Consider the following 115,343-nt stretch of genomic DNA (forward strand, 5'->3'; position numbering starts at 1 on the left):
TGGTGAGGAACTGGCGGCCGCCGTAGAGGAGTTCGGCCAGCTGTACCACGGTTTCGGTTTTACCCACGCCGCTGGGGCCCACCAGCAGGAAGGCGCCCATGGGACGGCCGGGGCGGCGGAGGTCGGCGCGGGCGGTGAGCAGGTGCTGGTGCAGGCAGTCGATGGCGGTGTTCTGGCCTTTGATGTGGGCCTGCAGGTACGCCGGCAAGTGGGTGATTTTTTCCAGTTCGTCGGTGGTCATGCTGTTGACGGGGATGCCTGTCCAGTCGGCGATGACTTCGGCAATCTGGCGGGCGTCTACACGGGTGTGCACCAGGGGTTCGTCGGCCTGGAGTTCTGCCAGCTCCTGTTCGAGGGCGGCGGCTTCGCTTTGCAGGTCGGGGTGTTCTTCCAGACCAGCCTGTTCCGGGCTGGCTTCGGTATCGGCGCCACCCTCTGCAGCGGATTCCTGTGCTTGAGCGGGGTTCAGCAACTGTTCGCGGATTTCCACCAGGCGGGCGACCATGTCGCGCTGGGTGTTCCAGCTTTCTTCCAGTTCAGCGGCCTGTGCGTTCAGTTCCGCAATGCGTTGCTCCAGCTCGGCTTCCCGGTCGGTGTCGACGCTCTGGCCAAGGGTGTGTTCACGGTTCAGCAGTTCCTGCTCCATGGAGAGCTGGTGCAGTTCGCTGCGCACGTGGCTGAGCTGGCGCGGTGGCGTGCTCAGGTTGAGGCTGACCCGGGCGCAGGCTGTGTCCAGTACGTCTATGGCTTTGTCCGGGAGCTGTCGGCCTGCCAGATAGCGGGCGGACATTTCGGAGGCGGCTTTCAGGGCGCTGTCGGCGATGAGTACCTGATGGGCTTTTTCATACAGGGTGCGCAGGCCACGGAGAATGTGTACCGCTTGTGCCGGGCTGGGTTCGTCCAGTGCTACCGGCTGGAAGCGGCGGCTGAGGGCCGGGTCTTTTTCGAAATATTTTTTGTATTCGCGCCATGTAGTTGCGGCGATGGTGCGCAGTTCACCACGGGCCAGTGCAGGTTTGAGCAGGTTGGCGGCGTCGGAGCCGCCTTCGCTGTTGCCGGCACCAATCAGGGTATGGGCTTCGTCGATGAACAGAATAATGGGCGTGGTTGAGGCTTTGACCGCTTCGATCACGCCTTTGAGGCGCTTTTCAAACTCGCCTTTTACCGAGGCGCCAGCCTGCAGGGCACCCATGTCGAGGGTCCAGAGTTCAACGGTTTGCAGGCGCTCCGGCACTTCGCCGTTGACGATGCGCAGGGCCAGGCCTTCCACAATGGCGCTTTTGCCCACACCAGCATCGCCCACCACGATGGGGTTGTTCTTGCGGCGGCGGCAGAGAATATCAATCATCTGGTCGATTTCGGGATCGCGGCACACCACCGGGTCCAGCTTTCCGGCACGGGCCAGCGCAGTAAAATCGGTGGCGTAGCGTTTGAGCGGATCCATATCCGCCTCGGCCTGGGGGGCGCCGGCTTCGCCTTGCGCCATTTCCGGGCGTTCGGTGGAGCCTGCCGTCATGGTGTCGAACTGGCGGCGCAGTTGTTCCCGGTTGATGTCCCGGAGTTGCTGGCTCACCTGGGGCATAAGGTAGCGGTCGGCGTTCATCAGCAAGGCCAGGAAGATGGCGCCGGAGCGCAAGTTCCGATGCCCCAGCTCGGTGGAGGCCAATAGCCAGGCGTCCTGCAGCAGGTCGATCAGCAGCGGCGAAAAGGACGGATACGGCTCCGCCGTTTGCAGCTCGCCGTTCAGGCTTTCACCCACAATGGGCTGGAATTCCTGATGGTTGATACCCGCCTGCTCAAGAATCTGGCGCACGTCGGAAAACGGCGTTTCCAGCAATTTAAACAGCAGGTGGGCCGGGGTGATTTCCGCACCCTGGCGGCTGATGCAAAGGGCCGCAGAGGCTTCCAGTCCATTTCGGCAAATGTCGTTGAGGCGCCCGATGAGCGCTGGCAGTTCTACCCGAATCACAGTGATATCCTTATTTCGGTAGTTGTTCCAATACGCTGAGCACATCCCTGATGCGTTCTTCCAGCGCTATGTTGTATAAGCTATATATTCCCACCATGGCCGCGGCGAACAGCCCGGCAATTCCCCAGATCGGCAGGCCACTGCGTAACCGGTTGCGGGCCGGGGTTACGTTGATCTGCGCGTCTGCCAGAGGCTCGGGGTCCGTATCCTCTTTCAGCGACTGCAGCTGTTCATGGAGCCCGCGCACAATCTGTTCATACTCATCACGGCCGTTTTCCATCACCTTGTAGCGGCCTTCAAAACCCAGGCACAGGCACAGGTAGATAAACCCGAGCATGTCCTTGTAGCGCGCCGGCTCCTGCTCCATGCGGGCAAGGATGGCGAAGACCTTCTCCCCACCCCAGGTTTCGTTGTGAAAGCGCGACAGCAACGAGTGCTGCGACCAGACGCTGTGGGCGCCCCAGTCTGTACCCAGCACCGCTTCATCAATGAAAGCGCACAGCACATACCGGTAGGCGACCACGGTGGGGCGTTCGTAGCCCTGCTCGATCAGCTCGCGATCTATGGCCGCCACTTCGTCCGCCACCTGCTGGTAGAGGCTTTCAACAGCGCGATAATCCGCCAGCCTGCGAATGCGGATCACCAGCCCGAGCAAGGGGGTGGCGGCATCGGTCAGGCGGTTGTCTTCCAGCCCCCGGAGCTGGAACTGGTCATTGCCGAAGTCGCTGCCGGAGGCGCCGTTGGGCGGCTGCTCATCGGCAAACAACAGATCACTGAATGCACTGCCGCCGGACTGCCTGCTGCCATTGGGTAAATCCATTACCTGTGCATTTGTCATAAATTAGCTCCTGATTGCCCAGAACTGCATTTCCAGACCCGGGAAACTGCCCGCCACGTGGAAGGCGAAACCGCTGGCGTTGTCGAGCATCTGCCAGGCCTGGCTTTGGTCGTCCAGCCGGAAGTACACAAACCCGGCGTGATACGGCAACTGCCTTGGTGCCACCGGCAGTGCCGACAGTGGAATGCCCGGCAACTGCAGGCTGATGAGATCGCGGATTTTTTCCACCGAGGCCACCTTGCACTGCTGGGTGAACTGCTTGCGCAGATCGTCCAGGGGCATGTCGGCCTTCACCGCCAGAATGAATTCGGCCCCACTGATCAGCTGACCGTCCTGAACCGGCGCTACCGTTAGGCCGTACTGGCGTTGCTGCAGCTGGATAGCCAGAGCGCGGGGCTCCAGTACCGTGCTGAGGGATTGCCGCAACACCTGCATCAGCGGGGTAAAACAGTCTTCCGGCAGATCGTGATCGTAGGCCGGGTATTCCCGGGGCAGACGTCCTTCGTCGGTAAAAGTCACCAGCTCCCCACAAAGCTCAAGCAGGGCTTCAAACAAACGCTCCGGGTGCAGTTGGCGCAAACGGGCCAGGTGCATGAACCTCGGGTGTGCCCGGTTAAGCATCTGCAGCAGCATGAAATCCGCCACATCGGCAACACCACCCTGCCCGGGCGCGCCCACACGTTCTGCAATATTCCGTGCACGTTCCCGCATCAAGCCGGCCATTTCGCCAACAAAACGCTGCAACCTTGGTGCTGAGCGAACGCTGAGCATGGTCGGCATAAAGTTCGGATCCATCACCAGGCTGCCATCCGGGCGTTTTTCCAGAATCCGACCAATGGCCAGGGCCGCGTAGGCGCTTCGGTCGTCCCGCTCCAGCATCAAACGCGGCGCTACCCGGGCCACATCTATGCTGTGGGCATCGCCGTCAATGGAATGCAGGTCGCGGATTTCTGCACTCTCGGCCCGGAACCGTCCGGCCACTGGTGCATCCGGCCATTCCACTTCGGCCAGGCTATCGCTACCCAGGGGCAGGGCCAGATACACCACCTGGTTGGCCACCGAGGCATCGGCGATTTCCAGGGGCTCCGGCATCACATCATCCTGGGGCAGGTTGAAGCGGGTGCCATCGGGGAACAGACCACTGGCCCGCACCAGGCCCACGCGCCCGAAGCTCAGGTATTCCGCGTTGAGTTCCAGATCACTGAACCCGTACAGGTAATCCGAAACCGCCAGTGAACGCTCATTGATCTGGTGTTCCAGGTACCGCTGCTGCTGCTGGAAGTGCTGGGGTTTGATAAACAGGCCATCACTCCAGACCACTCGATTTGTAACTGCCATCAGGTTTCTTCCGACCGCTTGAGTTGTACTTCCCTGTCCCGCAGGTTCACCAGCAGGTGGTAACGGCCACCCACAGGATCTACCCTGACCACTTTCTTCCACTGGGACAGGTTCGGGTAGGCGTAGAAGGCGATCACGCCGATAAACCTTGTGTCCTTGCTGATCTCGAATGGTTCCACAAACTTGAACTGGCCAGGTACCAGGGTGTAATCGCTGTGATCGATGTAGTTGCGGCCCAGGGAGCTCTTCAGGTTATTCAGCAACTGGTCAAAATCACCGGCCATCAACAGGGAGCTGTCGCGCATTTCAATAATCTGAAAGGCAATCGGCGTCGGTGCCAGAGACTCATTCGGGTTTACACCCGGCTCGGCCACCATGGTGAGATCCACCCGGCTGGGCAGGTCCTCGGCGTAGCCTACCGGAATATCCGGATCCCACAGCACCTTGGCAGTTTTCGTCACGGCGTGATAAGGCGTGCTGCATCCCGCGAGCACAAACACCATTGCCAGTGTCGCTGGCAGCAAGTTCCATTTGCAGGTTTTCACAGCAGATTCTCCCTTTGCAGTTGACGTAAATGCTGGTCGTAAGCCTGATCGAATACCTCCTGAAACAGGCGCTCAAAACCCTGCTGACGACTCGATTTCAATTCCTTGTAGTAATGCTGGTACATGTCCCAGGCCCAGCGACCTTCGTCTTCATTCTGTTGCAGACCGCGGCGATAGCCATGGAAGCGGCGCAACAGGGCTTCTGGTGAAAACGCATGGAGAATGGCTTCCAGCGCTTCGCTAATGGCCTCGCGGGTGGCCCGCTGGTGGTGATTCAGGCTCTGCAGACTTTCCTGCACCGCCGCAGGTGCCGACAAATGCACAGGGCTGCGCTGGCTGGCGAACAGGGTTTGCACGGTTTCTTCGTAGTTCCCGCCAAGACGTAAAGGGTTGTCTTCGATGGGCTGCAAGCGTGTGCGCAGGGCCTGATGCCGACTGTCTTCGCCCTGATGCAGGGCCAGCAAGCCTTCGATGGTGGCTTTCAGGGTCTGCCCGGCTTCTTCCAGAAACAGCTGCATGCCATCGCTGTCTGCAAAGTTGAGGCCGGTTTCCATGCCCTGCATCAGAGGGGTGGCACTGATGTGTTTGCGGCTTTGGTCATTGTGCTGAGCGTTGGTATCCCCAAGCCGCGGGTCCAGTGCACCGGTTTCGGTATGTGACATCCTGTCCTTCTCTCCTTTCCTTACCGGCAGCCCCATCGCCACGTCGCGATTCTCCCGGTATTCATCTGTTACGTCGGTTTCAGTGGCAAACCAGGCACGATCACTTGCCAAAAGTGCACTTTCTTCCTGATCCACACGTGCTGGCTCATCCTGCCAGTGCATCATGGGGTCGGCGCTGATGGTTTCTGCTTCTGCCGGCGCCAGGCCTTCCAGAGGTTCGGCTATGTGCATGTCGCTGTCACGGGCGGCCCCACGGACCAGTTCGCCTTGTGCCACATCCACCAGCTTCCGGTCTTCTGCGGCCGACCGGTGTTCCAGCTCTTCATCACCGGCAAGCGCTGACAGCTCGCCGGCCACTAATTCTGCCCGTATGCGATAGCGACCGATGCTGACCGTGTCGCCCTGATTCAGTCGGACCCTGCGGCCCCGCCCCACGGGCTGGGTCGCACTATTGATGTAGGTGCGGCCACTGCGATCAATCAGGCAGTAGCCGCCATCAAGAAACCGGATTTCCGCATGCCCCGGGACAGCACCGGTGCGATGGGCCGACAGTTGCCAGGTGTCGCTTTCAGCGGTGCCTATGGAGCCACCCCGGGTGCTGAAACTGTGCTCGATACCCGCACCGCTGCGCGTCGTGCCCGGGTTGGTGACTGTCAGCTTCAGTCTGGTTATCGGCTGCTCGTCCATGATTGGTTTCCTTATCCTGTTAACGGCGTATCTGAATCCGCACCGCTGGCCGGGTTTGGGATTTCTCGGGTGTTACAAACGAGTTCCAGCCCAGCCGTATTTCCTGCCCCATCTGCATCGGGCGAATATCCTGTGTCCGCATCTGCAACTCCAGGTCGTAAGCCAGCTGCTCTCGGGTGGCGAATTCCACCAGCTTCAGCAGGCGCTGATGATCCTGTCCGTTGGGCAGAAAGTCGGCAAAACGCTGGCGGCTCAGGTTGCGAATTCGCAGAATGAACTTGCCGCTGCGATCACGAACCTGCGAGCCCACCAATGTGTCATTGCCGAGGGTCGCGTTACTCCGGCCCAGGCGGGTTTGCTGATCTTCGCCAATCGCAACCTTGCGCAATACCCACTGTTCGATACTCACATCGTCCAGGTCGAAACAGTGCCCGACAATGCCGCTGACCACTTCGGGAGAGCGGCTGCGGCCAGCCATAAGGCCGGAATAGGCCAGCATCTTTGACCAGTTAACCGGTGTGGCTTCCCGCAAACGGCTGTCGCCAAGACCAATAAGGGCGTAGATCAGATTGGAAAAACCATCGGAAGCGCCGGGGCGAAAACGCACGTAGTAACGGTATTTGCGCCATGACCGGTGAAACAGGGTAACCAGCCGGTGATTGAAAAAATCCAGAAAGTGCCGGCGAATACCCAGATCCTGACCCGCTTCCCAAGCGAGATCTTCAAGGTAATAACCGGGCAACGGCGACTGGGAGCCGTGCAGCCCCAGAAAACTCACTTCCATCTGATAGGGTGCGTGCTCATGCTCCGGCGACAAGGCGGAAACCACATCGCTACCGGGAAACCCGAGGCCTGCCGCGGCTGAAAACCGGATGCGCTCCTGCCGTGGCTGCTCATCTCGACCGCCTTCCAGATCGTCACCGTGGTGCCGGTGAATCAGATCCACCAGCTGAAAAAAACTGTACCGCCGTGCATTGCCCAGAACGGGTTGCAGGCCGGCTACATCAGCGGTTGCTGACCTTGCTGTAACGTCCATGTATACCGTTCCTGATTGTCTGTATTCACCACTTCCAGTTGGTGAAATGCGTTGATGCTGGCATAAAGTGCAAAAAACTGGCTGAGTACTGTGCCGAACAGGTACAGATCGCCCTCCGAGGCAAAGGCCTGCTGATCCAGTTTTATTTCCGAGCGAATTCCCCGCACCGGCAGCCCCCGGATCATCTTGTCCACCGGATTGGTTTCGATGGCGCTGATACCCGCAAGCCGCTTCTGGGACACCCGCTCCGCCTGGCGATCCACCAGTGCGCGGAAGTCATACACCCGCAACACCGTGCGCAGGGCATCCACATCCAGCATGGAGAGATAGTTGAGCGACAGATTGGAAATCAGCGTCCACAACAGGCTGCCATCCAGAGTCGGCCTCAAGGTGGCGGTAGGGCGGGTGATATTGCTGAATGAGGCAAACGCCGGTGTGGTTTCCGTGGCCATGCACACTTCCCCTACCGCCAGTTGCTGCGGCAGTTGCCGGTTGGTGCAGGTCAGAGTCAGGGAAATCGCTTCCTGGCGATCCATACACTCGGATTCGTCACCGCGAACAAACGACATATAGTGATCAAAGCCATCACCGCGCACGCTGTCCTTGGCTCGAACCCGGTAATACAGGGCTGTGCGGCCACGATCCCGCTCAACTTCGTGCTGAAAGCTCTCAAACGCCGTATACAGCCGCCGCTCGCCCCGCCCTGACCGGCCTTCCAGCCAGCCTTCCACCTGTTCAATACTGAACACTTCAAAATGATCCGGCGAACGGCTGGATGCCAGTATCCGGTACTCGGTCTGGCGCCCGTTAAGATCCACCGGCTCACCCTCATGGGTAAACAGATTCACCGCCGGCGTGCAGTAAAGTTGCATGTTCTCCGCCCGAACCCGGGCATCCGGCGGCAGAATCCGGCTGAAATGAAAGCGCAGGCTGATTTCATCTGCCTGAACCGCCGGCAAACGGTTCTTCAGACCGGTAATGTCCACAAACCGGAAGGCCTCGGGAAAGCTCAGGTATTCCTGCAGAATCCGGTAGCCGGAATAGGCGTTCTTGGGATAAGGCAACAGCGCCTCATCACTGGCGAAGCCAACCGGCTTCAACAAAGACGTCGGCAGCCTGTACACCGAACCGCCAACCACCAGCTCCATGCGACTGAGGTAGTGGTTCAGCCACAAGTAAAGCGTTTCAGCCGTGTGGTTATCACCGCCCAGATAGAAACGAAGGCTATCCAGCCCAAGAGCACTCAATGGCTGATCAGTGTGTAATGCCAAATCCACGGTCATCGACGACACTTCCCGTGAATGCTCGGCGTGAGCATCCGCCACACTGATCGGAAATACATCCACCGCACGACAGGTACGAAACCGGCACTGAGTCTGCCGTGTGGAATCTCCCAACGGACGGCTCTTGATTTCCGTGTACCGCTCAACGGTCTGACGCTCACTGATCGCATGCAACTGAGGATCAAACCTCATAATGGTGCAGCTAGGTACTGGGCGGAGATAGTTCGGCCACAACATGTTCAACAGAGAATGCGTAAGCTCCGGAAACTCGTCTTCCACCTTCTCCCGAAGCTTCCCGGTCAAAAACGCAAAGCCTTCCAGCAACCGCTCCACATCCGGATCGGTGCTTTGTTCCGATAAAAACCGGGTCAGTTGCGGGTGAGCCTCAGCAAACTCCCGCCCCTGCAGCCTCAAAAAACTCAACTCATCCCTGTAAAACCGATTCAACTTCATCCAACTACACCTGAACAACTGCAACAATGTTCGAAAAGAGGGGGTGGGGATGCTTTTCTGGCGGGAAAAAGATGTCTGAGCGCAGCGAGTTGTTTTCCCAGAAGAAAAGCATCCCCACCCCCTCGCTCCACCACAGTCCCCGCCAGTTACATCACCCGGTAATAACGCTTGTCATCCAGTAATAAATCTATGGTTGTCTTGTCGTCTTTAGAGCCAAGGTTCAGATAAACCGTCACCTGAAACCGCAACTGCAAAGGATCCGGCCCCTGAGGCAAAGCAACCACATCAACCCGCTTTACTCTGGGCTCATACTTCTCAATACACTGCCGGATTGCACTGCGGATCTGGATACTCAGATCGTAAGTACCCAGGGTCGCATCGTTGAAATCCAGCAGCCCCAGCTCCGGCGCACAGGCGCTGTTACCGGGGTGGGCATTGAGAAGGCGAACCAGATGGCGCTTGATGGAAGCCACCACATGGGTGACCTCCCCCATGCTCTGCCCTTCCGGATCAGTGGCCTGCTCCAATCGCTCGAACAGGCTGCCTCCCGTGGATTGCGCGTCGCCACTGAACACGGATTAATCCTTGTCCAGACGGCCTACCAGCGACAGCTCGAAGTTGGCACCCATGTATTTGAAGTGCGGACGCACGGCCAGAGATACCTGGTACCAGCCTGGATCGCCTTCTACATCGGAAACCGTTACCTGAGCTGCGCGCAGCGGGCGGCGGCTGCGTACTTCCGCCGGCGGGTTTTCCTGATCAGCCACGTACTGGCGAATCCAGGTGTTCAGTTCGCGCTCAAGATCCTGACGCTCTTTCCAGGAACCGATCTGCTCCCGCTGCAGCACCTTGATGTAATGAGCCAGGCGGTTAACGATCATCATGTAAGGCAGCTGGGTACCCAACTTGTAGTTGGTTTCCGCTTCCTTGCCTTCCTTGGTGTTCGGGAACTGCTTGGGCTTCTGTACGGAGTTGGCTGAGAAGAAGGCCGCGTTATCGCTGCCCTTACGCATGGTGAGGGAGATAAAGCCTTCGTCGGCCATTTCGTATTCACGACGGTCGGTGATCAGCACTTCTGTGGGAATCTTGGCTTCCAGCTGGCCGAAAGATTCGAACAGGTGAACCGGCAGATCTTCCACCGCACCACCGCTTTGCGGGCCGATGATGTTCGGGCACCAGCGGTATTTGGCAAAGCTCTCGGTCAATCGCGTCGCCAGCAGGTAGGCGGTGTTGCCCCACAGGTAATGCTCGTGATCGCCGGAGACATCTTCCTTGTAGTTAAAGCTGCGCACCGGATTTTCGCTTGGGTCATAGGGTACCCGAAGCAGAAAACGTGGCGATGTCAGGCCCAGGTAACGGGCGTCTTCGGATTCACGCAGGGCGCGCCACCTGGCGTATTTCGGGCCTTCGAAAACGGCTTTCAGTTCCTTGATGGCCGGCAGTTCCTGGTAGCTGTCTACGCCAAAGAATGACGGCGCAACCGAGGACAGGAAAGGCGCGTGAGCCATGGCACCAACAGACGATACATACTGCAGCAGCTTCATATCCGGTGTAGACGGTGTGAACGCATAGTTACCAACAACCGCGCCTACCGGCTCGCCGCCGAACTGGCCATATTCCGTGGAATAAATATGCTTGTAGAAGCCGGTCTGAGTGACATCGGGAGCGAACTCGAAGTCTTCGAGAAGTTCGGTTTTCGTGGCATGCAAAATATCCACTTTGATGTTTTCGCGGAAGTCAGTGCGATCAACCATCAGTTTGAGGCCACGCCAGGCGGATTCCAATTCCTGCAGCTTTGGCGCATGCAGAATTTCATCCATCTGGGCGCTGATCTTGCGATCCAGCTCTACCACCATCCGGTCAACCAGTGCCTTGTTGACCGGCTGCCCCTTTTCTTCGCTTTTCAGCAGGTTGGCAATAAACGTTGCAACGCCTTTGCGGGCGACATCGTAGCCCTCGTCAGCTGGCGCCATGCGACTGTTGGCCATAACCTGGTCAAGCAAGGAGCCTTCCATTACAGATTCGGAGGCAGCAGATTGCTGCGCAGCAGTATCAGACATACCACATCCCTTCAGTACGTGATTGATATTCGGTGTTGTATACCGCGCTCAGGCGGCAGCCCTGACTAAATTCTGGTTACTCGCCGTCGGTAGCCAGTTCAAGCTCAGACAACAGGGTTTCCCGGGCTTCGTCGTTATCCAGCAATTCCTGCAGCTTGGAACGGAACGCAGGCACATTACCCAGCGGGCCTTTCAAGGCCACAAGCGCTTCCCGCAGTTCAATGAGCTTCTTCAGCTCGGGAACCTGGCGGGCAATGCTGTCGGGTGAGAAATCATCCAGGGTCTGGAATTCGAGAATGACCGGCAATTCCTCGGCTTGCTCGTCCAGCTGGTTGGAAACGGTGGTGGAAAGCGTAAGCCCGGCCTCCTTCATGACAGAACGGAAGTTGTTCTTGTCAACGGAAATGGCTTTACGTTCTTCGATGGGGGTTTCTTCGGCGTGTCCCTTGAAATCACCAACCACGAACACCTTCAGCGGCAGTTCGGTTTCAGCCTGCTGATCTCCGGTGGCGGGGACATACTTGATATTGATGCGCTCTTTTGGCGCGACAGAACCGTCTTTGGACGACATGGCTTGCTCCCTGTGCAAATCATTTGCAGTTGTTCAATCCCTTGTGCGGACCATCCTGGTGCGCAACGGCGAAACTGTACACAGATCGTCCTTGTTTCTCAAGCAAAAACTGGCCAGCAAAACGTCAGACTGTGAGCACGGGCAAGCTTTTGCCAACTTGCGTCCAGTAGGGCCGTATTGGCGAAACCAACCTGAGAACAGGTCAATGACGACGGGCGGTGCCATGGCTATACTCCTGCATACCCTCAAGGTTTCATGGCATTATCACAATAACCAAGGAGACGATTGATATGAGCGACTTGAAAGCGAAGTTCGACGAGGCAGTAAACTACATCCAGACGGCGGAAGGCGACTTTAAACCCTCCAACGAGATGAAGCTGGAGTTTTACGCCCTGTACAAACAGGGAACCGAAGGCGATGTGTCGGGCAAACGCCCGGGCATGATGGATTTTGTAGGGCGCGCCAAGTACGACGCCTGGGAAAAGTGCAAAGGTATGCCCAAAGAAAAGGCTATGCAAAAATACATCGACAAGCTCGAAGCCCTCAAGTAGAGCGCCCGGCTTTCCGGTCCCGGTAAAAACCCGCCGGGATCGCACCCCTTGTTCACAATGCCTGTTGATTCCCGGCAGATGTCAGCGATCGGTCATATTCACATTGAGTGTCTCGTACGTGCGGTTTTCCGGCGGGCGAATCACGTAATTGTTGCTGTGGGTCTGCCCTGGAACAGACTTTGGCATACTGAAACGGAACTCAACCGGTATTTCCGAGCGGCCAAGGTCGGTGCGGCTGTCACGCGGCTGCAGTGCCAGCGGATCCAGATAAAAGTCATCCTTGCCTGCCGGCTGCACTGGAACACCCTCCGCCGGCGCCGCAAGGCCACCTTCGATCACCGTGTCGGAAAGAGCATCTTCAGCAATGGAATGGAAAGGAATGGTTTCCAGCGTTGAGCGTTGCTCAACCTCAAACAGCTGGTTCTCTTCAGGACGGGGCTGGGCACTGGCCGACCCTGCTATCATGCACAGGAGAGCTACAGAAACGAGTCCGGAGCCTATCCACTCAAGCTTTCTGGCGATACGATGCAAAACATTCATGGCGTCCATCCTGATCTGAGATGCATTTTCCCGGAAATGTGTCAATTTTTGATCAGTTTATCGCTAAACCGGTCGCACTTCTCGCACAATTGACCGTTTTGTGACAACTTTCACTGACACAAACCATTGAATTGCCCGGCATACACCCTCTTTTCAGTTACTTTTTATACTTCTTACATTATTTGTAAAAAAGGAGCGGCCTTGAAGACACCACTGATTACCAGGCAGGGCTACGATGAACTGCAAAAAGAGCTTGATGAACTCTGGCGTTTTGAACGCCCGGAGATTACGAAAAAGGTCACCTGGGCAGCCAGCCTTGGTGATCGCAGTGAAAACGCAGACTATCAGTACAACAAAAAACGGCTGCGGGAGATTGATCGGCGGGTGCGCTATCTGAGACGCTGCCTGGACAATCTCAAGGTGGTTGAACACCATCCGGAACAGGAGGGAAAGGTCTTTTTCGGGGCCTGGGTAGAGGTCGAAAACGATGATGGCAAAACCCTGAGGTTCCGAATTGTAGGTTATGACGAAATATTCAACCGTAAGGATTACATATCCATAGATTCACCCATGGCCCGGGCCCTGCTGAAAAAGGAAGTGGGTGATGAAGCCGAGGTAAGAACCGAAGCCGGAACAGCAACCTGGTATATCAATGCTATTGAATACCAAAAATAGAGTCGCAACCGGAGCGTTCCGGGCAGAAAAAAACCCCGTAAGAACGGGGTAAGGCTAGCGCTGTGCTGAAGGGAGAAGCAAGCGGTTACTGATGCCTGCTTCCATCTACAGATACTATTATCCATGCCCGGTATTACCACGCCCTTGCCGATGAATTACCTTTTGGTCAGGGTACGCCAGGCACTTCTTGCCGAAAGGTCGTGAACGTTAAATTAGGTTGTACACTCTAGGAATTGTCGATAGCTTCCAGACAACAGATCTTATACCCGCTTCCAGTTACGGAGATGGCAAAATGAACACACAGAAGCTACTGAACCTGGCACTCGAGTGCGTTGATGCATTGGGTTACCAGCTTGATCAGATGGGCATTACCGGAAAGATCAACCGGCATAATATTGCGGCATTCCTGATGGCAGAACAGAAGCACCTTGAAGGTGAATGGGACAGCATTCAGGTGCGCGTGAACCTTCGCCGCATGCAGTTTGAACGTATTACCCGGCAGATTGAGACACGCACGGATGCGCTGATTGGCCCGATAATGTCACAGGTAAACCGGCTCCGCCCCAGCCACTGAGTTTCAGGCCCGGCCCGTTCCTGCCGATGCGTGAGCGCCGCCGCCATCGGCAGAATCAACCATCTGTTCCGCCTGTGTGACTTTGATGCGCTTGCGCGAACGGATAAACGCAGGCATGCGCACAGAGACCGTCAGCCCCGGTGGCGCCTCATCCGGATAGGTATCGCTGAGCACAATCCTGCCCTGATGGATCTCTGCAACGGCACTCACCAGGCTGAGACCCAAACCATTACCCGGTAGCGAGCGGCTTTTGCCAACCCGGTAAAAGCGCTGGAATACCTGATCCTTCTCGTCGTCGGGAATACCGATACCACTGTCCCTGACCTCAAAAATCGCCTCTTCGCCCTCCCGTCTTACAACCACACCAATGGTGCCGTGCTCGGGCGTGTATTTGATGGCATTGTCAATCAGGTTGCTGATCATCTGGAAAAGCAGATCCCGGTCACCCTCTATAATGACACCCGGCTCCAGTGACTGTTCAAAGGTCTGCTCCTTGTCTTCAGAGAGCGCCTCGTAAAGCTCACAGGCGTCCGACACCAGCTCATCCAGGGCTACCTTTCTCATATCGGCGGAATTTCCCTTGGTCTCCAGGCGTGCGATGCGCAGTAGGGCATTAAAGGTTGCCAGCAACTGATCCGCCTCCGCGACCGCGCGGCTTGCCTGCTCCCTGGCCTCGTCGTTGTCCACCGACATCAGGGTATTTTCAAGCTGGTTTCGCAGCCGGGTGAGAGGCGTGCGCAGATCATGAGCGATGCTGTCCGATACGTGCCGGATACCTTCCATCAGGTAAACAATCCGGTCCAGCATCTGGTTCAGGTTTTCCGCAAGCTGATCGAAATCATCCTCTGTGCCACGGGTGGGTATACGCAGGGAGAGGTGGCCGTTCATGATTCGTCGGGAGGTGTTATTGATAATTTCAATTCGGCGGGTTGTGCTTCGACTCATCAGAAAGCCGCCAAGCAATGCCAGCGCGAGAGTAATGCCCATACCCCAGTTAATCGCCGTTTCAATAACCCGCTTCAGGTTGGTGAGCTCGTCCACATCCCGGCCGACCAGAAGTCTCAAACCACCCTGCACCTCAAAGATGCGGGCACGGGCAAGACGCTCGGGGCCAGACCAGCCTACAGCGGGGCTGAGGGTGAAGTTTATCCAGCCACTTTCCGAACGCGATCCCTCAGGCCAGGTTTCAAGGTTACCGGCCAGCTTGAGGAAGTCTTCGGTGGTCAACAGATAGATGGTTTTTGCATTGGGGTCGCGGGCAACCCGCTCACGGATGATCGTGATCAGACCATTGACACCACGCCCCCGGTACTGCTCTGCCAGACCTGCGATTTCCGCCTCTATGGTCTCGTCGGTCTGGGCCGTCATGAACCCCGCTGTACGCCAGTATATAAAGGCCAGTAACAAAAACACCGAGGTGGCAAATACCACCATGTACAGCAGGGCAAGCTGGAAGGACGATGTCCTGAGCTGGCTAAGCAGTTTCACGTAACATGTACCCTGCACCCCGGATGGTTTGCAGCAGGGGTGTCTCGAATTCCTTGTCGATCTTGGCGCGGAGACGGCTGATGTGTACGTCAATCACGTTGGTCTGGGGGTCAAAATGATAGTCCCAGACCTTTTCCAGCAACATGGTCCGGGTAACCACCTGACCGGCGTTGCGCATCAGGTATTCCAGCAGCCGGAACTCCCGGGGCTGAACGTCAATATTCTGCCCCGAGCGCTTTACTGTGCGGGCCAGCAGATCCATTTCCAGATCTGCCACCCGCAGCACCGTTTCGGTTTCCGCAGACTGGCGATTCCGGCGCACCAGTGACTCGATCCGGGCAAGAAGCTCCGTAAACGAGAAAGGTTTGGTGAGATAGTCATCGCCGCCGCCGCGGAGGCCTTCAACGCGATCGTCTACATCTCCCAGTGCACTGAGTATCAAAACCGGCACCTGGTTTCCCGTGGCGCGTACCGTCTTGATGATGGAGAGCCCGTCCATACCTGGAAGCATGCGATCAACAATCATGATGTCGTATTCTTCACTGGCGGCCATCATCATACCTTCCTTGCCATCGGCAGCATGATCGACAACGAAGTCTGACTCCTTCAGCCCTTTAACAAGATAATTTGCTACGTCCTGATCGTCTTCGATTACCAGCGCTTTCACTGGATCCCCTCCCAATAGCGGATTACATTAACAACAGAGTACGAATAACTCGGGACACCGGCCAGTTACCATCTTGTAAGAGGGTGTCGCCATTGGCGACGGTCGGCTCTATGCCCTCATCCAGCTCAAGCTATCCGCTGTAGTGCCGGAGGGCCGGTATTCGGCGCTTACCCAGCCGTCATAATCCATTTTGTCGAGTGCAGAGAAAACATTCGAAAAGTTAATCTCTCCGGTTCCTGGCTCGTGCCGACCGGGATTATCAGCAAACTGAATGTGGCCTATCCAGGGCATCAGGCACTCCATGGTACGAATCAAGTCACCCTGCATGATTTGCATGTGATAAATGTCGTACTGCAGGCGCAGGTTACCGGCACTGGCTTCCTCGATCAGTGCAATGACCTTTCCGGATGTGTCGAGAAAAAATCCGGGCATATCGAGCCGCGAATTAATGGCTTCAAGGCACAGTGTAATGCCCTCACCCGCCAGCTTGTCAGCTGCCCAGGCGACATTGGCCACCAGCGTTTGCCAGGCGATCTCTTTGTCCAGATCCACGGTGTTCAAACCTGCCAGACAGTTGAGCCGCGTGCAACCCAGTGCCCGGGCGTATTCGATGGCCCGGTCCACTCCGGCGCGGAACTCATCAATCCGGTCCGGCAGGCAGGCAATGCCACGCTCGCCGGCATCCCAGTCGCCCGGGGGTAGATTGAACAGGACCTGGGTCAATCCATTGTCTTTCAGGGCACTACTGAGCATTTCTTTGGGCCAGGCGTAGGGGAAAAGAAACTCCACGCCGGCAAATCCGGCTTCTGCGGCTTTGGCGAAACGCTCGGGAAACGGTACCTCAGTGAACAGCATCGAGAGGTTGGCGGCAAAACGCGGCATGGCAGATTACCCTTTGAGATCAGCTTTAGAGCCGGAAACCTGTGTACCCAGACGGCTACTGTTCATATGTTCCAGCTCCAGAAGCAGTCCGCTGTGATCAGCATCGCTGTGGCCATTGGCGATCAGTGACAGGTATTCATTGTGCACCTGTTGCGACAAAGGCAAGGTCAGATTCTCCGCACGGGCTTCATCCAGGATCATACGCATGTCTTTAAGCTGGATACGGGCCGGCGCACCGGGGGCAAAATCCCGGTCAATCATGCGCTGGCCGTGCAACTCCAGAATCCGGCTACCGGCAAAGCCGCCCATCAACGCCTCACGCACCGCAGCCGGATCGGCCCCGCCCTTGGCGGCCAGCAACAGAGCTTCAGACACAGCCCCAATGGTAATCCCCACAATCGCCTGATTAGCCAGCTTGGCTAGCTGCCCCGCGCCCACAGGGCCAATCCGCGTGCACTTGCCCAACACCTCAAAGACCGGCAAAGCCCGGGACACATCGTCCTCTGAACCGCCCGCCATAATACTCAATCGTGCTTCCCGGGCCCCCAGGGTGCCACCGGAAACTGGCGCATCCACATAACCTGCACCCTGTTCCGCTGCAAGCGCAGCGTGGCGACGAGCCAGCGATGGCTGAACGGAGCTCATATCAATCATCAGAGCACCCGGCTTTATAGCTCCCATAGCACCACTTGCAACCAGCACCTGTTCAACCACATCGCCGTTTTCCAGCATGGTAATCACCACATCTGCGGTTCGCACTGCGTTAGCGGGGGTGTCAGCAACGGTTGCCTCGCCGGCAAAAGGCTCACACTTGCTGGCTGTGCGGTTCCACACAGTCATTGGGAAACCTGCGTCCAGAAGATTTCGGGTCATGGGGGCGCCCATCAGGCCAATGCCGAGGAAAGCGATGTGGGGGAATTTTTCAATCACAGGAGTGGGCCTCTATCCAGCATCGGGGGAGGAGGCAATTGGGCAGGCCTTTCCAAAACACGCTGAAATACATCCCTGTACGCTCGGCTCCGCCATTCATGGCTCCGCACGGTTTTGGAAAGGCCTGCCCAATCACCTCTTATACTTGAGTGCTATTACACACTAAACAAACAAAAACGCCACCAACCGAACCGGTGGTGGCGTTTTCAGAACACTTGCGAAAGACTGACCCGATCAGGCAGCTTCAGCCATCTGCAGGCGGATTTTCTTCATGGCATTCTTCTCAAGCTGGCGAATTCGCTCAGCGGAGATGCCGTACTTGTCTGCCAGCTGGTGAAGTGTCGCCTTGTTCTCGGACAGCCAGCGCTCACGCAGGATATCCTGGCTGCGCTCGTCGAGCATTTCCAGAGCCTCCATCAGGCGCCCGTTGGAATCTTCGGTCCAATCCGCCTTCTCGAGCTGAACAGCCGGGTCGCTGCGTCGATCTTCCAGGTAATACGCCGGCGACTTGTAGGCGCTGTCATCGTCATCATCCATGGGGCCATCAAAGGCGGTATCCTGGGATGCCAGGCGGCCTTCCATTTCCTGTACAACCCGGGGTTCCACTCCCAGATCATCTGCCACTGCGTGCAGTTCATCATGGCTCAACCACGCCAGCTTCTTCTTCTGACTGCGCAGGTTAAAAAACAGTTTGCGCTGGGACTTGGTTGTTGCCACTTTCACAATCCGCCAGTTACGCAGAATGAACTCGTGAATCTCGGCCTTGATCCAGTGCACGGCAAACGACACCAGCCGTACACCGTACTCCGGGTTAAAACGCTTGACGGCCTTCATGAGGCCGACGTTGCCCTCCTGAATCAGGTCGGCCTGAGCCAGGCCATACCCTGAATAACTACGGGCAATGTGAATAACGAAGCGCAGATGGGATAATACAAGCTGGCGAGCTGCATCCACGTCTTCTTCATAGTGAAGGCGCTCTGCCAGTTCCCGCTCTTCATCCACGGTCAGTACCGGAATGCGGCTCGCGGCCTGAATGTAAGCCTCAAGATTGGCGCCCGGCACCAGTCTGTCAATGAGCTGTAAGCTCGTACCCATGCTTTAACCTCCGAACCCGACGGCTGATAATACAGCGAATAAAAATTAGACCGCCAGGAACCTGAAAAGTTCCTGAATTACCCAATAAAACGTTCGAAATCAACAAAATGGGGAATTCACCCTGACTTTCTCTTGCACTTCAAGCTAACGCGCAAACCCTGCCGGATTCAATACGGTTTTACCGTGATCCGGATCATTAGCCACCGGCAATTTCACCCGGCTCTATATCATCCAGATGGCGCTTTACCGCCACCCATGCGCCAAGCCAGCCTAGCAGCATCGCAATAATAATCAATGCCAGGACACCGTCAATACCCAGACCGTTGAGCGAAAAATCGCTGCGATACAGCCCAGCAAGGCGTTCAATCGGGCCGCTCAGCCACCACAGGGACAGCTGCAGCAATATCAGGGCAACGAGGCCGCCCCCCAAACCAAACCAGGCACCTGTATACAGAAACGGCCTGCGCACAAAGCCATCGGTGCCGCCGACCAGCTTGGTTACCAGGATCTCATCACGTCGGTTCTCGATGGACAGCCTGACGGTGTTGCCGATCACCAGCACCACGGCTGCTGCAAGCAAAAGTGCCAGCGCCCAGACAGCGCGGGCAAGCAAATCGGTCATGGCGTTAAGCCGCTGCAGCCAGCCCAGGTCCACCTGAACCCGCTCAATGCTGTCCACACCTTCAATGAACGCCACTAGGCCTGCAACGCTTTCTGCAGTCCTGACTGCCTCCACAGGTGTAATCAGCAATGTATGGGGCAAGGGATTCTCATCCAGGTAATCCAGTGCCTCATCAAGCCCGGATGACGCCCGGAACTCGGCCAGTGCTCGCTCACGGTCGATCAGCTCCAGTTCCGCCACGCGTCCGTCAGCGCCGATTTCTCTGGCCAGTTCCCGGGCCTGTTCAATACTGGCGCCCAACTCCATGTAAGCGGTTACCCGGACGCTGCTTTCCCAGCCCGCACTCACCCCCTGCAGGCTGGTTAACAAAAGCAGGAGGATCACCGGCAGTGCCAGGGCTACACCCATCACTGTCCAGGTCATCAGGCTTGCGACCGGGGTCCGCCACATGCGCTCAGCACTGTCACGGGCCACTTTGCGATGATGGATAAACCAGGACCCGGTCTGTTCGCTCCAGGGCGACCGCGACACTCTGGCGCCCCGCGCAGCATCCTGCTTGCGGGATCGGGACGAAGGATCAACGGCCACCGGAACCTCCCTGTGACGGGGTACCGCCGGCAACAAGACTGCCATGATCCAGAGTCAGTGTACGCCGCCCCATTTCCTTCACCAGCGCAAGGTCGTGACTGGCAATTAATACGGTGACACCCACCTGGCTGAACCGGGCAAACAGATTCATGATGTCTGCCGACAGTTGCGGGTCCAGGTTGCCCGTCGGTTCGTCTGCCAGCAACAGGGGGGGCTTGTTGACCACCGCACGGGCTATGCCCACCCGTTGCTGTTCACCACCGGACAACTGCAGGGGGTTCATTTTTTCTTTCCTGAGCAGGCCAACCTTATCCAGCGCTGCACGCACCCGGCGGCCCACGTCGCGGGGCGAGACGCCCATTACCTCCAGGGGCATGGCAACGTTATCGAAAACCGTGCGATCGAACAGCAAATGGTGATTCTGGAACACCACACCTATGTGGCGGCGAATATAGGGAATCTGCCTTCTCGGCAGGCGGTTAAGCAGCTGACCACCAACAACCACCTCCCCGGCACTGGGCCGTTCCATCACCATGAGCAATTTCAGCAGAGTACTTTTACCGGCACCGGAGTGCCCGGTCAGAAACGCCAGTTCACCCCGGCTCAGATGAAAATTCACCTGGCGCAGCGCAGTATGGTCGCTGTCATACCGCTTGGTAACCTGACGAAATTCAATCATGGCGGACTATCCGGTAAATTATTCAGCAAACAGGGCATCCACAAAGGTCTCGGCATCAAAGGTACGCAGGTCGTCTACCTGCTCGCCCACACCAATAAAACGGATAGGAAGCTGCAACTGGCGGGCAATAGCAAACACGATACCGCCTTTGGCCGTGCCGTCCAGTTTCGTTAAGGTAATGCCAGTTACGCCAACCGCTTTCTGGAACACTTGCGCCTGGCTCAGGGCGTTCTGCCCCGTTCCCGCGTCCAGTACCAGCATGACTTCGTGGGGCGCCGTGTCGTCCAGCTTTTTCATTACCCGGACCACCTTTTCCAGTTCGCTCATCAGATTGTCTTTGTTCTGCAACCGGCCGGCAGTATCGGCAATCACAACATCCACACCACGGGACTTGCCTGACTGAATCGCATCAAAAATCACCGAGGCACTGTCTGCCCCCGTGTGCTGGGCAATAACAGGCACATCATTTCGCTCACCCCAGACCTGCAACTGTTCAACCGCCGCAGCACGGAAGGTATCACCAGCGGCCAGCATGACCGACTTGCCCTCACTCTGGAATTTTTTGGTGAGCTTGCCAATCGTGGTGGTTTTACCTACGCCATTCACACCAACCATCAGAATTACGTATGGCTTCTGCGCCGCATCCAGGATCAGCGGCCTGGTAACATCCTTGAGCAGGCCATGCAGCTCGTCGCGCAGAGCCTTGCGCAGGGCCTCGCCATCTTTCAGCTGATTGCGTCGGAGCTTGTCGGTAAGGGCTTCAATTATTTCCGACGTTGCCGTCACCCCCACATCCGCCATAAGCAGCGTGGTTTCAATTTCTTCCAGCAGGTCTTCATCGATTTTCTTGCCGATTGAGAACAGATCCGCCATACCACCGGTAAGGCTTGCACGGGTTTTGCCCAGACCCTGTTTGATGCGCTCGAAAACACTGAGCTGGGGCTCTGCTTCTGGTTCAGGTTCAGGGCTTATTTCCGGCTCGGGTGCCGGCTCAACCTTCGGCTCAGGGGCGGCCGGGGGCTCCTCGGTGGTAACCTCCGGTGCGGCTTCAGCGGCTTTTTTCTCGACCGGCGCCTTGGGCTCAGGACCTTTCAGCGCCTCCGGTTTGCGGTGGGGAACCGGCTTTGGGCGCGGCACACGGCGGCGGTTGCTGGCAATATCCAGAACAAACACGAGTACAAGAAGGGCCAGAAGGCCGACTGAAATCCACTCTGCCATCATAAAGTCATACCATCAGTCTGAATGGGCGGGACAAACAAAGCGCACATTCTAGCAGACTGTCCCGTGGAAGTGAGGATGCCCCGGAATATCGGCAATACCCCGATTTCCGATAAGATATGCCGGCAATACAGAACATCACGCCACCCGGAGCCAATTCATGACGCGCCGAAAATCCGCTGGTCCGCGCCACTCAAACAAACCTCCAAGAGGGCCAGCCCGCCCGCATAGCGCTTGCGGCGAACTGCGCATAATCGGGGGTGACTGGCGCAGCCGCAAACTGCGTTTTCCGGACGCCGGCGGCGTGCGCCCGACCCCTGCCCGCACACGGGAAACCCTGTTTAACTGGCTATCCTTCCACCTGGCGGGCAGCGACTGCCTGGATCTGTTTGCCGGCTCCGGCGCACTGGGCCTGGAGGCACTCTCGAGAGGCGCTGCGCAGGCCACACTTGTTGACAACAACGCCAGTCTGGCAACGACATTGCGGGACAATCTGAGGCTGCTGGGTTCGGATGCGGGCACTGTGGTATGTGCCGGTGCGGACACCTACCTCAGCCAGCGACAGCGGGAGCCTTTCGATATTGTCTTTATGGACCCCCCGTTCCGGCAGGGCTGGCTAACCACTTTGTTTTCGCTGCTGGACTCCCGGGGATGGGTAAAACCCGGGGGCTGGGTTTATGTGGAGCATGAGAGCGACCTGCCGGCGCCGGCGGCCCCCGCCAACTGGCAGTTGTACCGGCAAAAAACCGCAGGGCAGGTCACTTACTGTCTGTACCGGGTAGTTCAGGCGGCAGGACGCAGTGAGTAAGCCCGCAAGTGCGCCGCAAACTCTTCCAGATAACGGATGCCGCTGGCTTCCGCCTCTTTGCACCACCGCATCAGCGCCTGCAGCTTCTCCTGAGGCTTGAGCCCGCGCTGGCGCCATAGGGCCTGCAACTCGTTACTCATCTCGTAAATCTGGCGCAAAACGGCGTTAGTCTCCAGAACCGACTCCAGCGTTTCTTTTTCCCGGGGCTTTATCAGCGTCACTTCCCGCGACAGCAGCTGCTTGAGCTTGCGATACCTGGGCCGGATCTCATCATCCATCAGGCTCTTTTGCTGGCGCAAAACAGGTTCTGTCACACGTTTGCGGTATTGGCGCATGATATCAAAGCGGTTATTGGCGATGGCCTGCACGGTTTCCACATCCACATCCAGCTTGCCAGGAACGTAGTGGGCAATGGGCCGGTACCCTTTGGGTTTGGCAAGACCAAGCCCCTGAAACAGGCGGATGTAGCCCCAGCCAATATCCACTTCGTACCAGCGGCGCGAAAGCTTGGATGAATTCGGATAGGTGTGGTGATTATTGTGCAGTTCTTCACCGCCGACCAGGATTCCCAATGGAGAAATGTTGCGGGCGTTATCCGCACACTCGAAATTACGGTAACCCATCCAATGGCCGACTCCATTCACCACACCGGCAGCCCAGAAGGGTATCCACACCATCTGCACAGCCCAGATCCAAATGCCATGCACGCCGAAGAGCGCCAGATCAGCCAGCGCCATCAAGGTGATGCCCAGCGTTCTGTAGCGGCTGTATATCCTGCGCTCAACCCAGTCATCCGGCGTGCGCTGGCCGTAGCGCTCAAGCGTCTCGGGTGTGGCCGCCGAGGCATAGAGCTCGGCGCCTTCAAACAGTACTTTCTTTATTCCCAGCACCACCGGGCTGTGCGGATCCTCAGCGGTTTCGCATTTGGCATGATGCTTACGATGGATCGCCGTCCATTCTTTGGTATTCTGCGCTGTGGTCAGCCACAACCAGAAGCGGAAAAAGTGCTTCAGAACAGGATGCAGGTCCAGTGAATTGTGGGCGGAATGGCGATGCAGATAGAGCGTTACACTGATAATGGTGATGTGGGTCATACCCAGAGCAACCAGAATCAGCTGCATCACCGACAGGTCAAGAAGACCGTTAAACCACATAGTTAATCCTCAAAGCAAAACTTTGGCGACCGCAAAAAGACGCCAGCACACTCACTTTAGCGTACAGGTGTTAGCCAGAACAACCGCTTTAAAAGCAAATTTGTTACCGCTCACACCTGCGCAACATCTCGCCCCACATAATTTGACCGGAGACGGACTGAGTGCCCGAATTACCCGAAGTTGAAACCACAAGACGCGGCATTGCACCTTTCTGTGAAGGCCAGGCTATCCACCGGATCAAAATACGCAATGGCAGACTGCGCTGGCCGGTGCCGGGAGATCTTGCGGCACGAATGGAAGGCGAGACTATCCGGTCGGTGGAGCGGCGCGCCAAATACCTGTTTCTGAACCTGGACCATGGCACCGCCATCGTTCATCTGGGCATGTCCGGCAGCCTTCGCATCATCACCGGGGACACACCAGCCGGAAAACACGACCACATCGACCTTGTACTGGAATCCGGCGTGACCCTGCGTTTTAACGACCCGCGACGGTTTGGCTGCTGGCTTTGGGCGGATTCAGCATCCGCACACCCGCTGATTGCCAGCCTCGGCCCGGAACCGCTGTCGCCGGAGTTCAACGGCCGAATGTTATTCCAGCGCTCGCGCTCCAGAAACACCCCGGTGAAATCCTTCATTATGGACAGCCATGTGGTTGTGGGCGTGGGCAACATATACGCCAACGAAGCCCTGTTCAAAGCCGGCATTCACCCCGGGCGCAAGGCCGGGCGCATAAGTCTCGATCGTTACCGGTGCCTTGTGGAAGCCATCCGTGAAACCCTGAGCGCCGCAATCCTGATGGGTGGCACCACCCTGAGGGACTTCGTGAACAGTGACGGCAAGCCAGGTTATTTCGCCCAGTCACTGCTGGTTTATGGCCGGGCCGGGGAGCCCTGCCCGGAGTGCGGGACAGCGCTGAAGGAAATCCGCATGGGCGGCCGGTCCACGGTTTACTGCACACGGTGTCAGCGATAGCTCTGTACACCCCCTGCCCGAAACGCACTGAAATGCACAATTTGCAACGAAAATTCGTTTGAAAATACGTAAATATGATTCATAGTTAACAGAGGATTCATACCCGGGAGTTACAATAAGGTTCGATTTTCCCGATACGAACCACGTACCGGTTACTACAATCCGGTGCCAACGGGGCCCCGAAAGTTCAGGAGACAGACAATGACCCGCACGATTTCACGCACCCTGATGGCCACTGTGGCGGCCTGCCTTCTGGCTTTTTCATCCGCGGGCCATGCACGCCCCATTGATGAAAGTCCATCTGCACTGGCCATGGCTGGCGACGCTGTGTTTGTCCGCCCGGTTCTGCTGGCCACCACCGTTGTGGGGGCCGCCGTCTACCTGGTGTCTCTGCCGTTCTCCCTGCTCGGTGGCAATGCTGAAGAAGCAGGAGAGGTTCTGGTAGTCGGCCCGGCAAAAGCAACCTTCGTGCGCTGCCTGGGCTGCACAAAATCAGGTCGGAAATCAGAGACGGTTGAACAGTCAGGCAACTGAACCCGGCCTGCAAGCCTTCTACTCATGGCATCAGTAATATCCCGGCTTGCCTCAGGCCAGGATCTGCGGCAGCCTGAAGAAAATTTTTCAGGCTGTTTTTGCTTATGATCAACTGGACATCCCTCGAAACCGTGTTCCTGGACATGGACGGAACACTGCTTGATCTGCACTTCGACAATCACTTCTGGCTGGAGCACCTGCCCAGGCGGTACGCGGAACACCACAATCTGCCCCCCGGCGAAGCCAAAGATCAACTGATCAGCATGATCATGGCCGAAAAAGGCACGCTTAACTGGTATTGCACAGACTACTGGAGCAATCGGCTGGACATGGACATCACCGGCCTGAAGTCCGAGATTGGCGATCGCATAGGTTACCGCCCTCATGTGGCTGACTTTCTTCAGACGCTCAAAAATACCGGGCTGCAGTCTGTGATCGTGACCAACTGCCATCCGGACCCGCTTGAGCTGAAACTGCAACGGACCGGCCTCGACACTCTTGTGGATAGCATTGTGTCCAGCCATCAACTGGGCAAACCGAAAGAAGACACAGCGTTCTGGCATGATCTGCAGCGACTCACGCCCTACAGAGCCTCCGCCACACTGCTGGTTGATGACAGTTTTCCGGTATTGGAGAGCGCCCGGTCCGCCGGTATCGCGCAATGCCTTGGAATTCTCGCCCCTGACAGCAAACAGGCCGCCCGGAAAACCCATGAGAAGATTCCCTGCGTGCATCACTTTGATGAGGTTCTGACCGCAATCCAAGCGCAACGGCCACTGCCATCTACCGGCTGACAGCGTTATAATCCGGGCATACGCCCCTTAGGTGAGGAGACATGGCGGCATCCAGTTCAGACGATCAACGCGTAAGACTTGATAAATGGCTTTGGGCTGCACGTTTCTACAAAACCCGGTCCCTGGCAAAAGAAGCGGTTGAAGGCGGTAAGGTTCACTACAACAGTCAACGCTGCAAACCCGGCAGGCTGGTTGAGCCGGGTGCGATGATAACCTTGCGCCTCGGCTGGCAGGAGAAAGTCGTTGTTGTAGACGGGGTAACTGAACGCAGGCGCGGAGCGCCCGAAGCCCAGAAGCTTTACCATGAAACCGAAGACAGCGTAAAAAAGCGGGAAGATCTCGCGTGGCAGCGTAAAACCATGCAGGCCGCGCAATTGCCACCCGCCAGGCGCCCGTCCAAGAAAGACCGCCGTGATATTCAACGGTTCCGAGACCAGAACGGCCTCTGAACAGGATCACCCTGCCGCCACCCACCAAACCAGGCATTCAGTTTTCAGGAGAACCAGCATGGCATCCCGCGACCAGTTCCAGCGTTTTATCTTTGAACACAGCCAGGTGCGCGGAGCCTGGGTTCAGCTTGGCGAAAGTTACAGGGAGATCACCAACCAGGCGCCCTATCCCGAATCCATTCGCGGCCTGCTGGGTGAAGCGTTGGTGGCGAGCATTGTTATGAGCAGCAGCCTGAAGTTCGAGGGCACCCTGTCGATCCAGGCCCAGGGCGAGGGGCCATTGCGAACTCTGATGGCCGAATGCAGTAATGAGCGCCAGATTCGCGGCCTGGCGAGATTTGATGAGCACGCTGTGGCTGAAGACAGCTTTCACAACCTGCTTGGCAACGGGCGCATGGCCATTACCATCACGCCGCGGGAGGGCAACCGTTACCAGGGCGTTGTGCCGCGGGAGCGGGACAGCCTCGCCGGATGTCTTGAAGAGTATTTCGAACGCTCGGAGCAGTTGCCCACCAGCCTGTTTCTTTTTGCCGATGACCAAGGCGCCGCCGGCCTGATGCTTCAGCGCCTGCCCGGTGCCACCGAAGAAGACAACGAACTCTGGGAGCGGGTCAACCATCTGGCACGCACCGTTGAAGCCGCTGAACTGCTGGAACTGGACAGCGAAACCTTGCTACACCGACTGTTCAACGAAGAAACGGTTCGTCTTTTTGGCGCCGAAAACGTCGCGTTCAAATGCAGCTGCTCCCGGGACAGAACCCTGGCCGCGCTGGAAGCCATTGGCAAAGACGAGTGTTACAGCATTCTTGAAGAACAGGGTGCCATTGATATGGACTGCCAGTTCTGTCACGCACATTATCGCTTCGACAGGAATGATATTGATCATCTTTTCGCTGGCCATACGTTACACTAGAAGAGCTTATGGATTCGCCTGGAAGCCAGCAATCATGCGGCTTCCGGTGCAGTCGTTTTTTATCGGCGCCTCTGGCATAATAGCGCGCCTGAATTGACTCGATTGTTCAGTTTTCCGTCAATTTCCGGGTTAGGCGGCCTGGGCAATCACTAAGACATCCCGAGGGCGAGGTCGAAGTGAGCAACACTTATAATGATCTGAGTACAGCACAGCTGGTCGAGCAGGCGCTGGAGCGTAAAGAAGGCCAACTGGCTTCCAACGGTTCACTGGTTGTAAAAACCGGTGAACGTACCGGTCGATCCCCTATGGATCGCTATATCGTCGAGGAACCAAGTACGTCTGACGACATCCATTGGGGGCCCATCAACCGTCCTTTCGATGCCGATAAATTCGACGCCCTCTGGGATCGTGTAGAAGCCTACATTGCTGAAAGAGACCGCTTTGTCTCTCATGTTCACGTTGGCTCTGATCCCGAGCATTACCTGCCCGTGAAAATGACCACCGAGACCGCGTGGCAGAATCTGTTTGGCCGCAACCTGTTCATTCGCCCGGAACACTACAACCAGGCTGACAAGCAGGAATGGCAGATTCTGAACGCTGCCCACTTCGAATGTGTACCGGAGCGCGACGGCACCAACAGCGATGGCTGTGTGATTATCAACTTTGCCCGCCGCAAGGTACTGCTGGCAGGCATGCACTACGCTGGCGAAATGAAAAAAGCCATGTTCTCCGTGCAGAATTTCCTTCTGCCGGAAAAAGATGTGCTGCCAATGCACTGCTCCGCGAATGTGGGTGAAAATGGCGAAACCTGCCTTTTCTTCGGCCTCTCGGGTACCGGCAAAACCACCCTGTCCGCCGACCCTCACCGTTTCCTGATCGGGGACGACGAGCATGGCTGGGGCCCGGGAACCGTGTTCAATATTGAAGGCGGTTGCTACGCCAAATGCATAGACCTGAGCAGGAAGAACGAGCCAATCATCTGGGACGCCATCCGGTTCGGCGCCATTGTTGAGAACGTGACCATTGATCCGGATACCCGCGAACCGGATTACAACGATGTGTCCCTGACCGAGAATTCCCGCTGTGCCTACCCACTGGAGCATGTGGAAAAACGCGTACTGGAAAACCGTGCCGGTGAGCCTTCCCACATTGTTTTCCTGACGTGTGACATGACCGGCGTATTGCCCCCCGTGTCCATCCTGAGCCGCGAAGGTGCTGCCTATCACTTCCTGAGTGGTTACACAGCGCTGGTCGGCTCCACAGAAATGGGCTCATCGTCCAAACTCAAGTCCACCTTCTCCACCTGCTTTGGTGCACCTTTCTTCCCGCGCCCGGCTGGTGTGTATGCAGAGTTGCTGATGAAGCGCATGGACGAATACGGCAGCAAGGTATTTCTGGTAAACACAGGCTGGACCGGCGGGCCCTATGGCGAAGGCACCCGCTTCAGCATTCCGACGACCCGCGCCATTATCAGCGCGATTCAGAATGGCGATCTGGACGATGTGGAGACTGAGCACCTGCCTGCCCTGAACCTGGACGTGCCCACCTATGTGCCGGGTGTGGATACTGCCCTGCTTAACCCGCGTAACACCTGGACCAGCCCTGAGTACTACGACGGAAAAGCAGAAGAACTGATCAAACAGTTCGTGGAAAACTTCAGGAAGTTTGATGTTTCCGATGCCATTGTCGAGGCCGGTCCGAAACTCTGAGCCTGCCAGACCAGAAAAGCGCCCTGCGAAAGCACGGCGCTTTTTTTGTGCCGGAACCGGAATCTTGCCAGCCCGTGCGGATCAGCCACTTCCGGCCAACCCTTTCTGGCCGTTTGATTATGCCCGAGCCAATCGCCTGCGGTTGCTTTTGAGGCTATGCTTGTTCAGGAACGGCCTGCGGTTACGCCCGGTAACGTAGTTCTGCGAGCAGGCCGGTGGAGGCTGAATACTTGTCTGAAAAAAATGATGTGACCGTCTTTTACGATGAGAGAGTGCTTGCTCATTACCCCGACACCAATGTGGATTTTCTGCCGGGCCGGCTCGACAAGCGGGTTCGGGCAATCCTGTCAGGCCTGAACGCTCAGTGGAAGTATCCGGAACATCCCGGCCGGCTGATTGCCATCATGGACCTGCTGGCACGGGAACCCATTCCCGGTGTAAGAGTCGCCGGGGGCCAGAAAGCTACACGCGAGCAACTGGCACGGGTTCACACGACCTCCTTCCTGGAGCATATTTTTGCGCTGCGCAGTAAAAGCGCCTGGCTGGATGTGGATACGACCGCAGTATCACCGGGCAGCATCGAAGCTGCGGAAGTGGCTGCCGGCACGTCCATCGCGGCTGTTGAGGCGGTCATCACAGGCGATAGCAGGAGCGCATTTGCGATGGTCCGCCCGCCCGGGCACCATGCGGAGCCGACCCGTGCCCGGGGCTTTTGCCTGTTCAATAACACAGCGGTGGCAGCCGCGCACGCTCAAGCCGAGCTGGGGTGTGAGCGCGTTCTGATTGTTGACTGGGATGCCCACCACGGCAACGGAACACAGGATATTTTCTGGGCCGATCCGGATGTGATGTTTTTTGATCTGCACCGGGCTTCGCCGTTTTACCCCGGCAGCGGTGCGCTGGCAGACACAGGCGCAGGGCTGGGTGAAGGTACGACTGTGAACGTTCCGATGCCTGCAGGCGCGGGCGACGCAGCGTACCTTAAAGCATTGAGGGAAATCCTGGTTCCCGCTGCGGACTATTTCAGACCCGACCTGATTCTGGTCTCCGCCGGCTTTGATGCGCACTCTTTTGATCTCGCCCTCAACGTCAGCTATGAGGGCTTCGCCGCCATGACCGGCGTTGTCCGGCAGATTGCAGATAAACACTGCCAGGGCCGGCTGGCCATGATTCTTGAAGGTGGCTACAACACCGAATCTCTGTCCCGAAGCGTGCATTCAGTGCTGCGGGTGCTGGCGGGTGCTGAACCGCCGGAGCCGAAAGTTTGTGGTATTGAGGAAGTCGATGCCGCCATCAACTTCCACAAAGGCGCCTTCGAGCCCGATTGAGTTCACTCAGGCGTAGAACAGCAATGGCACAAAGGCCACCAGCACCAGCGAGATGCCCATGGCAATAAGGGGCATGATGATACGCTCATGGCGCTGATAGAAGCTGCCGGTTTCCTGCTGGGCCGCCAGCACCTCGGCTTCACCAACCACTTGCCGTGTCAGCAGATGGTTCAATGCAACCGGAGGGCTCAGATAACCCAGCTCAAAGGCAACCAGTGTTACCATCCAGAAATGGATGGGGTGAATTCCGCTGGCATAGGCTATGGTCGCGACAGTCGCCGTAACCAGGATGACGGCACCGAAGGCATCCATGATCATCCCGAGGATGACCAGAATCACCACCATCAGCAACATGGCAGACCAGGCACTGTCAAACGCCTGGGGGAAACTCTGCATGACATGGGAACGCTCAATCACACCACCGATACTTACCGAAAGACCCAGCAACAACAGCAACGCGCCGATTTCGGCGGTGGTGTCGTTGGTGGCTCCACGCAGGCTGCGTTCCAGGCCCTGATGGTTGATCTCCCCTGAGGCTGTGCCCTTCCGGTTTTTCAGACTTATATGTTCGTACAGCAGCACCGCCAGCATGATGACCGGCAGCAGACGTGGTGCCGAGAACTCATCCATACGAACGTCCAGTGCATAGCGATAAAGCAGCACCACACCCGCAATCACCAGTGCGTAAGGGATCAGGGGCTTGATCGCCTGTAACATGGCGGGCAGGGCCCGGGATGCGGGTGCAAGGTCGAACCTGCTCTGGCGGTTCACGGTGAGCGCAACCAGGGTAAACATGGCCGCCGTCAGCACGAACACCCAGATACCCCAGCCAAACAGCTCATCGGTAGTGACTTCCCGGTTCAGGTAGGCGATCACCACAACCAGCAGGCAGGGGCGTAACACCACACCCAGAGAACCGGACATGGCCGTTGCGGCCAGCGCCAACTGCCGGCGCGCTCCGGCAGCACGCAGTTCACTATAGATAACAGCGCCGGCAGCAATCACGAAAATCCCGGAAGCGCCGGTGTAGGCGGTGGGAATGGCAGCCACCAGTACGGCAACCACTGCCAGCATTTCCGGTGGCATGCGCCATGGCCGGAACACATTGAACACCAGGGTAGCCAGGCGAGTCTGCTTGAGCATCATACCCACCCAGACATACAGGCCCACATTGAGAAACATGTCCGCCAGTTCCATCATCTTGCCCAGATAAATGCCAATACCGGACGCATGCCCTATCAAGGCAAAATAGCTCCCGGAAATCAGACACATAACGGTATACAGCGGCACCGCAAGAAAAGCTTTGTTCAGGCTGCCGCCAGGAGCCAGACCCGACGGCACGCGAATCAGCCGGTAAAGACTCGCCAGCGTGAGACAGGCAAAACCGGTAATCCAGAGGTTGTGCAGCAACAGCTCGTCGGACGACATGGTGGTATCCGAGCCTATACTGGACTGCCGGAAAATCAGGCTGGAGCCCAGCAGCATGGCATTGGCAAGAGTCTGGAGCGTGAGGGAAACCGTGTAGTCCAGCCGGGTTTCCATGGCACGCATGGCGATATGGTGACGGGTCAGCGTTGCAGTAACCGCACACAACATAACCAGCACAACCAGAATATAGCGCTGGGACTGGAGGCCAAAAGCAATCAGGTCTGCAATGAACAGCTCCACGGCCCGGTAGGCCTTGACTCCGGGGGTGAGCCTGTCACGGAGGTTGTCATAGTTCTGGTGGGCGGCTTTACAGTCGGCAACCGAACGCTCAATAGCCAGCCGGACATCAGCAGGGTCTTTCTCCTGGGCACCCAGTAAGGCTGCCATGGGGTCGTCGTCAGCCGGTTCTTGTGCCAGCTCGCGCGCAACCGCAGCATCTATGTCCTGCTCCGGGTTACAGGTTGGTGCAGCCGGATCCAAACGCAGTTTGTAATAACCGCTCCAGAGCTGCTCACCACCACGCAACATCTGGTTGTGAATATCGCTGCTTGTGGAAAAAAGCACCACAGACAGCAACAGCAGGCACGCAGGCAGTGATGAAAACCATTCCAGGCCACTGCGATGAAAACCACCCTTTAACATAGCGACATTCTCTGGAGCGTTGGTGGATTACAGCAGATCATCCAGATCCATGGTCTCGACTTCTTTCTGCTGGTCATCCCAGAAAGTGCCAAGTTGCCCCAACGGCGTGCGGTGGCCGGTATTCTCTACCCACATGCGATCAGAGACCGCAACAATCATGCTGGTTGCCATGGCATCCACAAAGGCCCAGTCTTCATTGGCAGGTCGCGCCTCCAGAGACTCCGCATGCTGGCGAATCACCGCCTTTACCCTGGCCTCGTCACCTTTATTGATGGCTGCAATGGCATGGAAAACATGGCTCAGGCGAACGCCTGCCTCTTCGCCCTGGCGATCCGCCATGGCCAGTCGCTCAAAAGCGTCCTCTCCTTCGGGCAAAGCGCCGGGCATCATGGCCCACACAGTTGCTCTCAACGCCATGGGCGCCCCCCACCATTTGTCGTTTTCCAGGCAGCTTGTAGCCCGGCCCACAACGGTACCTACGTTTTTGGGTACACCGATAGAAGACGTCGACTGAATTTCCGAGTTAAGGGCCTGGAGGCCTGAAAGCAGACCCGCGAGATAAACGAATTCGTCCAGATCATCGTCAAAATCCGGGCATTCACCTGTGCCGGGCTCTCCGTAAAATGCGTTGTGGTGCTCCCAGGACTTGAGGTAACGCCTTGAAGCCAGCGCGTAAGCACGCTTCTGGCGAATCATGGCATCTTCCGCCGCGTTACCATCGCTTTCATAAAATGCCGCCAGTGCCGCCAGCTCATGCTCACGACCCTGTTCTTCGGCACAGCCGCCAGCAGAAAGATAGAGCATGATGGCCAACTGGTCCGGCTCGCTGGTGACCCTGCCAAAAGACATAAGCAAGGGTGCAGTGGCCTCGCTCATGGCGCACCCCATTGCCAGATCCCCGCTGGCCATCAGGTAGGGAATGGTATGCTCCCGGGAAAAACCCTGCATCACATCGCCGGTCGTCTTGTACATCATATGATTGACCATGCTGCAGCCTGACAGCAGGGCACCCAGGATCAGAGTCATCAGAATGCCTTTGAGCCGGACTGCCGAGCGCAGCCACCGGTAATATCCAGAGGGCGGGCGGCAACAACCTCTGTTGGAAGACTGTGAAAGTGAGGTTCCGGAATGGATCATGGTTTCTTACCTTCTGAACGTTTCGTATTTTTGTTCTGACTTGCGGCTCACGGAATGCCGCCATGGCCCCTGCCCGAGGCAACTTGTTACAGTGTGTAACCAGATCCGCATTATGGCCTACCGGGCCTGAGCATTTTGAGACCGGCGCCGCAAATGACGCCGGTGTACACAGTTTTAACCGCTGCGGGTTTGCACAAAGAGCCGCAAACCACTATAGATTCAGGTAACCGCTCGCCGGCAGGCGGCGGCTCCAACCATCAAAAACAAAAAGGGAACACCCGATGCGCAAACCTGAACTTGCGGCAGCAATCGCCGAACGTACCGGCCTTACCCGTGAGAAAGCCAGTGAAGTGATTACCGCCTTTACCGACCAGGTCTCGGCTGCAGCTGCCCGGGGTGAAGACACTACCCTGATCGGCTTTGGCACCTTCAACATCCGGGCACGTGAGGCACGGGACGGTAGAAATCCTCAAACCGGAGCATCTATCCGCATCCCCGCCAGCAAAACTGTCGGTTTCAAAGCCGGTAAGGCTCTCAAAGACGCGTTCCGCTGATCAGAAGCAGGGGCCTGTCTGCATTCACAGGTGGGCCCCTTTACCCACACGCGGTTTATCAGTGGCTGGCTACAGACGCACACTCCGAGCGGGTTGCATCCACACGGCAGCGGATGGCCTTCATGAGCTTGATTGCCCGCTCGTCGTAGACTCCGTCCTCCAGCAGCGAAAGCCGGACCTTGCGCAGCATTTTGTCGTACTCGGCTGTGTCTTCCTGCGGCAGCGTCATCCATACGCTTTCAGGCATTTCGGCTTCCGCCTGGGCAATGATTTCGTAGGCTTCATCAAGACGTTTGATGGCTTCATTACGAACCATCTGGCCCGCGGAGTCCGGGAACCGGTCGCTATGGATGATGACCTGGAAATTCATGTACGCCAGAGCGTATTTCAGCACCCCACCATTCGGCTCTACGCCCTTGTACAATTCCAGCGGTGTGTAAGCCACGGCTGGCGCATAGGCCAGATCCACACTGCCATTATTGAACTTACCGGCAAAATTGGCAGAGTTTGAGCCGACCACGGAAGCACCCACGTGGCGAACCATGCGCACGGAGGCCTCATCAAAATCCAGTGTTGCGACGCGCTTGCCTTGCAGCTTCTCAACGGAATCAATGGTGCGATCACGGGTATAAAGGTAAATCGCGCCAGCCGGGAACACGCCTGCTACTTCGTATGGTCCGTCGGTCAGCAGCGGGCGGGCGTTCGGCTGGCTGAGGGTGTTGTAAAGCAGGCGCATTTCCTCTTCACCGGGTACGGCACCCATGGCCTCCAGGCTTCCGGTAAACTTGTTGAACTCCCGGGCACGGGTGCCCGTAAGCAGCACGGCATCGCACTGGCCTGCCTTGAAGTCTTCGGCCGCGACCTTTTCATCGGTGTAAGCACTCAGATTGAACTTGATGCCGTTTTTCAGGGCAACGGGCTGAAACGTTTTGGTAATCGCAAACAGCGGCCCGTTGGCTCCTACCGGGTCAAACACGCAGAAACTCCGCTCAAGAATTTCAGCGCTACCTTTGGCTTCTGTCTGGGCATGCCCCATTGCGGGAAGGGCGAGACTGGCACACAGGGCGGCTGCCAATGCCACCCGGTGCGGGAAGGTTACTGATTTCACGGGATGACTCCTGAGTTATTATTGTCGGGTCCACGGCACTTGTTACGTCAGAAGACCGGGTCGTAGTCTGTTGTGCCAAGGTATACTGGCAGGGACAAGAATACGTTGGCACAGGTGCCCTCTTTCAAGCGTTTTTAGGCTACAAGCGGGATTATGTGATGGCGTCGACAGCGGCTGGCCAACCTCTGCCGCATTTTACCGGCTGAATACAGCCTCAGGAACCGGACCAAGCTTCCTGCCCCTGCACCAGCGTGAGCCGTACAACACCCATCAAAGGCTGGCCCAGCACTGGCGCGTGCTTACCCATGGAGATAAGCGACTGGCTGCCGGGCGTCCACTGTGCACCCGGGTCAAACACGCAAAGGTCGGCAACATCGTCATTACCAAGGGTCGCAGCCCGGCCAATCACCGATGCGGGGCCGGATGTAAGCCCGCGAATCAGCTGCGCAAGGGTTAATTCGCCCCGCTGCACCAGCCCGAGGCCCAGCGACAGCACGCTCTCTATACTGGAAAGGCCGGGCTCGGTAGCAGCCAGGGGGGCTTGCTTGGCGGCACTGTCGTGGGGCAGGTGCTGGCTGACTATCGCATCAATTACACCCTCGCGAACGCCGGCGACCAGCGCCTGGCGATCCGCTTCCGAGCGTAGCGGGGGGCGCAAGTGAAACCGGCTATCGAAGCCCGAAAGCGCACTTTCGGTGAAGACAAGCTGATGCATGGCGACATCTGCTGTTACCGCAACGCCCCTGTGCCGTGCGTCGGCCACCATTTCAACACTGCGACCGCAGGAAAGCTGGCTCAGATGCAGGCGCACGCCGGTTTCTTCGGCGAGCAACAGCATTTCCATCACTGATGCGGTTTCTGCCACTTCGGGGATACCCAGAAGTCCCAGGCGGGATGTTACCAGGCCATCGTGGGCGTAACCATCGGCTGCCAGTGACTGGTTCTCGGGGCGGAACATCACGGTCAGGCCGAACGTGTGGGCGTAGGCCATGCAGCGGCGCAGCACCCGGGCACTGCGTATACCGCGCGACCCATTACCCAATGCAACGCAGCCTGCGGCAGCGAGGCCTGCCATATCACTGAGCATCTCGCCCTCGAGTCCACGGGTCACAGCCCCTACCGGGAGTACCCGGATGGGCGAGCCGGTGGCGGCTCCATCCTGGATCAAACGGGAAACGGCCCGGGAATCATTAACCGGCGAGGTTTCGGGCGAGGCACAGACCGTGGTGAAGCCGCCCTTGGCAGCAGCACGGGTTTCCGAGGCAATATTACCCTTCTGACCAGTGCCGGGTTCGCGCAGATTGCAGTAAAGATCAACAAATCCCGGGGAAATCACACAGCCTTTGGCATCAAACACCTGATCCGCATCCGCTTGTTCAGCAGCGTCTCCGGTAGCCGCAATGCGACCGTTTTGAATCAGCAACGCACGATTCGGGGTTTCACTGCCCAGGCCATCCAGCAAGCGGCCGCCGGTAATTTTCAGGCTGACGCCCGAGAAGTGTTCTTTACCGCTCATGCCTGGCCTCTTTCATTCAGTTCATTCATTTTCTGTTGGCGCTCTGCCACTTGCCCACCCATGGCCATGGCCATCACGGCCATGCGTATCGCTATACCATTGGTGACCTGATTCAGGATCACCGATTGCGGACCATCCGCCACTGCGGATTCGATTTCGACGCCCCGGTTGATCGGGCCCGGATGCATGACAATACACTGTGGATGCGCCAACGCCAGTTTTTCCTGGCTCAACCCGTAAAGCCGGTAAAACTCACGCTCGCTCGGCAGCAACGCACCTTCCATGCGCTCTTTCTGCAGGCGCAGCATAATCACCACATCCAGGTCCTTCATGCCTTTGCCCATGTCGTATTCCACGGTGCAGCCAAGGCTTTCCACATCTCTCGGCAACAGGGTGCCGGGCGCGATCACCCGTATCTGCCCGGCGCCCAGTTCATTCAGGGCGCGAATCTGGGAGCGGGCAACCCGCGAATGCAGAATATCGCCCACTATGGCAACTTTCAGGCCTTCAAACCCGCCTTTGTGTTGCCGTATGGTCAGCATATCCAGCATGGCCTGGGTGGGGTGGGCATGGCGACCGTCACCGGCATTGATAATGGCGACACCGGGAGTCACGCTTTCAGCAATGAAGTGTGGCGCGCCGCTTTGGGCATGGCGCACCACAAACATGTCGCTGGCCATGGCTTCAAGGTTGAGAAGCGTATCCGACAGCGATTCGCCCTTGGAGGTGGCGGAGGTGTTGATGTCGAGGTTGAGCACATCGGCGGACAGCCGCTTGGCGGCAAGTTCGAAAGTGCTGCGAGTGCGGGTGCTGGCCTCGAAGAACAGATTGACCACCGTCCGGCCACGCAGCAGGGGTACTTTCTTGATGGTCCGCTCGCCGACTTCAATAAACGAGTCGGCAGTATCCAGGATATCGGTCAGCAACTCCCGGCCAAGGCCGTCCAGAGTCAGGAAATGCCGCAACTGGCCGTCCCGGGTTAGCTGTAGATGGTTGGGGGAAGCTGCGTTTTCGGTCATGGCATTCCTGCTGTCGGATTCGGGGGGTTAGTGTCCGGCTTCCTGAAATTCGATCCGGAGCGGGTCCGGGCCACGAAGCTTTACTCGCTGCCCGGCATTGAGCTCCAGCGACTGCCCCGCCACATCGGGCCGTATGGGAAGCTCCCGTGCACCGAGATCAATCAAAGCGGCGAGTATGATACGGGCTGGCCGGCCGTAATCGAAGATTTCGTTCATCGCCGCACGGATGGTACGCCCGCTCATGATGACGTCGTCCACCAGTATTATATTCCGGCCCTCGGTGTCAAAAGGCAGGCTCGAGGGCGTGACTCTGGGGTTCAGCCCTATGCGGCTGAAGTCGTCCCGGTAGAAAGAAATATCCAGCTCTCCGAAAGGCTCTTCAATACCGAGACGTTTGCCCAGAATATCGGCTACCCAGACACCACCCGTGCGGATACCAATGACTAACGGTGATTCGATACCGCGCTCTTCAATCAGGCGCCGCATCCCCGTTTCCAGAGTATCCAGAAGCTGTTCTACATCAAGCAGTGTGCTCATTACATCCTCACTTTTTATTCCGTCTGCAGCCGACACCAGGTTTCCAGTATCAGCACTGCTGCACGGTCATCCACACCGTGGCGACCAAAATCTCGGCTGCCGCCAGCAGCCATCACCTTCCCCTTGGCTTCGTAACTGGTCAGGCGCTCATCCACCATCTCTACAGGAACATGGAAACGGCCATGCAGGCGCTTGCCGAATTTACGGGCACGGGCACACATCTCGTTCTCACTGTCGTCCATGTTCAGGGGCAGGCCCACCAGCACGGTGTCCGGCTGCCACTCCGCCAACAGCCTGCCAATCTGATCCCAGTCGGGACTTCCGTTATCTGCGCTGATCATGGCCAGGGGCTGGCCGGTACCGAGAAATTCCTGGCCCACAGCAACACCAATGCGGCGCAGGCCAAAATCGAATGCCATCAGGCTGCGGCGCCCGGATTCAGGCATGGCCCACCGTCTCACTGAGCTGGTTAAGGTCAATCCCGATCAGTTTCAGAACCGCTTTGTAGCGGTCTGTCCAGGGTGTCCGGAACAGGATGTCGGTGTTTGCCGGGCATGTCAGCCAGGCATTGCCACTTAACTCGTCTTCCAGTTGCCCGGCGCCCCAGCCGGAGTACCCCAGAGCCAGCAGGAACTCCTGCGGACCATGGTTCTGGCCGATGCCGGCAAGAATGTCGCGGGAAGTGGTCAGCATAACGTCGTCGGTGACCACGGCAGTATTCTGCCAACTGGTTCCCGCTGAGTGCAGGACAAACCCCCGCTCCTGCTCAACCGGGCCACCACTGAATACGGGCAGATCCAGCTCGCCACCCTGAAGATCAAGCTGCTCCAGAATTTCGCCCAGATGAATGTCCAGCGGCTGATTGATCATCAGCCCGAGAGCACCATCGTCGGAGTGTTCGCAAAGGTAAATGACGGCACCATGGAAACGGGGGTCCGCCAGATACGGCGAAGCCACCAGGAAGTGATGCCTGAGATTGTGTGGAGAATATTTCGATGCCGTCATCCGGATGTCAGCCCCCGTTGCTGGAAGGACCAGGTACGTATGATTTCCAGTTCATCCACTTCTTTGCGCATCTCATCCGGGAAGGGTGCAAAGGGCGCGGCCATCCGCACGATACGAATGGCAGCGTCATCGAGCAGGCTGCTCCCGGACGACTGCAGAATAGCCACTTCCTTGATTGTGCCATCTTTCTGCATGGATACCAGCATTCGCAGAGTGCCATAGACCCCGGCGCGCCGGGCTTCGGTGGGATAGTTGATATTGCCAACCCGCGTCACCTTGCTTACCCAGTTCTGGACATACCACGCATTGGTGGACTTCAGGGTAGATGCGGCCGTTACCCGCATCACTCTCGGTTTACGGGCATAGGCCTGTTGCTGGGCATCAAAGCGAGCCTCCAGGCTGGCAATTTCCAGGCTGCGCTCCATCAGGCTTTTCTTTTCCTTGACCGGCAAAGGTTCGGCTTCGGGCTCGCTGCGCTGATCGGGCTGCGCAACCTGCTGACTGGACTCGCTCCGGGTCTGCACAACCGTTTTTTCCTGGCGGCGAACCGGCTCAACCTGTGCCCTGGGCTCGGGCTGCACCTGAGCCACTTCCGGCTGGCTGATTTCAGCCGGTTGCGGCGTGGTCATTTCCCGGGCTTCCTCCTCGGTGCCGCTGCCCTGCTGGCTGGTCTGGGCGAGAAAATCGGCTTTCTCCGGCGCCTGCCCGTCATCGAACTGCGACAGGGTGATTTCCATGGTCTGGGCCGAGGAACGCGGAGGTTCTGGCGCAAAGGTAATGCCCAGCACTACCACCGCGTGCACCACCAGCGCCATAAACAGCGTGAAGGAAAACCGGTCGAAATCGCTTACCTGCACCGCCATGACTAAACCCGTTCCTGTGCTTGGACCTGAATCATGCTTTCCCCGTCAGCTCCTGTTGAGGCGTTTCTCGACGGCGTCCATCAACATACCTCCGATGTCTGTTCCGAATGCGTCGTCCAGCTCCCGGATACAGGTCGGGCTGGTGACGTTGATTTCGGTCAGGTAATCACCAATCACATCCAGGCCCACAAACATCAGGCCTTTTTCCTTGATAACCGGCGCTACACGCTCGCAGATCTCGCGATCACGGGCCGTCAGTTCACGGCCCTCGCCGCGACCACCGGCGGCAAGATTGCCGCGATTCTCTCCTTGCGGCGGGATTCGCGCAAGGGAATAAGGCACAGCTTCGCCCTCGATCATCAGGATGCGCTTGTCGCCGTCGCTGATTTCCGGAATGTACTTCTGCGCCATGGCCTGATGTTCACCATAGTTGGTCAGGGTTTCAATAATCACACCCAGGTTGAAGTCGTTTTCCTTGACGCGAAAAATAGAGTGGCCACCCATGCCATCCACCGGCTTCATGATAATGTCGCCGTGTTCCGCATAAAACTCCCGGAAACGCTTCGCAGAACGGCTCACCAGCAAAGGCGGCGTCAAATCCTCAAACTGGGTGGCAAACAGCTTCTCGTTGCAGTCTCGCAAGGTAGCGGCCGGGTTCACCACCAGGGCACCCTGCTGCTCGGCAGCTTCCAGAATATAGGTGGCAATCAGGAACTCCCGGTCTACAGGAGGATCCTTGCGCATCAGAATCACATCAAGATCGCCCAGCGCGCGATCCCGGGCAGGGCCGAGGGCATACCAGTCTGCCGGATCCATGTGCACGGTCAGACTGCGCGTGTGGGCCATGGCTCTGCCACCTTCCAGATACAGGTCGGGCAGCTCCATGTACTCAAGCTCCCAACCACGGTTCTGGGCCGCCAGCAACATCGCCAGCGAACTGTCTTTCTTGAAATGGATATCCCTGATGGGATCCATCACTATCCCGAGTCGAACTGTCATAAGGCCTCTGAACTCCTGAGGGTTGAAAACAAGAACCGGTCTGCAGAGTAAGCCGGGCAATAAGTGCTATGCTGAGAATTCAGATGGTATTGTACCCGAGCCGCGAATGCACCCGGAGAAATCCTTGATCGATTACGTGATGTTGCAGGCAAAAGTACATTTGGTCACAAAGAAATGCTTTTTATCGGGCCACTGATAATCTATAAATGAGCGGGGTTTATAGAAGAACCTTAACGTTTGTGCTAAAAACCCTCGTTTTAAAACAATGACAGTCGCTGAGCGCAAGGCACCCGGACAATGGATGACAACTTCGAGAACTTGAAGATCATGGTGATCGACGACAGTAAAACCATCCGTCGCACCGCAGAAACTCTCCTCAAGAAGGTTGGCTGTGAGGTTATCACCGCGACAGACGGCTTTGATGCTCTGGCTAAAATTGCTGATTCACAGCCGGACATCATTTTTGTGGACATCATGATGCCCCGTCTGGATGGCTATCAAACCTGCGCGCTCATCAAGAACAACTCCTCATTCAAAAAGACGCCGGTCATCATGCTGTCAAGCAAGGACGGGCTTTTCGACAAGGCAAAGGGCCGCATCGTCGGCTCTGACCAGTATCTGACCAAACCATTCAGCAAGGATGAGCTGCTCAATACGATTCGTCACTACATACCTGTGACATCCCAGTAAACCCTGCTGATACAAAGAACCATCGAGGAACCAATGGCCCGCATTCTGATTGTTGACGACTCTCCTACCGAGGTTAAGAAAATCTCCACCATCCTGGAAAAGCACAAGCACGATGTGCTGACCGCAGATAATGGCGCAGATGGCGTTGCCAAGGCCCGCGCCGAAACTCCGGACCTGGTGCTGATGGATGTGGTGATGCCCGGCCTCAACGGCTTCCAGGCAACCCGCCAGCTTACCCGGGCCCCTGAGACCGCCTCCATTCCGGTGATCATTGTTACCACCAAGGATCAGGAAACCGACCGCGTCTGGGGCACCCGTCAGGGCGCCAAAGGGTATCTGGTGAAGCCGGTAAACGAAGACGATCTGATCAAAACAATCAACAGTCTGATTGCCTGATCCCCAACCGTGGAGTGAGCATGTCCGACCAGGCCACCCCCTTTGCCATTCTGACGGATATCGCCCGACGCAGCCGAGCCACGGCTGCCGGCCTGCCGGAGCAACAGGAAGCCGTTGAGCTGTGGAACGGCATCGGTTTTGTTCTCGCCGGCGAGCGCTATGTGGCCCCCATGGGAGAAGTCACTGAAATACTGCATGTGCCCCGGTTTACACATATTCCGGGCGTGCGTTCATTCCTTTTGGGCGCCGCCAACGTTCGCGGGCGCCTCCTCCCCCTGGTGGATCTTGCCGGTTTTTTCGACATTCCCCGTTCCTCCCGCAGCCAGCGGGAACGGCGGGTTCTTGTTGTTGAACAGGGGGATATTTTCAGCGGCCTGGTCGTCGATACCGTGCTGGGCATGCAGTACTTTGCAACCGACAGTTTCAGGGCAGCGCCAACGGGCGTGCCTGAAAACGTTCAGCCGTTTGTTGCAGGCGGCTACGAACGGAATGACGAAGTCTGGAAAGTGTTTTCCGCCGTCGACCTGCTCGAAGACGAACGCTTTCTTGACGTCGCACAGTGGTAAGGGTGGCGACCGTGGCAGAGCAAACACCCTGACTGCCTGAAATCTGACTAAAAACAACTGCCAAAAATACTCGAAGAGGCCGGGAGCCAGAAAATGAAAAACAGAGCCGGAAGAATCAGTACGGGACAGGGGGGCAACAAACTTGTTGCCGGCCTGATTGCCTCACTGATCGCACTCACCGTCCTGCTTGTTGTGGTCCTGTTTATTATCAACAGGGATAGCCAGAACGATCAGGAATACACCGCCAACGCCGCTGAACTCAGGGTGCTGTCACAGGAAATCGCCAAAAACGCGACCGAGGCCGCCGGTGGTACCGCCGAGGCATTCAACCAGTTGCGCCGCTCCCGCGATGAATTCCAGCAGCTCTGGGCCAACGTGACCGAAGGCAACCCGGAAACCGGCCTCCCGCCCAGCGAACTGGCCCGCGACAGCGGTGTGCAGCAGCACTGGAACAGGGTGCGCGAAAACACAGACAGCATTCTGTCCACCCGGGACGCCGTGCTGGGCCTGCACGAAGTAGCCCGCACTCTGAACGAGACCATCCCCCAGCTCCAGGTTGAATACGACGACATCGTACAGATCCTGCTGGAAAACAATGCGCCAGCGGAACAGATTGCACTGGCACAGCGCCAGTCACTGCTGGCAGAACGTATTGTGCGTTCGGTGAACAACGTACTGTCCGGGGACGAAGACGCCGTTATCGCCGCTGACCGCTTCGGTCGCGACGCCAGCCTCTTTGGCCGCGTACTGCAGGGCCAGCTCAACGGCAACCCGGCCATGGGTATCTCGAAAGTTAACGATGAAGATGCCATCTACGGCCTTGAAGCCGTAGATGAGCTGTTCGAATTTGTCGCCCAGAACGTAGACGCCATCCTTGAGGCCTCTCCCGACCTCTTCAAGGTACGTACTGCAGCCAGCGATATCTTCCAGAATTCCGAAATACTGCTCTCCGAGCTTTCTGTTCTGGCGGAAGGCTTCCGCAACCAGAGCGGGTCACGTCTGGTAAGCCCCACTCTGGCCTTTATTATCCTTGCAGCCATGGTGGCCATGGTTGTGTTCATCGGTCTTGCCCTGTATCGCGATGCCCAGGCGCGCCTTGCAACCACTCAGGAACAGAACGAGCAGAACCAGAACGCCATCCTGCGACTGCTGGACGAACTGGCCGACCTGGCCGATGGTGACCTGACTACCGAGGCCACAGTAACCGAGGACTTCACCGGTGCCATCGCCGACTCCATCAACTACGCCATCGACCAGATGCGCGGCCTGGTTCAGGCGATTCGTGGTACGGCGGTGCGGGTAGCCTCGGCGGCCCAGGAAACCCAGTCCACCGCCATGCATCTGGCGGATGCTTCCGAACACCAGGCCCAGGAAATCGCCGGCGCCTCGGCAGCTGTTAACGAAATGGCTGTGTCCATCGACCAGGTATCCTCCAACGCCGCCGAATCCTCTGCGGTTGCGGAACGGTCGGTAGCCATCGCCAAGAAAGGTGCGGAAGTGGTACAGAACACCATTCGCGGCATGGACAACATCCGTGAACAGATCCAGGAAACCTCCAAACGGATCAAACGTCTGGGTGAGTCCTCCCAGGAGATCGGTGACATCGTATCCCTGATCAACGACATTGCCGACCAGACCAACATCCTGTCCCTGAACGCTGCCATCCAGGCCTCCATGGCCGGTGATGCGGGGCGGGGCTTTGCGGTAGTTGCGGACGAAGTTCAGCGCCTTGCGGAACGCTCCTCCGCGGCAACCAAGCAGATTGAAGCGCTGGTCAAGACGATCCAGTCGGACACCAACGAAGCCGTAATCTCCATGGAACACACCACCGCCGAGGTGGTACGTGGTGCACGCCTGGCACAGGACGCGGGTATCGCGCTCGAGGAAATCGAGAACGTATCCATGAGCCTTGCGGAGCTGATCCAGAACATCTCCAACGCAGCACGCCAGCAGTCGTCCTCTGCAGCGCACATTTCCAACACCATGAACGTTATCCAGGAAATTACCTCCCAGACCTCGTCCGGTACCAACGCGACCGCGAAGTCTATCGGTAACCTGGCGGAAATGGCCTCCGAGCTGCGGTCCTCCGTTGCCGGCTTTACGCTGCCGGAAGAAGAAATGGCAGACCAGGAAGAAGAGGAAGACAACAACGTACCGGTGGTGGGCTGAATCACGGCCAGGGGCTGATGACGGTTTATGTCTGAGCTTCATAACAATCCGTCATTTGCCAAGAGCGCCTGGTTTCTGCGCCGTCTTCCCGATATGGATGAGGCGCAGTTCCACCAGTGGCGGGTGCTACTGGAGCACCGCACCGGCATGACACTGTCTGCAGAGCGCCGCTCGTTTCTGGAAACCAATCTGGCTATCCGGATGCGGGAAATTGGCTGCAGCAGCTATCAGGCTTATTACGAAACCATCGTCTCGGGGCCGGATGCCATACGGGAATGGTCAACACTGGTTGACCGGCTGACGGTTCAGGAAACCCGGTTTTTCCGGGATCCGGATGCCTTTCGCCTGGTCGCAGACTACGTTCTTACACGACCCAGAGAGCAACTTCGCAAACGGCCTCTCGAGGCCTGGAGCGTCGGATGCTCCACCGGTGAGGAGCCCTACACTCTGGCCATGGTGCTGAGAGAGTGTATGAACCAACTGGATCTGCAACCGCTGTATGGTGTAACCGGCTCAGACATCAGCACACCGGTTATCGAGAAGGCCCGGATTGGTCAGTTCAATGCCCGTAAATTGCAGGGCATGGACGAGAATATGAAGAACCGGTATTTCCGCCCGGCTGAGCGGAATACCGTTGAAATTGTGGAGAGCATCCGGGAACGGGTCTGCTTTACCAGACTGAATGTACTGGATCTGGATAAGGCCCCCATGCACGGGATGAACATTGTCTTCTGCCAGAACTTGCTGATTTATTTCCGCCGCTGGCGCAGGCGGGACATTGTCAGGCGACTTGCAGAGCGGCTGGCGCCCGGGGGACTGCTGGTTCTGGGCCAGGGAGAGCTGACTGACTGGCAGCCCCCGGGTCTGCAAAAAGTACCCTCGGAACACGTACTGGCGTGGATAAAGCGCCAGGCTGACGAAGAATAACCGGAGAGGTTATGGGCAACCACCATGACAGCATCGCCCTCGACTGGGTTCGGGGCGAGATACAGGACACGCTGACCCAGGGTCAGCATGCGCTGGAGGCGTACGTTGAAAACCGCGAAGACACGGCACGCCTGCGCTTCTGCCTGAATTATCTCCATCAGGTGCATGGCACCCTGCAGATGGTTGAGCTCTACGGTGCAGCCCTGCTGACCGAAGAAATGGAAAAGCTCACCCAGGCTGTGCTGGATAACCGCGTAACCAGTGTGGACGAAGCCGTTAATGTCCTGATGCAGGCAATTCTGCAGCTTCCCCAATACCTGGAACACCTGGGCAGCAGCCAGGACGATTTCCCCATGGTGCTGCTGCCTCTGCTGAACGATCTCCGGGCAGCGCGGGGTGATTCCCTGCTTTCGGACACCTCACTGTTCAAGCCGGATCTGGGTCCATCCCGCATGCGGGTTGCGAGCAAAGTGTCGCAACGCCTGCAGGACCCCAAAGTACTGGGTCATATCCGCAAGCTTCGCCAGATGTACCAGTTTGCCCTCGCCGGCATCATTCGCGACGATGATCTGGACGCCCAGTTCGTTTACCTGCAGAAAGTCATTCATCGCCTGATCCGCCTGTGCAACAACACTCCTCGCGGAGAGCTCTGGAAAGCTGCTGCCGCCTTTGTTGACACATTGCAGGCCAGGGCCAACCCGGTCAATGCGGCGGTAAAAGCCCTGCTTCGGGAACTCGACAGCGAAATCCGTCGCCTCACTGACGAACACAGGGATATTCTCGCCCAACCGGCCCCCGACGCCCTGCTGAAACACCTGTTGTACTATGTTGCCCGTGCCAGGGATCTGGATTCTGAAAGGGTCCGGGAACTGCGCAGCCGCTATCGGCTCGAGCAGGCCCTGCCCTCTGAAGACGATGTGGATGCAGCCCGCACGCGCGTCTCCGGCCCCGGCCGGGAAGCCATTCACTCGGTTGTCATCGCGCTCAACGAAGAGCTGGCCAAACTGAAGGACCAGCTGGATCTTTTTGTACGTTCAGAGCTGCGCCAGAACAGTGAACTTGAAGATCTCCTGCCCGGCATGGTGCAAGTGGGCAATACCCTCGCGGTACTGGGCCTGGGAATTCCGCGCAAAGTCATTACCGAGCAGACCGAACTGATTGAAACGCTCAGCTCGCAAGCGCAACCGGTTGACGATGGCACCCTGATGGACATAGCCGGAGCGCTGCTCTACGTGGAAGCCAGCCTTGCCGGTCTTGACAGCGACCGGCAGCCGGAGCGCATCGAAACCGGTCGCGACAGCCTGCCTGTTCATTTCAACCAGGGTTCCCGGGAGCTCGGGGAAGCAAGCGGCGCTCTTCTCAGGGAATCCAGAAATACGCTGGAGCAGGTAAAATCTGCGGTTATCAACTTTATTGCATCCCAGTGGGACGCCCGGGAAATCGAGCATGTGCCGGGCCTGCTTCACAGTATCCAGGGTGGTTTGAGCCTAGTGCCACTGGAACGGGTTTCCAGCATGCTGGCTTCAGCTGAACGTTACATTTCAGATGTACTGCTCAGCGACAGGCACGTACCCGACTGGAAACAGCTGGATACCCTGGCCGACGCCATTACCAGCATTGAGTACTACCTTGAGCGCCTGGCGGAAGGCATCAGTGATAACGAGGACATTCTCCGGATAGCGGAAGAAAGCCTTGCCAGGCTGGGCTTCCCGGTAGGCGAAGAGCCCACCTGGGGCACAGAACCCGAACCAGAAGTTCCGGTTGTTGAGCCTTTGGCGGACGACGAGCCGGCAATGGCGGCCAGCATGCCCGCCGGGCAGCCGGAAGCCAAGGCATCGGACGAAGAACTTCTTGATGACGAGATTCTTGCCATCTTTGTGGAAGAGGCCGAAGAAGTCCTGGAAACCATCCAGGAATTTTACCCGCGCCTGCGCCAGAGCCATGATGACCGGTTGGCGCTCACCGAAGTTCGCCGGGCCTTCCACACACTCAAGGGAAGCGGACGCCTGGTTGGCGCCACCAGTCTGGGTGAACTGGCCTGGTCGGTGGAGAACCTGCTGAACGGGGTCATTGATCAGAGCATCAAACCGAATGACGATCTGTTCTCCCTGGTAGATGAAGTCAACGCACGCATCCCGTCACTGATTCACGAATTCCGTGAGGGCCAGACCACCGGCGACGTAGCCGGGCTGATTGAGCGTGCGCAGGCCATGGCGACAACCCGCCGCAGCGACGATGAACCCACGATGGTACCGGAGGCAGCCGACGAACACCTGACCGAACCGGCGGCTTATCTGTCGGAGTCAATGGCTGACCTGCCGGAGCCAATGGCGGAAAGCAGCGCCGAGCCGGATCCGGCCAGCGACGGTGGCCAGCAGGACGACCTGATCGACGATGAAATCCTGGAGATCTTCGTCGAAGAAGCCGGCGAGGTTCTGGAGACCATCCGCGAATACCTCCCCATGCTACTGCGCCAGCACGATGACCGCAGTGCGCTGTCCGAAGTGCGCCGGGCCTTCCACACCCTTAAAGGCAGCGGCCGCATGGTCGGCGCCCTGGCGGTGGGTGAGCTCGCCTGGTCAATCGAGAATATGCTGAACCGGGTGATCGACGGCAGCATCTTCATGAACGACGATATTGCCAGCTTACTGGAGGAGGCAACCGGCGTGCTGCCTGCGCTGGTCGATGATTTTGAAAATCATCGGCAGCCTTCGGTCGATCCGTCCGCCCTGGAAGCCCGTGCCACCGCCTTGGCCAACGGCGAAATTCCCGACACCAGCACCATGCCTGCTGCCGAAGCCGAAGATATGTCCGGTACCACAGCCGCAGGCGCACCGGACATCGACTATGGAGCAGATGAAGGCGCTGTTGATCCGGTTCTTCTGGATATTTTCGAGAGCGAGACCGAAACCCACCTGCAGACCCTGAAAGACTTTCTGGCCTCCGCAGGCGACAAGTCCAACGTATCCTACACCGATAACCTGTCCCGTGCCCTGCATACCCTGAAGGGCAGCGCGCACACAGCAGGCATTGCGCCGATTGCAGCGGTTATCGCTCCCCTTGAGCGCTTCATCAAGGAATCCCGTGCCCAGAACCTGCGTGCCGATCGCGATGTACTGTCACTTCTCGAAACCGCCTGTGACTTCCTGACAAAAGGCCTTGCGCAGATACGCCAGGAACCACAGGCCTCGCTGCCCGGCACGGAAGCATTCCTGGAAAAGCTGGAATATGTTTCCAATGACAGGCTCCGCACCTACAGCGAAGACACCAGCACCGATGGCCAGCAGCCCGCGCCACCCCAGCTCGTGCAGCTGTTCCGGAATGACGGCCTGGACATAGTTCTGGATGCCGACCTTATCCTTGCGCAGTGGCAGGAAAGCCCGCAGGACCGGAGTTCACTGCATCGGCTCACCGCAGAACTGGCGCATCTTACCGACGCAGCATCAGACGCCGGGTTGCCCGACATCGCGGCGTTATCAGGAGCCTTGCAGGAAGTCTATGCCGCAGCATTAGCCAGGAACCAGGCCCCCGATGCTGCGTTCTTTGCAACCATGCTCAACGCCCATGAACACCTTATAAACATGATGGACCAGGTTGCCGCCGGGCTGGCGACCGAATCGGGTGATGAACTGGTATCCGGGCTTGAAGCACTTACCCGTGCTCTGTCCGCACCGGAAGCCGAGGTCAGGAGTGCGTTCGACCAGGAGTTCACAGATGACCTGGAAGAAATTGACCTCAGCTTTGACATGGACGAGCTTGAAACCGCTGACACACCCGCCAGCGGTGTGGATGCGCAGCCATGGCCCGAACTGCCCCTGCCTGAAACCAACTGGGCTGAGGACGAAGGCACTGACGCATCTGCCAGCGAGCTGGACGAAGAGCTCGCGGAAATCTTCCTCGATGAAGCCCGCGACCTTATCGACAGTACAGCAGAAGCCTTGCAGAGCTGGAGCGAAGCCACCGGTAATCTCGATATCCTGCGCCTGTTACAAAGAGACCTCCATACCCTCAAAGGTGGCGCACGCCTGGCTGATATTTCGGCTGTGGGGGATCTCGCCCATGAACTGGAGAACCTGTTTGAGGGATTGACCGAACAGCGACTGTCCATTAACGAAGACCTGTCTGACCTGCTTTTCCGCTGCCATGACCGGCTTGCCGGCATGATAGAAAACATGGAAGCCAAAGAGCCACCCCGCCCGGCCCCGGACCTGATCGGCGAAATCCGCGCTTACATGGACAACACCACCGGCTCACGGCCAGTAACCGATGTGACTGGGTCCGATGAGCCGGAAAGCGCCGCCTCCGATGACGGGGTGCCACCATGGCCCGAACTTGCAGAGCCTGAAGAGCCCGGTGAGGGCGAACGCTGCGACGACCTGTCGCATCTGGACCCGGAGCTGATCGGCATCTTCCTTGAAGAAGCCTACGACCTGATCAATTCAACAGGCAGTGCCTTGCACACCTGGAGCGAGGACCCGTCCAACCGTTCCGTCGCTGCAGAACTGCAACGTGACGTCCATACCCTGAAGGGGGGCGCGCGCATGGCCGGGGTTGAGGCCATTGGCGACCTGACCCACGTACTGGAAGACCTGTTCGAAAAAGTAGCGGAAGGCCGGCTTGAAGCCAATGGCGCCATGAACGATTTGCTGTTTGCCTGCCACGACCGGCTGGCGCAGATGGTTGAACAGGTTGCGACCCGGAAACCCTGCCCTCCTGCCAGCGATCTGGTGGCCCAGGTTGAGGCCATTGTGCAGGGTGAAGCCACACCTGATGTGGCCGGGCCCTCAGACACCAACATTCCGGCACAGCCACCGGAAACCCTGTCTGTAGAGACCGACGACAACCTGACCGGCATCTTCCTGGATGAAGGTCTCGAAATCTACGATGCCATCAGCGAGTGCCTGGATCAGTGGCGGGAAGAGCCCCGGCTAATGGACGGCGTTGCACAGCTGCAGCAGGAACTGCACACCTTAAAAGGCGGCGCACGCCTGTCTGATGTTGACCCTGTTGCGGACCTGGCAGAAGCCTGGTCGGGTGCACTGGACGCCCTGATTTCCAACCCGGGTAACCAGAAACTTTTACTCGCGCTGAGTGATCGCGGTCTTGGCGAGTTGAAATCCATGCTCGACCGGTTGCGTGAGGGCGTAGAACCGGTTGCCGATCCGGAGCTACTTACTGCGTTCAACAATGCACAAAGCCAGGACACCAGCACCGCTGAGCCCTCAGCGGAAGATCCGGCCACGGCCAGCCAGGATGCTGTCGACCCCGAGATCCTGGAAATATTCCTGGAGGAAGCCGGCGAGATCATGGATCAGCTGGAGCAACTGCTGGCTGACTGGCGCAAAGAACCCGCCAACAATCATTTCAATCAGGAGGCTCAGCGGGCTCTTCATACCCTGAAAGGCGGAGCCCGTTTATCACAGCTTTCACTGCTGGGCGACAAGGCCCACGCGCTGGAAGCCCGGCTTATAGATCTTGACGGCAATGCACCTGATGAAAGCCAGTGGCAGGCTATTACCGAAGCGCACGACGGCATCATTGCCCTGGTTGCGGAAATACGGGACAAAGCGGCGTCCGAAGTCGCAGCGCCTGCGCCGGCACCGGAACCAACACACGCGGAAACAGCGCGGGAGCTTGCGGAGGCGCATACCGCCGAGCCCGCACCCAGGCCCGCCCGTGCAAAAGCTCGCAGCAGAATGCCAGACGCACAGCGCATGGCACAGGAAACCATTCGGGTATCGGCGTCACTGCTGGACGAGCTGGTTAACCTGGCGGGTGAAACCAGTATCACCCGTGGCCGCCTTGAACAGCAAAGCAGCGATTTTGGCCATACCCTGGATGAGATGGCCGCAACCATCGAGCGTTTGCGAGAGCAGCTGCGCCGTATGGAAATTGAAACCGAAGCGCAGATTCTGTTCAGCGCCGAGAAAGAGCATGGCCCGGATTACGGAGACGATTTCGATCCGCTGGAAATGGACCGGTATTCGTCCATCCAGCAGTTGTCGCGGGCGTTAACCGAATCCTCCTCGGACCTCGCGGATCTGCGCGAAACCCTTTCCGACCGGGTGCGCGACACAGAAACCCTGCTGGTTCAGCAGTCCCGCATCAACACGGAGCTCCAGGAAGGTCTGATGAAGACCCGGATGATTCCGTTTGCTTCCATGGTGCCCCGGTTGCGCAGGATTGTTCGCCAGACCAGCGGTGAACTGGGTAAGAAGGTGGAATTCGATGTGCGCAATGCTGAAGGCGAAATGGATCGCAATATCCTGGAGCGCATGATTCCGCCACTGGAGCACATGCTGCGGAACGCCATCGATCACGGCATAGAAAGCCCGGAGCAGCGCCGCAAAACCGGCAAGCCGGAAGCGGGTGAGGTCACCTTGTCACTGGCCCGGGAAGGCGGCGACGTGGTTTTGCGCATGGCAGATGACGGCGCTGGCATTCCCTCCGCGGTTATTCGGGAAAAAGCCATCCGCCAGGGCCTGTTGCGGGCGGATGAAGAACTTTCGGAGCGGGAAATCCTGCAGTTTATTCTGCAGCCCGGGTTCTCCACCGCCCAGCAGGTTACCCAGATTTCCGGTCGGGGTGTGGGCATGGATGTGGTCGCCAGCGAGATCAAGCAGCTTGGCGGCAGCCTGGATATCGAATCGCAGCTTGGCCGGGGCACCGTATTTACTGTGCGTTTGCCCTTTACCGTTTCGGTGAATCGTGCGCTGATGGTGGCCACGGGGGAAGACTTCTACGCCATACCACTGAACACCATCGAAGGCATTGTGCGGGTCAGCACCTACGAGCTTGAGGAATACTACAAGCCGGATGCGCCCATGTACGAATATGCAGGCCGGGAGTATCGCCTGCAGTATCTCGGCAGCCTGCTGAACAGTGATCACCACCCCAAACTACAGGGCCAGGCTCTGCCACTGCCGGTGATTCTGGTTCGGGGCGCAGAACAGCCGATGGCCCTGCAGGTAGATAACCTGATGGGTAGCCGGGAAATCGTTGTTAAATCCCTGGGCCCGCAGTTCAGTTCCGTTCGTGGCGTCTCCGGTGCCACCATTCTGGGTGATGGTAACGTGGTTGTCATTCTCGACCTGCCGGCCATGATCCGTTCCGACATATTGTCTGAGCGCCAGCGCCTGGCGGATCTTGAAAAAGCCCGTGAAGCGGTGCGCCAGCAAGAACGGGCGACCGTTGTGATGGTTGTGGACGATTCGGTTACCGTTCGCAAGGTGACTTCCCGCCTGCTGGAGCGCAATGGCATGGAAGTTATCACGGCGAAAGATGGCCTGGATGCGGTCGCCCAGCTGCAGGACCACAAACCGGACATCATGCTGCTGGATATCGAGATGCCGCGCATGGATGGTTTCGAGGTGGCCAGTTTCGTAAGACACGACGACAACCTCAGCGACATGCCCATCTGCATGATCACCTCCCGGACCGGTGAGAAACACCGTGAGCGGGCACTGGCCATCGGCGTCAACGAATACCTCGGCAAACCCTTCCAGGAGACCGATTTGCTGAAGACCATCGAACGGCTGACCGGTAATCAGTGATGACCGGCCTTGGCGGTCGGGCTCAGGTCGGAATCGTGTCGGACGTAGTCCTGCAGCGACACCGTCTGCAGGAAGCCGTTGCCAGGTTTGGCCTGGAGGTGTGTTTTTCCGGGGACCCCGAGCGGTTGCAGGATTATCCGGATTTTCCGGAAGCCGGGCTCTGGCTTGTCACTCTGGAAGACGAAGCGGATCACCCTGCCCTGTTCGACTTTTTGCTGGAGAATACCGAGGCGCCGATCCTGTTCGGACTGGACCAGGCACCCGGAACCGGCAGCCCGGAGTACTTCCGCTGGGAGCGAAGGCTTCTGGACAAGCTTGAGCAGCAACTTGGAGAGCTTTCACAACTGGACTCCAGGGCCAGCATCGAAGAACTGGAAACACAGATACCGCAAAGCCCGGTGCCGTCGCAGCTCCCGCAATGGTTAACATCCGCAGCCCGGGGCACTGTTGCAGAAGAGATCTGGGTTCTGTGTGCTTCATTGGGTGGCCCGGAGGCAGTGAAGACGTTCCTGGATAATCTGCCACCGGGTCTGCCTGCGGGCTTTATATACGCCCAGCATATTGACGGCAATTTTGCCGAGGTGCTCACCCGTGTACTTGGCCGCCACGCGCATTACAAACTGCGGCACGCGGAAGAGAATTACCGGATAAAAAACGGCGATGTGGTACTGATGCCGGTTGAACGTGAGTGGAAATTTGACAGTACCGGTGTGCTGACCGAACAGAACAGCCCCTGGCCCGGCCCTTACGGCCCGTCTATTGACCAGGTGTTGCTGAACACAGCAGACCACTACGGTGCCCACTGCCACGCCATCCTGTTTTCCGGCATGGGTAACGACGGCGCGATTGCCGCCCCCTTGCTCAAAGCCTACGGTAGCCGGATCTGGGTTCAGGAGAGCGCCAGTTGCGGCAACAGCTCAATGCCGGATTCCGTGGCCGCCACCGGCTGTGCCAGCTTTTCTGGCACACCGGAGGAGCTGGCCCGGGAACTGGTCAAAACCATCGAAAATTCCTGCCTTCTCAAAGGTCGGCAGAAACGGCGCTCCGCTGGAGGACAAAAGCAATGAATGACAACAGCCAAACCCTCTCCTGCGTCATGATTCCCGTGAGCAGGCGGCAGCTTTTGCTGCCCAACGTATCCATTGCAGAAGTTGTGGATTACGCCTGTAACGACGCGGGCACAGAAACACCGGGCTGGCTGGCCGGTCGCCTGGACTGGCGTGGACTGAACCTGCCGGTTATCTCTTACGATGCCGCCAATGGCGGAGCCCTCTCGGTGCCCGGTGAAAACCGGGGCCGGATCGTGGTACTCAACACCATCAGTGATGCCCGCAGCGACCTTCGCTTTATGGCACTGATCACCCAGGGCATTCCCAGCCAGGTGCGTATTACCAGGGAACAGGTCAAGCGGCTGGACGGTGAGACCGGCCCCGCCGATCTTATGCAGGTAGATGTGGATGGCGAGGCCGCCTGGATTCCAGACCTGGACTATCTGGAATCTCTTGCGAGGGAATCGGAAGCCTGAGCAGGAGACAGTAGCCTGTGAAGGATGCCTCCTCTGGCTCATGGCACAGGGATCCATGCAAATGTTATAATGTTGCAAACTCTGCAGGATCCCCATCATGTCTGCCCGCGCACTGCCGTATCGCCCCCACAATCACGACGCCTGTGTCAGTCAGGCCCTGGCTGATGCCAGGTCCATTTGCCGCAAGCAGAATGCCCGCCTGACTCCGACCCGCGAACGGGTGCTGGAACTGATCTGGCAATCCCATAAGCCCCTGGGGGCCTATGATGTGCTTGCAAAGCTTACCGCCGAGGGCCACAACGCTGCGCCACCAACGGTATATCGGGCGCTGGATTTCCTGCAACAATACGGGCTGGTGCATCGCATCGCCTCACTTAACGCCTTTACCGGTTGCGCCCATGCCGGTGAGCAACACACCGGCATGTTTCTTATCTGCCGGGCCTGCGGCAATGTGCTGGAACTGATGGACCCGTCGGTAGCCAGGGCAATCGAAACTGCTGCCAACGCAGAAACTTTCCGTACGGAAACCATCACACTGGAGGTTGCCGGCCTGTGCCCGGGTTGTCAGGCGGGGCAGCATCATGAATGAAACGCTGGTTGCCATCGAAAATCTATCCGTCCGTTTTGACGGGCGCACGGTGGTTGATCGTGTCAATCTGGCACTGCATCGTGGCGACATCATTACCATCATCGGGCCAAATGGCGCCGGCAAAACCACGCTGATCAAAGCCATTCTGGGTATACAGGCCGCTACCAGTGGCCGGATCATGCGCGCAAAAGGCCTGGTCATCGGTTACGTACCCCAGCACCTGCATCTGGAATCGACGCTGCCGTTGAGTGTTAAACGCTTCATGCAACTCAGTGGCCAGCCGCTGGCCCGTTGCATTTCTGCACTGGAACGAACCGGAGTCAGCCATCTGCTCGAAGCTTCGGTACACCATCTTTCCGGAGGCGAGCAGCAGCGGCTCCTGCTGGCCAGGGCACTGGTTCGTAAACCCGATCTTCTGGTTCTCGACGAGCCTGCCCAGGGCGTTGACATCAATGGCCAGGCGGCACTTTACGACCTCATTCGCCAGTTGCGGGACGAGCTGAACTGTGGCGTTATCATGATTTCCCATGATTTGCATCTGGTGATGGCGGCCACCGACAAGGTGATCTGCCTGAACCAGCACGTGTGCTGCAGTGGTTACCCTGCCGATATCTCCCACGATCCGGCCTTTATTGAGACCTTTGGCCGGCCAGTGGCCGAATCCCTGGCGGTTTATCATCACCACCACAACCACAGCCACGACCTGCACGGCAACGTGGTGGGGTCCGGGCCCTCGCGCTCAGTCACCGGTCATGACGAAAGCCATGCAGAGCGCCAAGAGGGGTGTCAGCATGAGCATCATTGATGCGGTACTGGGTGATTTTTTCTGGCGCGCACTTATTGGCGGTTTCGGGGTGGCTCTGATCGCAGGGCCGCTGGGTTGCTTTGTAGTGTGGCGCCGCATGGCCTATTTCGGCGACACCCTGGCTCACTCGGCACTGCTGGGTATAGCTCTCAGCTTTCTGATCAGTGTTCCCCTGAATCTCGGGGTTATCATTACCAGCGTTGTCCTGGCCATTGCCCTGATGCTGTTTTCCCGCAATAAAACCCTTGCTACAGACACCCTGCTGGGCATTCTTGCCCACAGTGCACTGGCCATAGGTCTGGTGACCCTGAGCTTTATGCCCCATGTACGGATTGATCTGACCGGCCTGCTGTTCGGCGACCTTCTGGCCATGAATCGCAACGACCTGCTCTGGATTTACGGCGGTGCGGTTATCATCCTTGCACTTTTAATCCTGCTTTGGCGTGGCTTGCTCATGAGTACCATCCACGAAGAAATGGCAAGGGTGGAAGGGATCCCGGTTGAGCGCCTGCGCCTGCTGCTGATGCTGATGTTTGCGCTGGTGATCGCCGTTGCCATGAAAATGGTAGGCGTTCTGCTGATTACGGCGTTGCTGATCATTCCTGCCGCCACCGCCCGCAGGCTGGCCCGTACTCCGGAGCATATGGCGGCACTGGCTGTGGTGTTCGGGTTTGTTGCCGTGGGCGGTGGCCTGAGCATGTCGTGGTATCTGGATACGCCGGCCGGCCCCTCTGTTGTGGTAACGGCTTTTGCCACTTTCCTGGTGGTCTATGCCAGTGCTGGCCGGCTAGTGTTCAGGATCTGAATGGCGCTTGCGGAACTCCCGGTAGGCGCCATACACCTCCCATGGACTTTCAAAATGCGGGTAATGCCCGACATTTCTGAGCTGCACGACATCCGCCTCCGGAATCAGCTCCTGATATCGCTGCGCCATGGCGGCACCGGAAACAGGGTCCGCGGTACCAGAAATCAGGCGCATGGGTTGCCTGGCATTCTGCAACGCCGAGACCCAGCGATGGCGGTGGCACCGGCGTTCTTCCATAAACTGGATCAGATGATGCAGGATCCCGCGGCCGTTGTTATAGGTTAACAGGTGCCAGAAGTCGTCCAAATCCTGCTGGTCGGGGAGGTTTTTACTGCCGAACAGCTTGAGAAAGCTGCGTTCGAAACTTCGCCGGGTAAGCGCCCGGCTAAGCAGCCCGCCCATGGGGCTGCGCAGCAGCTTCTGGATCATCAGGGGGTTATGCACTTCCGGGAACAGGGCTCCGTTGAGAAAGCAGACACTGGCAATCTGAAAGGGCAGTACTCCCTCCTGCTCGCGGGCCAACAGCTCCTGCGCAACACTGCAACCATAATCATGGGCCAGCAGATGCACCGCTTCCAGCCCCAGCCCTTCCAGCAGACCCTCAACCAGATCCGCCTGGTCTGCAATGCTGTAGGCATGCTCACGCGGCTTGTCAGAGAATCCGAAACCCAGCAAATCCGCAACCAGGAGTTTGTTGTTCTGCACCAGCATGGGCCAGATCCGGTTCCAGTCCCAGCTTGCGGTAGGGAACCCGTGTATCAGCACCAGCGGCTCACCCTGCCCTCCCATGCGGCTGAATATGGCATGGCCTTCATAGAAGAACCATTTACCGCCCTGCTGCCATTCCTCGAGGCTGATCGATTCGCGGCGCGCAGCGCTTTCGTCCCTGATACCCGGCACCTGCTGTTCCATGCGCTGTCTCCCATAAATCCTTCTTTCACCTGCGACTGTAGAATAAACCCCTCTGTGCTGCCACAGTCGTGCAGATTTACTGCGAAAACTGCCAACCATGACTGGTCTTTTCGGGAAGCGCCATCGTAAAGCGTAGAGATACCGGCCAATTTCACTTAAGCTTTGGCCCTTGCACCCTACCTCCGCATTACCAAGAGAACCGGAAAAGACTATGAGCAAACTTCTTGAAGACCTCGCGGGGCACTACCGCGCCATCATCGACGGGCTGGGTGAAGACACCAACCGTGAAGGTCTGCAGGATACCCCCATGCGCGCTGCCAAGGCCATGCAGTTCCTCACCCGCGGTTACCAGCAGAATCTCGGTGATCTTGTGAACAACGCAGTGTTCGAGTCCGCAATGGATGAGATGGTCGTGGTTCAGGATATTGAACTCTACAGCATGTGTGAGCATCATATTCTGCCCTTTATCGGCAAGTGTCACATTGCCTATATCCCCCAGGGCCGGGTTCTGGGTCTGTCCAAGTTTGCGCGCATTGTCGATATGTACGCCCGCAGACTGCAGATCCAGGAAAACCTGACGCGCCAGATTGCCGAAGCCGTGGAAAGCGTGACCGACGCCAAGGGGGTGGCGGTGGTGATTGAAGCCCGGCACATGTGCATGATGATGCGTGGCGTGGAGAAACAGAACTCGATAATGAAAACGTCGGTGATGCTGGGCCAGTTCCGTAAATCCCAGGCCACGCGCACCGAATTTCTGCAACTGGTTGGAAACAGGGGTTGAGGCCGGAGCTTATGGCGACACCAACTCCTGCCCCTGTGGCGGTAATCACCGGCGGTGCACGCCGCCTGGGCTACCACATCAGCCAGGCGCTGCTGGAGCGGGGATACCGGTTGTTCGTGCTGTACCGCAGCACAACACCGGAGCTGGAACAACTTGAATCCCGGGGCGTAGTCAGTATTCATGTGGATCTGGCCGAGCCCGGCAATGTGCAAGGGGCACTGGAGCGGATTCGGAGCCAGGCCCCGCATATCCACGTTCTGGTGAATAATGCTTCTGAATTCTATCCCGACATGGCCGACACCCTCGATCTGGCGACCCAGACCAACCGGCTGTTCCAGATCAACAGTACCGCTCCGATGATGTTGATGCATGGCCTGCAGGCGCAACTTGTAACCGCCGCAAAAGCCCAGGGCACGCCTTCCCTGATTGTCAATATTACCGACATCTTCAGCGAGCGCCCCAACCCCCGGTTTGCCGCTTACTGCGCCTCCAAGGCTGCGCTTTCGAGCCTGACCCTGAGCTATGCGGGCAAGCTGGCACCGAATGTCAGGGTGAATGCCATTATGCCGGGCCCGATCGGTTTTCTGCCCAGCCACACAGACGATCAGAAGAAGCAGGTTCTGTCAGAGACCCTGTTGCCCCGGGAAGGTGGATTCCACAGCGTGGTGATTCAACTGCTGGCCCTGATCGACAATGATTTCATCACCGGCGCCCAGATTCCGGTGGATGGTGGCCGGCGCCTTGCCCAGGGAATGTCCATGCAGATCAATGGTGACGCGGGCTGAGAGATCGCTGTCACCCTCGAACAACGCCCTGAAATAGGGTTCGCTGAATGTCTGGTCAGCAAATCGCCCATCTGCACTACAGGCCAGAATATCCACATCCATGGGTCGGTCTTTCTCGGCGCTCAAAGGATCAGACCTGTCCCGCCCCAGGGATTCCTCCAGCCGGTTAAGCTGTGATTTCAGCTGATCAGGGTCCAGCTCCGAGGTGAACGCCACCAACGTATTCAAAAACAGATTGGGCGTCTCGATGCCACTTGGTTGCGTGCGAAGCACGGGAGACAGCCACAGGGTACCGAAACGGTTCAGAAGCTCCGCCAGCGCCAGCGCTACGTTTTTCTCAGGCTCAATGTTGCTTCCCAGACCGCACAGATACCACATAGCACATCATCTCAGTAATTTTCGTATGTAAGCACCCACTAATACGGTGACAAACAATGCTCCGATCATGGATTCGAACGGTACCAGTACTGCCATCATCAATCCCCTTCTCTCTACCCAGTGATCAAAAGTCTGAGCGATCCGGTTTGATGGCCTGACCGGGTGCACGTATATTCAGTTGAACGGAGGCGCAGACCTGCACGGTTGCCAGGCGCCTATTAGCTGACCACTCTGAAAAAAGTAAGGGTACCATGACAACTCAAGATCCCAAGCGTATTCACCAAATCCTCAGTACCGTTCGCACCATTGCTCTGGTGGGCGCCAGTGAGAAAACCCACCGGCCTTCCCATGAAGTCATGGAGTTCATGCAGAAGCAGGGTTACCGGATGATTCCGGTCAATCCCCGGCTGGCAGGCCAGAAAGTGCTGGGCGAGACGGTCTATCCCGACATTGCCTCTTTGCCGGAACCGGTCGACATGGTGGAGCTGTTTCTGGCGCCGGAGCGCACAGACGCGGTGATTGATCAGGCTATTGAATTGAAGGTGCCTGTGATCTGGCTGCAGATTGGCGTCATCAATGAGGCTGGCGCCGCCAGAGCAGAAGCGGCCGGGCTGACGGTTGTCATGGACCTCTGCCCCAAGCAGGAAATCCCGCGGCTGGGCATTGCGCCGGTCAGTCCGTGAATCCGGGACACTACGAACAGGAATTTGTGGTGCATGCTGACGCTGCCTCCGGCGGCGGAGCTGGCAGAAGCGCTGCTATTAAACAAAGAGCAACGGCTGATTCGGATTTGTAATCAGCCTCTGCGGTCCCCACCATAGTGGTGGCAGTCATTGGATTTTTCAGGTGAAATTTTATGGCCACGGGTTATCTGACACCGGAACAGGACAGCAGGCTCCGCCGCTGGGAGCGCTGGAACCGGAATTATTTCATTTTTGCGTTCGTGGCTCTGGTGATTGTGCTGGTGTTCAGCAGCCAGCTTGGGCTTTCCAGTGGCGAGAGCTGGGGGCCTTTGGGTTTTCTGATTGCTGCTTTGATCACTCCGATCATTATTCTGCAGTTGCGTCTGGCCTGCCCGGCGTGTGGCCACAAGATTGGCTGGCAGGCGAAATTGATGGCGCCTGATCAGTGCAAAAACTGCGGTACCTTCCTTCGGGCGAAAGACCCCTCTTCCTGAAAACCTTTGACCTGTGAGTAGGTCACAGGTTTTAGGCTATGCTTAGTTTCTAAATTAGTCTGCGATCGTACTTCGGCGATCGACGCAGCGGTGTGGGAGGCTTGTCCGAAAACCGCTGTGAATACGTCCCTGTACGCTTGCTCTCCGCCTTCCCTGGCTACGAGCATTTTCGGACAAGCCTCCCACACCGCCGCTCATTAACGTTTGGTAAGTGCTGCTGAATATGAAAGTTAAAGAACTTGCTACATCTGCCGGAGTGAGTCCGGATACCGTGCGTTTTTACACCCGAGAGGGGCTGCTGAAACCGTCCCGGAACCCGGATAACAACTATCAGCAGTTTGACGCTGAGGATCTTCGGCGCCTGCGTTTTGCGCGTAAGGCGCGACAGCTGGGGTTTTCATTGATCGAGGTCCGGCAGATTCTGGATCAGGCGGATGAGCATCACTCGCCCTGCCCGATGGTTCGGGATGTTTTCGAGCAGCGGCTGGCCGAAGTGGAGCGGGAGATTGAGGAGTTGCAGCAGTTGCGCAAGCGGATGAAAACTGCTCTGGCCGCCTGGCAGGACATGCCGGACGGTACGCCGGATGGGCATACCATCTGCCGTTTGATTGAACATTGGGATGACAACCCTCCCGCAAAGCAGGTTGAGGAGTAGATCATTATGAGTGAAGCACCTGTGTTACATACCACGCTGAGCATTTCCGGTGCCACCTGTCAGGGCTGCGCCAGGAAGATACGCAATGCCCTGGAGCCGCTGACCGGTGACGCGGATCTGGTAGAGGTGAATCTGGAGGATCAGACGGTAGCCCTGCCGGGAGGTGTTGATGTCACGGAAGCGGCGCGGATTGTGACCGAAACCGGTTACCCGGCGGAACCGGTGGCGGAGGCCGGAGCTGAGAAGCCAGCCAGCTGCTGTTCTTCCAGATCCGGTGAGGTAGACGCTAACGCCGGTGCTGCATCGGGCAAGGCGACGAACGATACTGAAGACACCGGGGTCGCAGAGAGCAAACCAGAAGAATCGACAGCGCCACCCGCACACGGTGATGAGCAGGTGCAACTGGCCGTAACCGGTGCCACCTGTGCGTCCTGTGTGAATACCATTGAGAAGGCACTGAAATCGGTGCCTGGTGTTACCCATGCCCATATGAACCTGGCGGACAATACCGCCACGGCAACCGGGGCAGTTGACCCCCAGGCCCTGGTCAGGGCGGTGGAGAGTTCCGGTTACGGCGCCAGTGTGATTGAGGATGCAGACGCCGCCGATGAACAGAAGCAGGCAGAGGACAAGAAACAGTACAGGACCCTGTTGGTGAAAATGGCCATCAGTCTGGGCCTGGGCCTGGGCATGATGGTCTGGGGTATGGGCTTTGGCTCCATGACAGTCACCGACGCGAACCAGAGCACCTGGCTTGTTCTCGGCCTGATCACGCTGGCGGTTATGGCCGGCACCGGTGGGCATTTCTTCACTGGCGCCTGGAAGGCTTTCCGGCACCACAATGCCAATATGGATACGCTGATTGCCCTGGGCACGGGTACCGCCTGGCTGTATTCCATCACCGTGGTGAGTATTCCCGAGGCTTTACCGGAAATGGCCCGGCATGTGTATTTTGAAGCCTCGGCCATGATCATCGGCCTGATCAACCTTGGGCAGGCGCTGGAACTGCGGGCCAAGGGCAAGACGTCTGAGGCGGTTCGCCGGCTGCTGGATCTGAGAGCGAAAACCGCCCGGGTTATCCGGGACGGGCAGGAGCAGGATATCCCGGTAGAGGATGTACGCAAGGGCGATCACATCCGTGTTCGCCCCGGTGAAAACCTGCCTGTGGACGGTCGGGTTATTGAAGGCAGCACCCGCATTGACGAAAGCATGCTCACCGGTGAGCCCATGCCGGTGACGAAAACCGTGGATGACGAGGTGTCTGCCGGCACGCTGAACACCCATGGTGCCATTATTTATGAGGCCACCCGTGTGGGCAGTGAAACCGCCCTGGCACAGATTATTCACCTGGTGAAGAAAGCCCAGGGTTCAAAACCCGCCATTGGGCGGCTGGCCGACAAGATATCATCGGTGTTCGTGCCCAGCGTCATGCTGATTGCCATAGCGTCCGCACTGGTCTGGTACAACGTGGGGCCGGAGCCTGCGGTTGTGCATATGATGGTTGCGGCGACGACCGTTCTGATCATTGCCTGCCCCTGCGCCCTGGGCCTGGCCACGCCTATGTCGGTGATGGTTGGCGTTGGCAAGGCGGCGGAATACGGCGCCCTGATTCGCCAGGGTGATGCCCTGCAAACGGCTGGCAAGCTGGACCTGGTGATTCTCGACAAAACCGGCACCATCACCGAAGGGCGCCCGGCGGTGACCAGCCTGCACGCGGTGAATGGCGATGAACAGCAGTTGCTGGCGCTGGCTGCAGGGTTGGAGCGGCACTCCGAGCACCCACTTGCAGAGGCTGTTACCAACGAAGCCGCGGAGCGCAACATACAGCCTCTCAGGGTCACAGACTTCGAAGCGCTGAATGGCAAAGGCGTGAAGGGCCAGTTTGAGGGCGAGCCGGTTCGGTTGGGTAACCGCCGCTGGCTGGAAGCCGAAGGGCTGTCGCTGAGCGATCTTTCCGATGTCGAGAGAGGCATTACCGAGCAGGCCGGCACACCGCTGTTTCTTGCCCGCGGCACTGAACTGCTGGGCGTTATGGGCGTTGCCGATGCCATCAAACCCGATTCGGAGGCGGCTATCCAGCGCCTGCATGATGCCGGCATCCGGGTGATGATGGTTACCGGCGATATTGACGCCACCGCCAAAGCCATCTCTGCAAAAACCGGCATCGATGACTACCGTGCAGAAGTGCTGCCAGAGGACAAAGCCGACGTGGTAAACGAGATGCGCGGCAAAGGCTATACCGTGGCCATGGTCGGTGATGGTATCAACGATGCGCCCGCGCTCGCCGCGGCGGATGTAGGCTTTGCCATAGGCACAGGCACCGATGTGGCCATCGAGAGCGCCGCCATCACACTGATGCGTGGCTCGCTGCACGGTGTACCGGACGCTATCGAGATCTCCCGCGCCACGGTAAAAAACATTCATCAGAACCTCTTTGGCGCCTTCATTTACAACACTCTGGGCATTCCCATCGCGGCGGGCCTGCTGTACCCGGTCTGGGGCATTCTGATGAGCCCGATTTTTGCCGGCGCTGCCATGTCACTGTCGTCGGTAACCGTGGTTACCAATGCCAACCGGCTGCGGCTGTTTAAAACCAGCCACAAACCGGCAGAAACCCAAAGCCAAAACACAAACAGGGAGCGGAACTGATGGAAACAATACTGGTCAATGCCGGTGGCCTTGCCCTGATGGCCGCCACGGTCTGGTGGTTCTGGCTTTCCTCATCGGACAACGATGCGCCTGTACAAGACCATAGCCATCACTGAACACGACACTGGAGAGAAAATCATGAAAAAACAGCTTCTCGGAACAGCCCTGGTTGCCACACTTGGTTTCAGCACACCTGTACTGGCAGCAGGCGCCGCACAAAGCATTCATGTTTACAAATCGCCCACATGCGGCTGCTGTACCGATTGGGTAGAGCACCTTGAAAGCAATGGCTTTGATGTGAAAACCACCGATACTCAAGACATGAATCGCGTCAAGTTCGAGGCCGGGCTTAGCCGCAATCTGGCCAGCTGTCACACGGCTTTCGTGGGCGACTATGTCATAGAAGGCCATGTGCCTGCCAGCGACATTCAGCAGCTGATTGCCGACGCGCCACAAGCCAGGGGCCTGGCCGTTCCCGGCATGCCCGCCGGCTCACCGGGTATGGAAATGGGTGACCGCAAAGACCATTATCAGGTGCTGATGTTCAACGAAAATGGCCAGACCAAGGTGTTCTCCGAACACAACTAGCCGAAGCCGACAGGCTCCGGCCTGAACAGCGCCGCCCCGCCGGGGCCGGAACAGTACCTGTGGCTTAAGAATACCGGTACTGTTCTGCAACAGATTCCCGTGGTTTTCTGGCATTCTTTTATACACACTTGCCAGCCAGTGCTCTATGATCGTTCCCGATCCCCCTGGAACGGAGATGGAATTTCTTGAGCCTTAAAACCCGGTTTCTCAGCCTCGCTGCCGGCCTGATCATTATCGCTGCCTGCGCCTCCTGGCTGGCCTACCGGGAGCTTTCAGCGGATCTGATTGAGCGCTGGGGGCGCCAGGTCGCCGAGATACAGGTGCGCTACGACAGCGCCCGCCTTCTGCAATCCCTCGAGCGCGAAATTGGCCTGGCCCGGCAAATGGCCGACTCCACCGCATTGATCAACTGGTCTGCCGCCCCGGACAACAAAGCACTCAAAGACAACGCCATCCGGGAAATGGAAAGCTTCCGCGCCAATTTTCGCGATAAAAGCTATTTTGTCGCCCTGCGGGCGAGCGGGCGGTATTACTACAACAATGCCGATAACGAGTTTGCCGGCGAGCAGTTTCGCTACGTTCTGGACCCGGAAAAGCCCGATGACGCCTGGTTTTACCAGCTGATCGAGGAGGGTCGGGATTTTCACCTGAACGTGAATCCTGATACCGAACTGGGCGTTACCAAGCTCTGGATTGATGTGCTGATGCGCGACCCGGCCGGCGAGATTGTCGGCATGGTGGGCACAGGGCTGAACCTGGATACCTTTCTGCAGGATATTGTGGATATCAACCAGAACGGCATCACCACACTGTTTGTGGATTACGGCGGCGCGATACAACTGTACCGGGATCGCAACTACATAGATTTTGCCAGCGTCATCAAGCCCGAGGGCCAGAAAAACACCGTCGATCTGTTGTTCGAGAATCCCGAAGACAAGCAGAAAATACTGGGCATGCTGCAACTGCTGAAGAAAAACGCCGGGCAGCCAGGCCATGTGGAAAGCGGTTTTGTCACCGTAGAGGGTCGCGAACATCTCGCCGGGGTGGCTTTTCTGCCGGCCATCGGCTGGTTTGAAATCACCCTGCTGGACCTGAACACACTGTTACCCCAAAGCTATCTGTGGCCTCTGGTGGCGGTCTTTATCGCTAGCCTGCTGATCACCCTGATTGTGTTTCACCTCATTATCCAGTCGCGCATCGTCAAACCCATTATGGGGCTGGAAGAAGCGGTGGAAAAGGTTCGCAGCGGCAGCTTTGCACTGCCCCGGCTGGACAAGCCTGATAATGAGATTGGCCGGCTCGCCGATCATTTCGAAAAAATGACCGACAGCCTGCGACACTCCACGCAGGAACTGGAAAACAAGGTTGCCCAGCGCACCGACGAGCTGCACCGGCTGGCACGCATCGATCCGCTCACCGGCCTCAGAAACCGCCGCGGCCTGGACGAACTGCTGCTGGAAGAAATCGAGCGTGCGGCCCGTCAGGGCACGGGTTTCGGCGTTATCTGGCTGGACATTGACCATTTCAAATCCATCAATGACCAGCTTGGCCATCAGGCCGGCGACGAAATACTCTGTCGCGTGGCTCTGTGGCTAAAAGCCAGCGTTCGCCCTTACGACCACCCAGGGCGCTGGGGCGGCGATGAGTTTGTAATACTGCTCTCACCCTGCAGCCCGACCACGCTTGAACAGATCGCCACCCGCATGCGGGAGACCGTGGAGCAGGAGAGCCGCAAAACAGGCACCCCCGTAACAATCAGCATAGGTGGCTATTTCTCGGAGCCCGGAGACGACAGCGACACCATTTTACGGAACGCCGATCAGGCGCTGTACCGCGCCAAGAGTCAGGGTCGCAACCGTGTTTGCATCAATGGCCCCGAAGCGATCGAAACGAACCGGGTGTAACAGGTCTGACTCATACCGCCATAACCGTTATACTCCGCCCCATCATTCATTTTTTTCAGCCAGGTTAATCCATGCTCAATGCCGACGCTCTCAACCAGTTGCGCCAGCTAAAGTCTGACTTAGAGGAAAGCAAAGTTGTTTTCCCCGGGACGGTTAAAGCCACCAACGGCCGCTTCGGATTCGTCGCACTGGATGAAGGGCGGGATCTGTTCCTGCCACCGGAAGAAATGCAGAAAGTGCTCCCGGGTGACAGAGTGAACGTCACCGAGCAGGAAGTGGAAAAGGGCAAAACCCAGGGTGTCGTCGACGAGCTTCTTGAAACCCGGCTGAGCACCTTTGTCGGGCACTATCTGGTGAAAGGCAAGGGGCACTTTGTGGTGCCGGAAACGCCGGGCATCAACCGCTGGATTTTCATTCCGCCGAAAGAGCGCATGAATGCGCAACCGGATGATTACCTGTATTGCTGCATGCACAGGCACCCGATCAAAGACGGCAAGGGCCAGGCAAAGGTTCTGCGGGTTATCGGCAAAGCCGGCGATCCGGGAATTGAACGCGCCCTGACGCTGGCGATGTTTGATCTGGCAGACACCTGGCCGGCACCCGTTGTGGAACAGGCGGACAGCCTGGACGAGTCAGCCATTGAAGCCCTCGAAGCCGGTCGGGAAGACCGCACCGACCGTGCCTATGTCACCATCGACAGCCCTGCCACCCAGGACATGGACGATGCCCTGCTGGCCGAGCCCAATGCCACCGGCTGGGTGTTATCCATTGCCATTGCCGACCCGTCTGCTGTGATTGGCCCTGAGAGTGCCGCTGAGCTGGAAGCCTTCAGGCGCGCAACCGCCATTTACTTCCCGGGCGAGCCTCTGCCCATGCTGCCCGACACCATCAGCACGCGCCTGTGCTCGCTGATGCCCGATGTGAAGCGGCTCGCCCTGGTCTGCGATCTGCAGGTGAATAACGACGGCAGCCTGGGCGATTACAGCTTCCATGAGGCGGTCATCCGTTCCCGGGGCAAGCTCAGTTACGATCTGGTCTCTAACCTGATTGAAGGGCGGGAAGACGAAGACATCAAGGCCCTGCCGGAATCCGTATGCAACAGCCTGGATCAGCTCCACCAGGCGGCAACGGCCCTGCGAAAATGGCGCAGTGAACACGCGCTGCTGAGCGGTGACCGGCCCGAATTCCGCCTGCGACTGGATGAAAACAGGCGCATTCGCAGCATCGAGCCTTCGGTACAGAACGAGGCACACCGCCTGGTGGAGGAGTGCATGATTGCGGCTAACCGCTGCGCTGCGGATTTTCTGGCCCGGCAGCCGTCCGGCCTGTTTATCCAGCATCCCGGGCTCCGGGACGACCGCGCCGACAACATTCGGGCGCTGATTGAAGGCTATGCGCCGCACCTGGCGGATATTGATGCAGCCAGCCCGGAAGGGTTCAAGGCGCTGATGAAGCAAACATCGGAACTGCAGGCGGAAGTACCGGTGAAAGCCATCCTCTCCCGCCAGCTGGCCCGGGCGGAACTGGCATTTACCGCTGCGCCGCACCAGGGCATGGGACTCAACGCCTACACCACGTTTACCTCACCCCTGCGCAAATACTCGGACCTGTACGTTCACCGGGTGATCAAGGCTGCGCTCTGGGATACCCCCATGAAGGCACTGGGCAACGATGAACTGCTGATGCTGCAAAACACCCAGTTCAAAGCCCGGCAGGCGGCCAACAGTCTGGAAACCTGGCTCAAAAGCGAGTTTGCCAAATCCCTGGGTGAAGAACCCATGGACGGCGTGATCAGCCGCACCATACCCGCTGGTTTCTTCGTGCGCCTGGAAGCCAACGGGCTGGAAGGCTTTGTCAGCTGCAAGGATCTCAACGGCAAGTACAGCTTTGACCCGATTACCCTGCGCCTGATTCACAATAAGAATGGCCGTATCTTCCAGCTCGAACAGGCGGTTAAAGTGCGCTTTGCCGGGGTGGAAGAAGAGCGGCGGCAGATCAACTTCAAGCTGGTTGCAGCTGAGGAAGTGGTAAAGGCAAAGGAGAATGCAGAAGGGAACGCCAAGGCAAGCGACGACAGCAAACGCTGACGCCGCCCCTAAATTTACTCTGGGCGGAGCATTTTCTCCAGACGGGCATCCTTGGCCCGCCACTGCTCCGCCAGCCAGTTCTTCACGTTGCGCCGGTGTTCGGCATCGGTTGCGTAATCCCGCCCTTTCAGATGCTCGGGTATGGTCACGGTGTGGATTTCCATTTTCACCTCACTGACCCGGCCGCAAATGAAGTCCCAGAATGAAGGCGCACCGCCCGGATAGGCAATGGTTACGTCAACCAGGGTCTGTATCGAATCACCCATGGCGTCCAGTACGAATGCGGCGCCGCCCGCTTTTGGCGTAAGCAAATGGGTATAAGGCGATTTCTGCTTGTCGTGCTTGGCCCGGGTAAACCGCGTGCCTTCCACAAAATTCATCACGCTCACCGGCGTATAACGAAACTTCTCGCAGGCGCGGCGGGTGGCTTTCAGGTCTTCCCCCCGCTTCTCCGGGTGCCGGACCAGATACTCCCGGCTGTAACGCTTCATGAAGGGGAAATCCAGGCCCCACCAGGCAAGCCCGATAACCGGTACCCAGATAAGCTGCTGCTTCAAAAAGAACTTCAGGAAAGGTGCGCGGCGATTGAACACCCGCTGCATGGCAAAAATATCCACCCAGCTCTGGTGGTTACTGAGCACCAGATACCAACTCTCCCGGCGCAGGTTTTCTGCACCGGTGACATGCCATTTTGTGTTGTGGGTCAGCTTCATCCAGCCGGTGTTGCACGCCACCCAGGATTCCGATATCCAGATAATGATCCGGGTGCACAGAACCCGGAAACCCTTGTGGGGGATAATGAGTTTCAGCAGCGCCGGAATATAGAGCAACAGACACCAGAACAGTGTGTTGATTGCCAGCAAGATGGAATTGAGAATGCCGATAACGGGGGCCGGTAGAAAGCTGAGCATAGGGTTCCTGTTGTGATTATTGAGCCAGTGGGGAGCAATCATACCAATCGCCGTCAACTATGGGCAGTGGCTGATTGTGACCGGATTGCCAACCGAAAGTGACAGCTCTGCCATGGCGCAGACCGGCGTTACAGGATAGCCTCACTTTATTTACCCATGGACGTTTTCAATGCCCGATCTTATCAAAGCCGCCACCGAAAAAGCCGCCGGGCTGGCGCGGCAGACTACCCTGTATGCCGGCAATGCCTTTGACCGTGTATTCCGCGCCGCCAGTCTGGTGCAGGCAGGGCAAACGCCTTTTGAAACCCTGCATACCGATGGCCTGGTCAGCCTGCGTTATTACCCGCCACTGCAGGAAGATTTTATCGAACTGGATGGCATTACCATTCCGGTTGAGCGCCACAGCCATAAAACCCCGGTGGTGATTGTGCCGCCGCTGGCGGTAAACATGCTCATTTACGATCTTTTCCCCCAGCGCAGCCTGGTACGGTTTCTGCGCGCCAAGGGCTTTGAGGTGTACCTCATTGACTGGGGTACGCCAACCCGGGCCCACAGCCACTACAACCTGCACACCTACGTGGCCGAGCTCCTGCCCGCCTCGCTGAACCGGGTACGCGAACACAGTGGCCAGCAGGAACTGTCGCTGCACGGCTGGAGCATGGGTGGCATGTTCACCCTGTTCTATTCGGCCCTGAGCAAAGACCAGCATGTGCGTAATGCCATCGTACTGGGCGCACCTATCGACAGTCATGCCTCCGGCATTCTCGGCCTGTTGAATCAGCGCCTGGCGGACGTTGCCGACTCCATTCGCAAGCGCACCGGATTTCGCATACACGACCTTCGGCCCCACTGGTTTCACAGCCCGGGCTGGGCCAACACCATTGGCTTCAAGCTCACCAACCCGGTCGGCAGCATTATGGGTTACTGGGAACTGATTATCCGGCTGGGAGACCGGGAGTTTGTGACCAGCCATGCCACCACATCCGCCTTTCTTGACCGCATGGTGGCCTATCCCGGCGGTGTCGTTCAGGACACAGTGGTTCGCATCTGGATCGATAACCAGTTGTCCCGGGGCACCGTGCAGATTGGTGACGATGAGGCACAACTGGCCAACGTAAACGCCAACCTGTTTGCGGTCGCCGGCAGCGAGGACACCATGGTCACGCCTGCGGCAGCAAAACGGCTGATGGACCACGTCAGCTCGCCGGACAAGACTTTTCGCGTTACCCGGGGCGGTCACATGGGCATTCTGGCCGGCAGCAAGGCACCCAGGGAAAGCTGGCTGGAGATTGCGGAGTGGCTGGCTCAGCGATCGGATTAATCGTGCTCCCGGTACCGGGAATGGCGGTTGTGGATTACACTGCTATCCATGAACCTTATTGATACATTCAATCTTGATATCCGCGCGCTCCAAACCTTTGTTGCCGTTCTGGACGAAGGCAGTGTTTCCCGCGCAGCGGTCAAACTGGGAGTCAGCCAGTCGGCAGTCAGCCACACTCTGGACCGCCTGCGTAACGCCCTGGGCGACCCCCTGTTCGTCAAATCCGGGCGTGGTATCGCACCCACGCGCTATGCTGTGCAGGCAGGCCCTCACGTTCGCCAGATTCTCGACGACATGCACTCCCTGGCCTCCGGCCCCCCCTTCACACCGGAAACCACCGAGTTCACCTTCACCGTTGCCGCCAACGACTACGAGCGGGATCTGCTCCTGCCTCCGTTAATGCAGCGCCTGCGACAACAGGCACCGGGCATCATGCTGCAGGTAATTGCATCCGGCATACCCAGTGCTGACATGCTGCGCAAGGACATCTGCGACCTGATCATCTCGCCCCACGCCCCGGAAGCCACCGACATCATGCAAAGAGGCCTGATGGACGACCGCATGGTGGTGTTCTACGACCCGCAAAAACGCGAAGCGCCAGAGAGCGTGACCGATTACCTGAAGGCCGATCACATTGCCCTGGTCTTCGGCAGTGGCGAGAAGCCCGCCCTCGAAGCCAGTCTTTCTGCCCGCGGACTGACCCGCCGCAACCTTGTCACAGTTTCCAATTTCTCCGGCCTGCCGGAATTTCTTCGGGGCAGCGACATGCTGGCAACCGCGCCTGAGCTGATGAGCAAACACTTACTCCGGGATTTTGCATGGGCACCCTTACCCTTCAGCTACAAGCCATTTACCCTGCTGATGGTCTGGCACCGCCGTAACCAGAACGACGCGGCCCACCGTTGGTTACGAAACCAGGTAAACGCTGTCGCCGCCACCATGAATGGCCTGAACGGGTAACCTATCAATTTTGCTCATATATCCTATGAGCAGCACCCCTGTTATTTTTTAGCAAGGTACCTCCTAGAATCCACACCTGCCTCCCTCAATGTTTGTATGGACGATAAATGCTTGCACTAACCAGTATATGGACAACCATACTGCTCGCCGCCGCCGTCGCGCTGGGGCCGCTGGCCACCGATATGTATTTGCCGGCACTGCCGCAAATCGGCAGCGATTTCGGCACTGGCACCAGCCAGGTTCAGCTTACCCTGAGCCTGTACATGTTGGGCTTTGCCATAGCACAGCTGGTGTGTGGCCCCCTGGCTGACCGTTTTGGCCGCAAACCCATCATGATTGGCGGCTTTGTCCTCTTTGCCATTGCCAGCGTTGGCTGTGCCCTTGCCAGCAACATCGAGACCCTGATTCTGTGCCGCTTTTTGCAGGCGCTGGGTGGTTCCGCCGGGCCGGTGCTGGGTCGGGCGTCCATCCGGGATATCTATACCCCCCGCGAAGCCGCAAAAATCATGGCACTGCTTGCCAGCATCATGGCGCTGGCGCCCGCAATTGCACCGACACTCGGCGGTTTAATGGTGGCCGGCCTGGGCTGGCACTCCATCTTCCTCGCACTGGGCGGCTACGCCCTGATCATGGCCGTGGTGGTCGCCTTTGGCATCCCCGAGCCCATGCGACCAGAGTATCGCCAACCTCTCAGACTCTGCAGCCTGTTGCGGAACTATCGCGCCATAGGCACCGATATCAGTTTCCTTGGCTACACCCTGACCAACGCCCTGATATTCTCCGGCCTGTTTGCGTTTCTTTCCGGCTCATCATTCGTGCTGATCGACTTCCTCAACATACCACCGCAGCAGTTCGGCCTGTATTTCGCCGGAAGCGTGGTCGGTTATATCATCGGCAATGTTGCAGCAATCCGACTTGGCAGCCGGCTGTTGCCGGACCAGATTCTCGTGCGCGGCCTGCTGATTGCCGTGGCTGCCGGCAGCCTGATGGCGGCCCTAGCGCTGGCAGAGGTCTTCAGTGTGTGGGCCGTCATACTGCCCCAGGCCTTGTTTATGGCGGGCACCGGCATGGTTATGCCGCAAACCATGGCAGGCGCCATGGCCAACTTCCCGCGCATGGCGGGATCAGCGTCAGCGCTCTTTGGTTTTGCCCAGATGGCCATTGCTGCGGGCGCCGGCATGCTGGTGGGTCATCTGCACAACGGCACCTCGCTGGTAATGGCGGCCATCATCGCCGTTTGCGCTGTTGCGGCCCTGGCCAGCTACCTGCTGCTGGTCCAGCGCCACCCTGCTCCCGGCTTCGAACCCCAGGTGGCATCCAGTCGATAATCTCCCTGAAATTGCCTGAAGGGATGCAAACTCATCCAAAATGAACTAAACAGAGTAAGCTGTTTCTGAACCTATACGGACAGCGTCTGACAGCATCCGTAACATCAAAGGAGTAATTCATGAGCACAGTCACTCTCGACGGCAACCCCATTGAACTGAGCGGCAAGTTTCCCCAGAACGGCGAAACCGCGCAGCCTTTCACCCTCACCAACAGCGCGCTGGAAGAGGTAAAGCTCGATAACTGGGCCGGCAAGCGCAAAATCCTTAACATCATCCCCAGCATCGACACCGGTGTATGCGCAGCTTCTACGCGCAAATTCAACGAAAAAGCCGGCTCCCTGGAGAACACCGTGGTGCTTGTTGTGTCCGCCGACCTGCCCTTCGCGGCATCCCGTTTCTGCGGCGCGGAAGGCCTGAAAAACGTCATTACGCTTTCCACCTTCCGGAACTACAGCTTCCAGCAGGATTACGGCGTAGCCATTCAGGACGGCCCGCTGGCGGGACTCTGCGCCCGCGCCGTGGTGGTGCTGGATGAAAACAACAAGGTTATCCACAGCCAACTGGTCAGCGAAATCCACGATGAGCCCGACTACGACGCGGCGCTGACGGTTCTTTAACCTCAATACTCCGCCGGGCTGATTCATGCCTGGGCGAACGAGGTTAGAGAGCTTGAGGTTATATCCCAGGACGGGGCCTACCGGGCGGGGGCACCTTCGCAGACTGTGCATTGCCAGGGATGGCAATGCCAAGCCCCCATGGACGGGTTCACGGCGTGTCTGCGAAGGTGCCCCCGCCCGGTAGGCTAACTCCAAAATCCAAAAACAAACCTGCTAAACTCCACCACCCAAACCCCAACCAAGGCAATACACCGACGCCGTGAGCAACACCACCCAAACCGCCAGCCTCCCGCGCCAGCTCTTCAACATGACCTGGCCCATGCTGTTTGGCGCGCTCTCACTGATGACATTCCAGCTCGCCGACAGCGCCTTCATCGGCCAGCTGGGCCGGGATCCGCTGGCAGCACTGGGTTTCACACTGCCCATGCAACAGCTCATCATAGGACTGCAGGTAGGCCTGGGTATTGCCACCACCGCCATCATTTCGCGGACACTGGGGCTGGGTGACGAACTCCGGGCGTTCCGGCTGGGTGGACTGGTCATCACCGTGGGCGGCACACTGGTATTTGTACTCTGTGTCGGCCTGTGGCTCCTGCAAAGCCCGATCATGACCGCGCTGGGCGCGGACGACACCCTGCTCCCGCTGGTGCGCAGCTACTGGGTACCCTGGCTGATCTCCGCCTGGATCGGCGCTGCCCTCTACTTCGGTTACAGCATCTGCCGCTCCCATGGCGACACCAAACTACCCGGCTACATGATGGTAGCCACCAGCCTTTCCAACATTGCCCTGGACCCCTTGTATATCTTTGTTTTTGATTGGGGGCTGCCCGGCGCCGCCTGGGCCACCGTAACCTCCTTCGGAATCGGCTGCCTGTTTATTTACCCGAAACTGCTCAGGCGTGGCTGGGCCCGCTTCGATCTTCGTGAACTCGCCCTGGGACGCGCCCTCAAACAACTCAACAGCATTATGGCGCCTGCCATGGTCAGCCAGCTTATGCCGCCCGTTTCCGCCATGCTGGCAACCGCCATGGTTGCCGGCTTTGGCTCGGCCGCCGTTGCCGCCTGGGGCCTGGGTACACGCCTGGAGTTTTTCTCCATTGTGGTGGTGCTCGCACTCACCATGTCCATGCCACCAATGATCGGCCGCATGCTGGGCGCCGGCGACATAGAACAGATCCGCAAGCTGGTGCGGATAGCAGTGCGTTTTGTGGTGGGCTGGCAACTGGCCATTGGCCTGCTCTGGCTGATTGCCTCCGGCCTTGTCTCCGATCTGTTCACCAGTGATCAGCAGGTGCAGGACATTCTGGGGGCTTATCTTATACGGGTGCCGCTCAGCTACAGCGGCCTTGGGGTGTGCATGCTGATGGTGTCTGTGTGCAACGCCCTGGGCCTGGCCCTGCGGGCACTGCTGGTTTCCGCATTGCGGCTGTTCCTGTGTTTTCTGCCTCTGCTGTGGCTGGGCGGCCAGCTCAATGGCATCCATGGCCTGATAAGCGGCGCCCTGGTGGGCAACCTGCTCGCCGGCATCATGGCTTACAGTTTCTATCGCACCGGTATGAAGCAGCTCCGGCAAAAACCAATGACATCAGGCAAAGCGTGACCGGAAGCTTTCCGGCATTGGGATGACCTTCTTTTGGCGATAGTCAAAAAACACGAATCCGTACTTGGCCAGGGCAACAGGCTGGCCACTCTCAACCTTGGTTACCCGGAACACAAAATCGCCGCCGTATTTATTGAAATCCATCACCCCCACCTCAAAGCGCAGCATTTCGGGGAAGAAGGATTCCGACTGATACATGGTGGCCAGATCGGTAACAATAATGCCTTCACCACTGCCGTCGCCCTCCGGGGTGCCGTAATGGATCAGAAACTGGGCACGCGCTTCCGAGAGCATCGAAACCAACGCATCGTTACCCAGGTGATTGGCGCTGTTGATATCGGTGGTTCGAACCTGCATAAGGGTTTCAAAGCAGAACACATCATCGGGGAATGAAAGCTTGATTCGGGCCACGTCTGGTACCTGTCTGGCAAAGTGTCGGGTGCGGCAACGGATGATACTCTCTTGTGCGAAGGTGTTCATCCCAAGATCTTGTGACAGAAATCGGTTATCGTCAGTGAGGGTCTTTTGGCATTGTATTCGGCTTTGCGCGTCAGGTTTGGCCCACGCGCAGGATGTAGCGGTAAGCGGAGGTTACGGTTTTGAACAATAAAGGCTCTATGGACATTCGCCCGGCAGCCACTCTGGCACTGGTGCGGGATACCCCCAGTGGCATTGAGATACTGCTGTTACAGCGCACCTGGGATGCGGTATTTTTACCCGGCTATTATGTTTTCCCCGGCGGTGCGGTAGATCAGAAAGAATCCCGTGGCCGCTCCCATGCTGCGGGCCTGGCAGACACCGAAATCAGCCATACCATGAGCCTGAGCGAAGGCGGAGCGGACTACATGCTGGCAGCCATTCGCGAGTGCTTTGAAGAAGCCGGCGTACTGATTGCCGTTGATGCAGACAGGCGCCTTATCGGCGGCGACCACCCCGCCCACGACGACCGCAAGGCGGTATTCCGGGGAGAACTCTCCCTCGCCGGGCTGTGCCGGCGCCATCAACTCACCATTCCCCTGGACAGACTGGCGTACCTGAGCCACTGGATTACACCCCCCGGCCCCCCCCGGCGCTTTGATACCCGTTTTTTTGTGACCACAGCACCGGAGAACCAGTACGTAAGCCATGACGGAGAGGAAACCATAGATCATCTGTGGATCAGCCCGGCCCAGGCGCTGGAAGAACATCGTGCCGGTGAGCGCCTGATGACATTACCAACCGTGAGAACGCTGCGGGTTCTGCGGGACTTTGACAACGTTGAATCCCTGATGCGCTATGCCTGGGCCAACCCGCCCGAACCCTACCCGAGCGAGCCCTGGCCGGCCATCCGGCGTGGCAAGGCGGTGGTTCTGGAGCCAGATTCGCCGGCCTACGATGAAGCTGTGAAGCTGGATCCGGAGGGTGAAGGCCGCACCAAAGCCGAGATTATTCCCGGCGAGCCTGTTGAAGTTGCTGCGGGTGTGATCCGCCTTACGGCACCCAACCCCGGTGTGATGACCGGCCCGGGCACCAACACCTACATTCTGGGCAGCGAGCGCTTTACCGTGCTCGATCCGGGGCCTGACCATGCGGGGCACATTGAGCGTATTCTGGAGATAACGGGAGGAAAGATTGATTCGGTGGTGGTTACTCATACCCATCTGGATCATTCCCCGGGCACCCGCACGCTCAAGGATAAAACCGGGTGCCTGGTTTATGGCCGGGCTGCACCGGCCGGGGCCTCGCAGGACCAGAAGTTTGCCCCGGATGAACAGCCAGAGCATGGCGACCTGATCAAAACCGATGCGGGCATGCTCAAGGCACTGCACACCCCGGGGCACGCGTCCAACCACCTGTGTTTTCTGCTGCTGGATCAGGAGCTGCTGTTTTCTGGGGACCACATCATGCAGGGCTCAACCGTGGTGATAAATCCGCCCGACGGCGACATGAAAGCCTATCTGGAATCGCTCTATGACTTGCTGGCGGAGCCGATCCGGTTCATTGCCCCCGCCCACGGCTTTCTCATGGGCCAGCCGGAAACCATCATCGACTACCTGATCACCCACCGCCTGGCGCGGGAGCACAAGATTGCAAAGGCTCTCGACAAACTGTCGCCCGTGAGTCTGAAAGATCTCACCGGCAAGGCCTATGGCGATGTGCCAGCGGCCATTCACGGCGTCGCCGCCCGATCCGCACTGGCCCACCTGCTGAAACTGCAAGCCGATGGCCGGGCCCGGCAGAAAAACGGGCTTTGGCAGTCAACGCCGGCCACCTGAATCCCCGCGGCATTGTCACCGGCAGAGACCCGGCGCATCTGCCGGCTGCTATTTTTTGGCGATAATGTACACCGCGTGCACAATGCCGGGGATGTAGCCCAGAATGGTCAGCAGTATGTTGATCCAGAAATGCTTTCCGATACCAACCTGCAGAAAAACACCCAGCGGTGGTAACAGAATCGCAATAAGAATTCGCAAAAGATCCATATTGTTTGCTCCGTTTGTCGGATATAACGAAACTGACGCAAGCCACAACAGTACTATTCATGGCCGTTTTGTTTATGACGACATCATGAAAATGGCATTAAACCTGTGTTATCGCCATATTCATGGCCATTACCCGACCTTTATCCTTGGGCCCTTACTACTGACCCGCGAGGAATCATGCTGTTTTCCCGGTTGCAAACCCTGACCAACACCTGGTTTTTTCTGAGCCTGCTGCTTGTCCTGCCGACTCTTGCCATGGCCGAGTCATCTGTGGCCAAAACCGAAGCAACGCTCACCCGCGAGGTTATGCTGGCGGAGCTGGCAGAAGATGAAAGCGTTGAAGACGTGGAGCAGTCCAAACCTCTGCGAAAGGCTGACGGTGCGCAGACGCCCCTGGCCGGTTCCACGCCGGAAAAACCGGCGCCAGCGGCTGAGCCCGCGTCAAAGGCTCAGCCCAGGCTCATGCCGAAAAAGGTCGCGCCCAATATTGATCTGAAAGACATTGCGCCTGCCCCTGCGCCCGAGCACCAGACGCAATCAGCACCCGGTCCCCGGAACGAGAAACCGCAGCGCCCCGACAACCTGGTTCTGCTCGATAGCGAAGTCCTGCCCGGCACCTCGACCCGTCTGGGCTGGTCTTCCGGCATCCAGATTGCCGGCCTGTCTCAACCCACGCCGGTACTGGTGGTCAACGGGGCCAATGCCGGCCCGATGCTGTGCCTGACCAGCACCATTCACGGTGACGAACTTAACGGTATAGAGATAATCCGCCAGACCATGTACGACCTGGACCCGGCGAAGCTGAGCGGCAGTGTGGTCGGCATTCCCATAGTGAACCTGCCGGGTTTCGAGCAGGGCAGCCGTTACCTGCCGGACCGCCGCGACCTGAACCGGCACTTCCCGGGCAGCGCAAATGGCAGCCTGGCGGACCGGATCGCCCATTCACTTTTCGAAAACATAATCCTGCACTGCGACATGCTGGTGGATATTCACACCGGTTCTCTGAAGCGAACCAACCTGCCGCAGCTGCGTGCTGATATGAACAACCCCGAAGTGGCAGAATTTACCCGGGGCTTCGACCGCATGGCCGTGGTGCATAGCAGTGGATCGCCCGGGATGTTGCGCACCGCCGCCGTTAATGCCGGCATTCGGGCGGTAACCCTGGAAGCCGGTGAGTCCCACCGCATTCAGCAACACCAGATCAATGCCGGCGTAAACAGCCTGGTCAGCCTGATGGACAAGCAGGGCATGATTTCCCGCATGTTTGTCTGGGGCGACCCGGAGCCGGTGTATTACGATTCAGCCTGGGTGCGGGCAAACCACGGCGGCATCCTGTTCAGCAAAGTCAAACTGGGCGCAAAGGTTTCCAGGGGGCAGGTTCTCGGCTACGTCTCGGACCCGATCACCAACGCCCAGCACCCCATCCACTCCAGCAGCGACGGCCGGGTCATCGGTATGGCAGTGGATCAGGTCGTGATGGCCGGTTTTGCCGCTTATCACATAGGTACGGAGGCAAAAGTCCCAGGAGAATAGTATCCTATCGTTTTTGCGCGTTTGCGAATGATCGAAGGGAGCCGAAGTGTCTGCAGAAATCCGTCCAGCCAGGTCCGCTGCGCTTACCTACGCAGGCCTGGTTCTGACACCACTGTTCTGGGCTGGCAATGCCGTTGTAGCGCGGGGCACGGTTGACAGTATTCCGCCCCTCTCCATGGCGTTCTGGCGCTGGGTCATTGCACTCGCCATTTTGCTGCCTTTTGCCATGCCCGGTATTCTGCGAAACCTCCGTGTAATCCGTGAGCACCTTGGCTCCATGGTGGTGCTTGCCACCTTCAGCGTGGGCGCCTTCAACTCATTGCTGTACGTTGCGGCGGTGACCACCACAGCAACCAACATAGCGCTGATCAACGCCACCATTCCCATCTTCGTGTCCCTGCTGGCATGGATCATCCTCGGAGACCGCACCCGGCCCATTCAGGCACTGGGGATTGCCCTGGCGATTCTTGGCATTCTTGCGGTGGTGGCACGGGGGGATATATCGGTACTCACCGGCTTGCAGGCCCAGCCGGGAGATCTGATCATGGTGGCGGCCGTGTTCAGCTGGGGCCTGTTTTCCGTGTTATTGCGACGCCAGGCGGTGCCCTTGCCCGGGTTCACCTTCCTCAGTACCCAGATACTGCTGGGCACACTGGTTATCCTGCCGTTTTATCTGGCTGATCTGCTGTTTTTCTCGGGCGGCTTTGAGCTGACCCGGGAAACGGCAATGCCACTGGCTTATTTCGCAATCTTCCCGGGAATCCTGGCTTACGCGTGCTGGAACTATGCCGTACACAGTATAGGGCCGTCCCGCGCGGCTATTTTCATTTACCTGACACCGGTCTTTGCTGCAATTCTGGCCAGCATTTTTCTTGGGGAATCTCTGGGGCAGTTTCACATCATTGGCGGAATGTTGATCCTCGTCGGGCTGGTTCTGGCGACCCGGGCAGGCCGACCGATCCCGGAATACAGAAAATTATCCTGAGAAATCCATAAGGAGCCTTCCATGCTCAAGAAGTTCACCTTCACCTTGCACCATGACACGCACTGGTCCCCGCTGCTGGCATTGCTGCTAATGGTGGTTTTTTCGACAGCAAACGCCCAGAGCAGCGGTTCCACCCCTGTTGAAACTCCCAACGCCATTAAAAACACGGGCTCTGCCGGGGGCGCAACCACAAATGCTGCCGGTGCGTCCTCTGCAAACAGCTCGGGCCTTTGCGAGCGCCCGGAACAGTGGCTATACGCCGAGACTTACGAAAAAGGTGAGCTGACGTTCCACGGCAGCAAGGTATGGAAAGCCCTGAAGACAACCAAGGGAGATATGCCGGGGATGAACACGCCACCTTTCTGGGAGGCTGTTGATGATCATTGTTCAATGGCGGATCAGTAGCTCAGCGGTTACCCGGCAAAGCCGCTTCAATGCGCCGCAGCACCTCGGCCAGTACCGCCCTGGGGCAGCCGATGTTAAGCCGCATAAAGCCGCTGCCCTGTTCACCAAATGAGATGCCGGGGCTCAGACCCACACCGGCATCCTCTACGAAGAAACGTTTCAGGGCCGCATCATTCAGCCCGAGGCTGCGGCAATCGAGCCACATCAGGTAGGTACCATCCGGCGCCCGGGTCCGGATACCAGGCAAGCGGGTATTAACCGCTTCCACAACATAATCCCGGTTCGCCTGCAGATACGCCATCAGTTCGTCCAGCCAGGATGCACCATGACGGTATCCGGCTTCGAAGCCGACAACACTGAAGGGATTACACTGCGGCAGGTGCATGGAATCAAACACCGCCTTGATGGCATTGCGCTGTTCCCGGTCCGGAACCACAAGTGCAGACAGCCCGAGCCCCGGTATGTTGAAGCTTTTGCTCGGAGCAATAGCCGTGACCAGTGCATCATCGGGTCCGGCCAGTGTTGCCAGCACCCGGTGCCGGGGCTTGTCAGTGAAGGCAAGGTCGCAATGGATTTCGTCGGAGATAATGGTCAGGCCATGGCGGCGGGCGATATCCAGAATCGTTTTCAGTTCCTGTTCCGACCAGATACGCCCTACCGGATTATGAGGCGAACACAGTATCAGCAGCTTCGCGTCAGGGCGGGCGGCGCAGGCCTCCAGATGCTCAAAGTCCATCCGGTAGTGCCCGCTGGCATCGTCGCACACCAGCGGGTTCTCGATCACCACCCGGCCACTGAGGCGAACCGCCGTGAAGAACGGCGGATACACAGGCGGCTGCACAATCACCCCTTCCCCCGGCGCAGCATAGGCCATACACGCCGCGTGCAGGGATGGCACAACGCCCGGCGCCATCACAATCCAGTCACGCTGAATCTCCCAGCCATGGCGTTCAAGAAACCAGTCCGTCATGGACCGGAACAGGCTCTCCGGAAACAGCGTATAACCATAAGCGGGATGGGCTGCCCGCTCGGTCAGAGCCCGGGTGACCGCCTCCGGGGCGGCAAAATCCATATCCGCTATCCATACCGGGATGACGTCCTCACGACCGAAAACCGCCTTGCGGGCCTCAAACTTTACCGAACAGGTATTGTCACGGCTAAAATGCTGATCAAACGGGCTAGTCACAGGTGAACTCCACAACCGGTTGGCAACAGGGCAACTCCGGTTATTGTGAGTGGCTATGGCCACCACCGCAACCGGTCGGTCGCTTTCAGGGTACGGGCATTCTGCTTTGGTCGAACGGAATGCAATAATGCTTGCCGGATTACCCCGGTACTTGCGAACCTAACGGTTTGTCTGCGAAAAACCACCCGGCGCCTGTTGGAGTATTCAATGATTGCCCAGATCCTTGCCACGCTGTTACCGGTGTTTCTCATTGCCGGCTGTGGTGCCTTGTACGGCCGGTTTCGTACGCCGGATATCCGTGGTCTGAACGTCCTGAACATGGAACTGTTTGTCCCCATGCTGGTGTTTGCGGTGCTGGCCGACCAGCAGGCGCCGCTGCAGGATTACGCCAGGCTGGCACTGGCCGCGACCGTTGTTGTTCTGGGCTCGGGCCTTGTGCTGTACCCACTGGCACGGGTTCTGAGCCTGAACCTGAAAACCTTTCTGCCACCCATGATGTTCAATAACTCGGGCAACATGGGTCTTCCACTGCTGGTTCTGGCCTTCGGGGAAGCGGCGCTGCCCGCGGCTGTTGTGCTGTTTATTGTGGAAATGCTGCTGCACTTTTCCGTGGGGCTGTATATGCTGGATCCTCATACCTCCATCATGCAGCGCCTGAAGCTTCCCATAGTGTTTGCCAGTATTGCGGGCCTGGCCGTTAACCTTGGCGGCGTAACCCTGCCCGACTGGCTGCTGCAGACCCTCAACATGCTCGGGGAAGTCTGTATTCCGCTTATGCTGTTCGCGCTGGGGGTGAGAATGCTGGATATTGACTTCAGTGACTGGAAGCTGGGCATGCTTGGCGCCATTGCCTGCCCGGCCAGTGGTCTGCTGTTGGCCTGGCCGATGATTGCGTTGCTGGACCTGCCCGGGCTTCAAGTTGCCTCACTCTGGGTATTTGCGGCCCTGCCTCCGGCGGTGCTCAATTACATGGTTGCGGAGCAGTACCAACAGGAGCCCCATAAGGTGGCGTCTCTCGTATTACTGGGTAATCTGGGCAGCCTCGTTGTTATGCCCATTGTGCTTGGGGTGGTTTTTGCTGCCGGCTATATCTGAACCGGAGGAAACGACGAATGTCTGAAACGGTCGCCGTTGTTCGTGCCTCCCGCCCCAGCTTCCTGATTCTTGCACCCCTCTGTGCCGGGCTTGGAGTGGCTGTGGCCTGGCAGCAGGGCGAACCACCGGCGCTGCTGGATACGCTGCTGGTGTTTATTGGCGCCCTGCTGGCTCACGCTGCGGTGAATCTGCTCAATGAATACGAGGATTTTGTCTCCGGGCTGGACCTGCTCACCACCCGAACCCCGTTTTCCGGCGGCAGCGGCGCCCTCCCTGAGGTCCCCGGTGCAGCAAAGCGTGTGTTGGCAGCAGCCCTCGGCACTCTGGCCCTGGTTATTCTTATCGGCCTCTATTTCCTCTGGCAACGCGGCTTGCCCATGCTGGTCCTGGGAGTCGCCGGAATCATGCTGGTGCTGACCTACACGCGCTGGATCACCCGCTCCCCCCTGTTATGCCTGTTTGCACCGGGCATCGGGTTCGGGCCGGTAATGATTCTGGGCACGCTGGTGGCGCTTGGAGCAAGGCTGGATGCCACGGCGATAACCGTGTCTGTAATCAGCCTGCTACTGGTGAGCGAACTGCTGCTGATCAACCAGATACCGGACGCCGAGGCCGATCGCAAAATAGGCCGCCGGCACCTGGTGATTACCCTTGGCGCCCGTGCCGCTGCCCGGCTGGTATTGGCCCTGTTTGTTTCCAGCTATGTTGTGCTGCTGGCGGGCATCATCGCCGGCTGGCTGCCATTGCCGGCTATACTGTCCCTGGCGACCGCACCCTTCGCCCTCTGGCTTGCCTGGAAACTGCCGGGGGCTATTGATCAGCCGGGCACACTCAACCTTTTGCTGGGCACCAACGTAGCGATTCTTCTGGCCACGCTGGCCCTGCTGGTGGTTGGTCTGAGCCTTTAAGTACCCGCGGTTGTGTTTGCACCCGGTCGCTGTCCTTGCATGTGAGACCGCTTTGACCGAAGGTTAGAACTATACTTTGCTGATTTCACCCACGATATGGAGGTCTGCCCATGAGCGTCCTTTTTCTGCTCATCAGTGCACTTGTTCTGATCTACCTGGGAGTTGGCGGCACCGCCGCTGCTCTGGTGATGTCCATCGCAACTCTGGTGGGCGTGGTCGAGGATGAGTGGCACCTGGCCAGTGTCCTGTTTGGCGGTCTTTTTCTGGCGCTGGCCCTGATTCTTGTCATCCCCGGCGACCTGCGCCTGGACAAATTCAGCCGACCACTGCTGGGCTGGGTGCGTAGCCGTCTTCCCAAGCTCTCGCCCACCGAAGAAGAAGCCCTGAAATCCGGCTCTGTGGACTGGGATGGCGAACTGTTTTCCGGCAAGCCGCAATGGTCCAGGCTTCTGGATGCCAGGCCGGCACGCCTGACCAGCGAAGAACAGGCTTTTCTCGATGGCCCGGTGGAAAAACTCTGCGCCATGCTGGATGACTGGAAGATCACCCATGAACACTACGACCTGCCGGACAAAGCCTGGAAGTTTATCCGTGAAAACGGCTTTTTCGGCCTGGTCATTCCGAAAGAAGACGGCGGCTTGGGCTTCTCCAACACCGCCCACTCCGAAATCGTGATGAAGATATCCACCCGCAGCGTGTCTGCGGCGGTCACCGTAATGGTACCCAACTCCCTCGGCCCGGGTGAGTTGCTGATGCATTACGGCACCGACGAACAGAAACAGCACTACCTGCCCCGGCTGGCCGGTGGCGAGGAAATCCCCTGCTTTGCCCTGACTTCCCCGGTCGCCGGCTCCGATGCCGGCGCCATTCCGGATAAGGGCATAGTGTGCAAGGGCCAGTGGAACGGCAAGGAAGTGCTGGGCCTGAAAGTCACCTGGAACAAGCGTTACATCACCCTGGCGCCGGTAGCGACGCTGATTGGCCTGGCCATCAAGGTTTACGACCCGGACAAACTGCTGGGCGATAACGCCGAGATAGGCGTAACCTGCGTTCTGGTTCCCCGTGACACAGAAGGGGTGCATGCGGGCGCCCGGCACCTGCCCATGAACACCGTGTTCATGAACGGGCCTACCTGGGGTGACGAGGTATTCATACCCATGGATCAGGTTATCGGTGGCCAGGAGATGCTCGGTAAAGGCTGGACCATGCTGCTGGAATGCCTGTCCATTGGCCGCTCCATTTCCCTGCCCGCCCTCGGCACAGGTGCCGGCAAGGTGGCCAGCCTGGCCACCGGCTCTTATGCCTATACCCGCGAACAGTTTGGCCGTTCCATCAGCCAGTTTGAAGGTGTGCAGGAAGCCCTGGAACCCATCGCCGGCTACACTTACATGATGGACGCAGCACGCCAGCTCACCTCCGGCATGCTGGACAGGGGCGTGCGCCCGTCGGTGCCGTCAGCGCTCCTGAAATATCGCAATACCGACCTGATGCGGATCGTGATCAATCACGCCATGGATGTGGTGGCAGGCCGCGGTGTCATCACCGGCCCCCGCAACTTCATGGCCCGTGCTTACAATGCCGTGCCCATTGGCATTACCGTGGAAGGTGCAAATATATTGACCCGAAGCCTGATGGTATTCGGCCAGGGCGCTATTCGCTGCCATCCGTTTATTGTTGACGAAATTGCCGCCGCTGGCATGGAAGACGAGGACCAGGCCGCGAAGAAGTTTGATGGCATCTTTTACAAACACCTGGCGCACACCACACGCAATGCACTGCGGGCACTGGTTCTTGGCCTGACTGGCGGGCTGCTTGAGTCTGTTCCGGCCCAGGGCAACATCAAATCGTCTTACCGCCAGCTTGCCCGTTTCTCAGCGGCATTTGCACTGATGACTGATGTAACCCTGCTCTCGGTCGGTGGCGGCCTCAAGGCCCGGCAAAGGCTCTCAGGCCGCATGGCAGACAGCCTTGTACAATTGTATTACGCCTCAGCCGTCATCAAGCAATGGCATGAAGAAGGCTACCCGGATGATCAGCGCCCGCTGGTGGAGTGGTGCCTGCAATCCTGCTTGCGGGATCTGCAGCACTCCATGCGCGAAGCCATTATCAATTTCCCGGTAGCGGCCCTGCGCTGGCCATTGCGCCTGCTGGTATTCCCGCTGGGCGCAACCGGTCTCAACGGGCCCGATGACAAGCTGGGCACCCGCGTGGCCGCCAGCATTGTGAACGACACACCGTTGCGCCAGCGCATCAGCCGTGGCGCCTACACCACCATGGACCCGGAGGACCCGCTGGGCCGGGTTCTGAATGCCTACAAGCTGGCAAACGAAACCGCCGGCATGCGCAGCAAGCTGCATGATGCCATTCGCCATCGTGATGAAGACGAGCTGGACGGTATCGCGCTGCTCATGGGCCACGAGCGCAAGAAACTGGTGGACTGGGCCTGCGCCGAAGGCATCGTGAAGGCAGACGAGTGCGATAAACTTGAGGAAGCACTGACTGCCCTGTACGACGTTATACGAGTGGATGCCTTTGATGAAGACGGCCTGAAAGCCCTGTCCCGATGTGCCAAGGGCAAACGCAAAGTGGTTGAGCGCCCGGCGGCGGAGTAGGTACACGCTTTGCACAGGCAGTGGCCGGCACCTGAACATGCTGGCCACTGCCTGCCCCAACAACTATCCCGGGGATCCGTCCCGGTAAACCGGCCAGTGCTCAACAATCTTGCCACCCCGCATGGCCAGTATATCCCCGAACTGCAGCAACACCGACTCGCTCTGCTGTGGCCGGAGAAACACCTGATCGCCCACTTCAAGACCCACACGCGGCGACGCGTTAACCAGCTCCTGATTCGAACTTCTGCCATACAGGCTGTTGCTCTGCAGCCCCTCCGGCGCCGCGAAGTCCGCCAGCCAGTTGCCGCCATAAATAAAATAGCTGGCTCGCTGGTTTACATCCCACCATGAGAAGATCTTCGATTTACCGTCCAGCGCCGGAATATTCACCGGCCCGGTGGATTTCAGAACCGGGCTGGCAATAAACGCTGCAGGAACATGTTCGCTCAGTGAGGGCAAATCGAAGTGGGAAGGCATAACCATGGCGGACCCTACCGCCAGCTCGGTGCTCAGGTTTTCCGTTTCGTGCAGCCGGTAGCTGGCGCTGCCTGCTGTATTGAGCGCAAGGCCGTCCCGCCACAGTGCCGGGTAATGGGTTCGGGTAAAATCAACAAAGCCCTGATAGCGGGCCATTACCTTCTCCAGCAGCGTTTCCGGCGAACCAAGAACCGGGGGTAACTCCATGCCCACAAACGGGTCATAACCCATAAAGCCGGCGAACTCCAGATAACCCGGGTTGTCTTCAATCAGGCCGAGCAGAACGTTCAGGGTACTATTGTCGGCCACACCGCCACGGTGCAACCCCACATCCAGCTCAATGTTGATCCGGAACCTGCTGTTGCGTGCTTGCGCTACCTGCAGGTACTCATACAGCCGCTCCGGGGTATCTATCAGCCACTGGATGCGCGCTGTGGGATCAGTCTGCCCCTGGTGCTGCTGGTAGAACACCTGAACCGAACGGGCTGGCAGGGGTTTACCCAGCAGAATGTCCGCTTGCGGAAAATACCCGGCAGTCTGGTTCAGGAAGGGCTGATGGAAGGACATCAGCTTGTCCGTGCCTGTGCGACTGGCAATGTACTGCAGCAAATCCCGGGAAGGCAGAGATTTTTCAACCAGGCGCAACGCCTTGCCGCTGCGCCTCAGGGAGGCATTTACCACATCGATATTGTGATCCAGCCGGTCCAGGTCCACCAGCAACACAGGCCGCATGGGGCCGGTGCTTTTCAGCTCGGCGTTCAAGGCCTCGAAGTAGGCGGTATATGGCTTACCCTTGTCCGCAGGTCGCAGCCAGGCGGCGCCGGTAACTATTGCCGCGCCACCCAGCAAGCCGGTGAACAGAAAACCACGACGGTTCAAAGCAATCTCTCCTTTACGCGCCCAGGATTTTGCGCAGGTGGCCGTTCAGAAAGCGCCCCTGCGGGTCCAGATTCTGCCGCAACCCGGTAAACTCCCGCCACTGGGGGTACAACTGCTCCAGGTGCCGGGAATTCAGCGTGTGCAGCTTGCCCCAGTGGGGCCGACCATCGTACTTCCAGAAGACCGGCTCTATGGCCGCAAAAAAGTTGTGATAATCCATGCTGTAATGCTGGTGCACCGAAATGGCACAACTGTCACGGCCCTGGAACATGCTTAAGGGCACATCATCAGCCTTGACATAACGGTACTCCAGTGGAAACCAGGTGGGCAGATCATTGCGCTCTATAAGCTGCAGAATCTCACGCAGGCAGGCGGGGCCATGCTCGGCGGGCACCGAGTACTCCATTTCGTTAAAGCGCACGGAGCGCACATTGGAGTAGATCTCGTAGGACTCGCCAATGCGCTCATCAAAGGTTGCAAAGTGCCGCAGGTTATTCAGCAGAAACCGCCGGGCGGCCGGGAAATCACTGCCGTATTTGTCCAGCTTTTCCAGAAGGGTCACAAACTCATTGCCGCCGCTTTCCGCCTTGTTTACCGGGGGCGTAGCCGGCTCGTCGGTTTCGTTCAGGGCGATCGCCAGGGCGTAATCCGAATGGGTAATCACCAGCATTTCCCAGTGCTGGTTTTCGGAAACATGCTTGTCAATATCCGCCAGCAAGTCTTCTGTGGCGGCAACCCACATGGTTTCCCGCAGGCGATAGCCTGGCCGGTTTTGCAGAGTCAGCCGGGTTATGACCCCCAGCGCACCCAGGGACACCCGGGCAGCATTGAAAACCTCCGGGTTACGGGTGGCATCGCAATCGAGCACCTCGCCGGCTGCGGTCACCAGCTGCAAACCCGTCACATAACTGGAGTAAGAGCCGTATTCGATGCCCGTACCGTGAGTAGAGGTGGCAACCGCGCCGCCAAGGGTCTGATGGTCAATATCCGCCATATTGATAAAGCCCTGGCCCACCTCGTCCAGCGCCATGCCCATAAGCGCCATGGACGTACCGGCACCAAACTCCGCCTGATGGGTTGCCGGATCATGGCTGAGCATGCCGCTGAAATAGCCCAGGGACAGCAGGGTGTCATCGGTGGGTACCAGTGGGCTGAAGGAGTGCCCTGCCCCAACCGGGCGGATGGTGCCGGTGCTGCGGATAAGCACATCCACCAGTTCATCCAGCGTTCTGGGTGTTACATGACTTGCCGGCAAACAGCTCTGTGCACCCGACCAGTTGCGCCAGGGCTGCATTCTTTCCGGGTTCAGGGCCTGTGCAAACGCAGCCTGGCTGCCAAACGCCCCCAGGGCGCCAAGGGCGCCGGCGTATTGCAGAAACTGGCGACGGTTAAATGACATGTTGATTCCTTGCCCACTGCACCTGTGCACCAGGGCAGCTGTGTTGTTATTGGAGCAAGCATACCCGTTACGCAACCGATCTCCGAGAGTACCAGCACTCAGAAATCTGACTTAACGGGCCAGATTGTCATCACTCGGTTCGCAAACCGCCTCTGATCGCCTCATCCACCAGCCAGCCTCTGAGCAGCTGTATGCTTCGTTCCCGGCGCCGGCTGGTTTTCCAGGCAAAGTAGAACCGGTCGCCGGTTACCAGCGGATGGCAAGGCAGGCGCACAAATTCCTCAGAATCCTTGCGGGTGCTTAACATGTAATCATTGGTCAGCGCGATGCCCTGGTGGTAACGCGCCGCCTCCAGAGCCAGAAGCATGTGGCTGAAATGCTGCACGCGGGCGGCTGCAGGTATGGTTTCACCCACGGTTTGATACCAGGCTTCCCAGTCACCTGCGGCCTTATCGTATATGCTGTGGGTGGACAACAGGGGGAAGCGGGCTATCTCGGCTGGTGTCATGGCGGGTTCGTCGCGCCCAGTTACGTCCGTTTCCCGGCCCAGTTCCCGACGGATGCGCTGCCAATAGTCCTGACTGCACACAGGGAAAAGCCGTTCCACGTACAAAAGCTCGTAACTGTAGGCCGGTGAGTCCCTGTGGATGGTAATAAAACAGTCCGCCACCCGATCCGACAGCACAGGGTTTTCGCTGCTCATTTCCAGCGCCAGCTCCACCTGCGGATGCAGACGCTGCAACTCCGGTAACCGTGGCACCAGCCAGCGCACAGCGAAGGAACTGAAAAGCGACAACCGCAGCCGGGACTCCTCATGCCCAAGCAATTGCTCACTGGCCCTCTCGATCTGCAACAAGGCGGTGCTGATGGCGTCCAGATACTGCCGGCCCTCGTCCGTCAGCGCCAGTGTGCGCCCACTGCGCCAGAACAGCTTTTCTCCCAGGTAGGTTTCCAGCTGTTTGATCTGATGGCTCACCGCGCTTTGGCTCACTGCCAGCTCCTGAGCGGCCAGTGAAAAACTATTGAGGCGGGCAACCGCTTCAAATACGGGCAAGGCTTTGAGAGGTGGCAGTTTCATTATCTATTTTTCTAATACCTATCCAATAAACATCATTTTATCGGATATTAAAGCCCAGGTAGACTGATACTGCCACTTTCTACTGTGTTTGCTTTATTCACATACGGAGGTCAGGAACACAATCATGGCAGGTAAAACCGTAAACAGCGCAATCCTTCTGCTTGTGCTTGGCAACGCCATGGCGCTGATCTCTGACGTTTTTATCAAACTGATGGAACCGGGTGCGCCCATTCTCCAGTTTGCTTTTTTGCGCTGCCTGATCACCCTCATGTTCTTACTGCCCTTGGCCCGCAAGATCGACCGCAGCAACCTGTTTGCCGGCATAAAGGTGCATGCTATAAGAGCACACGTTCACCTGGTGGGCCTGCTGTGCATGATCGTAGCCCTGAGCAACCTGCCCCTGGCCACCGCGAACGCCGTGTTTTACGCAGCGCCGATTCTGGTAATGGTGTTTTCCGTGGTCATTTTCCGGGAGTCGCTGTCGCCTTTGAGCGTGCTTGCAGTATTCAGTGGCTTTGCCGGCATCATCGTTATCCTGCGCCCGGTGGAGTTCAGCTGGGCCGCCGTAGCGGCACTGGGGTCGGCGATTACACTGGCCATCAATGCTGTGATGGTGCGCAAGTTGCCACAGGGCCAGACCACGGTGCACAAGCTGTTTCTCAACTATCTGCTGGTTATTCCGGCTTCCGGGTTACTTGCGGTGTGGGAGTGGCAACAGGGTGCAACATGGCACCCGGAAATTCTGTTTACAGCGGCCGCGTCTGCATTTTTTATTCTCGGCTACAACATCACTGTGTTACTGGCCTACCGGCAAGTAGATGCCAACCAGGTGACCAGTGCAGAGTACACAGGGTTAATCTGGGCTGTTGGTATTGGCTGGATATGGTTCAACGAGGTACCGGACTGGTGGTTCCTGGTGGGTAGCTTAATGGTTGTTGTGCCTTTGGTATTGATTGGCTTAAACCAGCGTCGCAAATCACCTCCCAGAGGCTTTAATCCAGCTACCCGAGATGAGCAACAGGCGGCCACCGCCGAAGCCTGACGCAACCGGGGGCGGGGCACCTTTCAAAACTGTGCGGAGCCAGGGATGGCGGAGCCAAGCGTACACGGACGTATTCACAGCGTGTTTTGGAAGGTGCCCCGCCCCCGGTTGCTTCCCCGAAGCCAAAGCTCTTGCTCAGGAGTCTTTCTTGAGGTGGGACTCAATTGCGAAAGTATGAGTACACTCGTCACCCAATGCCCGCAAAGACTCTGCCAGTCTGAGCAGGTATTCGGAGTTCGGACCACTCGGCCCAACCGCAGAAGCAATCTGGCGCGCTATATCTTCATCCGGCGCATGGCCCAGGAAGGCTTCATTGTCTTCGGTGGCGATATACACCAGCCCTTCACCATGGCTGCCATCATCGAACGTCAACCTTGTGGTGAATCGCAAATAGCCATTCTTCTCCCGCACATCCAAATGTTCAAATACCTTCGGTGATACCCGAAACGCCATGCCTTTGCAGGTAGCCCCGGGCTTTTCGACGAGCGTTACCACCCGCCCTGGTGCTTCCGGAGTGCCCCGATGGTCGTGGGAACCCTGCCAGAACCGGCGGGCCCAGCCCTGAATCGACGCGGGACGTTTTTCCAGGTACGGGAAATCCACTTTGTAAATCAACGAGCCATAACCAAACAGCCAGATCGAGTCGATACCGGAGAAATCCTGTCGGTTGCGATTATGCTCTGTGGTGTCTGCAGACATTGCGCTCCCTTATGCTCCTACCAACCCCGAACTGGCTATAAAACCCGTAATACCTGTCAGAACAATTTCTGCAGCCATGGCCGAGAGTACCAGACCGCTGATTTTTGAGAGGATGTTGAGGCCGGTCTTACCCAGGGCTTTTTCCAGGTACCCGGACAGATGCAGCAAAATCCCCAGAATCAGCAGGCCGGAAAGCAGGCCCAGCAGGCCTCCGGCTACTTCCGGCACATTTTTCAGCTCTGCGCCGTACACCAGGATGGCGCCGATGGTAGCGGGCCCAATCATCACCGGAACCGCCAGCGGCACCACCGCGATGTCGTCACGCTCTTCTTCCGGCAGGCCGGTGGCGTGGTTGCGGGTGCCGCTGGTGACCAGACTGATGGCGGTCAGGAACAGCAGGGTGCCGGCACCGATACGGAAGGAGTTCAGGGTAATGCCAATGGCACTGAACAGAACCGGGCCACCAAAGAACAGTATTACGCCCATAACAGATGCTGCGATACACGCCCGGCGAATAATTGAGGCTTTTTCGCCAGCGGGCAACCCACGGGTCAGTGCTATGAACATGGATACCGCGAAAAAGGGAGCCAGCAGAAACAGAAAACGAATGGTACTGCTGATGTAGGTACTGAAAAACATCTCGAACATCGAAAAATTCCGGTATGGGCAAAAACGCCAAGCATAGCGCCTTATCCGGATTTCTGCCGTACGCATCAGAACGTATGGCAGGCAAAGTCTTGAAATTGCACTAGGATGTAGGTAGCTCACGTTTATTTCATCAGTCCAGGCAGAGGACGTTTGCATCATGAAGATTGGCATTCCGAAAGAGATATTCACCGACGAACGGCGGGTGGCGGCCACACCGCCATCGGTACACAAGCTGATCAACCTCGGCTACGAAGTCACGGTTGAAACCGGCGCGGGTGAGGCTGCGCATTATCGCGATGAAGCCTATGAGGCGGTTGGTGCAACCATCGCAGTGGATACCCGCTCGTTGTGGAGCGACGCCGATTTCATTCTGAAAGTGCGCGCACCCATGCTCAATCCGGCTCTGGGCAAGCATGAAGCCGACCTGATGAAGGAAGGTGCCTTTCTTGTCAGTTATATCTGGCCGGCCCAGAACCCCGAGCTTCTGGAGAAACTTGCCGCCCGCAAAATCACCACCTTTGCCATCGACAGCCTGCCCCGGATCAGCCGGGCCCAGAAAATGGATGCCCTGAGTGCCATGGCTAACATCGCCGGGTATCGCGCGGTGGTGGAAGCCGCTAATCACTTCGGGCGCTTTTTCACCGGCCAGGTTACGGCTGCGGGCAAGGTGCCACCGGCCAAGGTGATGGTCATCGGTGCCGGTGTAGCAGGGCTTGCAGCCGTGGGCGCGGCGAACAGCCTGGGCGCTATCGTGCGGGCGTTTGATACCCGGCTGGAGGTGAAAGAACAGATTGAAAGCATGGGCGCGGAATTCCTGCAGCTGGATTTTGGCGACGAAGAAGGCAGTGGCACCGGCGGTTACGCCAAACAAATGAGCGATGAATTCATCAAGGCGGAAATGGCGCTGTTTGCCGAGCAGGCCAAAGAGGTGGATATCATCATCACTACCGCCCTGATCCCTGGCAAGCCGGCACCCAAGCTGATTACGGCAGAGATGGTCAAATCCATGAAGCCCGGCAGCGTGATTGTGGATCTGGCATCCGAACGCGGCGGTAACTGCGAGCTCACCGAGCCGGGCAAAATCGTCGAGCACCATGAAGTCACATTGATCGGCTATACCGATCTGCCCAGCCGTATGGCCAAGGTGGCCAGCGATCTCTACGCCACCAACCTGTTCCACCTGGTGACTGAGCTGACGCCCGAAAAAGACGGCCAGCCCCAGGTGAATATGGAAGATGATGTAATTCGTGGTCTCACGGTGGTACTGGGTCAGGATGTCACCTGGCCGCCACCACAACCACAAACACCTACCAGCCCCAAACCCGCACCGGGCACAGAAGAGCCCTCGGCAGAGCAGAAGGCAGCTGCGCACAAGGAATCCCGGCGCCGCAGCCTGATTGGCAAGGGTGCTGTGCTGATTGTCACTCTTGCAGCACTCTACGGTGTTGGCGCCTATGCGCCAGAGAGTTTCCTGCGACACTTTACGGTGTTTGTGCTGGCCTGTTTTATCGGCTGGCAGGTTGTGTGGAACGTAACCGCTTCCCTGCACACGCCTTTGATGAGCGTAACCAATGCCATCAGCGGCATTATCGTGATTGGTGCCATGCTGCATCTGGCCCAAGCGGAGAACGCGATCGTGGGGATCATGGCGTTTGTGGCGGTGCTGATTGCCAGCATCAACGTTGGGGGTGGCTTCCGGGTTACCCATCGCATGCTCAAAATGTTCCGCAAATAGGAGGCGACTGCCATGAGTACAGGACTCGTTAGTGTGGCCTACGTGGTCGCCAGCATATTGTTTATCCTCAGCCTCGGAGGCTTGAGCCATCAGGAATCTGCACGCCGGGGCAATCTTTACGGGGTGGCCGGCATTCTCATTGCACTGGTGGCCACCATGGCCAGTGTCAGTGACAGCGGGCTTGTGGCCATTGTGATTGCGGTGCTTGTGGGCGCCAGTATTGGCATCGTCATCGCCAACAAGGTGGAAATGACCCAGATGCCGCAGCTGGTGGCGCTACTGCACAGTTTTGTGGGCCTGGCGGCGGTGCTGGTGGGTTTTTCCGGCTACGTCGACCCACTGATCCACACCAGCGGCGCCGAGCACACCATCAAACTGGTGGAAGTGTTTGTGGGTATCTTCATAGGCGCTGTTACCTTCACCGGCTCACTCGTTGCCTGCGGCAAGCTGGACGGCCGGATCGACAGCAAAGCCCTGACCCTGCCCGGACGGCATCTGATGAACCTGGCTGCAATAGCGGTATCTGTGCTGCTGGGAGCCTGGTTCCTGAGTACCGACAGCATGGCCTGGGGAGTCATCATCCTGGTACTGATGACCGTCATTGCCTCCGTTCTGGGCATTCACCTGATCATGGCCATTGGCGGTGCCGACATGCCGGTGGTGGTGTCCATGCTCAACAGCTACTCGGGCTGGGCCGCAGCCTCCATCGGTTTCATGCTGGGCAACGATTTGCTGATCGTGACCGGTGCCCTGGTGGGCAGTAGCGGTGCCATCCTCAGTTACATCATGTGCAAGGCCATGAACCGCTCGTTTATCAGTGTGATTCTCGGTGGCTTCGGCCAGACCAGCAGCAGTTCTGTTGCAGGAGGTGCGGACGGCCAGACAGCGGTGGAGATCAGCGCAGACGAGGTGTGCGAAGAGCTGCGTAACGCCGATTCGGTGATTATCGTTCCAGGCTACGGCATGGCGGTGGCCCAGGCCCAGAGCGGGGTCAGTGATATGACCAAGCTGCTCAGGGAGCGTGGCGTGAATGTACGCTTCGGCATTCATCCGGTTGCCGGTCGCCTGCCCGGCCACATGAACGTGCTGCTCGCAGAAGCCCATGTGCCCTACGACATAGTTCTGGAGATGGACGAAATCAACGCGGATTTCCCGTCAACCGACGTGGTGCTGGTTATCGGCGCCAACGACACGGTGAACCCTGCCGCAGCCGAAGACCCGGGCAGCCCCATTGCCGGTATGCCGGTGCTTGAGGTGTGGAAAGCACGGCAGGTGGTGATTCTCAAACGGGGTATGGCGACAGGCTATTCCGGGGTGGAAAACCCGCTGTTCTTCAAGGATAACGCCCGTATGCTGTTCGGCGATGCCAAGGACAGCATCGACAAGCTGGTGAGCGGTTTGCGGGGCTGAGCTATAAACCATAGGCCTGCCCCGGTTTTCTCAGGAATTATCGTGCGGCAGGCTTAACCAGACTGGCTTGCGGCCCCTCATCGCCGCGTGATTCAACAAATCGAACCGTGTCTCCTTCGCTGAGTTTGCTAAAGCCAGGATGGGAGACACTGTTTTCGTGAAAATAGATTTCGCGCTCATCCGGTGTCAATAAGAAGCCATATCCCTCGTCTTTGAATATCTTGTTGACGGTGGCATACGGCGAGTCCTCGATAGGCTTTCGCGACTCTCGGAGGCGTCCGGAATAGTCCTTCAGCTGTCGCTCCGCCGCCTCGAATGCATTACGGATCGTCACGTATATATCATTAAAATCTTCATGCTCTGTCGGCTCACTGGATACCACTAACTCTTGGCCAGGAACGCTGATTTCAATGCTCACGCGATGGTTAAGAACGTCGTACTGCGGAGTCCGGTTGGGAACTTCCAGGGTGACACGACAGGATACAATATTCGGAAAATACTGCTTTAATTTGTCGGCGCGCTCACGCACAACCGCTTCCACCGGATCAGAACGCTCCGCGTTCCTGAATGTGATTTCCAAAGGTACCTGCATAATTCACCTCGTGTGAGAAATGTCGACGCAGTTAACGCACAAGCTGCGGGCGGTGCGTCGAGTCAGCCCACATTCAAAAAGAAGCAAACACCATTCGTTAAACTACTCCATGATTAAAAACGATACTAGATAGGTTCTTCGGGCAAGTCCAGCACCCCGGGGTGCCGGCAGCGCGGGACATGGCTGTCAAAAAGCCCGGAGCAGAGCAGGCGGTGTGGCGTCCGGATGCTCCGGGCACCACACCTGCAGAGCTTTTACTCGGTGGTATTGTATACGTAGGAAGATACGGTACCGTCGGGATTGAAGCGCACAACCAGATCCGTGGTTTCCGCATCCCCAAAGGCCGACCAGCGGTACTTGCCGTAAGTCCAGGTGCGCTTGCCGTCTTCAACGCCGGTGCGCCAGGGCTCGCCAAACATCTCCTGAATATCGGCCCGGGTGGTTTCATTCACCTTGATCTGATCGATGCTGTGAGTGGGGAAATCCTTACCCACGGTAGCGCAACCGGCAAACGCCAGCAGGCCCGCCAGCATCAATACTGAAAGACTGTTCTTCAAAGACATTGCCGCCCCTCCTGTGAAATTCTTCGTGTACAAAAACACCCCCCATCATACGCAAAGGCAGTGGGGGTGTGCTGTTACAGAGAGGAAATATTCTGCACGGGCTCAGTACAGTGTGGTGAGGGATTTACGGGCGAAGTCGTCCACCTCGCCAAGCCGTCCTTCCTTCACTTTGGTGAGCCACTGCGGATCCTGCAGCAGCGCCCGCCCTACGGCAATCAACTCAAACTCGTGGTTGTTCATGCGTTCTATCAGCTCGTCAATGCCCGATTGCTCAACCGCGTCTTTCTTGCTGGCAAAGGTGCCGCTGATGAAATCTTCCGTCAGGCCAACGCTGCCGACCGACATGGCAGGCTTGCCGGACAGCTTCTGTGTCCAGCCCGCCAGGTTGAGGCTGGAGCCTTCAAATTCCGGCTCCCAGAAACGGCGGGTGGATGCGTGGAATATATCCACACCCGCTTCAACCAGTGGCTTCAGGAATCGCTCCAGCTCTTCCGGGCTGTGGACCAGTTTTGCCTCGTAATCCTGCTGTTTCCACTGGGAGAAGCGCAGCATGATGGGAAACTCGGGGCCCACGCGGTAACGAACCGCCTCTACAATCTCCACCACAAAACGCAGGCGGTTCTCCAGGCTGCCGCCATATTCATCTTCACGCTGATTGGTGCCTTCCCACAGGAACTGGTCCAGCAGGTAGCCGTGGGCACCGTGAATCTCTACGCCGTCAAACCCGAGTGCTTTGGCATCCTGTGCGGCATCGGCAAAAGCGGTGACCACATCGTCAATATCGCCCTTGCTCATGGCCTTGCCATTGGGTTTGCCCGGCGCAAACAGGCCGTAGGGGCTGTAGCCGGGAACCGATGGATCCGGGTCTGTGCCTTCCTTGCGCACCGCGCCTACATGCCAGAGCTGCGGGAATATGGCGCCGCCAGCCTCGTGCACCGCATCCACCACATTCTTCCAGCCCGCCAGGGCTTCATCACCGTGAAAAGCGGGCACATTGGGATAACCATTAGCCGCAGGATGATTGACCGTGGTGCCTTCGGTGATGATCAAGCCCACGCCTGCCTCGGCCCGACGCCGGTAATAAGCAACAACATCCTCACCGGGAACGCCTTTGGGTGAAAAGTTCCGGGTCATGGGCGCCATGGCCACACGGTTGCGAAGGGTAAGATTGTGAATCCCGAAAGGTTCAAACATGGGGCCTAGATTCATGGTCATCCGATACTGCTCCCTGAAAACAATGGCTGTTGAATAATGCAGCCAGGCAGCTGACGGCGGCCAGACTGCCTTGCAAATTTGGTTTCTTAACGCAACTCTATTTAATCTGGTTTTAAGATGCAACCTTATTATGTACACTTGAGCCCATGGCCAGAAAACGTTTTGATGACTCCAATTGCTCCGTCGCTCGCGCCCTGAATCAGGTGGGTGACTGGTGGTCGCTGCTGATTGTACTGCACGCCATGTACGGCACCCGGCGCTTTGTGGATTTTCAGCAGGAGCTGGGCATTGCCAAAAATATTTTGTGTGACCGCCTGGCTCGCCTGGTGGAGAACGGCGTTCTGAAAAAAGTGGATGTGGGCGAGCACGGTTCCCGTTTCGAGTACCGCCTTACAGAAAAAGGCCGGGACCTGTTCCCGGTAGTGATTGCCCTGCGCCAATGGGGCGACAAATGGAATCCGGCGCCTGACGAGGTTCCACTTGATCTTCGCGACAAGGCGACCGGGCAGCCCATCCAGCCCGTTCAGGTACAAAATGCTAAAGGCGAACCCATCACGGTGCGGGATGTTTTTGTGCCCGGGGAACCCGTACCTGGCAGCAAAAAACGCCCTGCCTGACAATTCAGAAACGTTGTTTCCGCCCCATTTCTTGAGTTGCGTCAATCCCGCGCTGTAACACCAATCTCCCGCCTGTGATTATTGCGCTATATCAATTTTCCTTTCGCCACGATCTTTAATCTGGACTCAACAAAGATTCAGGTTAAGGAGAGATGTATGTCCCACACGTTTAAACTCAGTGTTTTGGCCGCTGCCGTTATGGCCGTTGCCCCCACAGCCCAGGCTTTTGAAGCCGGTGATTTCATTTTGCGTGCCGGTGCTGTGCATGTGGCGCCGGATGATTCCAGTGATGTCATTACCGTTGGCGGAGCATCGGCTTTAGGATCGGATGCGCGCGTTGCAGTGGATGCCAATACACAGCTTGGCATTCGCGCAACCTACATGTTTACAAGCAACCTTGGCGTAGGCGTACTGGGTGCTACCCCGTTCAGGCACAACATCAGCGGTGCAGGCGACCTTGAAGGCGCTGGCAAGCTTGCTGAGACCAAGCATTTGCCGCCAACGGTAACACTGCAGTATTTCCCCATGCACAGTGGTTCCGCTCTGCAGCCATATGTTGGGGTAGGCGTTAACTACACTACGTTCTTTGAAGAAAAAACCACAGGCGCGCTTTCTGGCCTCGATATCAAGCTGGACGACAGTGTCGGCGTTGCCGCCGAGATCGGCTTGGATTACATGCTCAGCGAGAATTTCGGTCTGAACGCAGCTGTTTGGTGGGCAGATATCGACACCACAGCGAAAGTTGAAACCCTGGACGAATTCGACGTCGAAATCGACCCCATGGTCTACATGGTAGGTTTCACCTACAAGTTCTGATCCCTGAAAAAGACAATGCGGAGCCTGAACTCCGCATTGTTTTATTCTCCTGCCGGTTGCCTGAAAGGCTTCAAGCACTCCTTACGAATTCTGGCTCTGGGCTGAGCGCCCACGCTGGCCGTTGCCGCCCTGGCTGCGACCACCGCTACGCCCGCCGGGCTTGTCACCAAAGCTGCGGGGTTTGCCAGCCGGCCGCCCATGACCGCCACTGCGATTACGGGCCTTGCTCGGATCCGCCTTGGCTTTAGGCTTCATAGCCACGTTGTTCTTCGGCTCAAAACCTTCCATTTCCTTGCGTGGCAACTGCTTTTTGATCAGCTTTTCGATGCCCACCAGCATCTTGAGCTCGTCGGCACTGACCAGTGACAGCGCGTGGCCGCTTTCACCGGCACGGCCGGTACGGCCAATGCGGTGTACGTAATCTTCCGGCACGTTGGGCAACTCGAAATTCACCACCTGTGGCAGCTGTTTGATATCCAGACCGCGGGCAGCAATGTCAGTGGCTACCAGCACGCGAACCTCACCCTGCTTGAATTCCGCCAGCGCCCGGGTACGGGCGCCCTGGGACTTGTTGCCATGGATCGCCGCAGCGGTAATGCCGTCTTTTTCCAGCTTTTGGGTCAGGCGGTTGGCGCCGTGCTTGGTGCGGGTAAACACCAATACCTGCTCCCAGCTGTTATCCCGCACCAGCTTGCTCAGCAGCGCGGTTTTCTGGTTCTGGTCTACTGTGTACACCGACTGCTTCACCTTTTCAGCCGTGGTGTTTCGAGCGGCCACTTCCACCTGCACCGGGTTATCCAGCAGGCCCTGGGCCAGGGCGCGAATCTCGCCGGAGAAGGTGGCAGAGAACAGCAGGTTCTGGCGCTTGGCCGGCAGCAGTGCCAGGATTTTTTTGATATCGCGGATAAAGCCCATGTCCAGCATGCGGTCGGCTTCGTCCAGCACCAGGATTTCCACTTCGTTAAATCGCACCGCGTTTTGCTGATACAGATCCATCAGGCGCCCTGGTGTGGCCACCAGCACGTCCACGCCTTTGCGCAGTTTCATCATCTGCGGATTGATTTTCACACCACCGAACACCACGGCAGCTTTGGTAGGCACATATTTACTGTAAAGATTCACGCTGTCGTGAACCTGCGCCGCCAGCTCCCGTGTGGGTGCCAGAATCAGGGCCCTTGGCCCTTTGCCTGTGCGGGGCTTCTCAGCCAGGCGCTGCAGCAATGGCAGGGTAAAGCCGGCGGTTTTGCCTGTGCCTGTCTGGGCGGCAGCCATAACATCCTTGCCGGAAAGTACCGCAGGAATAGCCTGAAGCTGAATGGGAGATGGGGTTTCATAACCCTGGTCGGTAGTTGCACGGACCAGTTGCTCGGACAAACCGAGTGAAGAAAAACTCATATAGGATTAACTCTTGATTGTTCTGCCTCCACGAACACCGTTCTCGGTGAATGCGGGCAGATGCCATGAGGATTCATGGAATAAAAAACGACTACGGTCACGCGCCGGTAACGGGGTGACGTCCTCTGACAGGTCGTATGGATGGTTTGCAACGCGGCTTGTGAGCCGGAAACTGCAGAATCCCTAGAGGCAGGATGCGTGCACAGTACCAGAGGCCTGCGAAATTAGCTACAAGGAATTCCCGGGCGACCGGCGTGAGCAAGCCGTCATGGGCGTCATAACAGTGCGATGGTAACCAGTGAGGCAAGCAGACTGGCAGCCGCCAGGCCGGCAAGAGACAACCGGAGATTCCATAGAAACGAGGCATCCATGGCCCTGTAACCTGTCAGGCGTTCCATAATCAGTGCGTTGGCTGCAAAGGGAGTTCCAAAGGCAGTCACGCCCCACCCGGTTACCATGCCGATACCCAGGCCAAGCAGCGCAGTGTCTGGCCAGATAACACCAAGAATGCCGCCCGCCAGAGTACCGATCACAATGGGGTTAACACCGGCCAGGCCGGCGCCGAAGAAAACCCAGGGCACGCAGGCTGCGATGGCCGGCCAGAGCCAGGCGGGTACATTTGGATCACCGCTGATCTGCCCCAGGACCGCGCCACTTATAACCGAGCCAATAAACGCCGAACCACCCACAATCGCCAGCTCGTTGCTGACATTGGCCATATTAACCAGGGGCGGATTCGTTTTGCGGCTCCACGCCAATAGCCGTGCACCAACAACCGCGCCCATGCAACTGAGCGTTACCGCATGGGCATAACTGAGCTGATACCACTGGCTGAGCAGGAACACTCCCGCGCAGATAACCAGGATGAGAGCGCCAAATCGCAGCCAGGGTGCCAGGCTTGCAGTGGGCTCAGCCGGCTCCGTTTGCTGAACCGTTTCCGGCTCACGCCAGATCAGCCCGCACAGTACCAGCGCTGCAGAAAACGGAACGGTAAACAGCAGCAACTGAAGGCTGCCAAGCCCCGGCAACAGCGTGAGAGTAAGTACCACTGAGATTGATAATGGTGAAAAGGTGGGCGATACACCAAAGCCCCTCAACACCGCCCGGGTGGCGTTCCGGGTAGCGGGAGAATCGCCACGGGTGCGCACACGCTCACCTACCAGGCTGCCTACGACGGCGACTGAGCCAAAATTCAGAGGGATTGAAACCAGAGAGGTGCCGAACGACAGGCTGAGGTAGCGCACCAAAGGCTTGCCTCCGAACAGGCTGGCTGAAATCTGCTGCAGATCACGTGTGCGGCCAAGCACGGAGGAGAGCAGCATAACTGCCAATATCAACCCCGCCAGGCGGCTCATGTTCCCTGCCGCCACGCCGATCAGGCCGGGGTCTCGCCCGAAGGCAAACACCAATGCCAAGCCCGCCACCAGAAACACAGCCCTGGGTACACGGCGCATATCCCGCCACCCCAGAATCACAGCCAGACTGACCGCCCCGGCACCAAGACCCGCCATACCGGGAACCAGTACGAGAATAGCGGCACTAAGGGCGATGTAGGCAAGAGCGGAACGTATCGGTTGCAAGAATGCACTTCCCGGGAGACAAAGCAGCGGATGCTACAGGTTCTGTGCATTACCGGGTATCCGCAATTATGGCAATACCCCTGGCCTATGGTTCCTTTTTTATGAAAAACAAACTTAGTACCGGATACCAGACTTTCAGGACCCAAACAACGCCGAGCGCAAAGGCCGGAGAAAACCGCGAGGCTCACCTTTACGGGCCGCAGTTTTCCTGCCGTCAAACTCCATGTACCCGTCTTCTATCGGATCAAAACGGAGAGTTTTTACATCCTCCAGATAGTTCTGGGACGCCCTCCAGGGGCCGTGGGTACCCTGGCGTGGAAGACGATCCTTGGCCCGCGTGACGTAGCCGGCGTCCAGGGATCCCATCACTGTATCCTCACCCAGGCTGTTCTCGTAATCCCGGGGAACCGCCATGCGCACGCCGTTGCGATCCATATAATTGATCAGCCGGCACAGGTACTCGCTGGCAATATCGGCTTTCAGTGTCCAGGAAATGTTGGTGTAACCGAAGATCATGCCCGCATTGGGTACGCCTTCTACCAAAACATTCTTGTAGACCACCTTGTTTTTCAGGACCACTTCCTGGCCGTCCACTTTTGGCTTTATACCTCCGAGCATCTGAATATTCAGGCCCGTCGCCGGGATAATAATGTCGGCGTCCAGGTGCTCACCGGATTTCAGCTGAATGCCGGTCTCAGTGAAACGCCCAATATGATCGGTCGCGATGGCTGCTTTGCCCGCTTTCAGTGCCTTGAACAGGTCGCCGTCTTTCACTACACACAGGCGCTGATCCCAGGGATTGTAGTTTGGCGTGAAATGACGCATGTCGGTTTGATCATCCAGTTGCCGCTTGATAATACCCAGAAACAGGCGACGCATGGCTTTGGGGTTCTTGCGGGAACGCTGGTACAAAAGCCGTGAGACAGAGATGTTACGGGCCCGGGTCAGCCGGTAGGCCGCCCGCGCAGGCAGCACCTTCTGCAGCGCGAGCGTTAGCTTGTCAGTTGACGGCAACGGCATCAGGTAGCTCGGTGAACGCTGCAACATGGTTACGTGGCCGGCTTTCTCAGCCATGGTGGGCACCAGGGTAATCGCCGTTGCGCCGCTGCCAATCACCACCACCTTCTTGCCGGTATAGTCCAGATCTTCCGGCCAGTGCTGCGGGTGCACAATCCGGCCTTTGAAGTCTGCTTCGCCGGGGAAGTCCGGCTTGTAGCCCTGATCGTAGTTGTAGTAGCCCGTACAGCCAACCAGAAAGCTGGCGGTATAGCTCTGGCTTTTACCGGTTTTTTCATTCACTGCAGTCAGCTTCCAGCATTTATCCACACTGGACCAGTCTGCTGTTTTTACTGCAAGGCCATAACGGATATGCCGCTCAACGTCGTGCTCCTTTGCGGTTTCACTCACGTAGTTTTTGATGGAAGCGCCATCGGCCAACACCTTGCCGCCTGTCCACGGGCGGAAGTTATAGCCAAAGGTGAACATATCCGAATCGGAGCGAATACCCGGATAGCGGAACAGGTCCCAGGTGCCGCCGAGCGACTGGCGCCGCTCCAGAATGGCGAAAGACTTGCCCGGGCACTCCCGTTTCAGGTGGCAGGCCATGCCAATGCCAGACACCCCGGCACCAATGATCAATACGTCAAAATGCTGTTCGCTCATAGCCAGTCTCTCAATTCCACTGTCGTTATTCTGGTACTGCTATGAGAGTTACAATAGCGCAACCGGGTATCAGCGATGATTGGCTTGCGGGGTCTAAATACGCTGATTTTGGGCCAGCCTGCGAATGGTAGCTGCAGAATGCTCTGCCCACACCCGATAGGCATCCCGGCCAGGATGAAAGCCATCGGAGGCCATAAAGCCGGGCTCCAGGGGAAAGGAAACGCTGAGATACTCCAGGCCATTTTCCCCGAAAACACGGCTGTTGCAGAGGTTTTCCATCAACCCGTTCAGCTGCCTGGCCCGCATACCCAGGTACCAGCGCAGGGGTTGAGGCAAGGCGGGGAAAAGGTGCATGGGCGGAATGGCAGTGAACAGAACGCGGGTGGCGCCCATACTGTCTACAAGACAGTCCGAAAGTTCGTGCAGAACCGAGAGCCATTGCCCGGTGCTGGTACGGCCGGTTACATCGTTAACACCGACCGATACAAGCACTACGTCGTAGTGAGCTTTCGGCGCTGCCTTGAGGGCGACCAGAACATCGGCTGCCTTACGGCCGGTTTCTGCCAGTAAACTCCAGGTTACGCAGTGATCCCTTGCCAGTTCACCAACCAGCTGGCCGGCCAGCGCATCCTGCTGGTTACTCACGCCCACGCCGGCGGCGGCAGAGTCACCAAGAATGAGAAGCCGGAGTTCCGGCCCCTCACCAAGGGTACCCTGGCGCTCGCCTTCAGGCTCTGGCAAACGCGGCGTTACCCGGCGAACATAGCGCCCCTGGCCGACAAGAACCGGTGCCAGCGCAAGGGTCGACAAGGGGTACAACACAGTGTTTACACCCGGTCAGTCGTGGTGACCAATCGGGCCTTCGGTAAACAAAAATTCCCGCAGGTGCTTGTCCATTACAGGATCCTTGCGGCGAATCCACTCCAGCACCATGGCAGCATGTTCCTTTTCTTCATCGCGGTTGTGCTCAAGAATCGCTTTCAACTCGGGATCCTTGCACGCATCCACACGCTGGTTGTACCAGTCAACCGCTTCAAACTCTTCCATCAGCGAGCTGACGGCACGGTGCATCTCTCGGGTTTCATCGGACAGTTCGCCTACCGGCTCGTGATAACTTTCATTTGCCATAATCTGATCCTTCTGAGTGTTTTTTTCCAACGTATTTATAGCACATCGGCTCAGCCCTTGAAGCCCTTGCCGACAATGTACACTTCTCGGGAACGGGCGCGGGACGAATCCGGTTTGCGCACAACGACCTTGTCAAACACGGCTCTGACCGATTTAACAAACTCATCGTAGCTTTCCCCCTGAAACACCTTGGCCACAAAGCTGCCTTTGGGCCTGAGTACCTGGCAGGCCATATCCAGTGCCAGCTCCACCAGGTACATGGAAGCGGCCTGGTCAGCCACGGTTACGCCGCTGATGTTGGGCGCCATATCAGAAATCACCACATCAACGCGGCTATCGCCCAGGGCTTCCATGATGGATTCAAACACGGCATTTTCGGTGAAGTCGCCCTGAATGAACTCCACCCCGGCAATGGCATCCATAGGCAGTATGTCGGAGGCCACTACCCTGCCCTTGTGGCCCACCAGAGCTGACGCCACCTGCGACCAGCCACCCGGGGCGGACCCCAGGTCCATCACCACCATACCGGGGTGAATCAGCCTGTCTTTCTTGTTGATTTCAAGAAGTTTGTAGCTGGCCCGGGAACGGTAGCCGTCGACCTGCGCCCGTTTGACGAAGGGGTCGTTCACGTGCTCATCAAGCCAGCGGCCACTGCTTTTGGATCGTGCCATGGGGACTCTTTTTAAAGTAATTTGGAACCGCTCGGAATGAACGCCGAGACGGCGCGAAGCCGCAGCTCATTGTACGTGCCCCGTTCCCGCCCGGCAAAACCTGACAACCTCTGGCAGCGCACGTACAATTGCCCGGCACACCCTCAGAGCCCACCCCGGACCGCCCATGAAGCTGGATAACATCAAAAAACTGCACCAGAAAAAACACCGCCAGGCGCTTGGGCACTACCTGGTGGAAGGCGAACACCTGGTTCTGGAGCTTCAGAAAGCCGCCCTGCGCCAGCCGCAGCTGTTATCTGCCGAGCTTTACGTAACCGGAGCTTACGAACACTGGGAGAGCCCCTTCCGGACTCACCTGATCAGCGAGCGCCAGATGGCAAAGCTGGCAGACACCCATACACCCCAAGGCATTCTGGCGGTTGCGCCCATACTGGATAAAGCCGCCATGGCGACCGCGGGTAATGAAAAAGCCATCTACCTGCACCAGGTTCAGGACCCGGGCAACCTCGGAACCATTCTGCGTACCCTTGCCTGGTTTGGCGGTTTTCGCTGCCTGCTGAGTCCCGGCAGTGTCGACCCCTACAACCCGAAAGTGGTCCGCGCCAGCATGGGGGCTATCTTTCATGTGCCCCTGGAAACCGAGGTGCCGCTGGCAAGCCTGAGTAACCGCTATCACTCTGTTGCCTGCCTGGACCTGAATGGCGACAGGCTGACCGCCAGGGCGTTTCGGCATCACGACTGCTATGTGTTCGGTAACGAGGCTCGTGGCATTCCCCGCGACGCCCTGAGCCAGCTCGGCGCCAAACCCTACACCATCCCGGGAGAAGGCGGGATTGAATCCCTTAACCTGGCTTCAGCGGTCAATATGTGTGCCTACGAACTGGTTCGGGGCTCATAACCGCGCTGGAGGGATCCACTGCGATAGCCGGGCATGGTTTATTAGGGCATTGAGGGTGGTCGTTATCGTCATTGCCTGTAGCTTGCTAATCAGAGATGATTAATGCCCTGCTTGCAACTGGATAGACAACAATAATGGAAGCCTACCTGCAGCCAACCGAGTTTTTTGACTACAACCAGCCGCAACTGAAAGCCTGGATTAAGGCTCAGCTTGAAGGCGTGCCGGAGGAGCCGGTAGAGCAGGCAAAGGCCCTGTACCTGGCTGTTCGGGATGGCATCAGCTACAACCCCTACGTGTTTCGTACCGAACCCGAAACCTTCAGTGCCAGCTACGCACTGAAAACCGGCGAAAGCTACTGCGTACCCAAGGCTGTCTTGCTCGGTGCTGCCGCGCGATCCATCGGCATTCCCAGCCGCCTGGGCCTTGCCGATGTGCGCAACCACCTTTCAAGCCCGAAGCTGATCGAGTGGCTGCGTTCGGATATTTTTCGCATGCACGGGTTTATCGAACTTTACCTGAACGGCCAATGGGTGAAAGCCACCCCTGCGTTCAACAGGCAGCTTTGCGAGCTGATGGGGGTGGAGCCCCTGGCATTTGACGGCGTACACGATTCCATTTTCCAGGAATATACCGAAGCTGGCGAAGCGCACATGGAATATGTGAATGATCACGGCGTGTTCGACGACGTTCCCCGGGAATTCATCATATCCGGCGTTAAAGCAGCCTACGGGCATCTGTTTTCAGAGAATGGAGAGCCGCCAGCGGCTGAGGAAAGCCTGGAGCGGGATATATCCGGCAACTGATACGACAAAACGGTATTGCCTGTGCAGGCGAATACCGTTCCGGATCTGGCCGGGATTCTCTCCCGGCCCCTGCTTGAATGGCTCAGCCGTTCAGTTTATTCCACCGAATTGCGGATCAGATAGTCAAAGGCGCTGAGCGCGGCTTTGGAACCTTCTCCCATGGAAATCACAATCTGCTTGTAAGGTACGGTGGTGGCATCGCCGGCTGCAAACACGCCCGGGATGGACGTTTCGTTGCGGTCGTTAACGATGATCTCGCCATGCTGGCTCAATTCGATATCACCTTTGAGCCATTCCGTGTTGGGCACCAGCCCGATCTGTACAAACACACCCTCGAGCGCTACATGGTGATTTTCACCGGTGTTCCGGTCGGTGTAGTTCAGCCCGCTTACCCGACCATTCTCACCGAGGATTTCAGTGGTTTGACCGGACGTGATGATGTCCACGTTATTCAGGCTGCGCAATTTCTTCTGCAACACCTCATCGGCGCGCATTTCCGCACCGAATTCAATCAGGGTGACATGGCTGACAATGCCGGCCAGGTCGATGGCGGCTTCCACGCCGGAGTTACCCCCGCCAATCACCGCAACATGCTTGCCCTTGAACAGCGGGCCGTCACAGTGCGGGCAGTAGGCGACGCCTTTGTTGCGGTATTCTGCTTCACCCGGCACACCCAGCGGGCGCCAGCGGGCACCGGTAGCCAACACCACCGAACGGGCCTTGAGTGATGCTCCGTTGGCCAGGCGAATCTCATGGGGCTGGCCGCGTTCGCTTGCCGGAATCAGCTTCTCCGCGTGCTGCATGTTCATGATGTCCACGTCATACTCTTTGACGTGCTGCTCCATGGCTGCAACCAGCTTCGGGCCCTCGGTATAGGGTACCGATATCAGGTTCTCAATGCTCATGGTATCCGCTACCTGACCACCAAAGCGGTCAGCAGCCAAGCCCGTGGAGATGCCCTTGCGCGCAGCATAGATAGCCGCTGCGGAGCCTGCCGGGCCACCGCCGATCACCAACACCTCAAAGGTGTCTTTCTGGTTGATTTTCTCGGCTTCTTTTTCATCCGATCTGGTGTCCAGCTTGGCAACAATCTCTTCCAGTGTCATCCGGCCCTGGCCCCAGGGCTCGCCGTTGAGAAATACGCTGGGCACTGCCATGACTTCACGCTTTTCCACTTCGTCCTGGAACACGGCACCATCAATGGCGGTGTGGCGAATACCCGGGTTGAGAACACTCATCAGGTTCAAAGCCTGCACCACGTCCGGGCAGTTCTGGCAGGACAGTGAAAAGTAAGTCTCGAATTCAAACTCCCCTTCCAGCTGCTGAATCTGCTCGATCACCTCCCGGGAGGCCTTGGGCGGGTGACCGCCCACCTGCAACAGCGCCAGAACCAGCGAGGTAAACTCGTGGCCCATGGGAATACCCCCGAAGCGCACGCCGGTATCTTCCCCTACCCGGTTAATGCTGAACGACGGGCGACGCACATCGTTTGACTCTTCCGTGCGCAGGCTGATCTTGTCAGACATAGACTCGATTTCTTCCAGCAGTTCCCTGAGCTCCCGGGACTTCTCGCCATCATCATAGGCCGCCACCAGCTCGATCGGCTGCTGCAGCTTTTCCATGTAGGCTTTGAGTTGCTGTTTGATATTGGCATCCAACATGTAACATTTCTCCTTCTGAGTTCTTTCGACGGGCTGTCTGAGCTGTATTGACCACTGAATCGACTATGACGCTATGATAGCCAGCCACCTTATTAAGCTCAAATTAATTGATGCAAAGCATTTGATAGCTGAATCCTATAACAGGACAATAAATCATGTGGGTAAATGGACAAATAGCGCATACCCATACACGCTCGACCCCGGTACCATGTTGAAGACCTTTGTGGCGTCACCCTTTGCATTCAGGACAAGCAGCACATGTTCCCAGACCGTTATCATTCCATTCAGGACGGACGCGTTTACATTTCCGCATCCCAGGCCAGTCAGTTCGCCAAGGAAATTGCCGGAGACTTCAATCCGATCCACGACCCCGATGCGCGCCGGTTCTGCGTTCCGGGGGACCTGCTTTTTGCCGTTGTGGTTTCACGCTTCGGGCTTTCCCGGCATATGACGTTCAGATTTCGCGCCCTGCTGGGCGATAGCGTGCCTCTGGAGTTCCGGCAAAATGGTGACGAAATTATCGAAGTCTGCGATCAAAACGGCAAAGTCTATCTCGAAGTCACCCGCAGTGGTGAAACTACCGGGGATGAACGGGTTGTCGAGGAGTTTATCCGCTGCTATGTAGCGGCCTCCGGCAAGAATTTTCCCCACACCCTGAAGCCGCTGATGGAATCGAAAGGCGTGATGTTCAATCCCGATCGCCCCATGGTGATGTACGAGAGCATGAGCCTCGCGCTGGACAGCCTGAACGCCGCCTCGCCAGCGCTGGAACTGCACAATGCCGATCTGGAAGCTAACGGTAAACGCGGCAATGTAACGCTTGATTACCGCCTGATGTCCGATGGTCGCCCAGTGGGTGAAGTGGCAAAACACCTGGTATTGGGCGGTTTGCGGCCCTACTGCCCCGATGCCATGGCCGAAGTGATTGAGGAATTCTATCGCCTCAAGGCGCGTGGATCACACTATGGTACCGATATTGCCGGCTCCTGATTCCAGTCGTCTTTTCAGACAGGAATTGCGGGTACACTGGTTCTTATGAGCTCGGCAATCATAAGGATGGTAAATCATGACTCGCGAACCCGTACCGGAGGAGCCCGTAGCTGCTTACCAGCTATCCCCAGACGCCGTCATCTCCGCTTTGGAGACCAACGAACAGCGGGGCCTTGAGGTTAATGAGGCCGCAGCCCGGCTGGAACGCAACGGTCGCAATGAACTCGTCGCGGCCAAGCCAGTGCCAGGCTGGCGCAAAGTGCTTGCCCAGTTCACCGACACTCTGGTTATTCTGCTCCTGCTGGCCGCTGCCGTGTCCTTGGGCCTGTGGCTGTTCGAGCGTGACTCTGCCCTGCCCTACGAAGCAATCGCGATTCTTGCCATTGTTGTTTTCAACGCGGCCATGGGTTTCGTGCAGCAAGCCCGCGCGGAACAGGCCGTGGCAGAGTTACAGCAAATGTCCGCTGCCCAGGCCCGGGTTATCCGCGGCGGTGAACAATACAGCGTTGCGGCCACAGAACTGGTCACAGGCGATATCATTCTGGTAGAAGAAGGCGACACCATTCCCGCTGATGGCCGCCTGATTCACTCCGTTTCCCTGCAAACCTCGGAAGCCACACTCACCGGTGAAAGCCTGCCCGAATCCAAGGATCCGGAAGCCATCAGCGGCGAGGCCCCGGTCGGTGACCGTCAGAATATGATCTTCAGCGGCACCACCGTCACCTATGGCCGCGGCACGGCGGTGGTCACCGCCACCGGCATGCACTCGCAGATGGGCCAGATTGCCGGAATGCTTGAACAAGCGCCGCCTGAAACCACGCCCCTGCAGCAGGATCTTGCCCGGGTTGGCAGAATCCTCGGGATGGTGGTAATCGCCATTGCGGTGGTCATGATTTTCACCATCATTCTGGTGGAACATGTCAGCGGATTTTCCGCACTGTTCGATGTGCTGATTCTGGGCGTTGCCCTGGCTGTAGCAGCAGTACCCGAAGGCCTGCCCGCCCTGGTAACCGCCGTACTTGCTTTGGGTGTTCAGCGGATGGCGCGCCGCAATGCCATTGTCCGCCATCTGGCAGCTGTGGAAACACTGGGCGCAGCCAATGTGATTGCCTCCGACAAAACCGGTACCCTCACCCGCAACGAAATGACCGTTCGGGCGATCGTTACTGCCAGTGGCCGTGTCACGCTGGGTGGCACCGGGTATGAGCCAGAGGGTGAAGTGAGCGTGCACGGAATAGCCGGTGGGAATGGCGACAACACCATCAGCGAGCCCCTGCGCCGGGAGCTGGAACGGGCCCTGACTGTGGGTGATCGAGCGGCCAATGCTGTTCTTCACCAGGAAGAAGGCCTCTGGAGCATTCAGGGTGACCCCACCGAAGGAGCCCTGCTGGTTGCCGCGCGCAAGGCCGGGCTGACTGAGGATATGCTGGACACCCGCTATGAAAGGGTTGCAGAACTCCCCTTCTCCTCAGAACGAAAAATGATGTCCACGCTGCATACTGACAGCCAGAAACAGAAATCCATTCAAGTATTTACAAAAGGTGCCCCCGATGTGCTTCTGGGCCGCTGTGACCGTGAGCGCGTGGGTGACAGCACCCGCCCCTTAACACCGGAACGTCGTAGCGAGATTCTGCAGGCCAACGAACAGCTGGCCGGGGAAGCGCTACGCACTCTGGGTGTGGCGGCCAGATTTGTGCCAGCAAGCGATTTCGATGCCCAGCAGGTCGATGAGGACCTCGAGCAGGACCTGGTGTTCGTCGGCCTGATCGGCATGCTCGACCCGCCCCGTGAAGAAGCCAGGCAGGCCGTCGCCCAGGCCCGAAGTGCCGGCATCCGCCCGGTAATGATCACCGGCGACCATCCGGTCACTGCCGCTGTTATTGGCAGGGAGCTGGGCATCTGCACCGATGGACGCGCGGTCACGGGCGAGGAAATTGACCAGATGACGGATGAGGCACTGCACAGTGCAGCACAGGACATCTCTGTCTATGCCCGGGTCAACCCCGAGCATAAACTGCGTATCGTGAAGGCTCTGCAGAAGGGTAACAACATAGTTGCCATGACCGGCGACGGGGTGAACGACGCACCTGCGCTGAAAGCAGCCGATATCGGTATAGCCATGGGCATTACCGGTACCGATGTATCCCGCAAGGCTTCGGATATCATTCTCGCAGACGACAACTTCGCCACCATTGTTGCCGCCGTGGAAGAAGGTCGTGCTATTTTCGCCAATATCCGCAAGTTCCTGCGCTACCTTCTGTCATCCAATATTGGCGAAGTGCTGACCATGTTTTTCGGGGTGCTTCTGGCGGATGTGATCGGGCTGACCACAAACGGTGCCGGCCTGGCTCTGCCCTTGCTGGCAACCCAGATTCTGTGGATCAACATGGTCAGCGACGGCGCACCAGCCCTGGCGCTAGGATTGGATCCGGGTTCTGAGGAGGCAATGACCAAGCCACCACGACCCCGGGAGGAAGGCGTGATCACGCGCAGTATGTGGGCAGGAATCGTGTTCGTAGGCACAATCACCGCCGCCGGCACCCTGTTTGTGCTGGATGCTTCCCTTCCCGGGGGGCTGGTGGCCGGCACAGGCACTCTTGCCTATGGCCAGACCATGGCCTTCACCACTTTGGTACTCTTCTCGTTGTTCACCGTATTCACATCACGTTCGGACGAACAGAGTGCCTTCAGCGGGCTGTTCTCCAATCCATGGCTGTGGGCTGCCGTAGGCGTGTCACTGCTGCTGCAAGTGGCGGTGGTCTACCTGCCGTTTTTGCAAAAGCCATTTTCTACCGTCAGCCTCAGCCTCGACGACTGGCTGTTCTGTACCCTGGTCGCCAGCTCCGTGTTATGGCTTCGGGAGCTGAGCAAGCTGATCATCCGTGTACAAAAAAGCAGGTCTGCTTCAGTCGCTGCGAGCAGTCCTTAATCCGTTTTTTCTGCCCCCTGAACGCAGAAAACCCCGGAATTCCGGGGTTTTCTGTCAGTAGCAGGCCCGTTTAGAGCCTGTACTGCATGTTTCCCGATTAAAGGAAACTCAGATCTTGCCAACCAGGTCCAGTGAAGGAGACAGGGTAGCTTCGCCTTCCTTCCACTTGGCCGGGCATACTTCACCCGGATGGTTGCGTACGTACTGGGCGGCTTTAACCTTGCGCATCAGGTCATCTGCATCACGGCCAATACCTTCTGCCGTGATTTCCATCGCCTGGATGATGCCATCCGGATCAATCAGGAAGGTAGCGCGGTCTGCCAGGCCCTGGCCTTCACGCATCACACCAAAGTTATTGGTGATGGTGCCGGTCTGGTCGCCAACCATGTAGTAGTTGATCTTGCCAATGGTCTCGGAGCTGTCGTGCCACGCTTTGTGGGTGAAGTGTGTGTCGGTAGACACAGAGAATACTTCAACACCCAGCTTCTGCAATTCTTCGTAATGGTCCGCTACGTCACCCAGCTCGGTGGGGCAAACGAAGGTGAAATCTGCAGGGTAGAAGAAAAAGATCGCCCACTTGCCTTTTACATCGGCTTCGGAGATTTCTACAAACTCGCCCTGCTTGAAGGCCGTTGCGTTAAACGGTTTGATTTCGCTGTTGATCACACCCATTGAAAACACTCCTTTTGGTTCGCTTGCGTGTAAATGAATCTACGGTTGATATCGTAATCAACGAGTCTAATTCAGTAAAATTGATTATTTACAAGATCGCGATAGCAAATATCTATCCATGTGTCTGGTTTGCTCTCACCTGCATCCCCCAAGGCCCCGTATCAGGGTTGCGTTGTGCAGAAAGCCCTTTCGGGGTCAACCTTCGGCACAGGCTTCGCCGGCAGCAGGCACAGGCTCATCTTCGCATTGAAGACCAGAACCCGCTCTATGATAGGCGCCGCGCAAATATTAGCAATACGTGTTGTAACCCAGGGGTTGGCCACCTTTGCTTTCACGGGCCGCCAGCCAGTTGTCAAGATCCGGCAGCGCAAGCGGGCGGGCATAGAGATACCCTTGGGCCAGATCACAGCCGTGAGCACGAAGGAACTGCTCATCTTCAATCGTCTCAACGCCCTCCGCCACAACCGTCATACCCAGTTCGTGGGCCATGTTGAGGGT

At 57.8% G+C, this 115,343-nt stretch carries 105 protein-coding genes and 1 pseudogene (2 of these 106 cut by a window edge); 53 read left to right on the plus strand and 53 right to left on the minus strand.

Features of this window, described 5'->3' with window-relative positions; translation table 11 throughout:
• The 10 genes from tssH to tssB all read right to left on the minus strand — a co-directional run.
• On the minus strand, positions 1-1,969 hold the 5' portion of the coding sequence (tssH, locus tag CDH48_RS12635; RefSeq protein WP_188437652.1) for a type VI secretion system ATPase TssH. 686 nt of this gene lie to the left of the window's left edge; only the first 1,969 of its 2,655 coding nucleotides appear in the window; the start codon lies at positions 1,967-1,969; its stop codon lies off the left edge, out of view.
• 10 nt (positions 1,970-1,979) lie between these two features.
• On the minus strand, positions 1,980-2,807 hold the full coding sequence (gene icmH, locus CDH48_RS12640) for a type IVB secretion system protein IcmH/DotU (RefSeq protein ID WP_100689113.1): 828 nt from the start codon (positions 2,805-2,807) through the stop codon (positions 1,980-1,982).
• 3 nt (positions 2,808-2,810) lie between these two features.
• Positions 2,811-4,145 carry a type VI secretion system baseplate subunit TssK gene (tssK, locus tag CDH48_RS12645; protein ID WP_100689114.1) on the minus strand — a complete coding sequence of 445 codons (1,335 nt, stop codon included), beginning with the start codon at positions 4,143-4,145 and terminating at the stop codon, positions 2,811-2,813.
• Positions 4,145-4,690: a type VI secretion system lipoprotein TssJ gene (gene tssJ / locus CDH48_RS12650; protein WP_100689115.1), complete on the minus strand. Its 546-nt coding sequence runs from the start codon at positions 4,688-4,690 to the stop codon at positions 4,145-4,147. Before tssJ ends, tssK begins: the two co-directional genes overlap by 1 nt.
• Positions 4,687-6,039, minus strand: a complete 1,353-nt coding sequence (gene tagH, locus CDH48_RS12655; RefSeq protein ID WP_100689116.1) for a type VI secretion system-associated FHA domain protein TagH — start codon at positions 6,037-6,039, stop codon at positions 4,687-4,689. Before tagH ends, tssJ begins: the two co-directional genes overlap by 4 nt.
• 19 nt (positions 6,040-6,058) lie before the next feature.
• Positions 6,059-7,075 carry a type VI secretion system baseplate subunit TssG gene (tssG, locus tag CDH48_RS12660; RefSeq protein ID WP_100689117.1) on the minus strand — a complete coding sequence of 339 codons (1,017 nt, stop codon included), beginning with the start codon at positions 7,073-7,075 and terminating at the stop codon, positions 6,059-6,061.
• Positions 7,039-8,811, minus strand: a complete 1,773-nt coding sequence (gene tssF, locus CDH48_RS12665) for a type VI secretion system baseplate subunit TssF (protein ID WP_100689118.1) — start codon at positions 8,809-8,811, stop codon at positions 7,039-7,041. The genes tssG and tssF overlap by 37 nt, the downstream gene beginning before the upstream one ends.
• Before the next feature lie 146 nt (positions 8,812-8,957).
• Positions 8,958-9,386: a type VI secretion system baseplate subunit TssE gene (tssE, locus tag CDH48_RS12670; RefSeq protein ID WP_100689119.1), complete on the minus strand. Its 429-nt coding sequence runs from the start codon at positions 9,384-9,386 to the stop codon at positions 8,958-8,960.
• 3 nt (positions 9,387-9,389) lie between these two features.
• On the minus strand, positions 9,390-10,871 hold the full coding sequence (gene tssC, locus CDH48_RS12675) for a type VI secretion system contractile sheath large subunit (RefSeq protein ID WP_100689120.1): 1,482 nt from the start codon (positions 10,869-10,871) through the stop codon (positions 9,390-9,392).
• A gap of 76 nt (positions 10,872-10,947) precedes the next feature.
• Positions 10,948-11,442: a type VI secretion system contractile sheath small subunit gene (gene tssB, locus CDH48_RS12680; RefSeq protein ID WP_100689121.1), complete on the minus strand. Its 495-nt coding sequence runs from the start codon at positions 11,440-11,442 to the stop codon at positions 10,948-10,950.
• A gap of 290 nt (positions 11,443-11,732) precedes the next feature.
• On the opposite strand from tssB, the gene CDH48_RS12685 reads away from it, so the two are divergent.
• Positions 11,733-11,993 carry an acyl-CoA-binding protein gene (locus CDH48_RS12685; protein WP_100689122.1) on the plus strand — a complete coding sequence of 87 codons (261 nt, stop codon included), beginning with the start codon at positions 11,733-11,735 and terminating at the stop codon, positions 11,991-11,993.
• 81 nt (positions 11,994-12,074) lie between these two features.
• On the opposite strand, the gene CDH48_RS12690 is transcribed toward CDH48_RS12685, so the two are convergent.
• Positions 12,075-12,533, minus strand: coding sequence for a hypothetical protein (locus CDH48_RS12690; protein ID WP_227521081.1), 459 nt, complete (start codon positions 12,531-12,533; stop codon positions 12,075-12,077).
• A gap of 201 nt (positions 12,534-12,734) precedes the next feature.
• Here CDH48_RS12690 and greB point away from each other — a divergent pair, with 201 nt between their 5' ends.
• A complete protein-coding gene (greB, locus tag CDH48_RS12695; protein ID WP_100689123.1) occupies positions 12,735-13,208 on the plus strand; it encodes a transcription elongation factor GreB in 474 nt (157 codons plus the stop codon).
• A 292-nt stretch (positions 13,209-13,500) separates the two neighbouring features.
• Complete coding sequence (locus CDH48_RS12700) at positions 13,501-13,782, plus strand: hypothetical protein (RefSeq protein ID WP_100689124.1); 282 nt, start codon at positions 13,501-13,503, stop codon at positions 13,780-13,782.
• 3 nt (positions 13,783-13,785) lie between these two features.
• Here the strand turns inward: CDH48_RS12700 and CDH48_RS12705 are convergent, their stop codons facing one another.
• From CDH48_RS12705 to ftsY, 8 genes are all read right to left on the minus strand, one after another.
• Positions 13,786-15,270, minus strand: coding sequence for a HAMP domain-containing sensor histidine kinase (locus tag CDH48_RS12705; RefSeq protein WP_100689125.1), 1,485 nt, complete (start codon positions 15,268-15,270; stop codon positions 13,786-13,788).
• The gene (locus tag CDH48_RS12710) at positions 15,257-15,937 is read right to left on the minus strand and encodes a winged helix-turn-helix domain-containing protein (RefSeq protein WP_100689126.1); all 681 of its coding nucleotides are present in this window, start codon (positions 15,935-15,937) and stop codon (positions 15,257-15,259) included. Before CDH48_RS12710 ends, CDH48_RS12705 begins: the two co-directional genes overlap by 14 nt.
• 108 nt (positions 15,938-16,045) lie before the next feature.
• Positions 16,046-16,819 carry a hydroxypyruvate isomerase gene (gene hyi / locus CDH48_RS12715; RefSeq protein WP_100689127.1) on the minus strand — a complete coding sequence of 258 codons (774 nt, stop codon included), beginning with the start codon at positions 16,817-16,819 and terminating at the stop codon, positions 16,046-16,048.
• Between the two features lie 6 nt (positions 16,820-16,825).
• Positions 16,826-17,749: an NAD(P)-dependent oxidoreductase gene (locus tag CDH48_RS12720; RefSeq protein ID WP_100689128.1), complete on the minus strand. Its 924-nt coding sequence runs from the start codon at positions 17,747-17,749 to the stop codon at positions 16,826-16,828.
• A gap of 234 nt (positions 17,750-17,983) precedes the next feature.
• Entirely contained in the window at positions 17,984-18,844 is an 861-nt protein-coding gene (gene rpoH / locus CDH48_RS12725; RefSeq protein WP_100689129.1) for an RNA polymerase sigma factor RpoH, read from the minus strand.
• 196 nt (positions 18,845-19,040) lie between these two features.
• A complete protein-coding gene (ftsX, locus tag CDH48_RS12730) occupies positions 19,041-20,054 on the minus strand; it encodes a permease-like cell division protein FtsX (RefSeq protein WP_227521082.1) in 1,014 nt (337 codons plus the stop codon).
• On the minus strand, positions 20,044-20,733 hold the full coding sequence (ftsE, locus tag CDH48_RS12735) for a cell division ATP-binding protein FtsE (RefSeq protein ID WP_100689131.1): 690 nt from the start codon (positions 20,731-20,733) through the stop codon (positions 20,044-20,046). The genes ftsX and ftsE overlap by 11 nt, the downstream gene beginning before the upstream one ends.
• Before the next feature lie 18 nt (positions 20,734-20,751).
• The gene (ftsY, locus tag CDH48_RS12740; RefSeq protein ID WP_100689132.1) at positions 20,752-21,954 is read right to left on the minus strand and encodes a signal recognition particle-docking protein FtsY; all 1,203 of its coding nucleotides are present in this window, start codon (positions 21,952-21,954) and stop codon (positions 20,752-20,754) included.
• 157 nt (positions 21,955-22,111) lie between these two features.
• On the opposite strand from ftsY, the gene rsmD reads away from it, so the two are divergent.
• Positions 22,112-22,759 (plus strand): 16S rRNA (guanine(966)-N(2))-methyltransferase RsmD, encoded by a 648-nt coding sequence (gene rsmD / locus CDH48_RS12745; RefSeq protein WP_100689133.1) that lies wholly within the window; start codon positions 22,112-22,114, stop codon positions 22,757-22,759.
• Here rsmD and CDH48_RS12750 read toward each other — a convergent pair.
• Positions 22,735-23,913 carry a DesA family fatty acid desaturase gene (locus CDH48_RS12750; protein WP_100689134.1) on the minus strand — a complete coding sequence of 393 codons (1,179 nt, stop codon included), beginning with the start codon at positions 23,911-23,913 and terminating at the stop codon, positions 22,735-22,737. The two genes, rsmD and CDH48_RS12750, sit on opposite strands and share 25 nt — an antisense overlap.
• 161 nt (positions 23,914-24,074) lie before the next feature.
• Here CDH48_RS12750 and mutM point away from each other — a divergent pair, with 161 nt between their 5' ends.
• The 7 genes from mutM to CDH48_RS12785 all read left to right on the plus strand — a co-directional run bounded on the left by mutM (position 24,075) and on the right by CDH48_RS12785 (position 30,614).
• Complete coding sequence (mutM, locus tag CDH48_RS12755; protein WP_100689135.1) at positions 24,075-24,887, plus strand: bifunctional DNA-formamidopyrimidine glycosylase/DNA-(apurinic or apyrimidinic site) lyase; 813 nt, start codon at positions 24,075-24,077, stop codon at positions 24,885-24,887.
• A 201-nt stretch (positions 24,888-25,088) separates the two neighbouring features.
• A complete protein-coding gene (locus CDH48_RS12760) occupies positions 25,089-25,421 on the plus strand; it encodes a hypothetical protein (protein ID WP_100689136.1) in 333 nt (110 codons plus the stop codon).
• A 104-nt stretch (positions 25,422-25,525) separates the two neighbouring features.
• Positions 25,526-26,215, plus strand: a complete 690-nt coding sequence (gene yrfG, locus CDH48_RS12765) for a GMP/IMP nucleotidase (protein WP_100689137.1) — start codon at positions 25,526-25,528, stop codon at positions 26,213-26,215.
• Between the two features lie 41 nt (positions 26,216-26,256).
• Entirely contained in the window at positions 26,257-26,664 is a 408-nt protein-coding gene (hslR, locus tag CDH48_RS12770) for a ribosome-associated heat shock protein Hsp15 (protein ID WP_100689138.1), read from the plus strand.
• Positions 26,665-26,722: 58 nt separating this feature from the next.
• The gene (hslO, locus tag CDH48_RS12775; RefSeq protein ID WP_100689139.1) at positions 26,723-27,577 is read left to right on the plus strand and encodes an Hsp33 family molecular chaperone HslO; all 855 of its coding nucleotides are present in this window, start codon (positions 26,723-26,725) and stop codon (positions 27,575-27,577) included.
• 176 nt (positions 27,578-27,753) lie between these two features.
• The gene (locus tag CDH48_RS12780) at positions 27,754-29,286 is read left to right on the plus strand and encodes a phosphoenolpyruvate carboxykinase (RefSeq protein ID WP_100689140.1); all 1,533 of its coding nucleotides are present in this window, start codon (positions 27,754-27,756) and stop codon (positions 29,284-29,286) included.
• A gap of 230 nt (positions 29,287-29,516) precedes the next feature.
• On the plus strand, positions 29,517-30,614 hold the full coding sequence (locus CDH48_RS12785) for a histone deacetylase family protein (RefSeq protein WP_100689141.1): 1,098 nt from the start codon (positions 29,517-29,519) through the stop codon (positions 30,612-30,614).
• 6 nt (positions 30,615-30,620) lie between these two features.
• Here CDH48_RS12785 and CDH48_RS12790 read toward each other — a convergent pair whose 3' ends face one another.
• Both CDH48_RS12790 and CDH48_RS12795 read right to left on the minus strand, forming a co-directional pair.
• A complete protein-coding gene (locus CDH48_RS12790) occupies positions 30,621-32,684 on the minus strand; it encodes a TRAP transporter large permease subunit (RefSeq protein ID WP_100689142.1) in 2,064 nt (687 codons plus the stop codon).
• A gap of 27 nt (positions 32,685-32,711) precedes the next feature.
• Entirely contained in the window at positions 32,712-33,710 is a 999-nt protein-coding gene (locus CDH48_RS12795) for a hypothetical protein (protein ID WP_227521083.1), read from the minus strand.
• A 392-nt stretch (positions 33,711-34,102) separates the two neighbouring features.
• Between CDH48_RS12795 and CDH48_RS12800 the strand changes: the two genes are divergently transcribed.
• Complete coding sequence (locus CDH48_RS12800) at positions 34,103-34,375, plus strand: HU family DNA-binding protein (protein ID WP_100689143.1); 273 nt, start codon at positions 34,103-34,105, stop codon at positions 34,373-34,375.
• Between the two features lie 58 nt (positions 34,376-34,433).
• Here CDH48_RS12800 and CDH48_RS12805 read toward each other — a convergent pair whose 3' ends face one another.
• From CDH48_RS12805 to gshB, 8 genes are all read right to left on the minus strand, one after another.
• Positions 34,434-35,411: a putative solute-binding protein gene (locus tag CDH48_RS12805; protein WP_379923432.1), complete on the minus strand. Its 978-nt coding sequence runs from the start codon at positions 35,409-35,411 to the stop codon at positions 34,434-34,436.
• A 286-nt stretch (positions 35,412-35,697) separates the two neighbouring features.
• Positions 35,698-36,999, minus strand: coding sequence for a dihydroorotase (locus CDH48_RS12810; RefSeq protein ID WP_100689145.1), 1,302 nt, complete (start codon positions 36,997-36,999; stop codon positions 35,698-35,700).
• On the minus strand, positions 36,996-38,018 hold the full coding sequence (locus tag CDH48_RS12815) for an aspartate carbamoyltransferase catalytic subunit (protein ID WP_100689146.1): 1,023 nt from the start codon (positions 38,016-38,018) through the stop codon (positions 36,996-36,998). The genes CDH48_RS12810 and CDH48_RS12815 overlap by 4 nt, the downstream gene beginning before the upstream one ends.
• Before the next feature lie 27 nt (positions 38,019-38,045).
• A complete protein-coding gene (pyrR, locus tag CDH48_RS12820) occupies positions 38,046-38,555 on the minus strand; it encodes a bifunctional pyr operon transcriptional regulator/uracil phosphoribosyltransferase PyrR (protein WP_100689236.1) in 510 nt (169 codons plus the stop codon).
• A gap of 14 nt (positions 38,556-38,569) precedes the next feature.
• Positions 38,570-39,001 (minus strand): Holliday junction resolvase RuvX, encoded by a 432-nt coding sequence (gene ruvX / locus CDH48_RS12825; protein ID WP_100689147.1) that lies wholly within the window; start codon positions 38,999-39,001, stop codon positions 38,570-38,572.
• Entirely contained in the window at positions 38,994-39,560 is a 567-nt protein-coding gene (locus CDH48_RS12830) for a YqgE/AlgH family protein (RefSeq protein ID WP_100689148.1), read from the minus strand. Before CDH48_RS12830 ends, ruvX begins: the two co-directional genes overlap by 8 nt.
• Positions 39,557-40,423, minus strand: coding sequence for an energy transducer TonB (locus tag CDH48_RS12835; RefSeq protein WP_100689149.1), 867 nt, complete (start codon positions 40,421-40,423; stop codon positions 39,557-39,559). Before CDH48_RS12835 ends, CDH48_RS12830 begins: the two co-directional genes overlap by 4 nt.
• 45 nt (positions 40,424-40,468) lie before the next feature.
• Positions 40,469-41,422 (minus strand): glutathione synthase, encoded by a 954-nt coding sequence (gshB, locus tag CDH48_RS12840; protein ID WP_100689150.1) that lies wholly within the window; start codon positions 41,420-41,422, stop codon positions 40,469-40,471.
• A 297-nt stretch (positions 41,423-41,719) separates the two neighbouring features.
• Between gshB and pilG the strand changes: the two genes are divergently transcribed.
• The 11 genes from pilG to znuB all read left to right on the plus strand — a co-directional run bounded on the left by pilG (position 41,720) and on the right by znuB (position 57,447).
• The gene (gene pilG / locus CDH48_RS12845; protein ID WP_100689151.1) at positions 41,720-42,112 is read left to right on the plus strand and encodes a twitching motility response regulator PilG; all 393 of its coding nucleotides are present in this window, start codon (positions 41,720-41,722) and stop codon (positions 42,110-42,112) included.
• A gap of 33 nt (positions 42,113-42,145) precedes the next feature.
• Positions 42,146-42,508, plus strand: coding sequence for a twitching motility response regulator PilH (gene pilH, locus CDH48_RS12850; RefSeq protein WP_072795640.1), 363 nt, complete (start codon positions 42,146-42,148; stop codon positions 42,506-42,508).
• Positions 42,509-42,528: 20 nt separating this feature from the next.
• Entirely contained in the window at positions 42,529-43,074 is a 546-nt protein-coding gene (locus CDH48_RS12855) for a chemotaxis protein CheW (protein WP_100689152.1), read from the plus strand.
• A gap of 93 nt (positions 43,075-43,167) precedes the next feature.
• Positions 43,168-45,243: a methyl-accepting chemotaxis protein gene (locus CDH48_RS12860; RefSeq protein WP_100689153.1), complete on the plus strand. Its 2,076-nt coding sequence runs from the start codon at positions 43,168-43,170 to the stop codon at positions 45,241-45,243.
• A gap of 27 nt (positions 45,244-45,270) precedes the next feature.
• Positions 45,271-46,170, plus strand: coding sequence for a CheR family methyltransferase (locus tag CDH48_RS12865; protein ID WP_100689154.1), 900 nt, complete (start codon positions 45,271-45,273; stop codon positions 46,168-46,170).
• 11 nt (positions 46,171-46,181) lie between these two features.
• Entirely contained in the window at positions 46,182-53,723 is a 7,542-nt protein-coding gene (locus CDH48_RS12870; protein ID WP_100689155.1) for an Hpt domain-containing protein, read from the plus strand.
• The gene (locus tag CDH48_RS12875) at positions 53,723-54,790 is read left to right on the plus strand and encodes a chemotaxis protein CheB (RefSeq protein WP_100689156.1); all 1,068 of its coding nucleotides are present in this window, start codon (positions 53,723-53,725) and stop codon (positions 54,788-54,790) included. The genes CDH48_RS12870 and CDH48_RS12875 overlap by 1 nt, the downstream gene beginning before the upstream one ends.
• Complete coding sequence (locus tag CDH48_RS12880; RefSeq protein WP_100689157.1) at positions 54,787-55,248, plus strand: chemotaxis protein CheW; 462 nt, start codon at positions 54,787-54,789, stop codon at positions 55,246-55,248. Before CDH48_RS12875 ends, CDH48_RS12880 begins: the two co-directional genes overlap by 4 nt.
• Before the next feature lie 97 nt (positions 55,249-55,345).
• Positions 55,346-55,837, plus strand: a complete 492-nt coding sequence (locus tag CDH48_RS12885) for a Fur family transcriptional regulator (RefSeq protein ID WP_100689158.1) — start codon at positions 55,346-55,348, stop codon at positions 55,835-55,837.
• Entirely contained in the window at positions 55,830-56,642 is an 813-nt protein-coding gene (znuC, locus tag CDH48_RS12890) for a zinc ABC transporter ATP-binding protein ZnuC (protein ID WP_100689159.1), read from the plus strand. Before CDH48_RS12885 ends, znuC begins: the two co-directional genes overlap by 8 nt.
• On the plus strand, positions 56,629-57,447 hold the full coding sequence (gene znuB, locus CDH48_RS12895; protein ID WP_100689160.1) for a zinc ABC transporter permease subunit ZnuB: 819 nt from the start codon (positions 56,629-56,631) through the stop codon (positions 57,445-57,447). The genes znuC and znuB overlap by 14 nt, the downstream gene beginning before the upstream one ends.
• On the opposite strand, the gene CDH48_RS12900 is transcribed toward znuB, so the two are convergent.
• On the minus strand, positions 57,430-58,359 hold the full coding sequence (locus CDH48_RS12900) for an alpha/beta fold hydrolase (protein WP_100689161.1): 930 nt from the start codon (positions 58,357-58,359) through the stop codon (positions 57,430-57,432). The two genes, znuB and CDH48_RS12900, sit on opposite strands and share 18 nt — an antisense overlap.
• Positions 58,360-58,570: 211 nt before the next feature.
• Here CDH48_RS12900 and folE point away from each other — a divergent pair, with 211 nt between their 5' ends.
• Positions 58,571-59,140 carry a GTP cyclohydrolase I FolE gene (gene folE, locus CDH48_RS12905; protein WP_100689162.1) on the plus strand — a complete coding sequence of 190 codons (570 nt, stop codon included), beginning with the start codon at positions 58,571-58,573 and terminating at the stop codon, positions 59,138-59,140.
• 11 nt (positions 59,141-59,151) lie between these two features.
• Positions 59,152-59,925 carry an SDR family NAD(P)-dependent oxidoreductase gene (locus CDH48_RS12910; RefSeq protein WP_100689163.1) on the plus strand — a complete coding sequence of 258 codons (774 nt, stop codon included), beginning with the start codon at positions 59,152-59,154 and terminating at the stop codon, positions 59,923-59,925.
• 87 nt (positions 59,926-60,012) lie between these two features.
• Here CDH48_RS12910 and CDH48_RS19425 read toward each other — a convergent pair.
• Positions 60,013-60,303, minus strand: a pseudogene (locus CDH48_RS19425) (2-amino-4-hydroxy-6-hydroxymethyldihydropteridine diphosphokinase); the annotation flags it as partial.
• Between the two features lie 251 nt (positions 60,304-60,554).
• On the opposite strand from CDH48_RS19425, the gene CDH48_RS12920 reads away from it, so the two are divergent.
• The 7 genes from CDH48_RS12920 (at position 60,555) to CDH48_RS12950 (ending at position 69,363) form a co-directional block, all read left to right on the plus strand.
• A complete protein-coding gene (locus CDH48_RS12920; RefSeq protein WP_100689165.1) occupies positions 60,555-60,986 on the plus strand; it encodes a CoA-binding protein in 432 nt (143 codons plus the stop codon).
• Between the two features lie 173 nt (positions 60,987-61,159).
• Positions 61,160-61,480: a hypothetical protein gene (locus CDH48_RS12925; protein ID WP_100689166.1), complete on the plus strand. Its 321-nt coding sequence runs from the start codon at positions 61,160-61,162 to the stop codon at positions 61,478-61,480.
• 223 nt (positions 61,481-61,703) lie between these two features.
• The gene (locus CDH48_RS12930; RefSeq protein WP_100689237.1) at positions 61,704-62,135 is read left to right on the plus strand and encodes a MerR family transcriptional regulator; all 432 of its coding nucleotides are present in this window, start codon (positions 61,704-61,706) and stop codon (positions 62,133-62,135) included.
• A 6-nt stretch (positions 62,136-62,141) separates the two neighbouring features.
• On the plus strand, positions 62,142-64,784 hold the full coding sequence (locus tag CDH48_RS12935; protein ID WP_100689167.1) for a heavy metal translocating P-type ATPase: 2,643 nt from the start codon (positions 62,142-62,144) through the stop codon (positions 64,782-64,784).
• A gap of 138 nt (positions 64,785-64,922) precedes the next feature.
• Positions 64,923-65,372 (plus strand): DUF411 domain-containing protein, encoded by a 450-nt coding sequence (locus CDH48_RS12940; protein WP_100689168.1) that lies wholly within the window; start codon positions 64,923-64,925, stop codon positions 65,370-65,372.
• Between the two features lie 185 nt (positions 65,373-65,557).
• Positions 65,558-67,276: a diguanylate cyclase domain-containing protein gene (locus tag CDH48_RS12945; RefSeq protein ID WP_100689169.1), complete on the plus strand. Its 1,719-nt coding sequence runs from the start codon at positions 65,558-65,560 to the stop codon at positions 67,274-67,276.
• Positions 67,277-67,347: 71 nt separating this feature from the next.
• The gene (locus CDH48_RS12950; RefSeq protein ID WP_100689170.1) at positions 67,348-69,363 is read left to right on the plus strand and encodes a ribonuclease R family protein; all 2,016 of its coding nucleotides are present in this window, start codon (positions 67,348-67,350) and stop codon (positions 69,361-69,363) included.
• A gap of 14 nt (positions 69,364-69,377) precedes the next feature.
• Here the strand turns inward: CDH48_RS12950 and CDH48_RS12955 are convergent, their stop codons facing one another.
• Complete coding sequence (locus tag CDH48_RS12955) at positions 69,378-70,274, minus strand: acyltransferase (protein ID WP_100689171.1); 897 nt, start codon at positions 70,272-70,274, stop codon at positions 69,378-69,380.
• Positions 70,275-70,443: 169 nt separating this feature from the next.
• Here CDH48_RS12955 and CDH48_RS12960 point away from each other — a divergent pair, with 169 nt between their 5' ends.
• The 5 genes from CDH48_RS12960 (at position 70,444) to CDH48_RS12980 (ending at position 76,100) form a co-directional block, all read left to right on the plus strand.
• The gene (locus CDH48_RS12960; protein ID WP_100689172.1) at positions 70,444-71,595 is read left to right on the plus strand and encodes an alpha/beta fold hydrolase; all 1,152 of its coding nucleotides are present in this window, start codon (positions 70,444-70,446) and stop codon (positions 71,593-71,595) included.
• Positions 71,596-71,643: 48 nt separating this feature from the next.
• A complete protein-coding gene (locus CDH48_RS12965; RefSeq protein ID WP_100689173.1) occupies positions 71,644-72,555 on the plus strand; it encodes a LysR family transcriptional regulator in 912 nt (303 codons plus the stop codon).
• A 107-nt stretch (positions 72,556-72,662) separates the two neighbouring features.
• Positions 72,663-73,883: a Bcr/CflA family multidrug efflux MFS transporter gene (locus tag CDH48_RS12970; RefSeq protein ID WP_100689174.1), complete on the plus strand. Its 1,221-nt coding sequence runs from the start codon at positions 72,663-72,665 to the stop codon at positions 73,881-73,883.
• Positions 73,884-74,002: 119 nt separating this feature from the next.
• Positions 74,003-74,500, plus strand: coding sequence for a thiol peroxidase (gene tpx / locus CDH48_RS12975; RefSeq protein ID WP_100689175.1), 498 nt, complete (start codon positions 74,003-74,005; stop codon positions 74,498-74,500).
• 307 nt (positions 74,501-74,807) lie between these two features.
• Positions 74,808-76,100: an MATE family efflux transporter gene (locus tag CDH48_RS12980; RefSeq protein ID WP_100689238.1), complete on the plus strand. Its 1,293-nt coding sequence runs from the start codon at positions 74,808-74,810 to the stop codon at positions 76,098-76,100.
• Here the strand turns inward: CDH48_RS12980 and CDH48_RS12985 are convergent.
• Positions 76,086-76,511 (minus strand): thioesterase family protein, encoded by a 426-nt coding sequence (locus CDH48_RS12985; protein ID WP_100689239.1) that lies wholly within the window; start codon positions 76,509-76,511, stop codon positions 76,086-76,088. The two genes, CDH48_RS12980 and CDH48_RS12985, sit on opposite strands and share 15 nt — an antisense overlap.
• A 206-nt stretch (positions 76,512-76,717) precedes the next feature.
• On the opposite strand from CDH48_RS12985, the gene CDH48_RS12990 reads away from it, so the two are divergent.
• On the plus strand, positions 76,718-78,355 hold the full coding sequence (locus CDH48_RS12990; protein ID WP_100689176.1) for an MBL fold metallo-hydrolase: 1,638 nt from the start codon (positions 76,718-76,720) through the stop codon (positions 78,353-78,355).
• A 48-nt stretch (positions 78,356-78,403) separates the two neighbouring features.
• Here the strand turns inward: CDH48_RS12990 and CDH48_RS12995 are convergent, their stop codons facing one another.
• Positions 78,404-78,562: a YqaE/Pmp3 family membrane protein gene (locus CDH48_RS12995; RefSeq protein ID WP_048496762.1), complete on the minus strand. Its 159-nt coding sequence runs from the start codon at positions 78,560-78,562 to the stop codon at positions 78,404-78,406.
• 177 nt (positions 78,563-78,739) lie between these two features.
• On the opposite strand from CDH48_RS12995, the gene CDH48_RS13000 reads away from it, so the two are divergent.
• From CDH48_RS13000 to CDH48_RS13010, 3 genes are read left to right on the plus strand one after another with little or no spacing between them, the layout of a single operon-like run.
• Positions 78,740-80,095: a succinylglutamate desuccinylase/aspartoacylase family protein gene (locus tag CDH48_RS13000; RefSeq protein ID WP_100689177.1), complete on the plus strand. Its 1,356-nt coding sequence runs from the start codon at positions 78,740-78,742 to the stop codon at positions 80,093-80,095.
• A 46-nt stretch (positions 80,096-80,141) separates the two neighbouring features.
• The gene (locus CDH48_RS13005; RefSeq protein WP_100689178.1) at positions 80,142-81,080 is read left to right on the plus strand and encodes a DMT family transporter; all 939 of its coding nucleotides are present in this window, start codon (positions 80,142-80,144) and stop codon (positions 81,078-81,080) included.
• Positions 81,081-81,101: 21 nt separating this feature from the next.
• A complete protein-coding gene (locus tag CDH48_RS13010; protein WP_100689179.1) occupies positions 81,102-81,485 on the plus strand; it encodes a hypothetical protein in 384 nt (127 codons plus the stop codon).
• Between the two features lies 1 nt (position 81,486).
• On the opposite strand, the gene CDH48_RS13015 is transcribed toward CDH48_RS13010, so the two are convergent.
• Positions 81,487-82,671, minus strand: a complete 1,185-nt coding sequence (locus tag CDH48_RS13015) for a MalY/PatB family protein (protein WP_100689180.1) — start codon at positions 82,669-82,671, stop codon at positions 81,487-81,489.
• Between the two features lie 207 nt (positions 82,672-82,878).
• Between CDH48_RS13015 and CDH48_RS13020 the strand changes: the two genes are divergently transcribed.
• The 3 genes from CDH48_RS13020 (at position 82,879) to CDH48_RS13030 (ending at position 87,286) form a co-directional block, all read left to right on the plus strand.
• The gene (locus CDH48_RS13020; protein WP_100689181.1) at positions 82,879-83,766 is read left to right on the plus strand and encodes an AEC family transporter; all 888 of its coding nucleotides are present in this window, start codon (positions 82,879-82,881) and stop codon (positions 83,764-83,766) included.
• A gap of 17 nt (positions 83,767-83,783) precedes the next feature.
• Complete coding sequence (locus tag CDH48_RS13025) at positions 83,784-84,674, plus strand: prenyltransferase (RefSeq protein WP_100689182.1); 891 nt, start codon at positions 83,784-83,786, stop codon at positions 84,672-84,674.
• Between the two features lie 110 nt (positions 84,675-84,784).
• Positions 84,785-87,286, plus strand: a complete 2,502-nt coding sequence (locus tag CDH48_RS13030; protein WP_100689183.1) for an acyl-CoA dehydrogenase — start codon at positions 84,785-84,787, stop codon at positions 87,284-87,286.
• Between the two features lie 63 nt (positions 87,287-87,349).
• Here the strand turns inward: CDH48_RS13030 and CDH48_RS13035 are convergent, their stop codons facing one another.
• The 3 genes from CDH48_RS13035 to CDH48_RS13045 all read right to left on the minus strand — a co-directional run bounded on the left by CDH48_RS13035 (position 87,350) and on the right by CDH48_RS13045 (position 91,119).
• Positions 87,350-88,642 carry a DSD1 family PLP-dependent enzyme gene (locus tag CDH48_RS13035; protein ID WP_188437655.1) on the minus strand — a complete coding sequence of 431 codons (1,293 nt, stop codon included), beginning with the start codon at positions 88,640-88,642 and terminating at the stop codon, positions 87,350-87,352.
• A gap of 13 nt (positions 88,643-88,655) precedes the next feature.
• Positions 88,656-90,047: a D-arabinono-1,4-lactone oxidase gene (locus tag CDH48_RS13040; protein ID WP_379923435.1), complete on the minus strand. Its 1,392-nt coding sequence runs from the start codon at positions 90,045-90,047 to the stop codon at positions 88,656-88,658.
• A 124-nt stretch (positions 90,048-90,171) separates the two neighbouring features.
• Positions 90,172-91,119 (minus strand): LysR family transcriptional regulator, encoded by a 948-nt coding sequence (locus tag CDH48_RS13045; RefSeq protein ID WP_100689186.1) that lies wholly within the window; start codon positions 91,117-91,119, stop codon positions 90,172-90,174.
• Positions 91,120-91,243: 124 nt separating this feature from the next.
• Between CDH48_RS13045 and CDH48_RS13050 the strand changes: the two genes are divergently transcribed.
• Positions 91,244-92,161 (plus strand): DMT family transporter, encoded by a 918-nt coding sequence (locus CDH48_RS13050; protein WP_100689187.1) that lies wholly within the window; start codon positions 91,244-91,246, stop codon positions 92,159-92,161.
• A 135-nt stretch (positions 92,162-92,296) separates the two neighbouring features.
• Here the strand turns inward: CDH48_RS13050 and CDH48_RS13055 are convergent, their stop codons facing one another.
• Together CDH48_RS13055 and CDH48_RS13060 are read right to left on the minus strand one after the other, a co-directional pair.
• Complete coding sequence (locus tag CDH48_RS13055; RefSeq protein WP_100689188.1) at positions 92,297-92,860, minus strand: gamma-glutamylcyclotransferase; 564 nt, start codon at positions 92,858-92,860, stop codon at positions 92,297-92,299.
• A gap of 9 nt (positions 92,861-92,869) precedes the next feature.
• Positions 92,870-93,508: a MarC family protein gene (locus tag CDH48_RS13060; protein WP_100689189.1), complete on the minus strand. Its 639-nt coding sequence runs from the start codon at positions 93,506-93,508 to the stop codon at positions 92,870-92,872.
• Positions 93,509-93,665: 157 nt separating this feature from the next.
• On the opposite strand from CDH48_RS13060, the gene CDH48_RS13065 reads away from it, so the two are divergent.
• Positions 93,666-95,243 (plus strand): Re/Si-specific NAD(P)(+) transhydrogenase subunit alpha, encoded by a 1,578-nt coding sequence (locus CDH48_RS13065; RefSeq protein WP_100689190.1) that lies wholly within the window; start codon positions 93,666-93,668, stop codon positions 95,241-95,243.
• A 12-nt stretch (positions 95,244-95,255) separates the two neighbouring features.
• Entirely contained in the window at positions 95,256-96,653 is a 1,398-nt protein-coding gene (gene pntB / locus CDH48_RS13070; protein ID WP_100689191.1) for a Re/Si-specific NAD(P)(+) transhydrogenase subunit beta, read from the plus strand.
• Between the two features lie 37 nt (positions 96,654-96,690).
• On the opposite strand, the gene CDH48_RS13075 is transcribed toward pntB, so the two are convergent.
• The 3 genes from CDH48_RS13075 to CDH48_RS13085 form a co-directional block, all read right to left on the minus strand.
• Positions 96,691-97,245, minus strand: a complete 555-nt coding sequence (locus CDH48_RS13075; RefSeq protein ID WP_100689192.1) for an HPF/RaiA family ribosome-associated protein — start codon at positions 97,243-97,245, stop codon at positions 96,691-96,693.
• 254 nt (positions 97,246-97,499) lie between these two features.
• On the minus strand, positions 97,500-97,808 hold the full coding sequence (bamE, locus tag CDH48_RS13080; RefSeq protein WP_100689193.1) for an outer membrane protein assembly factor BamE domain-containing protein: 309 nt from the start codon (positions 97,806-97,808) through the stop codon (positions 97,500-97,502).
• Between the two features lie 102 nt (positions 97,809-97,910).
• The gene (locus tag CDH48_RS13085; RefSeq protein WP_100689194.1) at positions 97,911-99,023 is read right to left on the minus strand and encodes an NADH:flavin oxidoreductase; all 1,113 of its coding nucleotides are present in this window, start codon (positions 99,021-99,023) and stop codon (positions 97,911-97,913) included.
• A gap of 146 nt (positions 99,024-99,169) precedes the next feature.
• On the opposite strand from CDH48_RS13085, the gene CDH48_RS13090 reads away from it, so the two are divergent.
• Positions 99,170-99,640 (plus strand): winged helix-turn-helix transcriptional regulator, encoded by a 471-nt coding sequence (locus CDH48_RS13090; protein ID WP_100689195.1) that lies wholly within the window; start codon positions 99,170-99,172, stop codon positions 99,638-99,640.
• A 156-nt stretch (positions 99,641-99,796) separates the two neighbouring features.
• On the plus strand, positions 99,797-100,456 hold the full coding sequence (locus CDH48_RS13095) for an OmpW/AlkL family protein (RefSeq protein ID WP_100689196.1): 660 nt from the start codon (positions 99,797-99,799) through the stop codon (positions 100,454-100,456).
• Between the two features lie 81 nt (positions 100,457-100,537).
• Here the strand turns inward: CDH48_RS13095 and CDH48_RS13100 are convergent, their stop codons facing one another.
• The 6 genes from CDH48_RS13100 to rlmE form a co-directional block, all read right to left on the minus strand.
• The gene (locus CDH48_RS13100; RefSeq protein WP_100689197.1) at positions 100,538-101,851 is read right to left on the minus strand and encodes a DEAD/DEAH box helicase; all 1,314 of its coding nucleotides are present in this window, start codon (positions 101,849-101,851) and stop codon (positions 100,538-100,540) included.
• A 275-nt stretch (positions 101,852-102,126) separates the two neighbouring features.
• Positions 102,127-103,431, minus strand: coding sequence for a hypothetical protein (locus CDH48_RS13105; protein WP_100689198.1), 1,305 nt, complete (start codon positions 103,429-103,431; stop codon positions 102,127-102,129).
• Between the two features lie 135 nt (positions 103,432-103,566).
• A complete protein-coding gene (locus CDH48_RS13110) occupies positions 103,567-105,093 on the minus strand; it encodes a flavin-containing monooxygenase (RefSeq protein WP_100689199.1) in 1,527 nt (508 codons plus the stop codon).
• A 93-nt stretch (positions 105,094-105,186) separates the two neighbouring features.
• Complete coding sequence (locus CDH48_RS13115) at positions 105,187-105,915, minus strand: SGNH/GDSL hydrolase family protein (RefSeq protein ID WP_100689200.1); 729 nt, start codon at positions 105,913-105,915, stop codon at positions 105,187-105,189.
• 15 nt (positions 105,916-105,930) lie between these two features.
• A complete protein-coding gene (locus CDH48_RS13120) occupies positions 105,931-106,221 on the minus strand; it encodes an encapsulin-associated ferritin-like protein (protein WP_100689201.1) in 291 nt (96 codons plus the stop codon).
• A gap of 50 nt (positions 106,222-106,271) precedes the next feature.
• A complete protein-coding gene (gene rlmE, locus CDH48_RS13125; RefSeq protein WP_100689202.1) occupies positions 106,272-106,892 on the minus strand; it encodes a 23S rRNA (uridine(2552)-2'-O)-methyltransferase RlmE in 621 nt (206 codons plus the stop codon).
• Between the two features lie 166 nt (positions 106,893-107,058).
• Here rlmE and CDH48_RS13130 point away from each other — a divergent pair, with 166 nt between their 5' ends.
• Positions 107,059-107,790, plus strand: coding sequence for a TrmH family RNA methyltransferase (locus tag CDH48_RS13130; RefSeq protein ID WP_100689203.1), 732 nt, complete (start codon positions 107,059-107,061; stop codon positions 107,788-107,790).
• Between the two features lie 134 nt (positions 107,791-107,924).
• Positions 107,925-108,593 (plus strand): transglutaminase-like domain-containing protein, encoded by a 669-nt coding sequence (locus tag CDH48_RS13135; RefSeq protein ID WP_100689204.1) that lies wholly within the window; start codon positions 107,925-107,927, stop codon positions 108,591-108,593.
• Between the two features lie 95 nt (positions 108,594-108,688).
• Here CDH48_RS13135 and ahpF read toward each other — a convergent pair whose 3' ends face one another.
• A complete protein-coding gene (gene ahpF / locus CDH48_RS13140) occupies positions 108,689-110,254 on the minus strand; it encodes an alkyl hydroperoxide reductase subunit F (protein ID WP_100689205.1) in 1,566 nt (521 codons plus the stop codon).
• Positions 110,255-110,512: 258 nt separating this feature from the next.
• Between ahpF and CDH48_RS13145 the strand changes: the two genes are divergently transcribed.
• On the plus strand, positions 110,513-111,244 hold the full coding sequence (locus tag CDH48_RS13145) for a DUF3581 domain-containing protein (protein ID WP_100689206.1): 732 nt from the start codon (positions 110,513-110,515) through the stop codon (positions 111,242-111,244).
• A gap of 76 nt (positions 111,245-111,320) precedes the next feature.
• Positions 111,321-114,173 (plus strand): cation-translocating P-type ATPase, encoded by a 2,853-nt coding sequence (locus CDH48_RS13150; RefSeq protein WP_100689207.1) that lies wholly within the window; start codon positions 111,321-111,323, stop codon positions 114,171-114,173.
• A gap of 108 nt (positions 114,174-114,281) precedes the next feature.
• On the opposite strand, the gene ahpC is transcribed toward CDH48_RS13150, so the two are convergent.
• Both ahpC and CDH48_RS13160 read right to left on the minus strand, forming a co-directional pair.
• Positions 114,282-114,845, minus strand: a complete 564-nt coding sequence (gene ahpC / locus CDH48_RS13155; RefSeq protein ID WP_100689208.1) for an alkyl hydroperoxide reductase subunit C — start codon at positions 114,843-114,845, stop codon at positions 114,282-114,284.
• 288 nt (positions 114,846-115,133) lie between these two features.
• A protein-coding gene (locus tag CDH48_RS13160; RefSeq protein ID WP_100689209.1) for an EAL domain-containing protein crosses the window boundary here: on the minus strand, positions 115,134-115,343 show its final stretch. 2,592 nt of this gene lie beyond the right edge of the window; only the last 210 of its 2,802 coding nucleotides appear in the window; its start codon lies off the right edge, out of view — the gene reads right to left on this strand; the stop codon is at positions 115,134-115,136.

This window comes from Marinobacter aromaticivorans, assembly GCF_002806975.1.
In the GTDB taxonomy this organism is placed as follows: domain Bacteria; phylum Pseudomonadota; class Gammaproteobacteria; order Pseudomonadales; family Oleiphilaceae; genus Marinobacter; species Marinobacter aromaticivorans.

Bases quoted from the DNA above. Each gene is read 5' to 3' on its own strand.
- CDH48_RS12805 (WP_379923432.1), bottom strand. From the start codon at position 35,411: ATGGGGCATGCCCAGACAGAAGCCAAAGGTAGCGCTGAAATTCTTGAG.
- hyi (WP_100689127.1), bottom strand. From the start codon at position 16,819: ATGCCGCGTTTTGCCGCCAACCTCTCGATGCTGTTCACTGAGGTACCG.
- icmH (WP_100689113.1), bottom strand. From the start codon at position 2,807: ATGACAAATGCACAGGTAATGGATTTACCCAATGGCAGCAGGCAGTCC.
- CDH48_RS12990 (WP_100689176.1), top strand. From the start codon at position 76,718: ATGGACATTCGCCCGGCAGCCACTCTGGCACTGGTGCGGGATACCCCC.
- CDH48_RS12835 (WP_100689149.1), bottom strand. From the start codon at position 40,423: ATGGCGGTGCAGGTAAGCGATTTCGACCGGTTTTCCTTCACGCTGTTT.
- CDH48_RS12855 (WP_100689152.1), top strand. From the start codon at position 42,529: ATGTCCGACCAGGCCACCCCCTTTGCCATTCTGACGGATATCGCCCGA.
- bamE (WP_100689193.1), bottom strand. From the start codon at position 97,808: ATGTCTTTGAAGAACAGTCTTTCAGTATTGATGCTGGCGGGCCTGCTG.
- CDH48_RS12810 (WP_100689145.1), bottom strand. From the start codon at position 36,999: ATGAGCGGTAAAGAACACTTCTCGGGCGTCAGCCTGAAAATTACCGGC.
- CDH48_RS12690 (WP_227521081.1), bottom strand. From the start codon at position 12,533: ATGAATGTTTTGCATCGTATCGCCAGAAAGCTTGAGTGGATAGGCTCC.
- CDH48_RS12685 (WP_100689122.1), top strand. From the start codon at position 11,733: ATGAGCGACTTGAAAGCGAAGTTCGACGAGGCAGTAAACTACATCCAG.
- pilG (WP_100689151.1), top strand. From the start codon at position 41,720: ATGGATGACAACTTCGAGAACTTGAAGATCATGGTGATCGACGACAGT.
- CDH48_RS12925 (WP_100689166.1), top strand. From the start codon at position 61,160: ATGGCCACGGGTTATCTGACACCGGAACAGGACAGCAGGCTCCGCCGC.
- znuC (WP_100689159.1), top strand. From the start codon at position 55,830: ATGAATGAAACGCTGGTTGCCATCGAAAATCTATCCGTCCGTTTTGAC.
- CDH48_RS13000 (WP_100689177.1), top strand. From the start codon at position 78,740: ATGCTGTTTTCCCGGTTGCAAACCCTGACCAACACCTGGTTTTTTCTG.
- tagH (WP_100689116.1), bottom strand. From the start codon at position 6,039: ATGGACGAGCAGCCGATAACCAGACTGAAGCTGACAGTCACCAACCCG.
- pilH (WP_072795640.1), top strand. From the start codon at position 42,146: ATGGCCCGCATTCTGATTGTTGACGACTCTCCTACCGAGGTTAAGAAA.
- CDH48_RS12920 (WP_100689165.1), top strand. From the start codon at position 60,555: ATGACAACTCAAGATCCCAAGCGTATTCACCAAATCCTCAGTACCGTT.
- pntB (WP_100689191.1), top strand. From the start codon at position 95,256: ATGAGTACAGGACTCGTTAGTGTGGCCTACGTGGTCGCCAGCATATTG.
- CDH48_RS12865 (WP_100689154.1), top strand. From the start codon at position 45,271: ATGTCTGAGCTTCATAACAATCCGTCATTTGCCAAGAGCGCCTGGTTT.
- CDH48_RS12750 (WP_100689134.1), bottom strand. From the start codon at position 23,913: ATGTGGTTTAACGGTCTTCTTGACCTGTCGGTGATGCAGCTGATTCTG.
- hslO (WP_100689139.1), top strand. From the start codon at position 26,723: ATGGCATCCCGCGACCAGTTCCAGCGTTTTATCTTTGAACACAGCCAG.
- tssC (WP_100689120.1), bottom strand. From the start codon at position 10,871: ATGTCTGATACTGCTGCGCAGCAATCTGCTGCCTCCGAATCTGTAATG.
- yrfG (WP_100689137.1), top strand. From the start codon at position 25,526: ATGATCAACTGGACATCCCTCGAAACCGTGTTCCTGGACATGGACGGA.
- CDH48_RS13095 (WP_100689196.1), top strand. From the start codon at position 99,797: ATGTCCCACACGTTTAAACTCAGTGTTTTGGCCGCTGCCGTTATGGCC.
- CDH48_RS12815 (WP_100689146.1), bottom strand. From the start codon at position 38,018: ATGACCGAAAACGCAGCTTCCCCCAACCATCTACAGCTAACCCGGGAC.
- CDH48_RS12880 (WP_100689157.1), top strand. From the start codon at position 54,787: ATGAATGACAACAGCCAAACCCTCTCCTGCGTCATGATTCCCGTGAGC.
- CDH48_RS12860 (WP_100689153.1), top strand. From the start codon at position 43,168: ATGAAAAACAGAGCCGGAAGAATCAGTACGGGACAGGGGGGCAACAAA.
- CDH48_RS13145 (WP_100689206.1), top strand. From the start codon at position 110,513: ATGTTCCCAGACCGTTATCATTCCATTCAGGACGGACGCGTTTACATT.
- CDH48_RS13055 (WP_100689188.1), bottom strand. From the start codon at position 92,860: ATGTCTGCAGACACCACAGAGCATAATCGCAACCGACAGGATTTCTCC.
- CDH48_RS13020 (WP_100689181.1), top strand. From the start codon at position 82,879: ATGATTGCCCAGATCCTTGCCACGCTGTTACCGGTGTTTCTCATTGCC.
- CDH48_RS13090 (WP_100689195.1), top strand. From the start codon at position 99,170: ATGGCCAGAAAACGTTTTGATGACTCCAATTGCTCCGTCGCTCGCGCC.
- CDH48_RS12830 (WP_100689148.1), bottom strand. From the start codon at position 39,560: ATGACGGCATCGAAATATTCTCCACACAATCTCAGGCATCACTTCCTG.
- CDH48_RS12700 (WP_100689124.1), top strand. From the start codon at position 13,501: ATGAACACACAGAAGCTACTGAACCTGGCACTCGAGTGCGTTGATGCA.
- folE (WP_100689162.1), top strand. From the start codon at position 58,571: ATGAGCAAACTTCTTGAAGACCTCGCGGGGCACTACCGCGCCATCATC.
- CDH48_RS12980 (WP_100689238.1), top strand. From the start codon at position 74,808: ATGACCTGGCCCATGCTGTTTGGCGCGCTCTCACTGATGACATTCCAG.
- CDH48_RS13065 (WP_100689190.1), top strand. From the start codon at position 93,666: ATGAAGATTGGCATTCCGAAAGAGATATTCACCGACGAACGGCGGGTG.
- CDH48_RS12790 (WP_100689142.1), bottom strand. From the start codon at position 32,684: ATGTTAAAGGGTGGTTTTCATCGCAGTGGCCTGGAATGGTTTTCATCA.
- gshB (WP_100689150.1), bottom strand. From the start codon at position 41,422: ATGACAGTTCGACTCGGGATAGTGATGGATCCCATCAGGGATATCCAT.
- CDH48_RS13030 (WP_100689183.1), top strand. From the start codon at position 84,785: ATGAGCGTCCTTTTTCTGCTCATCAGTGCACTTGTTCTGATCTACCTG.
- tssK (WP_100689114.1), bottom strand. From the start codon at position 4,145: ATGGCAGTTACAAATCGAGTGGTCTGGAGTGATGGCCTGTTTATCAAA.
- CDH48_RS13100 (WP_100689197.1), bottom strand. From the start codon at position 101,851: ATGAGTTTTTCTTCACTCGGTTTGTCCGAGCAACTGGTCCGTGCAACT.
- CDH48_RS12885 (WP_100689158.1), top strand. From the start codon at position 55,346: ATGTCTGCCCGCGCACTGCCGTATCGCCCCCACAATCACGACGCCTGT.
- tssF (WP_100689118.1), bottom strand. From the start codon at position 8,811: ATGAAGTTGAATCGGTTTTACAGGGATGAGTTGAGTTTTTTGAGGCTG.
- CDH48_RS12970 (WP_100689174.1), top strand. From the start codon at position 72,663: ATGCTTGCACTAACCAGTATATGGACAACCATACTGCTCGCCGCCGCC.
- CDH48_RS12930 (WP_100689237.1), top strand. From the start codon at position 61,704: ATGAAAGTTAAAGAACTTGCTACATCTGCCGGAGTGAGTCCGGATACC.
- CDH48_RS12955 (WP_100689171.1), bottom strand. From the start codon at position 70,274: ATGCTCAGCTTTCTACCGGCCCCCGTTATCGGCATTCTCAATTCCATC.
- CDH48_RS13075 (WP_100689192.1), bottom strand. From the start codon at position 97,245: ATGCAGGTACCTTTGGAAATCACATTCAGGAACGCGGAGCGTTCTGAT.
- CDH48_RS13050 (WP_100689187.1), top strand. From the start codon at position 91,244: ATGGCAGGTAAAACCGTAAACAGCGCAATCCTTCTGCTTGTGCTTGGC.
- CDH48_RS13060 (WP_100689189.1), bottom strand. From the start codon at position 93,508: ATGTTCGAGATGTTTTTCAGTACCTACATCAGCAGTACCATTCGTTTT.
- CDH48_RS13130 (WP_100689203.1), top strand. From the start codon at position 107,059: ATGAAGCTGGATAACATCAAAAAACTGCACCAGAAAAAACACCGCCAG.
- tpx (WP_100689175.1), top strand. From the start codon at position 74,003: ATGAGCACAGTCACTCTCGACGGCAACCCCATTGAACTGAGCGGCAAG.
- CDH48_RS12950 (WP_100689170.1), top strand. From the start codon at position 67,348: ATGCTCAATGCCGACGCTCTCAACCAGTTGCGCCAGCTAAAGTCTGAC.
- CDH48_RS12960 (WP_100689172.1), top strand. From the start codon at position 70,444: ATGCCCGATCTTATCAAAGCCGCCACCGAAAAAGCCGCCGGGCTGGCG.
- tssG (WP_100689117.1), bottom strand. From the start codon at position 7,075: ATGGACGTTACAGCAAGGTCAGCAACCGCTGATGTAGCCGGCCTGCAA.
- pyrR (WP_100689236.1), bottom strand. From the start codon at position 38,555: ATGAGCACACTGCTTGATGTAGAACAGCTTCTGGATACTCTGGAAACG.
- CDH48_RS12875 (WP_100689156.1), top strand. From the start codon at position 53,723: ATGACCGGCCTTGGCGGTCGGGCTCAGGTCGGAATCGTGTCGGACGTA.
- CDH48_RS12800 (WP_100689143.1), top strand. From the start codon at position 34,103: ATGCGCAAACCTGAACTTGCGGCAGCAATCGCCGAACGTACCGGCCTT.
- rsmD (WP_100689133.1), top strand. From the start codon at position 22,112: ATGACGCGCCGAAAATCCGCTGGTCCGCGCCACTCAAACAAACCTCCA.
- CDH48_RS12995 (WP_048496762.1), bottom strand. From the start codon at position 78,562: ATGGATCTTTTGCGAATTCTTATTGCGATTCTGTTACCACCGCTGGGT.
- CDH48_RS12965 (WP_100689173.1), top strand. From the start codon at position 71,644: ATGAACCTTATTGATACATTCAATCTTGATATCCGCGCGCTCCAAACC.
- hslR (WP_100689138.1), top strand. From the start codon at position 26,257: ATGGCGGCATCCAGTTCAGACGATCAACGCGTAAGACTTGATAAATGG.
- tssB (WP_100689121.1), bottom strand. From the start codon at position 11,442: ATGTCGTCCAAAGACGGTTCTGTCGCGCCAAAAGAGCGCATCAATATC.
- CDH48_RS12935 (WP_100689167.1), top strand. From the start codon at position 62,142: ATGAGTGAAGCACCTGTGTTACATACCACGCTGAGCATTTCCGGTGCC.
- ftsE (WP_100689131.1), bottom strand. From the start codon at position 20,733: ATGATTGAATTTCGTCAGGTTACCAAGCGGTATGACAGCGACCATACT.
- CDH48_RS12910 (WP_100689163.1), top strand. From the start codon at position 59,152: ATGGCGACACCAACTCCTGCCCCTGTGGCGGTAATCACCGGCGGTGCA.
- CDH48_RS13150 (WP_100689207.1), top strand. From the start codon at position 111,321: ATGACTCGCGAACCCGTACCGGAGGAGCCCGTAGCTGCTTACCAGCTA.
- CDH48_RS12900 (WP_100689161.1), bottom strand. From the start codon at position 58,359: ATGGAACAGCAGGTGCCGGGTATCAGGGACGAAAGCGCTGCGCGCCGC.
- ruvX (WP_100689147.1), bottom strand. From the start codon at position 39,001: ATGCCTGAATCCGGGCGCCGCAGCCTGATGGCATTCGATTTTGGCCTG.
- CDH48_RS13010 (WP_100689179.1), top strand. From the start codon at position 81,102: ATGCTCAAGAAGTTCACCTTCACCTTGCACCATGACACGCACTGGTCC.
- CDH48_RS12795 (WP_227521083.1), bottom strand. From the start codon at position 33,710: ATGACTCTGATCCTGGGTGCCCTGCTGTCAGGCTGCAGCATGGTCAAT.
- CDH48_RS13025 (WP_100689182.1), top strand. From the start codon at position 83,784: ATGTCTGAAACGGTCGCCGTTGTTCGTGCCTCCCGCCCCAGCTTCCTG.
- CDH48_RS12760 (WP_100689136.1), top strand. From the start codon at position 25,089: ATGACCCGCACGATTTCACGCACCCTGATGGCCACTGTGGCGGCCTGC.
- CDH48_RS12940 (WP_100689168.1), top strand. From the start codon at position 64,923: ATGAAAAAACAGCTTCTCGGAACAGCCCTGGTTGCCACACTTGGTTTC.
- CDH48_RS13135 (WP_100689204.1), top strand. From the start codon at position 107,925: ATGGAAGCCTACCTGCAGCCAACCGAGTTTTTTGACTACAACCAGCCG.
- CDH48_RS13085 (WP_100689194.1), bottom strand. From the start codon at position 99,023: ATGACCATGAATCTAGGCCCCATGTTTGAACCTTTCGGGATTCACAAT.
- ahpC (WP_100689208.1), bottom strand. From the start codon at position 114,845: ATGGGTGTGATCAACAGCGAAATCAAACCGTTTAACGCAACGGCCTTC.
- ftsY (WP_100689132.1), bottom strand. From the start codon at position 21,954: ATGATGGCAGAGTGGATTTCAGTCGGCCTTCTGGCCCTTCTTGTACTC.
- rlmE (WP_100689202.1), bottom strand. From the start codon at position 106,892: ATGGCACGATCCAAAAGCAGTGGCCGCTGGCTTGATGAGCACGTGAAC.
- znuB (WP_100689160.1), top strand. From the start codon at position 56,629: ATGAGCATCATTGATGCGGTACTGGGTGATTTTTTCTGGCGCGCACTT.
- rpoH (WP_100689129.1), bottom strand. From the start codon at position 18,844: ATGGGTACGAGCTTACAGCTCATTGACAGACTGGTGCCGGGCGCCAAT.
- CDH48_RS13110 (WP_100689199.1), bottom strand. From the start codon at position 105,093: ATGAGCGAACAGCATTTTGACGTATTGATCATTGGTGCCGGGGTGTCT.
- CDH48_RS12870 (WP_100689155.1), top strand. From the start codon at position 46,182: ATGGGCAACCACCATGACAGCATCGCCCTCGACTGGGTTCGGGGCGAG.
- CDH48_RS13120 (WP_100689201.1), bottom strand. From the start codon at position 106,221: ATGGCAAATGAAAGTTATCACGAGCCGGTAGGCGAACTGTCCGATGAA.
- ahpF (WP_100689205.1), bottom strand. From the start codon at position 110,254: ATGTTGGATGCCAATATCAAACAGCAACTCAAAGCCTACATGGAAAAG.
- CDH48_RS13045 (WP_100689186.1), bottom strand. From the start codon at position 91,119: ATGAAACTGCCACCTCTCAAAGCCTTGCCCGTATTTGAAGCGGTTGCC.